At 49.6% G+C, this 115,343-nt stretch carries 104 protein-coding genes (1 of these 104 cut by a window edge); 74 read left to right on the top strand and 30 right to left on the bottom strand.

Annotated elements, in window-relative coordinates; genetic code table 11:
* From thrS to glnA, 17 genes are all read left to right on the top strand, one after another.
* Positions 1–1,187 carry the 3' portion of a threonine--tRNA ligase gene (gene thrS / locus J7E85_RS15600; RefSeq protein WP_215159239.1) on the top strand. The gene continues 751 nt to the left of window position 1, outside the view, so the window shows 1,187 of its 1,938 coding nt (coding positions 752–1,938); its start codon lies beyond the left edge, outside the window; it ends in the stop codon at positions 1,185–1,187.
* Between the two features lie 629 nt (positions 1,188–1,816).
* On the top strand, positions 1,817–2,338 hold the full coding sequence (locus J7E85_RS15595) for a 3D domain-containing protein (RefSeq protein ID WP_483311322.1): 522 nt from the start codon (positions 1,817–1,819) through the stop codon (positions 2,336–2,338).
* Between the two features lie 131 nt (positions 2,339–2,469).
* Complete coding sequence (locus tag J7E85_RS34060) at positions 2,470–2,856, top strand: hypothetical protein (protein WP_251035737.1); 387 nt, start codon at positions 2,470–2,472, stop codon at positions 2,854–2,856.
* Between the two features lie 197 nt (positions 2,857–3,053).
* A complete protein-coding gene (gene liaF, locus J7E85_RS15585; protein WP_215159374.1) occupies positions 3,054–4,166 on the top strand; it encodes a cell wall-active antibiotics response protein LiaF in 1,113 nt (370 codons plus the stop codon).
* Positions 4,167–4,171: 5 nt separating this feature from the next.
* On the top strand, positions 4,172–5,254 hold the full coding sequence (locus J7E85_RS15580) for a sensor histidine kinase (RefSeq protein ID WP_215159235.1): 1,083 nt from the start codon (positions 4,172–4,174) through the stop codon (positions 5,252–5,254).
* Between the two features lie 18 nt (positions 5,255–5,272).
* The gene (locus tag J7E85_RS15575; protein ID WP_076324472.1) at positions 5,273–5,926 is read left to right on the top strand and encodes a response regulator; all 654 of its coding nucleotides are present in this window, start codon (positions 5,273–5,275) and stop codon (positions 5,924–5,926) included.
* A gap of 160 nt (positions 5,927–6,086) precedes the next feature.
* On the top strand, positions 6,087–7,721 hold the full coding sequence (locus tag J7E85_RS15570; protein WP_215159227.1) for a S1C family serine protease: 1,635 nt from the start codon (positions 6,087–6,089) through the stop codon (positions 7,719–7,721).
* A gap of 129 nt (positions 7,722–7,850) precedes the next feature.
* Entirely contained in the window at positions 7,851–8,537 is a 687-nt protein-coding gene (locus J7E85_RS15565) for a response regulator transcription factor (RefSeq protein ID WP_213643504.1), read from the top strand.
* 1 nt (position 8,538) lies between these two features.
* Positions 8,539–9,993, top strand: a complete 1,455-nt coding sequence (locus J7E85_RS15560; RefSeq protein ID WP_215159225.1) for a sensor histidine kinase — start codon at positions 8,539–8,541, stop codon at positions 9,991–9,993.
* Positions 9,994–10,045: 52 nt separating this feature from the next.
* Positions 10,046–10,996, top strand: coding sequence for a 4-hydroxy-3-methylbut-2-enyl diphosphate reductase (locus J7E85_RS15555; protein WP_215159372.1), 951 nt, complete (start codon positions 10,046–10,048; stop codon positions 10,994–10,996).
* Positions 10,997–11,663: 667 nt separating this feature from the next.
* Positions 11,664–12,620, top strand: coding sequence for an ABC transporter permease (locus J7E85_RS15550; RefSeq protein WP_215159224.1), 957 nt, complete (start codon positions 11,664–11,666; stop codon positions 12,618–12,620).
* Between the two features lie 31 nt (positions 12,621–12,651).
* On the top strand, positions 12,652–13,548 hold the full coding sequence (locus J7E85_RS15545) for a carbohydrate ABC transporter permease (RefSeq protein ID WP_215159223.1): 897 nt from the start codon (positions 12,652–12,654) through the stop codon (positions 13,546–13,548).
* A gap of 79 nt (positions 13,549–13,627) precedes the next feature.
* Entirely contained in the window at positions 13,628–15,298 is a 1,671-nt protein-coding gene (locus J7E85_RS15540; protein ID WP_083659761.1) for an extracellular solute-binding protein, read from the top strand.
* 79 nt (positions 15,299–15,377) lie between these two features.
* A complete protein-coding gene (locus tag J7E85_RS15535; protein ID WP_215159222.1) occupies positions 15,378–16,952 on the top strand; it encodes a response regulator in 1,575 nt (524 codons plus the stop codon).
* 92 nt (positions 16,953–17,044) lie between these two features.
* Positions 17,045–18,781: a sensor histidine kinase gene (locus J7E85_RS15530; RefSeq protein WP_215159370.1), complete on the top strand. Its 1,737-nt coding sequence runs from the start codon at positions 17,045–17,047 to the stop codon at positions 18,779–18,781.
* Between the two features lie 179 nt (positions 18,782–18,960).
* Positions 18,961–20,016 carry a 3-deoxy-7-phosphoheptulonate synthase gene (aroF, locus tag J7E85_RS15525; RefSeq protein ID WP_119846702.1) on the top strand — a complete coding sequence of 352 codons (1,056 nt, stop codon included), beginning with the start codon at positions 18,961–18,963 and terminating at the stop codon, positions 20,014–20,016.
* Between the two features lie 294 nt (positions 20,017–20,310).
* Positions 20,311–21,735, top strand: coding sequence for a type I glutamate--ammonia ligase (glnA, locus tag J7E85_RS15520; protein ID WP_215159219.1), 1,425 nt, complete (start codon positions 20,311–20,313; stop codon positions 21,733–21,735).
* A gap of 184 nt (positions 21,736–21,919) precedes the next feature.
* Here glnA and J7E85_RS15515 read toward each other — a convergent pair whose 3' ends face one another.
* Positions 21,920–22,963, bottom strand: coding sequence for a LacI family DNA-binding transcriptional regulator (locus J7E85_RS15515; protein WP_215159217.1), 1,044 nt, complete (start codon positions 22,961–22,963; stop codon positions 21,920–21,922).
* Between the two features lie 415 nt (positions 22,964–23,378).
* Here J7E85_RS15515 and J7E85_RS15510 point away from each other — a divergent pair, with 415 nt between their 5' ends.
* From J7E85_RS15510 to J7E85_RS15475, 8 genes are all read left to right on the top strand, one after another.
* Entirely contained in the window at positions 23,379–24,719 is a 1,341-nt protein-coding gene (locus tag J7E85_RS15510; protein ID WP_215159216.1) for an ABC transporter substrate-binding protein, read from the top strand.
* A 107-nt stretch (positions 24,720–24,826) separates the two neighbouring features.
* On the top strand, positions 24,827–25,720 hold the full coding sequence (locus J7E85_RS15505) for a carbohydrate ABC transporter permease (protein ID WP_076324460.1): 894 nt from the start codon (positions 24,827–24,829) through the stop codon (positions 25,718–25,720).
* The gene (locus J7E85_RS15500; RefSeq protein ID WP_098748537.1) at positions 25,720–26,556 is read left to right on the top strand and encodes a carbohydrate ABC transporter permease; all 837 of its coding nucleotides are present in this window, start codon (positions 25,720–25,722) and stop codon (positions 26,554–26,556) included. The genes J7E85_RS15505 and J7E85_RS15500 overlap by 1 nt, the downstream gene beginning before the upstream one ends.
* A 25-nt stretch (positions 26,557–26,581) precedes the next feature.
* Positions 26,582–29,308: a GH36-type glycosyl hydrolase domain-containing protein gene (locus J7E85_RS15495; RefSeq protein ID WP_215159214.1), complete on the top strand. Its 2,727-nt coding sequence runs from the start codon at positions 26,582–26,584 to the stop codon at positions 29,306–29,308.
* Positions 29,309–29,386: 78 nt separating this feature from the next.
* Complete coding sequence (locus tag J7E85_RS15490) at positions 29,387–30,271, top strand: hypothetical protein (RefSeq protein WP_215159212.1); 885 nt, start codon at positions 29,387–29,389, stop codon at positions 30,269–30,271.
* A 100-nt stretch (positions 30,272–30,371) separates the two neighbouring features.
* Positions 30,372–31,460, top strand: coding sequence for a 3-phosphoserine/phosphohydroxythreonine transaminase (serC, locus tag J7E85_RS15485; RefSeq protein ID WP_215159210.1), 1,089 nt, complete (start codon positions 30,372–30,374; stop codon positions 31,458–31,460).
* 129 nt (positions 31,461–31,589) lie between these two features.
* Entirely contained in the window at positions 31,590–32,054 is a 465-nt protein-coding gene (trmL, locus tag J7E85_RS15480) for a tRNA (uridine(34)/cytosine(34)/5-carboxymethylaminomethyluridine(34)-2'-O)-methyltransferase TrmL (protein WP_215159208.1), read from the top strand.
* A gap of 196 nt (positions 32,055–32,250) precedes the next feature.
* Positions 32,251–32,505: an AbrB/MazE/SpoVT family DNA-binding domain-containing protein gene (locus tag J7E85_RS15475; RefSeq protein WP_215159206.1), complete on the top strand. Its 255-nt coding sequence runs from the start codon at positions 32,251–32,253 to the stop codon at positions 32,503–32,505.
* A gap of 281 nt (positions 32,506–32,786) precedes the next feature.
* Here J7E85_RS15475 and J7E85_RS15470 read toward each other — a convergent pair whose 3' ends face one another.
* On the bottom strand, positions 32,787–33,872 hold the full coding sequence (locus J7E85_RS15470) for a phosphodiester glycosidase family protein (RefSeq protein WP_215159204.1): 1,086 nt from the start codon (positions 33,870–33,872) through the stop codon (positions 32,787–32,789).
* Positions 33,869–34,276 carry a hypothetical protein gene (locus J7E85_RS15465; RefSeq protein ID WP_215159367.1) on the bottom strand — a complete coding sequence of 136 codons (408 nt, stop codon included), beginning with the start codon at positions 34,274–34,276 and terminating at the stop codon, positions 33,869–33,871. The genes J7E85_RS15470 and J7E85_RS15465 overlap by 4 nt, the downstream gene beginning before the upstream one ends.
* Positions 34,277–34,657: 381 nt before the next feature.
* On the opposite strand from J7E85_RS15465, the gene J7E85_RS15460 reads away from it, so the two are divergent.
* Together J7E85_RS15460 and J7E85_RS15455 are read left to right on the top strand one after the other, a co-directional pair.
* The gene (locus J7E85_RS15460; protein WP_215159202.1) at positions 34,658–35,314 is read left to right on the top strand and encodes a DNA-binding response regulator; all 657 of its coding nucleotides are present in this window, start codon (positions 34,658–34,660) and stop codon (positions 35,312–35,314) included.
* A gap of 108 nt (positions 35,315–35,422) precedes the next feature.
* Complete coding sequence (locus J7E85_RS15455; protein ID WP_215159200.1) at positions 35,423–36,637, top strand: aminotransferase-like domain-containing protein; 1,215 nt, start codon at positions 35,423–35,425, stop codon at positions 36,635–36,637.
* 137 nt (positions 36,638–36,774) lie between these two features.
* Here J7E85_RS15455 and J7E85_RS15450 read toward each other — a convergent pair whose 3' ends face one another.
* Positions 36,775–37,548: a DUF2161 family putative PD-(D/E)XK-type phosphodiesterase gene (locus J7E85_RS15450; RefSeq protein ID WP_215159198.1), complete on the bottom strand. Its 774-nt coding sequence runs from the start codon at positions 37,546–37,548 to the stop codon at positions 36,775–36,777.
* Between the two features lie 266 nt (positions 37,549–37,814).
* Here J7E85_RS15450 and J7E85_RS15445 point away from each other — a divergent pair, with 266 nt between their 5' ends.
* Entirely contained in the window at positions 37,815–39,710 is a 1,896-nt protein-coding gene (locus tag J7E85_RS15445) for a PrkA family serine protein kinase (RefSeq protein ID WP_215159196.1), read from the top strand.
* Between the two features lie 213 nt (positions 39,711–39,923).
* The gene (locus J7E85_RS15440) at positions 39,924–40,985 is read left to right on the top strand and encodes a protoglobin domain-containing protein (protein WP_215159194.1); all 1,062 of its coding nucleotides are present in this window, start codon (positions 39,924–39,926) and stop codon (positions 40,983–40,985) included.
* Positions 40,986–41,115: 130 nt separating this feature from the next.
* On the opposite strand, the gene J7E85_RS15435 is transcribed toward J7E85_RS15440, so the two are convergent.
* Complete coding sequence (locus J7E85_RS15435; RefSeq protein WP_215159192.1) at positions 41,116–42,507, bottom strand: SpoVR family protein; 1,392 nt, start codon at positions 42,505–42,507, stop codon at positions 41,116–41,118.
* A 286-nt stretch (positions 42,508–42,793) separates the two neighbouring features.
* Between J7E85_RS15435 and J7E85_RS15430 the strand changes: the two genes are divergently transcribed.
* Positions 42,794–44,590 carry a S9 family peptidase gene (locus J7E85_RS15430; protein ID WP_215159190.1) on the top strand — a complete coding sequence of 599 codons (1,797 nt, stop codon included), beginning with the start codon at positions 42,794–42,796 and terminating at the stop codon, positions 44,588–44,590.
* A gap of 65 nt (positions 44,591–44,655) precedes the next feature.
* Here J7E85_RS15430 and J7E85_RS15425 read toward each other — a convergent pair whose 3' ends face one another.
* Positions 44,656–45,630, bottom strand: a complete 975-nt coding sequence (locus tag J7E85_RS15425; protein WP_215159188.1) for a cation diffusion facilitator family transporter — start codon at positions 45,628–45,630, stop codon at positions 44,656–44,658.
* 328 nt (positions 45,631–45,958) lie between these two features.
* Between J7E85_RS15425 and J7E85_RS15420 the strand changes: the two genes are divergently transcribed.
* The 4 genes from J7E85_RS15420 to glpX all read left to right on the top strand — a co-directional run bounded on the left by J7E85_RS15420 (position 45,959) and on the right by glpX (position 48,844).
* Complete coding sequence (locus J7E85_RS15420; RefSeq protein ID WP_076324443.1) at positions 45,959–46,132, top strand: GapA-binding peptide SR1P; 174 nt, start codon at positions 45,959–45,961, stop codon at positions 46,130–46,132.
* A 209-nt stretch (positions 46,133–46,341) separates the two neighbouring features.
* Positions 46,342–47,004: a helix-turn-helix transcriptional regulator gene (locus J7E85_RS15415; protein WP_009595798.1), complete on the top strand. Its 663-nt coding sequence runs from the start codon at positions 46,342–46,344 to the stop codon at positions 47,002–47,004.
* 13 nt (positions 47,005–47,017) lie between these two features.
* Positions 47,018–47,824, top strand: coding sequence for a pyruvate, water dikinase regulatory protein (locus tag J7E85_RS15410; protein WP_215159186.1), 807 nt, complete (start codon positions 47,018–47,020; stop codon positions 47,822–47,824).
* Positions 47,825–47,866: 42 nt separating this feature from the next.
* Positions 47,867–48,844, top strand: coding sequence for a class II fructose-bisphosphatase (glpX, locus tag J7E85_RS15405; RefSeq protein WP_215159184.1), 978 nt, complete (start codon positions 47,867–47,869; stop codon positions 48,842–48,844).
* 97 nt (positions 48,845–48,941) lie between these two features.
* Here the strand turns inward: glpX and J7E85_RS15400 are convergent, their stop codons facing one another.
* A complete protein-coding gene (locus tag J7E85_RS15400) occupies positions 48,942–49,445 on the bottom strand; it encodes a hypothetical protein (RefSeq protein WP_076324440.1) in 504 nt (167 codons plus the stop codon).
* A gap of 241 nt (positions 49,446–49,686) precedes the next feature.
* A complete protein-coding gene (locus J7E85_RS15395; RefSeq protein WP_215159182.1) occupies positions 49,687–50,544 on the bottom strand; it encodes a DegV family protein in 858 nt (285 codons plus the stop codon).
* A gap of 96 nt (positions 50,545–50,640) precedes the next feature.
* Here J7E85_RS15395 and J7E85_RS15390 point away from each other — a divergent pair, with 96 nt between their 5' ends.
* On the top strand, positions 50,641–51,171 hold the full coding sequence (locus J7E85_RS15390) for a hypothetical protein (RefSeq protein WP_251035736.1): 531 nt from the start codon (positions 50,641–50,643) through the stop codon (positions 51,169–51,171).
* An 82-nt stretch (positions 51,172–51,253) separates the two neighbouring features.
* Here J7E85_RS15390 and J7E85_RS15385 read toward each other — a convergent pair whose 3' ends face one another.
* Positions 51,254–52,171 (bottom strand): J domain-containing protein, encoded by a 918-nt coding sequence (locus tag J7E85_RS15385; protein WP_215159180.1) that lies wholly within the window; start codon positions 52,169–52,171, stop codon positions 51,254–51,256.
* Between the two features lie 267 nt (positions 52,172–52,438).
* Here J7E85_RS15385 and J7E85_RS15380 point away from each other — a divergent pair, with 267 nt between their 5' ends.
* From J7E85_RS15380 to J7E85_RS15360, 5 genes are all read left to right on the top strand, one after another.
* Positions 52,439–53,188, top strand: coding sequence for a DeoR/GlpR family DNA-binding transcription regulator (locus tag J7E85_RS15380; protein ID WP_215159178.1), 750 nt, complete (start codon positions 52,439–52,441; stop codon positions 53,186–53,188).
* Positions 53,188–54,099, top strand: coding sequence for a 1-phosphofructokinase (pfkB, locus tag J7E85_RS15375; RefSeq protein ID WP_215159365.1), 912 nt, complete (start codon positions 53,188–53,190; stop codon positions 54,097–54,099). The genes J7E85_RS15380 and pfkB overlap by 1 nt, the downstream gene beginning before the upstream one ends.
* A 72-nt stretch (positions 54,100–54,171) precedes the next feature.
* Positions 54,172–56,139: a PTS fructose transporter subunit IIABC gene (locus J7E85_RS15370; protein WP_215159176.1), complete on the top strand. Its 1,968-nt coding sequence runs from the start codon at positions 54,172–54,174 to the stop codon at positions 56,137–56,139.
* 148 nt (positions 56,140–56,287) lie between these two features.
* Positions 56,288–57,139, top strand: a complete 852-nt coding sequence (locus J7E85_RS15365; protein WP_215159174.1) for an MBL fold metallo-hydrolase — start codon at positions 56,288–56,290, stop codon at positions 57,137–57,139.
* A 122-nt stretch (positions 57,140–57,261) separates the two neighbouring features.
* Entirely contained in the window at positions 57,262–57,867 is a 606-nt protein-coding gene (locus J7E85_RS15360; RefSeq protein WP_215159172.1) for a YitT family protein, read from the top strand.
* A 97-nt stretch (positions 57,868–57,964) separates the two neighbouring features.
* Here the strand turns inward: J7E85_RS15360 and J7E85_RS15355 are convergent, their stop codons facing one another.
* The 3 genes from J7E85_RS15355 to J7E85_RS15345 form a co-directional block, all read right to left on the bottom strand.
* The gene (locus J7E85_RS15355; protein WP_215159170.1) at positions 57,965–58,633 is read right to left on the bottom strand and encodes a bifunctional 2-keto-4-hydroxyglutarate aldolase/2-keto-3-deoxy-6-phosphogluconate aldolase; all 669 of its coding nucleotides are present in this window, start codon (positions 58,631–58,633) and stop codon (positions 57,965–57,967) included.
* A 64-nt stretch (positions 58,634–58,697) separates the two neighbouring features.
* Entirely contained in the window at positions 58,698–59,660 is a 963-nt protein-coding gene (locus J7E85_RS15350; protein WP_215159168.1) for a sugar kinase, read from the bottom strand.
* Between the two features lie 160 nt (positions 59,661–59,820).
* Positions 59,821–60,027 carry a DUF1657 domain-containing protein gene (locus J7E85_RS15345; RefSeq protein WP_098748513.1) on the bottom strand — a complete coding sequence of 69 codons (207 nt, stop codon included), beginning with the start codon at positions 60,025–60,027 and terminating at the stop codon, positions 59,821–59,823.
* Positions 60,028–60,188: 161 nt separating this feature from the next.
* Here J7E85_RS15345 and J7E85_RS15340 point away from each other — a divergent pair, with 161 nt between their 5' ends.
* Complete coding sequence (locus J7E85_RS15340; RefSeq protein WP_215159166.1) at positions 60,189–61,049, top strand: DUF421 domain-containing protein; 861 nt, start codon at positions 60,189–60,191, stop codon at positions 61,047–61,049.
* A 168-nt stretch (positions 61,050–61,217) separates the two neighbouring features.
* On the opposite strand, the gene J7E85_RS34845 is transcribed toward J7E85_RS15340, so the two are convergent.
* The 6 genes from J7E85_RS34845 to J7E85_RS15315 form a co-directional block, all read right to left on the bottom strand.
* Positions 61,218–61,301 (bottom strand): putative holin-like toxin, encoded by an 84-nt coding sequence (locus tag J7E85_RS34845; RefSeq protein ID WP_223260591.1) that lies wholly within the window; start codon positions 61,299–61,301, stop codon positions 61,218–61,220.
* A gap of 264 nt (positions 61,302–61,565) precedes the next feature.
* Complete coding sequence (locus J7E85_RS15335) at positions 61,566–62,669, bottom strand: GerAB/ArcD/ProY family transporter (RefSeq protein ID WP_215159164.1); 1,104 nt, start codon at positions 62,667–62,669, stop codon at positions 61,566–61,568.
* A gap of 69 nt (positions 62,670–62,738) precedes the next feature.
* Positions 62,739–62,942 (bottom strand): hypothetical protein, encoded by a 204-nt coding sequence (locus J7E85_RS15330; RefSeq protein ID WP_127594894.1) that lies wholly within the window; start codon positions 62,940–62,942, stop codon positions 62,739–62,741.
* A 13-nt stretch (positions 62,943–62,955) separates the two neighbouring features.
* On the bottom strand, positions 62,956–64,131 hold the full coding sequence (locus tag J7E85_RS15325; RefSeq protein WP_215159162.1) for a Ger(x)C family spore germination protein: 1,176 nt from the start codon (positions 64,129–64,131) through the stop codon (positions 62,956–62,958).
* The gene (locus tag J7E85_RS15320) at positions 64,131–65,591 is read right to left on the bottom strand and encodes a spore germination protein (RefSeq protein WP_215159160.1); all 1,461 of its coding nucleotides are present in this window, start codon (positions 65,589–65,591) and stop codon (positions 64,131–64,133) included. The genes J7E85_RS15325 and J7E85_RS15320 overlap by 1 nt, the downstream gene beginning before the upstream one ends.
* Before the next feature lie 208 nt (positions 65,592–65,799).
* Entirely contained in the window at positions 65,800–66,327 is a 528-nt protein-coding gene (locus J7E85_RS15315; protein ID WP_215159158.1) for a DUF2062 domain-containing protein, read from the bottom strand.
* Positions 66,328–66,528: 201 nt separating this feature from the next.
* Here J7E85_RS15315 and J7E85_RS15310 point away from each other — a divergent pair, with 201 nt between their 5' ends.
* The 13 genes from J7E85_RS15310 to J7E85_RS15250 all read left to right on the top strand — a co-directional run bounded on the left by J7E85_RS15310 (position 66,529) and on the right by J7E85_RS15250 (position 77,660).
* Complete coding sequence (locus tag J7E85_RS15310; protein WP_215159156.1) at positions 66,529–66,885, top strand: PadR family transcriptional regulator; 357 nt, start codon at positions 66,529–66,531, stop codon at positions 66,883–66,885.
* Positions 66,882–67,562 (top strand): permease prefix domain 1-containing protein, encoded by a 681-nt coding sequence (locus J7E85_RS15305; protein ID WP_215159154.1) that lies wholly within the window; start codon positions 66,882–66,884, stop codon positions 67,560–67,562. The genes J7E85_RS15310 and J7E85_RS15305 overlap by 4 nt, the downstream gene beginning before the upstream one ends.
* On the top strand, positions 67,559–68,131 hold the full coding sequence (locus tag J7E85_RS15300) for a DUF4825 domain-containing protein (RefSeq protein WP_215159152.1): 573 nt from the start codon (positions 67,559–67,561) through the stop codon (positions 68,129–68,131). Before J7E85_RS15305 ends, J7E85_RS15300 begins: the two co-directional genes overlap by 4 nt.
* Complete coding sequence (locus tag J7E85_RS15295) at positions 68,112–68,474, top strand: LLM class oxidoreductase (RefSeq protein ID WP_251035735.1); 363 nt, start codon at positions 68,112–68,114, stop codon at positions 68,472–68,474. Before J7E85_RS15300 ends, J7E85_RS15295 begins: the two co-directional genes overlap by 20 nt.
* A gap of 172 nt (positions 68,475–68,646) precedes the next feature.
* Positions 68,647–69,627, top strand: a complete 981-nt coding sequence (locus J7E85_RS15290; protein WP_215159150.1) for an aldo/keto reductase — start codon at positions 68,647–68,649, stop codon at positions 69,625–69,627.
* Between the two features lie 79 nt (positions 69,628–69,706).
* A complete protein-coding gene (locus J7E85_RS15285; RefSeq protein ID WP_215159149.1) occupies positions 69,707–71,047 on the top strand; it encodes an LLM class flavin-dependent oxidoreductase in 1,341 nt (446 codons plus the stop codon).
* A 5-nt stretch (positions 71,048–71,052) separates the two neighbouring features.
* The gene (locus J7E85_RS15280) at positions 71,053–71,829 is read left to right on the top strand and encodes an ABC transporter permease (protein WP_215159147.1); all 777 of its coding nucleotides are present in this window, start codon (positions 71,053–71,055) and stop codon (positions 71,827–71,829) included.
* Positions 71,830–71,868: 39 nt separating this feature from the next.
* Entirely contained in the window at positions 71,869–72,885 is a 1,017-nt protein-coding gene (locus J7E85_RS15275; protein ID WP_215159145.1) for an ABC transporter substrate-binding protein, read from the top strand.
* Positions 72,886–72,906: 21 nt separating this feature from the next.
* Complete coding sequence (locus tag J7E85_RS15270) at positions 72,907–73,680, top strand: ABC transporter ATP-binding protein (protein ID WP_215159143.1); 774 nt, start codon at positions 72,907–72,909, stop codon at positions 73,678–73,680.
* Between the two features lie 36 nt (positions 73,681–73,716).
* Positions 73,717–74,559 (top strand): sulfurtransferase, encoded by an 843-nt coding sequence (locus tag J7E85_RS15265; RefSeq protein ID WP_215159363.1) that lies wholly within the window; start codon positions 73,717–73,719, stop codon positions 74,557–74,559.
* Between the two features lie 212 nt (positions 74,560–74,771).
* Complete coding sequence (locus tag J7E85_RS15260; RefSeq protein ID WP_215159141.1) at positions 74,772–75,365, top strand: TetR/AcrR family transcriptional regulator; 594 nt, start codon at positions 74,772–74,774, stop codon at positions 75,363–75,365.
* Positions 75,366–75,459: 94 nt separating this feature from the next.
* Positions 75,460–76,557 (top strand): alpha/beta fold hydrolase, encoded by a 1,098-nt coding sequence (locus tag J7E85_RS15255; RefSeq protein ID WP_215159139.1) that lies wholly within the window; start codon positions 75,460–75,462, stop codon positions 76,555–76,557.
* A gap of 254 nt (positions 76,558–76,811) precedes the next feature.
* Positions 76,812–77,660 carry a helix-turn-helix transcriptional regulator gene (locus J7E85_RS15250; RefSeq protein ID WP_251035750.1) on the top strand — a complete coding sequence of 283 codons (849 nt, stop codon included), beginning with the start codon at positions 76,812–76,814 and terminating at the stop codon, positions 77,658–77,660.
* A gap of 123 nt (positions 77,661–77,783) precedes the next feature.
* Here J7E85_RS15250 and J7E85_RS15245 read toward each other — a convergent pair whose 3' ends face one another.
* Positions 77,784–78,812, bottom strand: coding sequence for a LacI family DNA-binding transcriptional regulator (locus tag J7E85_RS15245; RefSeq protein ID WP_215159136.1), 1,029 nt, complete (start codon positions 78,810–78,812; stop codon positions 77,784–77,786).
* A gap of 326 nt (positions 78,813–79,138) precedes the next feature.
* Between J7E85_RS15245 and J7E85_RS15240 the strand changes: the two genes are divergently transcribed.
* On the top strand, positions 79,139–80,188 hold the full coding sequence (locus tag J7E85_RS15240; protein ID WP_215159134.1) for a 2,3-butanediol dehydrogenase: 1,050 nt from the start codon (positions 79,139–79,141) through the stop codon (positions 80,186–80,188).
* 110 nt (positions 80,189–80,298) lie between these two features.
* Here J7E85_RS15240 and J7E85_RS15235 read toward each other — a convergent pair whose 3' ends face one another.
* Together J7E85_RS15235 and J7E85_RS15230 are read right to left on the bottom strand one after the other, a co-directional pair.
* Positions 80,299–81,303, bottom strand: a complete 1,005-nt coding sequence (locus J7E85_RS15235) for a FecCD family ABC transporter permease (RefSeq protein WP_215159132.1) — start codon at positions 81,301–81,303, stop codon at positions 80,299–80,301.
* Positions 81,304–81,305: 2 nt separating this feature from the next.
* Positions 81,306–82,346, bottom strand: coding sequence for an iron ABC transporter permease (locus tag J7E85_RS15230; protein WP_215159130.1), 1,041 nt, complete (start codon positions 82,344–82,346; stop codon positions 81,306–81,308).
* A 151-nt stretch (positions 82,347–82,497) separates the two neighbouring features.
* On the opposite strand from J7E85_RS15230, the gene J7E85_RS15225 reads away from it, so the two are divergent.
* Entirely contained in the window at positions 82,498–83,514 is a 1,017-nt protein-coding gene (locus J7E85_RS15225) for an iron-hydroxamate ABC transporter substrate-binding protein (RefSeq protein ID WP_215159128.1), read from the top strand.
* 203 nt (positions 83,515–83,717) lie between these two features.
* Here the strand turns inward: J7E85_RS15225 and J7E85_RS15220 are convergent, their stop codons facing one another.
* Complete coding sequence (locus tag J7E85_RS15220; RefSeq protein ID WP_009595787.1) at positions 83,718–83,861, bottom strand: hypothetical protein; 144 nt, start codon at positions 83,859–83,861, stop codon at positions 83,718–83,720.
* Positions 83,862–84,157: 296 nt separating this feature from the next.
* Between J7E85_RS15220 and J7E85_RS15215 the strand changes: the two genes are divergently transcribed.
* Positions 84,158–84,922 (top strand): exodeoxyribonuclease III, encoded by a 765-nt coding sequence (locus tag J7E85_RS15215; RefSeq protein WP_215159126.1) that lies wholly within the window; start codon positions 84,158–84,160, stop codon positions 84,920–84,922.
* 101 nt (positions 84,923–85,023) lie between these two features.
* On the opposite strand, the gene J7E85_RS15210 is transcribed toward J7E85_RS15215, so the two are convergent.
* Positions 85,024–85,923, bottom strand: a complete 900-nt coding sequence (locus J7E85_RS15210) for a LysR family transcriptional regulator (protein ID WP_215159125.1) — start codon at positions 85,921–85,923, stop codon at positions 85,024–85,026.
* Between the two features lie 144 nt (positions 85,924–86,067).
* On the opposite strand from J7E85_RS15210, the gene J7E85_RS15205 reads away from it, so the two are divergent.
* The 5 genes from J7E85_RS15205 to J7E85_RS15185 all read left to right on the top strand — a co-directional run bounded on the left by J7E85_RS15205 (position 86,068) and on the right by J7E85_RS15185 (position 94,890).
* A complete protein-coding gene (locus tag J7E85_RS15205) occupies positions 86,068–86,817 on the top strand; it encodes an SDR family NAD(P)-dependent oxidoreductase (RefSeq protein ID WP_215159123.1) in 750 nt (249 codons plus the stop codon).
* 225 nt (positions 86,818–87,042) lie between these two features.
* Positions 87,043–88,233, top strand: a complete 1,191-nt coding sequence (gene fabV / locus J7E85_RS15200) for an enoyl-ACP reductase FabV (RefSeq protein ID WP_215159115.1) — start codon at positions 87,043–87,045, stop codon at positions 88,231–88,233.
* A 100-nt stretch (positions 88,234–88,333) separates the two neighbouring features.
* Positions 88,334–88,744: a GyrI-like domain-containing protein gene (locus J7E85_RS15195; protein WP_251035733.1), complete on the top strand. Its 411-nt coding sequence runs from the start codon at positions 88,334–88,336 to the stop codon at positions 88,742–88,744.
* A 371-nt stretch (positions 88,745–89,115) separates the two neighbouring features.
* Positions 89,116–91,746, top strand: a complete 2,631-nt coding sequence (locus J7E85_RS15190) for a winged helix-turn-helix domain-containing protein (protein ID WP_215159113.1) — start codon at positions 89,116–89,118, stop codon at positions 91,744–91,746.
* 156 nt (positions 91,747–91,902) lie between these two features.
* Positions 91,903–94,890, top strand: coding sequence for an S-layer homology domain-containing protein (locus J7E85_RS15185; RefSeq protein WP_215159111.1), 2,988 nt, complete (start codon positions 91,903–91,905; stop codon positions 94,888–94,890).
* A 197-nt stretch (positions 94,891–95,087) separates the two neighbouring features.
* Here the strand turns inward: J7E85_RS15185 and J7E85_RS15180 are convergent, their stop codons facing one another.
* Complete coding sequence (locus J7E85_RS15180; RefSeq protein WP_215159109.1) at positions 95,088–95,945, bottom strand: AraC family transcriptional regulator; 858 nt, start codon at positions 95,943–95,945, stop codon at positions 95,088–95,090.
* Positions 95,946–96,083: 138 nt separating this feature from the next.
* Positions 96,084–97,196, bottom strand: coding sequence for a DUF3626 domain-containing protein (locus J7E85_RS15175; protein ID WP_215159107.1), 1,113 nt, complete (start codon positions 97,194–97,196; stop codon positions 96,084–96,086).
* Positions 97,197–97,418: 222 nt separating this feature from the next.
* Between J7E85_RS15175 and J7E85_RS15170 the strand changes: the two genes are divergently transcribed.
* Complete coding sequence (locus J7E85_RS15170) at positions 97,419–98,180, top strand: SDR family NAD(P)-dependent oxidoreductase (protein ID WP_215159106.1); 762 nt, start codon at positions 97,419–97,421, stop codon at positions 98,178–98,180.
* A gap of 98 nt (positions 98,181–98,278) precedes the next feature.
* On the opposite strand, the gene J7E85_RS15165 is transcribed toward J7E85_RS15170, so the two are convergent.
* Complete coding sequence (locus J7E85_RS15165; protein ID WP_215159104.1) at positions 98,279–99,769, bottom strand: amidohydrolase family protein; 1,491 nt, start codon at positions 99,767–99,769, stop codon at positions 98,279–98,281.
* A gap of 192 nt (positions 99,770–99,961) precedes the next feature.
* Here J7E85_RS15165 and J7E85_RS15160 point away from each other — a divergent pair, with 192 nt between their 5' ends.
* From J7E85_RS15160 to J7E85_RS15135, 6 genes are all read left to right on the top strand, one after another.
* Entirely contained in the window at positions 99,962–100,681 is a 720-nt protein-coding gene (locus tag J7E85_RS15160) for a response regulator transcription factor (RefSeq protein WP_285228819.1), read from the top strand.
* Positions 100,678–101,610: a sensor histidine kinase gene (locus J7E85_RS15155; protein ID WP_215159103.1), complete on the top strand. Its 933-nt coding sequence runs from the start codon at positions 100,678–100,680 to the stop codon at positions 101,608–101,610. The genes J7E85_RS15160 and J7E85_RS15155 overlap by 4 nt, the downstream gene beginning before the upstream one ends.
* A gap of 19 nt (positions 101,611–101,629) precedes the next feature.
* Complete coding sequence (locus J7E85_RS15150) at positions 101,630–102,553, top strand: ABC transporter ATP-binding protein (RefSeq protein WP_215159100.1); 924 nt, start codon at positions 101,630–101,632, stop codon at positions 102,551–102,553.
* Positions 102,546–103,244 (top strand): ABC transporter permease, encoded by a 699-nt coding sequence (locus J7E85_RS15145; RefSeq protein WP_215159098.1) that lies wholly within the window; start codon positions 102,546–102,548, stop codon positions 103,242–103,244. Before J7E85_RS15150 ends, J7E85_RS15145 begins: the two co-directional genes overlap by 8 nt.
* A 143-nt stretch (positions 103,245–103,387) precedes the next feature.
* Positions 103,388–104,794, top strand: a complete 1,407-nt coding sequence (locus J7E85_RS15140) for an MBOAT family O-acyltransferase (protein WP_215159096.1) — start codon at positions 103,388–103,390, stop codon at positions 104,792–104,794.
* Positions 104,795–104,811: 17 nt separating this feature from the next.
* The gene (locus tag J7E85_RS15135) at positions 104,812–106,350 is read left to right on the top strand and encodes a stalk domain-containing protein (protein ID WP_215159094.1); all 1,539 of its coding nucleotides are present in this window, start codon (positions 104,812–104,814) and stop codon (positions 106,348–106,350) included.
* 94 nt (positions 106,351–106,444) lie between these two features.
* Here J7E85_RS15135 and J7E85_RS15130 read toward each other — a convergent pair whose 3' ends face one another.
* The gene (locus J7E85_RS15130; RefSeq protein WP_215159092.1) at positions 106,445–107,176 is read right to left on the bottom strand and encodes an MORN repeat-containing protein; all 732 of its coding nucleotides are present in this window, start codon (positions 107,174–107,176) and stop codon (positions 106,445–106,447) included.
* A gap of 256 nt (positions 107,177–107,432) precedes the next feature.
* Between J7E85_RS15130 and J7E85_RS15125 the strand changes: the two genes are divergently transcribed.
* Together J7E85_RS15125 and J7E85_RS15120 are read left to right on the top strand one after the other, a co-directional pair.
* On the top strand, positions 107,433–108,494 hold the full coding sequence (locus J7E85_RS15125) for a suppressor of fused domain protein (protein ID WP_215159090.1): 1,062 nt from the start codon (positions 107,433–107,435) through the stop codon (positions 108,492–108,494).
* A gap of 151 nt (positions 108,495–108,645) precedes the next feature.
* A complete protein-coding gene (locus J7E85_RS15120; protein ID WP_215159089.1) occupies positions 108,646–109,629 on the top strand; it encodes a diaminopimelate dehydrogenase in 984 nt (327 codons plus the stop codon).
* Positions 109,630–109,680: 51 nt separating this feature from the next.
* Here the strand turns inward: J7E85_RS15120 and gdhA are convergent, their stop codons facing one another.
* Positions 109,681–111,060, bottom strand: coding sequence for an NADP-specific glutamate dehydrogenase (gene gdhA / locus J7E85_RS15115; RefSeq protein WP_215159087.1), 1,380 nt, complete (start codon positions 111,058–111,060; stop codon positions 109,681–109,683).
* Between the two features lie 387 nt (positions 111,061–111,447).
* Between gdhA and J7E85_RS15110 the strand changes: the two genes are divergently transcribed.
* Complete coding sequence (locus J7E85_RS15110) at positions 111,448–112,335, top strand: hypothetical protein (RefSeq protein WP_215159085.1); 888 nt, start codon at positions 111,448–111,450, stop codon at positions 112,333–112,335.
* Between the two features lie 94 nt (positions 112,336–112,429).
* On the opposite strand, the gene J7E85_RS15105 is transcribed toward J7E85_RS15110, so the two are convergent.
* On the bottom strand, positions 112,430–113,266 hold the full coding sequence (locus J7E85_RS15105) for a YitT family protein (RefSeq protein ID WP_215159083.1): 837 nt from the start codon (positions 113,264–113,266) through the stop codon (positions 112,430–112,432).
* 320 nt (positions 113,267–113,586) lie between these two features.
* On the opposite strand from J7E85_RS15105, the gene J7E85_RS15100 reads away from it, so the two are divergent.
* Positions 113,587–114,351 carry an SDR family oxidoreductase gene (locus tag J7E85_RS15100; RefSeq protein ID WP_215159081.1) on the top strand — a complete coding sequence of 255 codons (765 nt, stop codon included), beginning with the start codon at positions 113,587–113,589 and terminating at the stop codon, positions 114,349–114,351.
* An 84-nt stretch (positions 114,352–114,435) separates the two neighbouring features.
* A complete protein-coding gene (locus J7E85_RS15095) occupies positions 114,436–114,735 on the top strand; it encodes a hypothetical protein (protein ID WP_251035731.1) in 300 nt (99 codons plus the stop codon).
* A 234-nt stretch (positions 114,736–114,969) separates the two neighbouring features.
* Here J7E85_RS15095 and J7E85_RS15090 read toward each other — a convergent pair whose 3' ends face one another.
* Complete coding sequence (locus tag J7E85_RS15090) at positions 114,970–115,308, bottom strand: VOC family protein (protein ID WP_215159079.1); 339 nt, start codon at positions 115,306–115,308, stop codon at positions 114,970–114,972.
* Positions 115,309–115,343 lie beyond the last annotated feature (35 nt).

Below are 115,343 nucleotides of genomic sequence, written 5' to 3'. Positions count from 1 at the left end.
AGGAATTGCAAATGTTTACGTTCTCTCAGCTCGTTGGACAAGGCCTGCCGATCTGGCTGCCAAACGGCGCGAAATTGCGCCGTACCCTGGAGCGTTATATCGTGGACATGGAGGAGCGCCTTGGTTACCAGCACGTGTACACGCCTGTGCTCGGAAACGTGGAGCTGTACAAAACTTCCGGTCACTGGGAGCACTATCAGGAAGATATGTTCCCGAAAATGGAGATGGACAACGAGGAACTTGTTCTTCGTCCGATGAACTGCCCTCACCATATGATGGTATATAAGAGCGATATGCACAGCTACCGGGATCTGCCGATCCGTATTGCTGAGCTTGGCATGCAGCACCGCTATGAAATGTCCGGTGCACTGACCGGCTTGCATCGCGTGCGCGCAATGACGTTGAACGACTCGCATATTTTCTGCCGTCCGGATCAGATTAAGGAAGAGTTTGCACGAGTTATTCAGCTGATCATGACCGTCTACAAGGACTTTGGCATCCATGATTATCGCTTCCGTCTTTCTTACCGGGATCCTCAGGATACCGAGAAGTACTTCCAGAACGATGAAATGTGGGAAATGTCCCAGCGTATGCTGCGCGAAGTCGTCGAGAGCCTGGACATGCCGTTCTATGAGGCCGAAGGCGAAGCTGCCTTCTACGGTCCGAAGCTCGACGTTCAGATCCGTACGGCTCTAGGCAAGGAAGAGACGCTGTCAACCGTTCAGCTCGACTTCCTGCTGCCTGAGCGTTTCGAGCTGGAATACGTCGGCGACGATGGCCAGAAGCATCGTCCGGTCGTTATCCACCGCGGTATCCTGGGCACGATGGAGCGTTTTACTGCTTTCTTGCTTGAGAATTTTGCAGGTGCGCTGCCGCTGTGGCTGTCACCGGTACAGGTTAAAGTCATTCCGGTTTCCAATGCCTTTGAAGACTATGCCAAGGAAGTGGCCGAGAAGCTTCAATTCGCCGGTATTTCCGTCGAGTCGGATCTTCGCAACGAGAAGATGGGCTACAAGATTCGGGAAGCTCAGCTCGAGAAGATTCCTTACATGTTCATCGTTGGCGAGAACGAGAAAAACGCGGGTGCGGTTTCCGTTCGCAAACGCGGCGAAGGGGACATCGGTGTCCAGCCGCTGGACGAAATCATCCTCAAGCTTCGTGAAGAAATTAACACCCACGTCGTTTAAGTTTAGCTATAAGTGCATGTTCAAAAAGGTCGATTTTCAGCACCGAGAAGGTTGGATGAAGCTAGGGAGTGAGGAGCGGAGCGTACGTTTTGGGTACGTGAGCACCGGAAGGCCCGGCTGAATTCAAGATTCGATGCCGAGCTGCTTCCTGATTCGCTTCGTGTTAGATATAGAATTTATGAGTTATCAGTGGAACTGATGAAATTCTATATCGCAAGAAAACCTACCTATGCATCGCGGTCGCTCATCCTTGAAGTGGCCTCGATAGAGGTTTTCTTATCAAAAGCGGACTTTTTGAACAACCTCTATAAAGCTTAAGTAACGAGGGAACATGCAAACCTCTGCCATCACGTATATTCTATTTGGGAAGTGGGAACCCTCGCTAGTAAGGGGGAGGTACTCACATGATCCAATGGAAAAAGTGGCAGAGGTTTTTTGCTGGTTTTATTTTATCAGCCGTCTTGTTTAGTGCAGGTTCTTCAATGGTAGAAGCGCAAAATCTGATTCTAAGCGAATCCTATGATTCAACAGACTTCAGAAATGTGTATGATCCGGCCGGGGAAATTCAAGGCTCCGATTACGTGGAGATGTCTCGCTTCTATGCGCTTCGTGTAGCAGGTTTTAGCGATATGAATAGATACTTGGAAGTTCCGAATACGGGGCCTAAGGCCAGCGAGCCTGGGAAGAAACGCGAATCCATGCCTGTGCTTGCGCCGAGGGAGGACCAGGTGCTGCATACGGTGAAGGTAACCGCTACAGGGTATACGGCAGGTTATGAATCGACCGGGAAGAAGCCGGGACATCCTCAATATGGAATCACCTACTCCGGGGTGAAGGTTAAGCGGGATCGAAATATGGTATCTACGATTGCCGCGGATCCGAATGTATTCCCGCTTGGAAGTATTCTCTATATACCGGGCTATGGCTATGGAATCGTAGCGGATATCGGCTCTGCGATCAAAGGGCAAAAAATCGATCTTTACTTCTCCACAACCAAACAAGTGTTTAAGGAGTGGGGGAAGAAGGACGTCGAGGTACAGGTTATTAAAACCGGAAGTGGCAAATGCACGGAAGAAATGCTGAGAACCCTGGATAACGCGATCGAAACCTATCGTTTCCTGCCTTCATCTGTTTTGAAGGAAGCCATTTAGGGTGATTTTGGCGCATAGATAGGCAGTAAACATTTAAGAATAATGCCTCCCTGTTCATCACATACTACTTTTCGGGGGCCAAACCCCTGAAGAGGATGATGGTATTGCATAAGAACAGGGAGGTGAATACTGTGGCTAAAAAGAACAAGGTACAAGAAAACTTTAAAACACCGAATGAAAAGTTTAACGCTGAGTTTGCTGAAGATACCAGCATAGCCAGCAACCCAAAAGGGAACTCCAAAGTTCAGGAGAACTTCAAAACACCGAATGAAAAGTTTAATGCTGAGTTTGCTGAAGATACCAGCATAGCCAGCAACCCAAAAGGGAATTCCAAAGTTCAAGAGAACTTCAAAACACCGAATGAAAAGTTTAATGCTGAGTTTGCTGAAGATACAAGCATCGCCAGCAATCCAAAAGGGAATTCTAAGGTTCAGGAGAACTACAAAAAGCCGAACGAGAAGTTTGATGCTGAGTTTGGCGAACTGAATACACCTGGGGACCATTCCGCTAACCGTTAAGGTTAGATGTTAGCGTCCGTTCGTGCAAAATAAGACCTCCGCTTTAGCGGGGGTCTTTTATTATGGTTTAATTCCCATTTTTATCCATGGACTCAGTCTCAAGACCGAGATCAACTTCATTCCACCGCCGCTAACCTGTTCATTGCAATATGTTGTACACTGTAGTTAAGAAAAAAATAGAACTGGAAGGCAAGGGGATGACCATGAGTAGAAAAGGATGGAGCCAGCTTAGCAACGGTTTGCTGCTCATCGGTATTGGTGTGGTGTTTCTTCTAAATCAGCTCGATATGATACATGTGGATCTTGGTTATATATTCTCGACCTTTTGGCCGGTGTTCATCATCTGGTTCGGCCTGCAAAGCTTAATTTATGCACGTGGAGGAGCACTATGGGGCTCCGTTGTGCCAATCATAATCGGATCGTACTTTCTTGGAAGAAACCTGGATTTGATTGACTTCTCATTCGGCGATCTGATCAAGTATGCGATCCCGATTATCTTGATTGGGTTTGGATTGCAGGTTATTTTTAAACCGAAACCTCATACGCCGCCGCCATCACCGCCAAGCCCGGATGACTTCAGCTCGCATCGGCGCGAGGATTACAGCATCCCCGATCCGCCTGAAGCGCGTCCGCTTGATTCTTCCCTGGATGAAGAATTCGAACGGAGATTTGGCAAGCAAGACAAGGCTGACAAGACTGAGAATATTCTGCCTGATCCAGAATCAGAATCACCGGATTTCCATGAGCAGGGTAAGGGTTACCGCTGGCAGGGACAGCATCATGAACGTCAGCGCCAGGACCGTCAGGATCGCAGCCGGTTCAGAGTTCATGTTGATTTTGATGATAACGGCAAAAGCTACAGCCGCGGATCGGATTATAAGGATGAACAGCACCACCAACACGACCATCATCAATCTTGGCACAGCCATGATGCGGTGAACAAGTCCTCTTTTATCGGGGACGTGCATATGGGGAAAGATTATTTTCAGCTGAAGCCGACAAATATCTCGCAGTTTATCGGTGATACGGTGCTGGATCTGACTAAAGCCCAAATCCCTTACGGTGAAACGAAAATTAACATCTCGGCGTTTATCGGGGATGTCAAAGTATTCGTTCCGAATGATTCGGATGTCGGCATTCATGTAACGACCAACTCCTTCATCGGCGATATGAAGGTGCTGGAGGAAAGCCGCAGCGGCTTTATGAGCAATGCCGGTCTGGAAAGCCCGCATTATAGGGAAGCAGGTAAGAAAATTCGAATCACCGTCAGCGTATTTATCGGTGATGTCAAAGTGAATAGGGTAGGATAACCGTTATGATGGGAATATTGAAAAATACAAAATGGGTGATACTGTTTTACTTTTTGTCGATTGGAGCCGGGGTTGCTGTTTTCCTGTATACAGCAAACCAATCCGGCTACATACATATTGAAGATAACCGGCTGTGGGTGTATTACACGGTCGGTGTACTTCTGTTTACGGGGATTGCGGGATACATTGCGGGACAGCGCATCCAGCGACCGCTGGACCTCCTTCATCTGAACATGCTGCAGGTTGCCAAAGGAAATCTGAACGTGCGACTGCCAGCCATGGAGGACGGCTCTTTTGCCAGAGTATACGATGAGTTTAACGGAATGACAGAAGCGCTGGAGAAGAAGATGAAGCTGTTGCAGCGCCTGGGTGAGCAGGATGTCATTGAGAAAGAGATTGCTGCGGAAGCCGCGGTGCTTGAGGAACGACGCCGGATGGCAAGGGACCTGCATGATACGGTCAGTCAGCAGCTGTTCGCGATCCATATGTCGGCTTCATCGCTTCCGGCGGTTCTGAAGAGAAACCCGGAGCAGGGCGATAAAGTGCTTGGCCAGTTGATTGAGATGTCTCACGTGGCACAGAAGCAGATGCGTGCGCTAATTGCACAGCTTCGGCCTGTTGAACTGGAAGGAAGAACCCTAGAGGAGGCACTCGAACGGTGGTTCCCGGATTACTGTCGCCAAAATGGCCTAAAGGGCATGAAGGATGTTGAACTTTACGGCGGAGTGTCGGATGCGATTGAGCATCAGCTGTTCCTGATTATACAGGAAGCAGTGGCTAATATTGTGAAACATGCCGGTGCAAGCCTTGTCAGCATGTCGCTTCGTGAGGATCAGAAACGCGTTATTTTAAGCATTAGCGACGACGGAATCGGGTTTGACGAGGTGGCAGGCAAGCAGGGTTCATACGGGCTGTCCACGATGCGTGAGCGAGCCGAAAAGCTTGGTGGACAGGTCGATATTATAAGTAAAAAGGGTGCAGGGACAACAGTTCGCGTGAATATTCCGCTGTTTGAGGCCGAGGGTAATCAGGGACCGACTGCGGAAAAGAGTAAGGATCAGGAAGTGCTGGCTGAGCCAGTGGAATAGAGAGGGGACAACATCATTATGGGAACGATTCGGATATTGCTGGCAGATGATCATGATATGGTTCGGATGGGATTAAAAACGTATTTGTCACTGGACCCGGGATTTGAAGTGATCGGAGAGGCCGCAAACGGCCAAGAGGTCGTTGATATGTTAAGAAATGGGGATGAGGCAGACCGGCCTGATCTCATTCTTATGGATCTGATGATGCCGGTGATGAACGGGGCAGAGACCACACGTGCGGTCATGTCCGAGTTCCCGGACCAGAAGATCGTGATTCTGACCAGCTTTCTCGAAGACGAGCTTGTGGTTGAGTGCATTGAAGCGGGGGCTGTTAGTTATGTACTGAAGACCGTTTCGGCCGACGAGCTCATCTACGCTCTTCAGGGAGCGTTCAGGGGTATGCCGGTCATGACCAAAGACGTGTCGGAAGCACTCACCCGCGGGATCCGCCGACATATGGTGAACGGCGATGATTCCGGGCTTACCGAGCGCGAGAAGGAAGTTTTGCTGCTCATTGCCGAAGGCAAGAGCAACAAAGATATCGGCGAAGAGCTGCACATCAGTATTAAAACGGTCAAAACCCATGTCAGCAATCTGCTGATGAAGTGTGAGCTGGAAGACCGCACACAGTTGGCGATCTACGCCCACCGTAAGGGATGGGTCAAAATGTAGCGACTCCACTCGAATCAGATTCCCTTGACGCGGCCTTAGCTTTCTTTTTATCTGCCTTTTAATTGTTTTTAAGGTACTATTAAGGTTTATAGTACACAATAAGAACAGTTAATCAATTAAACCACTTGGAAGCAAGTGATTTTAAATAGGAGGTAGACCTATGGACGACCAAAGAAAGCGCTACGGGTATCCGGATGATGAGGGAATGAACAACGAGTCGAATAACAATGAAGCACCGAGACGTGAGGAAGCATCCACGAAGAATTCGTCCTATTACTATTCTTACGGACCGTTTCAGTCCATACCCAGCGAACGTGATGATCAGCAGCCAGAGCGGCCATACCAGAGCCGGGAATCGAAGGAAGTGGAAGTTACCGCTCCGCAGCCTGTCAAACCGATTCCCTCCTCCGGTTTCTCGCAGTCACATTCCTCCGGAAGCCAGGGGGGCGGCGGGTCTATGGATTCGATGCAAAGAAATAAAGAATGGAACTACAGCCAGAAGCCTAAAAATTCCGTGAAGACGGTGCTGTTGTCCTTCATGGCGGGTGTCCTTGTCATTTCCAGCCTGATGTTTGCCGCTGACCGCACGAATCTGTTTACACCTGATGCGGCGTACTCATCAGAGCCAGCCCAAGAAACTTCAGCCAAAGTCGATGATAACGGCGGAGCTACTACGGCCTCGACCATGATTCCTTCGGGTCAAGGAGATGTATCAGCGGTTGTAGATCAGGCGAGTCCTGCCGTTGTACTGATCGAGACGCTTGTAAACAGCAGCAATCGCCAAAGCACGAATCCGAATATGAATGATCCGTTCTGGTACTTCTTCGGCGGCGGCCAATCGAGCCAGGAAGGAAATGGCGGAAACAGTGGAAACGGTGGAAGCAGCAACAACGGAGGTCAGGAATCCCAGCTTCAGCCTTCCGGCATCGGCTCGGGTTTCATCTTTGAGAAGTCCGGATACATTTTGACGAATGAGCATGTGATCCATGGCTCAGATGTGATCCAAGTAACGGTACAGGGTACCAAAAAGCCTTATGAAGCGAAGCTGCTCGGTTCCAGCTATGAGCTCGACTTGGCCGTACTAAAAATCGAAGGGGCCGATTTCCCGACGGTGCAACTGGGTGACTCCAATTCGCTGAAGGTCGGTGAATGGCTTGTTGCCATCGGTAACCCGCATGGTTTTGAGCATACGGTAACCGCAGGCGTACTTAGCTCGAAGGAACGCGAGATTGATATTCAAGGAACGAACGGCGAAGCTGAGCGGAATTATGAGCATCTTCTGCAAACCGATGCCTCGATTAATCCGGGTAACTCCGGCGGACCGCTTCTCAATCTGAAGGGCGAGGTTATCGGGATGAACGTAGCCGTCAGCGCCGAAGCGCAAGGGATCGGATTTGCAATTCCGTCCAGTACGATCAAGGAAGTTGTGGAATACCTGAAGAATAATCAGGAAGTTCCGAAAGAGCCGATTCCGTTTATCGGGGCAAGCCTGGGAACGGTCACTCCGCAAATTGCCCAGTCTTTGGGTACCGACGTGAAGGAAGGTTCTTATGTTGACAGCGTTGTATTCCGTTCGCCGGCTTATGAAGCGGACCTGCGTCAATATGACATCATTGTGGGCGTGGACGGAACAAAATATCCGACCTCGAAGGATCTGACTGAGTTCATACAATCGAAGAAGGTTGGAGACAAAATCACACTGAATGTGGTTCGTAACGGTAAGAATATTGATTTGCCGCTGACGATTGGGGACCGTAATAAGTTTGATCTATCTCAACAACAGCAGCAACCATAACCATTGATAGGCGTGACAACAAGCGGAAGGGACCATTCCCTTCCGCTTGTCTTGTCCTTAAGGCGACCGATATAATGGGATTGTAACGTCGTACTAAATTTAACGCTAGAAGATAGAGGAGATGCCGCTATGCGATCCCGGATATTAATTGTAGATGATGATGAGAAGATTATTTCCATGCTGCGCAGGGGACTTGCGTTTGAGGGCTATGACGTCCTAACCGCATCCAACGGAGCAGAAGGCTTGAAGGTGATATTGAGTGAGGACCCGGACGTTGTTGTTCTGGATGTGATGATGCCTCAAGTCGATGGATTTGAAGCGTTGCGCAGACTCCGGGAAGGCGGAAGCACGACACCGGTGCTGATGCTGACCGCGAAGGATGAAGTGGAGAATCGGGTGAAGGGACTGGATACCGGAGCGGATGATTATCTGGTCAAACCTTTCGCGCTGGAGGAACTGCTTGCCCGCGTACGGGCTTTGCTACGCCGTAAAACCGGGGACGATAGCTCTAACCACCGACTGACCTACGAGGATCTTGTGATGGATACCGATGCAAGGGAAGTCATTCGCAGCGGGCAGCGACTGGAACTAACCGCCAAGGAATTTGAGCTGCTGCACCTGTTTATGCAAAATCCGAAGCGGGTGCTGTCCCGCGATTTAATAATGGATAAAATATGGGGCTATGACTACAGTGGGGAGTCCAACGTGCTGGAGGTTTATATCGCCATGCTCCGGCAAAAGACCGAGGAACATGGAGGTAAACGGCTGATCCAGACGATCCGCGGAGCCGGCTATATTTTAAGAGGAGATAACTAGCATGTCCATTCGGTTGAGACTGACAGCATGGTATACCGGCATTTTATTCGTGACACTGCTGATTTTCAGCTCGGCGGTGTATGGCTTTGTCCATTTGTATACGTATGAGGAGTTAAAGCAGCGGATTGTACAGGAAGTCAACAAAATTGGTGTGACATCTGGAGCAGTATCGCTACTGCCTGATCGTTCTTCCACTATTAATATGGAAGCAGCTGACTTATACGTGCAGCTATATACATTCTATAATGGAGCTGTTTGGAGATCTGGTAATATGGAGTTTAGCGGTTTGAGGTTTGAGAACCCAACCGTAGAAAGAGCCTTAAATACTACGAAAAACGAATTTAAGCGATTTACGGTAAAGGGTAATTCATTCCTGATATTTGAGGCACCCGTATTCGAAGAAAGGACAGGGAAACTATATGGATGGCTACAAGTCGGTGCAAACACCCGAACCATCGAGCAAACCTTAGATCGACTCCAATCCATTCTCATCATGGGATCTGCAGCAACACTTGTCATTGCTTCAACATTAGGGTTATTCCTCGCCCGGAAATCCATGAAACCAATTGGCAAGGTAACGGAGGCAGCGGAGCAGATTCAGAAGGGGACCGACCTCAGCGTACGAATCGAATACGATGGTCCGGAAGACGAGATTGGTCAGTTGATCGGCACGTTTAACGGGATGCTTGAGAGGACGGAGGGGTTTTACAAAGAGCTTGAAGATGCCTATGCTGCGCAGCGCCGATTTGTATCGGATGCTTCCCATGAACTCCGAACGCCGCTGACTACCATCCGGGGGAATGTGGATCTTCTCCAGAAGATGTGGACGGAAGCCCCTGGCGAGAGAGCGAATATGGACGAAGAAACGATTAAGCAAATCTCGGTCGAAGCGGTGGGAGATATATCTGATGAAGCGAAGCGGATGAGCAGACTGGTGAACGATATGCTGTCTCTGGCACGGGCTGATACCGGCCAGACCTTTGAACTGGATCCGGTGCCCCTGCAGCCTTTGGTTGAAGAGGTCGCAAGGCGCGCTCATTTCCTCGAGAAAACCGCTGAGTGGCATGTCGGAGAGCTGTCTGTCCTGAACGGGGTTTATGTAGAAGGAAATAAGGACTACTTACAGCAGATGCTGTTCATCTTTATCGAGAATGCGTTCAAGTATACGCCGGAGGGTGAGGTCAGCCTGGATGTCGTCCTGTACAAGGGCCAGGTTGGTCTGCGCATTTCGGATACGGGGATCGGTATGGATAAGGATGAGGTTCCGTTTATATTCGAGCGTTTCTATCGAGCGGACCAGTCCAGAGGCGTGACGAGCGGGACCGGTCTTGGACTGTCTATCGCCAAATGGATTATTGATGAGCACAAGGGCTCTGTCGAGGTTGTTACCCGAAGAGGGGAAGGCAGCACCTTTATCGTCTGGCTGCCCGTCGTCTTTGCTCCTCCTCTGGAATAGGTTATAATAGACTGGATACTTTACGTATTACAACGGAAAGCAGGTGAGGATCATCGAAGTCTTGAAAATATCACCGAGAGGTTATTGTTACGGTGTCGTTGACGCTATGGTCTTGGCACGTCAGGCGGCCCAGAATCTGGATCTTCCTCGGCCTATTTATATATTGGGCATGATCGTGCATAACAGTCATGTCACGCAATCCTTTGAGGATGAAGGTATCATCACGCTGGATGGTCCGAATCGGATGGAAATCCTGAGTCAGGTGGAGAGCGGCACCGTTATTTTTACCGCACACGGTGTCTCTCCCGAAGTGCGCAAGCTTGCGAGAGATAAAGGGTTAACCACGCTCGACGCAACTTGTCCTGATGTGACGAAAACCCATGATTTGATCCGGGAAAAGGTAGCGGACGGGTATGAGATCATTTATATCGGGAAGAAGGGACATCCCGAGCCGGAAGGCGCGATCGGGATCGCACCGGAACACGTGCATCTGATCGAGAAGGAAGAAGAGATTGAACAGCTTCAGGTAATTTCGTCCCGAATCATCATTACGAACCAGACAACGATGAGTCAATGGGATATCAAGCATATCATGAAGAGTCTGCTCGATAAATTCCCTGGAGCGGAGATTCATAATGAAATTTGCCTTGCAACGCAAGTGCGGCAGGAAGCGGTAGCTGAGCAAGCGGGCCAGGCAGATTTGGTCATCGTGGTCGGGGATCCGCGCAGTAATAACTCGAACCGTCTTGCACAGGTATCCGAAGAGATAGCTGGCGTTCCGGCTCACCGCATTGGCGATGTGACGGAGCTTAAACGCGAATGGCTTGAAGGCGTAGGCAAAGTGGCTGTTACATCAGGGGCATCAACACCAACTCCAATTACCAAGGAAGTCATCGCCTATTTGGAACAATATGAACATGATCAGCCGGAAACTTGGGAGATCAAACGTACGGTGAATATGAATAAACTGCTTCCGCCCGTTCGGGTGAAGAGTAGGTCATAAGAATGGAATACTAATTTTCTTAATGCAATCGTCGCGATTTTATCGTGACGGTTGTATTTTTTGGTGATATCCGTACGTCCTTAATATTATTTTGTCATCGTCCTATTTGGCTCCTTTTCTCGAACAGGGGGATAAGCGTTTATTTTCATGATAACCTATGATATATTAGGAGTTCGAGTCCATTGACATTACAGAAAATGGTTTATAGCATACCAGCAGAGGACAGCGTTCAGCTAAACATTGATGGTGTTACCGGAAATTATATCCGTTCATGAATCATTGCCTAAACATAATAAGAGATCCATTTTAGCTTAGTTTTTAAAAACTATGAATGGTTTAGCCAAATAGTGCTAATTGATACTCTCCCCTTGTGGTGAATGGTGGACAACAGTTCATGTGAAATGAACTTGACACTATAGACCTAAGGGGATTTTCTATGTCTCGCACTAAGAACGGAAGGATGAATATTGGACAACCTCGCCGGATACAGGATCATTTTTTTGGACTAGCAGTAACCCCGTAAATATCCCAAATCTGTAAGCGTTTTAATTTTCGATTGAATAATATCATTTTTCGTTGAATAGGCAAATGTTTATATTGGATAGTTTATTCTACAATGTTAGACATCAGGTAAACTTCATGGCATAGAACACACGGGGGGTTGGACATGGCGCAAATATCCGTAGAACAGGAACCTGTTCCAAAACGGAAAAAGGACAGCTTATGGATTCGCTTTGCTAAACAATGGGATATTCAATTAATGGTGCTTCCTGCACTCGCACTCATTTTTGTGTTTAGCTATATACCGATGTACGGTATTCTAATGGCTTTCCAGGACTTTAACATTTTCAAAGGGATGGGCGAGAGTCCATGGGCTGGATTCAAGCATTTCGAAATGTTTTTTGAATCACCTGAATTTATGACGGTTATGCGAAACACGATCGTCATCAGTTTACTTAAATTTATCATTGGTTTCCCTGCACCGATTATGCTGGCGCTGATGCTGAACGAGGTTCGGCATATGTTCTTTAAGAGATTGGTGCAAACCGTCAGTTATCTACCGCACTTCCTGTCTTGGGTTATCGTTTCAGGATTTGCGATTTCTCTCTTGTCAACGGATAACGGCAGTGTGAACATTCTGCTGCAGAAGCTGAATTTGATCGAAGAACCGCTCAACTTCCTGTCCATTCCTGAGTATTTCTGGACGATACTCATAACGACAGGGGTTTGGAAAGAGATCGGGTTCTCCTCGATTGTTTACTTGGCAGCTGTTGCCGGGGTTGACCCGCACATGTACGAAGCAGCGGACATGGATGGCGCAAGTAAATTCAGGCAGATCTTTACGATTACGCTTCCATCGATTATGCCGGTCGTTGTTATCTTTATGATTCTTGCCATTGGTAACTTGCTAAATGCGGGTTTCGAAGACATCTTGCTCTTGGCTAAGAACCCGGTATTGCGAGAGGTATCCGATGTTATCGACACGTATGTCTATCGAATAGGTATTGAAAATTCCCGATTCTCATATGCAACGGCTGTAGGCTTGTTTAAAGCGGTAATCAGCGTCATGCTTCTGACGATTGCCAACTTGATTGCACGTAAATCAGGGAACAGCTTATGGTAAAAGACCACTATGATGAAGGGAGCGGGTAATTGTGGTACGTCTAGCATTTGGTGACAAAGTGATGATGGTCATCATTTATATCTTCTTGGCATTACTGGCCTTTGTAACTTTTTATCCGTTTTGGAACGGACTTGTCATTTCATTTAACTCAGGTTCAGATACAGCAATGGGGGGCGTTACCTTCTGGCCCCGGGACTTTACATTAGAGAATTATGGGATCGTCTTTCAGGATAACAGGCTGCTGAATGGTTTCAAGATTTCGGTGCTTCGTACCGTGATCGGAACCATCTTCTCCATACTTGTAACCTCTATCTTCGCTTATGGGATGACGAAGAGCGAACTGATCGGCCGTAAGTACTACATGGTTATGTGTATTATTACGATGTATTTTACCGGTGGCTTGATCCCATCCTTTATGCTCGTTCGCGGTTTGGGTCTGATGGATTCTTTCTGGGTGTTCATTATTCCGGGCTTGGTAAGTGTGTGGAACATGATCATCTTCCGGACGTTCTTTAACGGCCTCCCGAATGGTCTTGAAGAGTCCGCCAAAATTGACGGCTGTGGCAACTGGGGTATTTTCTTTAAGATCATTCTCCCACTGTCCGGTCCAGTAATCGCAACATTGTCATTGTTCACCGCGGTTTCGCATTGGAATGAATGGTTCTTGCCGAGTATCTACATCAATAACGAGAACTTGCTGCCAATTCAGACCATGCTTCGCCAAATATTGAACTCTAATATTATGTCTGAACAGATGAGCAATCTAGATTCGGCTTCTCAGGCCGTTCTCTCCCGGATGCAGAGTGTGACCTCCAAGTCGTTGTCCATGGCAACCATGATGGTGGCAACACTTCCGATTATTATGGTGTATCCATTCGTACAGAAGCACTTCGTTAAAGGTGTTCTGGTAGGCTCCCTGAAAGAGTAAGGGAAACAATATGTGTTGTTTGAAGCATTATGCTTTAGACATAAATATCAAGTGTAAAGACGAAAGGGGAAATTAGAGAATGAGGTTGAGAAAGAAATCGCTGACCACATCGATGACGGCTTTGCTTGCGGCAGCGCTAATGCTTTCTGCATGCGGCGGCGGCGGTGGAACCAAGACTGCTAACCCTGAGCCAGCAGGCGAAAGCGGAACTAGCACGCCTCCAACGGAGGCATCTGACAAGTTTGTGCTTGGCGAAACTCCGCTTGAGTTCAGCTTCTATGGTCATTATAACGAGTACACCATGCCTCCATGGGGGCAAGACGAATCCTCGAAATGGATTAAAGAGAATAAGAAAGTAACCGTAAATGCCATTCATTCGCAAGGTAACGCACAACAAAAATTCAATACCATGATTGCTTCCACGGAGCTTCCAGATGTTATGTGGATGGATCGCGGACCGGATGTAGAGAAATTGCGTCAAGCAGACATGCTTGTGCCTTATGACGAATATCTCGATAAATACCCTAACTTGAAGGAATGGATGGGTGAGGAAGGCCTGAACATGCTTCGTTCCCCTGACGGTAAACTGTATCAGTTCCCGAACTGGTATACGAACCAACCGAACGGTAACGCAGGGTATGTTGTTAATAAACAAATCTACCATGAGTTAGGTTCACCTAAACTGGAAACAACAGATGATTTGTACGAATACCTGAAAGCAGTTAAAGCCAAATATGGCGATAAAGTTGTTCCATTTGAACCGCACGTTCAAGGTCAAGGTATTGAAGTACTGTATTCCGCTTTTGCTGAAAATGCTCTAACGCGCTGGATCAGCATCCGCGGCGTGCCTAACGGCGACAAGTTGTCTTCCATCTTTACTGATCCTATCTTCCGTGAGTCGATGCAGTATTCCGCGAAGCTGTTCCGTGAGAAGTTGATTTCTCAGGATGCTATGACTCAAACTGTAGATCAGGTTAAAGAGAAAGTGAACACGGGACGAGTTGCAGTATATGCTGCTTCAAGCCCGACTGAAAATGCAATGAACGCACATGCCGATTTGGCAGCAAAAGATCCAAACGGAGGATATTTCATGATCTGGCCGATTCACAAAGAAGGCCTGGACAAGAACAAAATCTTCCCTGGTACTTACACGCAATTGGGTTGGAACGTAAGTGTAATTACGAAGTCTGCTAAAAATCCAGAAGCGATCTTCGCATTCCTGGATTGGTACACAGGTCCTGAAGGACAAAGTGTTCTGATGTGGGGTCCTCCAGGAGGATATTGGGATGGATTTGAAGACGATGGTGTGACACCTAAATTTACTGAGAAGTATGTATCTGATGCAGCCGGTCTTAACAAGCTGCAAGCGATAACAACGAACTTGCATTGGAACGGTAACACGGTATTTATTGATACAGCAAAAGCAAAATATGAAAGCACATTGCCAGAGGAGCAGCGTAACTGGTCCACTCGTTGGCAGTATGAAGTCACTTGGAAGACTCAAGCAAATGCTACGGAATACATCAACCTCGATCCGGCCCCGGACAGCGAGGAAGGAATTATCCGTCAGCGTGTAGAGGATATCTTTACAGAATCCAGAGCGAAAGCCCTGTATGCGAAGGATGATGCCGAAGTATTGGCAATCCTCGACAAGGCGGAAGCCGATGCGCAATCTGCCGGATATGATAAACTTCTTGCATTCAAAACAACGAAATGGCAAGAAAACGTTGCAAAAATGAAAGGCCAATAATAATCTTTACTTAAAACCAAGAAGGGTATGCTGCTTATGCAGTATACCCTTATCGGAATTTATGGGGGAGATGATACCCGTGTATAAAGTGCTGCTGGCAGACGATGAAATACTGGATCTAGAGGGCATGAAGAGCTTTATTCCATGGGAAAATCTCGGAATGAAAGTGATAGACTCGGTCAATAATGGCTTCGCTGCCTGTGAGGTTCTCGAAAAGGAGAAGATCGACATCCTTGTTACCGATGTACGCATGCCGAATATGACCGGGCTTGAGCTTGCTCAGCGGGCACTGAAATTGCAGGAGGAACTCCGGATTATCTTCGTAAGTGGTTACCAGGACTTTGGTTATGTGAAGCAGGCGATTGCCTTGAATGCATGCAGTTATGTGCTAAAGCCGATGGAGGACCAAGAGCTGATTGATGCGTTAACGAAGGTGAGGCTGGAGTTGGATCGTCTCCATGAACGCAAAGAGACGGAAGAAGCTTACCAGCAGATGATCCCCATCCTCAAAAATCAGTACCTCCTGCAAATTCTCCAGAGGCCCTACGATGGAGCCATACTGGATATTATCAAGCGGGAGTACCGATTGACGGAGCTTCACTGGCCGGTTTGTGTCATTTTGCTAGAGCTTGATAATGTGAGCACTTGGCGAAGCAGCTTGCTCGATTCCGAGGAAAAGCTTAGTGTCATAGAGGAGTATTTCTCGAGACTGCATAAACTGCTCGAACAGAACGGCTTCGAATACATATGCAAGGTAACAGATCAGCGGACGGCCGTAATGCTTAACGGGGGCAGGGGCAAAGAAGAGATTCAATCCCTGCTTGAGGAATTGAAGCAGGAATATAACTATACAATGACGGTAGGAGAAGGAAGAGCTGCCTACCAACTGGAGCAGCTTCACACGTCGTATCAGGAGGCATTGGCCGCGCTGGACTACAAAATGTTCCGGGGCAAAGGTAAATGGATTCTGTACAGCGAGGTGCCTACCGAGGACCGTGAGGATGTAAAAAGTCTCGATATCCGTCTGGATGCCTTATTTACAGCCATGACAGAGTATGATATTGTTCGTATTTATGATGAACTGGAAGCGATTCAATTGCTTGCCTCTAATATCAGATCCAAGTTCACCATACGTAATTTAGCCGTGTATATTATGGTGAAGCTCGAAGGCCATCTGCAGACGATTAATGAAGAGTTATACCGTATGGCAGGATTGGATCTCAAAAATCTTGATATTCTACTTCATTTTGAAACGATGGATGATATTTTCTCATGGCTTCGCATGAAGGCAATGGAAATTTCGGAAATGCTCAAGAACCGCAAATCAACAAAGAATGGCAGGCTGGTCGAAGAGATCATAGAAAATATCCAAGCGCGTATGCATGAGAATATCACGCTGCGAGATATGGCAAACCGGTTTTCTTTTTCACCGAATTATCTTGGGGTGCTCTTCAAGGAAGAAACCGGACATAACTTCAGCGATTATGTAATCAAGCTCCGCATGGAGCGCGCTAGAGATCTGCTCAAGACGACCAAGCTCAAAATATACGAAATTGCATCGCAAACAGGGTATCAGTATCTGCCTTATTTCAGTAGACAGTTTAAGGAAATGTATGGAATGACGCCTCTGGAATATCGGCGCAAGCACTCTTAACTTGTAAAATTCAGATTAGATATGGGGTCAAACAGGTGATTGCAGGGAAATTCGAACGAATACGGGTCAAGATACCTTTCGGGTACAAGTTAATGATTTCGTACTGCGTGTTCATCATTATACCGGTGCTGCTTGTCGGTCAGATTGCGAATCAGGTCTTCGTAAAGTCCACTCGCGAGCAGACGTATAACAATATTCAGGGAACGCTGCATCAGATGAGCGAGAATATATCGTATAAGATGGAGGACATGATCCGCATATCGGACATGCTTTATTTTGATACAACCTTTAACAGTCGTCTGCGTTTTACTGAAAGTGCTTGGATTAGCTATGACACAACGATTAATGTGTTGATTCCGAAGCTGGAGACCGCGGTGAGTACGGCTAACCGAAGGATTTGGTTGTCGATTTACCTGCATAACGACGACCTTAGGGAGATCTATGACAATTATTCGAATTCAGATCCGCTGGATTCCAACAAACGTCTATTTGATATTTATCAATATGACAGGCTAGAGGACCGGTCATGGTATAAATTGTATCCAAAGGAAGAGAATTATGGTGTAACCTTGCAATGGAAACAGATTGAAGACGATGTGAGGAACGGACGCATTTCCTTGCTGCGGCGGTTGGTGGATATCAGCTCGACCATTAAACCGCAGGAGATCGGATTCATGCGGATCAACGTCAGTATGACCGACCTGTTCGAAAGCATGGATTACAACAAGATCGGTGACGGAACGGCTTTATATTTATCGGATTCCCAAGGGCGGGTGGTTCTTTCCTCGGGAGGTATACAGACCACCGTCTTCAAGGAAAAAGAACTTCGCAAGAACGGCGACCTCCTCATTCGGAAGCCCATTCCCCAGCTCGGATGGGATTTGATTGCCGTTGTCCCTGCTCAAATCGTGGAGAAAGATACGGTCAAGATTCGTAATTTAACTTATCTGATCTGTTTGATTTGTATCGCTATCTTTTTTGTGGTTAGCATTTTGGTCTCCAGATACTTCAGCCGCCGGGTTTCCAAAATCGTATCGGTTCTTGACTCGTTCCAGGAAGGCGAATTCCACAAGCGGGTATCCTTTAAGGGCAATGATGAATTTACGCATATTTCCTCTGCTTTGAATGATATGGGCAGCAATATCGGCAAGCTGATCAATGAGGTGTATCTGGCCGACCTTCAGAAAAAAGAAGCGGAACTGGAATCGCTGCATGCGCAGATAAACCCGCATTTTCTATACAACACCCTATCCTCCATTAGCCGCCTGGCGCGGTTTGGGATGCTGGATAAACTGCAGCGCATGGTAATGGACTTAGCGAAGTTTTATCGCCTGTCGCTTAACGATGGCCGGAATATCATCTCCGTGAAGAATGAATTGGAACAGGCTCAGGCGTATGTAGATATTCAAAAGATTAAATACGACGAACGGATGCAGGTTACTTATGATTTCGAACCGGAAGTGGTCCGGTATGAAACTGTGAAATTGATTTTGCAGCCGTTTATCGAGAATGTGCTGGAGCATGCCTGGACTGGGGATTATATTCATGTTCGAATTACCGCCAGAGTGCTGGAAGACGTCCTGGAATTTAAAATTATCGATAATGGAGTCGGGTTCCCGCCCGGCAGAGTTTTGGACAATACAGGCGGACAGGATCTAACTAATGCCGGATACGGTATTCGGAATGTGGATCAACGAATCAAACTTCACTATGGCAGCGAATATGGGGTCACGTTATTCAGCCGAGCCGGAATTGGGACAACGGTAAGAATTGTGATACCACTCGTGAAGCGAACTGTAGCGGAAGGACGCAGCAAAACATTGATGTAACAGGTAATCGACATCTCCCGATCATGCAGGCTTGAAGAATGGGCTTGACGAGGGGAGATTTTTTCTGTATATTTACTTTATCGGATAAAAGCATAAAAGCTTAAAAGCGAACAAGCGCGAAAGTGATTATCCATCGATTGAAATTGAAAATGGAATAAATTCAGAAAGAAGGTTTTATTATGATCGTTATTACATCCAATCAAATATCAGAGGAACAAGTTCAGCATATCGTAAGCGAGATTGAGAAGGAAGGACTGCAGGCTCACGTATCGAAAGGGGCGGATCGCACGGTGATCGGGCTGATCGGCAGCGTGAACCCGAAGCTTGCGGAGCATCTTCGCCAAATGAAGGGCGTAGAGAATGTAGTTAAAATCTCCAAGTCCTACAAGCTTGCTAGTCGTGACTTTCATCCGGATGATACCGTTATTGATATTAAAGGCACCAAGATTGGCGGCGGCAATCTGGTCGTCATGGGTGGTCCATGCGCCGTGGAATCCGCACAGCAGATTGACGAGATCGCGCAGCTGGTTAAGGCAGCAGGCGGACAGGTGCTTAGAGGTGGCGCTTTTAAGCCTCGTACGGGCCCATACAGCTTCCAGGGCGTTGGCGTTGAAGGTTTGATTATGATGGCGGAAGCCGGGCAAAAACATGGCCTGTTGACGATTACGGAGGTTATGACGCCCGAATACGTGGATATTTGCGCGGAGTACGCCGATATTCTGCAAGTGGGTACCCGTAATATGCAAAATTTCGATTTGCTTCGGAAACTGGGTACCTGCGGTAAGCCGGTTTTGTTGAAAAGAGGTTTCAGTTCAACCTATGATGAATTCCTGAATGCAGCGGAGTACATTCTTGCCGGCGGCAATCCGAATGTCATGCTCTGTGAACGTGGAATCCGAACATTCGAAACGTACACCCGGAATACGCTGGATTTATCTGCCATCCCTGTTTTACAAGGGTTGAGTCACCTTCCGGTCATTTCTGATCCGAGCCATGGAACAGGACGACGCGAGCTTGTCGAACCGATGTCCAAGGCATCCGTGGCGGCTGGGGCAGACGGCCTTATTATTGAAATGCACACAGATCCAGATAATTCCATGACAGGTGACGGGGTTCAATCCCTGTTTCCGGATCAATTCGCTGCATTGCTTAAAGACTTGGAGCAGCTGGCTCCACTGGTAGGCAAAAGCTTTGCGACTGCCAAAGCACCTGCTTCTGAATTTGCGCGCGTATAGTAATTGATAAGCGACGTTGTACACTTGGGGATAGCGTTAAGAACATAGTTAAGGTTCGCCAGTTCCTTAAATCTAATATAAAAGACATCTGCAAAAAGCTTGCAGGTGTCTTTTTTCTGAGTTTACATTAATTGGTTTCCTGTGTTATATAACCTAACATTGTTTTCAAAAATACCTTACATAGGTATTGACGTCAGGTTATCTCCCGGCATATAATGACGAAAAGAAATCGAAAGATTATGAACATTGTTAAGCTGTTTAAGTCTTAATGTTCGGAAATTGGGAGGAAGAGACATGTCGGTAGAGAAAGTATTGCAAACCATTAAAGAGAACAATATTGAGTGGGTCGATTTTCGTTTTGTAGACTTGTCGGGACGGGTTCATCATATTAGCTTGCCGGCTTCAGAAGTAGATGAGGAAACATTCGTGAACGGGGTAGCGTTCGATGGATCTTCTATTCCAGGATTCCGCGGCATTGAAGAATCGGATATGGTTATGATTCCTGATCCGGATTCTTGCTATATCGATCCATTTGCAGCACATCCTACGCTTAACATTATGAGCAACATTTATACACCGGAAGGTGATTCATATGAGCGTGACCCGCGCGGTATCGCAGCTCGTGCCGAGCAATACCTTCAAGAAGCCGGTATCGGAACAGCAGCATTCTTCGCACCGGAATCTGAGTTCTTCCTGTTTGATGAAGTTCGCTATGAAAGCTCCATGAACAGCTCCAGCTATTTCGTAGACTCCGAGGAAGCGCATTGGAATACGAACCGCAAGGAAGAAGGCGGCAACCTTGGTTTCAAAGTAGGCGTTAAGGGCGGATATGTTCCAGTAGCACCTGTGGATACTCAGCAGGATATCCGTAGCGAAATGTGCCGTTTGCTTGATGAAGCGGGACTTCGCGTCGAGCGTCACCACCATGAAGTAGCAACTGCCGGCCAAGCGGAAATCAACTTCCGTTTCGATACATTGAAGAAAACAGCTGACAATTTGTTGATCTATAAATATATCGTGCATAACACAGCGCGCCAATATGGCAAAACTGCTACGTTCATGCCGAAGCCATTGTTCGGGGATAACGGAAGCGGCATGCACGTTCACCAGTCCATTTTCGATGGTGACACCCCATTGTTCTATGAAAAAGGCGCTTATGCTAACCTCAGCCAAACAGCGATCCACTACATCGGCGGTATTCTGTACCATGCGCCTGCATTGATTGCTTTGACGAATCCGAGCACCAACTCCTTCAAACGTCTGGTACCAGGCTATGAAGCACCGGTTAACCTCGTATTCTCCAAGGGCAATCGTTCTGCCGCAGTGCGGATTCCGGTTGCAGCCGTAACGCCTAAAGGCTGCCGCATCGAGTTCCGTACACCGGATTCCACGGCGAACCCTTACCTTGCATTCTCCGCCATGCTGATGGCTGGCTTGGACGGTATCAAGCGTAAAATCGACCCTACCGCACTCGGTTATGGACCATTCGATAAAAATATCTATGAATTGTCCGACGCCGAGAAGAAGGAAATCCGCAGCGTACCGGGTTCCCTGGACGAAGCCTTGGATGCACTTCAAGCAGACTATGAGTTCTTGACAGAAGGCGGCGTATTTACGCAAGAATTCCTCGAGAACTTCATCGAGTTCAAGCGTGCCGAAGCCAAAGCGGTTAACATCCGCGTTCATCCGCACGAGTACTCCCTGTACTACGACCTATAATAAACAACGTCAAAAAGCCTAGGGCATCATGCATCATGCCCTGGGCTTTTTTTTGCACACATATAAAGCCTAGCTAGGTTTAGCGAGGATTATCATACCGAGGGAGAACAAAGGCTATTTTCAAAGGCAGGCATGAATAACCTTGCTCTTGGCTGAAGCAGCCCCTCACTCCCTTACCCCAGCTTTACTCTTTAAAGTATCCGTAGTGATGCGTATTGCTTCCGCAAGATTCCCGAACGATGAGTTCAGGCTCTACGACAAAGGAGCTGATGGGCGATTGTTTATGGATAAGGTCGTAGAGCATGAGCGCTGCCAGGCGACCGATTTTCTCTTTGTTTTGCCGAATCGTCGTTAGTTTGGGTGTTGTATATTTGCACGCCTCAATATCGTCGCAACCGATGATCGATACATCGTCAGGGACCTTCAGGCTATGTTCCTGAAGCGCTTGGATGGCTCCAATTGCAATCTGATCAGAGGCCGCAAAGATCGCGCGGGGAAGGGAACCCGCTTGGATCAGCCGTGTCATGGCTTTGTATCCGCTTGCCTCATGAAAATCTTCACCGCTTAGGAACCATTCCGCATGGGCCGGAAGTCCGAAGCTATCCATGGCGTTACGATAACCGGCCTCACGCTTGTTGGAGATTTCAGACTCCTTGCTGCCTCCGATGAACCCCAAGTCTCTGAAGCCTTGAAGATAGAAATGCTCCACGACCTTCGAGGACATTTTATAATTATCGGACATGATATGCCCTGACATTTCGCCGAACAGTTCAATATCGACCCCGATACATGGAATATCGCTCTCATCCAGCTCTTTAATCGAGGGCTCAATTTCCTCGCCGGATATAATGACACAGCCATCCACCTGATAATGACGACATCGGCCGAGGTAGTCGGCGTCATCCCCTTGGAATTTCTCATTCGAAAAAAATAGTAGATCGTAACCGAGAACCCCCATTTGCTTCTTAAAGGAATTGAGAACTTCAACAAAAAAAGGATGAGTAAAATCGACATTCAGCTTTCCCGCAAATATGATGCCGATTAAATTCGATTTCTTGGTTGCTAATGTTTTCGCAGAATTGGAAGGGGTGTATCCCGTCTCTTTCATAATCTCCAACACGCGTGCTTTGGTCTCTTCGGATACATCACTGTAGTTGTTGATAATCTTGGAGACGGTGGATACGGATACCCCGGCCATTTTAGCGATTGTTTTGATGTTTAACGCCATGCGAAACGCCCCTTATTCTGTTTATATTATCATTTCATAATTTTCGTGGGTTTTCGTTAATTATGATTGCTGCTTGTCCGTTATTTAGTACAGAAGCGAAACTGTTTCGTAAATTAGTGTATCTGCTTTAACCAGGTAAGTCAATGAAGAGAGTAGTTATGATGCTTGTAATAGAGAGGAATAAAGCTGAATCGCGTTCAATAACAAAATATTGTGGGAAAGAGAAAAAAAGCTTTGACAAACAAAATATTATGAGTAATAATAGGCCTTGCGAAACCGCTTTCGGTATATTTCGCTGAATTGCGAAAATTTATAATAATTGTTTCGTAACATCAAGATTGTACTGGGCGAGAAAAAGCGGAATGATGAATCCGGTTTCATAATGAATTGCACTTTAATTTCAGGGGGTTAGGAAATGATTAAGAAATTATCAGCAATACTTTTGGCGGGTGCTCTGACTTTCTCGCTAGCGGCTTGCGGAAGCAGTGATTCAGCCGATAAAGGTACACCTGCGAAAGGTGATAAAAAGGTCATCAAAATTCTACACTGGAAACAAGATAACATCAATAAAGCGGTTGAAGAGATCAACAAGAAATTTGAAGAGAAGTATCCTGAGTATACGATAGAGTATACCACTACGGGTCCGGATGACGAATACAAGCAGGCGCAGAGAGCAAGAATTACCGCTAATGACGTCGACGTTTTGGCTGATTTATCGGGAATGAGACTTTCCCCGCAGGAATGGACACCGGGTGCGAAGGTACCTGATTGGCAGCAATGGATTGATACGGGATTGATCGCGGATTTATCCGACCAAGCCTTCATTAAGAATTATAACGCTAACGATATCGAAAAAGCCGGAACTTATAACGATAAAGTGTATGCGATTCCAACGGGCAAGGTTGCGATGTCCGGTCTGTTCTACAATAAAGAAATCTTTGAACAGAATGGATTGAGTGTTCCGAAAACGTGGTCGGAGTTCATCAAGCTCAATGATGATCTGAAAGCCAAAGGCATTACCCCGATTGTTGTTGCAGGTAAAGACGTATGGCCTTTGAAACTCCCTGTATTCGCCCTGCAAGCCAAAATTCTTGGCGGCGGAGACCAGCAGAAGTGGATTGAAGGTGTTTGGAAAGGCGAAACGGCTTATAACGATGAAGAAGCAATCGAAGTATTGGAAAAAATGAAGACGCTTCAAGACAATTACATGATCGACGGATTCATGGGGATTGATTATGCAACAGCGCCTTCCTATTTTGCAACAGGAAAAGCCGCCATGCTGGCTGATGGCTCTTGGGATGCTCCAACCGTCGCAGCAGCAAACCCGGAGCTGAAATTCGGTTACTTCCCGCTTCCGGCTACGGAAGATGCAGCCAAGAATGCCTCTTTTGTCGGCAAGTATGACGTAACCTGGTATGCAACCGAGAAGGGACCGAACAAAGAAGGAGCCCTAAAATGGCTTGAATTCTTCTCCGAGCCGGAAAATTACACAACATTCGTGAAAGCTGCCGGTTTCATCCCGACGCAGGATAATATTCAGACGGAAAGCGACTTTATTGACAATGAACTGACTCCATATCTCGGAGAGTTCGAATTGGCGTACGAAATCATGATGATTAACCGTCAAAATATTGGCGAGCATTTGGCTGCAGAAGGTGTTCATACAGAATTCCTGGCACCGGGCGGCCCATACAAAACAGCAAAAGAGCTGGCTGATATTCAACAAAAAGAATGGGAAGCTGCTGCTCCGAAATAAGATTCTTCTATTATAAAGAGACCTATATAGAATGAACCATACTGTAGTCGGGGTCTGTGCAGCAGGCCCCGACATTTATTGAAATGGGATTTTGCGAGGTGAGAGAGATGTATCCATTTGGAAAAGGATTTAACCGATTCATACCCTTATTGCTGCTGCTGATACCGATGGCGCTTTACATCGTGTTTTATTTTGGACCATCGATCCTGACGGTCATCTATTCCTTTACCGATGTCAAGAACCTCCCGGGCAGCACGTACCAATTTGTCGGGCTTGATAATTATAAGGAATTATTCTTCTCGGGGAACTCAGGGGAGCGGTGGCGTTCCATCGTAAACACCCTGATCTTTATGTTCGTTGTTACGATCGTGCAGAACGGGGTCGCTCTTTTTATCGCCGTCATCATTAACCAGCGCCTGAAAGGCGATTATTTCTATCGCGCGGTATTCTTCTTGCCAGTTGTACTGGGTGTAGCTGTTGTCGCTCTGATCTGGGGGATGATGTTCGATCCGTTAAACGGACCTGTCAATCGCCTTTACGACGCTCTCTTCGGCTATCAGGACATGTTCTTTGGGAGCTTCACTCACGCGTTCGGCTATATTATTTTCGTCCAGATTTGGATGTACATGGGCTATTCCATGCTGATCTTTCTGGCTGGACTCCAATCGGTCCCTAAAGATTTATACGAAGCGGGTCATATTGACGGCACCAGCAAGTGGCAATCCTTCCGTCATATTACTTTCCCCTTGATCGCACCATCCTTCACGGTGAATATGCTGTTATCCATCATTGGTGCAATGTCTACCTTCGATATCATTTTGGCGACAACAGACGGTCGCTTCAATACAAGGACGATGGCGTACGACGTGTACAAAGAGACGTTCCGGGGAAGTTTGGAAATGGGCCTTCCTTCGGCGCTGTCCGTTGTACAGTTCCTGATTATTCTCCTCTTTGTTGTGGTGGCTGTCAGACAGACGCGTAAGAGAGAGGTGGAGTATTGATGCGAAATTCCAAAACCACGCAAATTCTTTCTTACGCCGTCATATGTTTGCTGCTGATTCTGTATGTCGTTCCGCTTCTGCTCGTATTCAACGTATCACTCAAATCCTTCAATGAGTATCTGCTCAATCCGATCGGGATCGTCCAGAACATGGAATGGGGCAATTATACGCAGGCATGGTCTGAGGGCAATTTCGCCGGTTATTTCGCGAATAGCTTAATTTATACGGTAGCTGCGACGGTACTGACCATCATCGTGTCGTTGTTTGCGGCGTTTCCGGTCGCGCGCGGATATGTGATGTGGAGCGGCTTCATTTATATGTTCTTTTTGTTGTCCCAGTTTCTTCCGAATCCGATGGTTGCCCAGTATAAACTCATGCTGTCCTTCAAGGAGAGTGTTTCGTTCTTCGGGTATGATACCAAGCTTGGTTATATTTTGCTGAAAACGACGGGAACGGGCGTTGTGTTCATGATGTTTGTCGGCTACATCAAGTCGATTAGCCGCGATCTGGATGAGGCCGCGGGGATGGATGGTTCCGGTTATATCCGTTACCTGTTCCAGATCATTCTGCCGCTGATGAAGCCGGTTATCGCAACCGGCGTCATTCTGACCGCAATTGGAATCTGGAATGATTTTGTCGGTCCGATCATGTATCTCCCGAGTCCGTCCAACTATCCGATTACGTTCGGTCTAAAGGAATTCAGGGGGCAATACGGGAATAACTGGCCGCTGCTTGCATGCGGAATTACGATCGTAGCGGCGCCATTGATCATTCTGTACACGTTCATACAGAAATATCTGGTGGACGGGGCGCTGGCGGGAGCCGTCAAATCCTAAGGCATAGAGGGGAAGAGGACGCGATATGAAATCAACAGGATGGAAGTTTGAGGGGAACCATGGGGTCTTTACGTTGCGTAATCCTGAACATCATAACTATTTATATTTTCCTTTAGTGAATGAGGCCGGCATGATGTCGGCCGTCACGCCAAATCTTCACGGTGAAATGACCAGCAGTCACAATACGTTTTTCATGTCGCCCGTATCGGTGGAGGATCTGCATAATTCCAAGTCCGCACGTAACTTTTGGGTGCACATTGACGGGCATGGCGCATGGTCCGTAACCGGCAATTCAGCCAAGCAGAATGCAAACCGGTTCATGAACGAGGAAGAAGAAAGCCAATTGGCAGCCGGGTTTTTATGGCATAAGCTGACGCGAATGAACGGGGAGGCCGGACTGCAAGCGGAAGTAACCAGCTTCGTTCCGGTAACGGATGACAAAATCGAGTTAATGAAAGTAACGCTGACCAACGTAGGCGAGCAGACGCTAAAATTGACCCCTACTGCGGCGATCCCGCTGTATGGCCGTTCGGCAGACGACCTGCGTGACCACCGTCACGTGACATCCCTGCTTCACCGGATCTTTGTCCATCGCAAAGGGATCGAAGTTCAGCCTGCTCTCTCATTTGACGAGCGGGGGCACCGTATTAACCACGTATCCTACAGTGTCCTGGGTGCGGAAGCGGACGGTGCGAAACCGATCGGTTATTTTCCGGTGCTTGAAGAGTATATTGGGGAAGGCGGCGCTCTGGATTGGCCTGAGGCTGTCATTGCCAATAAGCAAGCGGACGCGCAGGCAGGCGACTCCTTGGAGGGATACGAGGCCATTGGAGGTCTGCGGTTTGCGGGGGTTCAACTGCAGCCTGGCGAATCCAGGTCTTATGTTATGGCGATGGTCATTTCGGAAGATCGCACCGAGACCGGAAGACTTGCCGAAACGTATTTATCGGAGAAGCGCTTTGATGAGCTGCTTGCTCAGAATGAAGCCTATTGGAATGACAAGCTGAATACCGTATCCTTCCATACCGGAGATCAGCAGCAGGACTTGTGGATGAAATGGGTAACCTTGCAGCCGATATTGAGGCGCCTCTATGGCAACTCATTTCTTCCTTATCATGACTATGGCCGTGGAGGACGTGGATGGCGTGACCTCTGGCAGGACTGCCTGGCATTGATGATCATGGAACCGTCCGAGGTCCGGTATCTGCTGCTCAATAACTATGCGGGTGTACGGATTGACGGAAGCAATGCAACGATTATCGGAACGAAGCCCGGTGAGTTTATTGCTGACCGGAACAACATACCGCGCGTATGGATGGATCACGGTGCATGGCCATTCATGACCACGCTGCTTTATATGGATCAGAGTGGGGATTTGGATTTCCTGAAGCAGCCGCAGACCTATTTCCGCGACGTATTTGTAAGTCGGTGCAAGGAGAAGGACAGTGGATGGCTGCCTGAGCATGGAAATCTACTCTTAACCGTGAACGGTGAGGTATACGAAGGTACGATACTGGAGCACATGCTGCTGCAGAATCTGGTTCCGTTCTTTAATGTAGGTGAGCACAACAACATTAAGCTTGAGGGAGCAGACTGGAATGATGGTCTTGATCTTGCCCCGGATAGAGGCGAGAGCGTAGCCTTTACGGCGTTCTATGCAAGCAATTTGATGCAGTTTGGCGATCTGCTGCTGTCTTGGCGGGACAGAGAAGGCGTGGAGTTCATTGAAATAGCAGAGGAAATGGCATTGCTTCTCGACTCTCTAACGGCTCCCGTCTCTTACGACGATGTGCAGGGGAAGCTGGAGCTGCTTGATCAGTATTATGAGGCTGTTAAAGTCTCCGTGACCGGAAATAAACGAAAGTTTAGCGTTGCGGAAGTTGTGAAGGATTTGAAACTGAAAGCGGACTGGATCATCCGGCATTTGCGCAGCAAAGAATGGATTACGAGTCAAGAAGGATACTCGTGGTTTAACGGTTATTACAATAATGACGGAGCGCGCGTGGAAGGCGATCATCCCCTTGGCGTGCGCATGACGCTCACAGGCCAGGTCTTTGCCGTTATGGGCGGAATTGCGGATGATGCACAGGTAGGACAAATTACGAAATCGGTTGATCGGTATTTAAAAGATCCGAGTATCGGCTATCGTCTGAATTCGAACTTTGGCGAGATTCAGCAAAATCTCGGGCGGGCATTCGGTTTCGCGTTCGGACATAAAGAGAATGGAGCCATGTTCAGCCATATGAGCGTCATGTACGCTAACGCTCTCTATAAGAGAGGTTTTGTCCAAGAGGGATACGAGGTATTGCAATCGATTTACGATTTAAGCAATGAATTTGAACGCAGCCGAATGTATCCGGGTATTCCCGAGTACATCAACGAGAAGGGAAGAGGGATGTATCCCTATCTTACCGGGTCGGCAAGCTGGCTTTTGCTTACCATGCTGACCGAGGTTTTTGGAGTGAAAGGAAATCTGGGACATCTGCTCTTGGAGCCGAAGCTCAGGCCTTCGCAATTCGGAGCCGACGGTACTGCTGCTGTGCATACGCGGTTTGCGGGTAAACAGCTTCAGATTGTATACAGCAATCCGAAGCGATTGGATTATGGAAGTTATACGATTCAATCGGTTACGCTGAACGGTGAGAAGATTCAGCTGCGCAGTGAGAAACCGGGGGCTGCCGAATTGGATCGCAGCTTGCTGTCCGCGTTATCCGAAGACGAGGGTCAACTAATTCGTGTCGAGCTTGCCTGACACACGAGCATACAACATTTCGGAAGCCCTGGCAGGCAAGTTGGCCGGGGCTTCTTCATCATGAATGGAGCGATTGTTTTGGAACATCAATTAGCAAACGGACAACTGGAAGTCGACATAGCGGAAGTCGGTCGTTATCAAGGGACGCGTTTTGACCGGACCGGTTTCATTACCCAGGTCAAATTGACCGAGAGCGGTCACACATTCTGTGTTCATGAGTTTGCGGATGGGTTTAACCCTCAGGCCGGGTCCGGATTGTGCAACGAGTTTGGACTGCATGAGGGGATGGGCTATGCAGAGGCCGAAGTAGGTGGATGGTTTCCTAAATTAGGAGTGGGCCTTCTCAAACGGGTCAGCGAGGACCCGTATCATTTTCAGTATACGTATCCGGTGGAACCTTTCAATGTGGATATCACTTCGGATGACGTGAGCATTTCATATACGATGCATCCTAGGAACGTCAAAGGGTATGCGGCAAAACTCGTTAAGAAAATCTCGATTCAAGACACGACATTGACGATAGGTTATGAGCTCTGCAATGAAGGGAGCCAAAGGATGGATACGGAGGAGTACATTCATAATTTCATAGGGATTAACGAAGAGCTGGTAGGACCAGAGTATAAACTGAAGTTACCGGTCCCTGTCCGCTTTACGGAGGTCGAATCGGATTATACCTCGGCTCTGCTGTCTGTTCAGGATAACGAGGTGGGCTGGAATGCCAGACCGGATAAGCCCTTTTATGGGAGAATGGAAGGCTTTAACGGCAGCGATTATCCTTATTCCTGGGAGCTTACGCACAGCTCCAGCAGGGCGGGAGTCAGGGAGATCAGCGATTTTCCGGTTGCGCATATGGCCCTGTGGGGGACCGGCCACGTTATATCGCCAGAAGTGTTTATTCGATTAAGCCTGGCACCCGGAGAAAAGAGATCCTGGAGTAGAAAGTACCAATTCTTCTGTTGGTAGCGGAGAATTCAATGTGAATAATTACACTTGAAGGTCTATGGGATTGTTGCTATGATTAGCGTTAATTAGCATTCATAGTAGAGAAAGGGTGGAGAGTCTTTTGAGCAAGAGAGCATACAATTTTAACGCAGGACCTGCTGCATTGCCGCTTGAAGTGTTGGAGCGCGCCCAGGCCGAATTCGTCAATTACGGGGATACCGGCATGTCGATCATGGAAATGTCTCATCGCGGCGCTGTGTATGAAGCGGTTCATAACGAAGCGCAGGAGCGCCTGCTGTCGCTGCTGGGGAATCCATCCGGCTACAAGGTGTTGTTCATCCAAGGCGGTGCAAGCACGCAATTTGCAATGATTCCGATGAACTTCTTGGGACAAGGCCAGGTTGCGAACTATGTAATGACGGGAAGCTGGTCTGACAAGGCGATTAAAGAAGCCAAGCTGATCGGCGAAACTCATGTGGCAGCCTCCTCTGAGGAGAGCAAGTACATGGCTCTGCCCAGCCTTAAGGACATCAAGCTGTCGGATCATGCAGCTTACCTCCATCTGACTTCCAATGAAACGATTGAAGGCACACAGTTTAAGGAATTCCCGGATACCAGTTCGGTGCCGCTTATCTGTGATATGTCGAGCGATATCCTCAGCCGTCCGTTCGATTTGAACCAATTCGCGATGGTCTATGCGGGCGCTCAGAAGAACTTGGGGCCGTCCGGCGTTGCGGTAGTGATCGTCAGAGAGGATATGATTACAGATTCTCCTAAACATCTGCCGACTATGCTCCGTTACAATACGTATTTGAAAAATAACTCGCTGTACAATACACCACCTTCTTTCGGCATCTATATGATCAACGAAGTGCTGAAGTGGATTGAAGAGAAGGGTGGCCTGCAAGGCGTTCAAGAGATGAACCGCAAGAAAGCCGCACTCATCTATGATGCCATCGATAACAGCCAAGGCTTCTACCGCGGCTGCGTGAATGCAGAGGTGCGTTCCAATATGAACATTACGTTCCGTCTTGCCTCTGAGGAGCTGGAGAAGGAATTCGTGAAGGCGTCGGAGCAAGCAGGCTTTGTCGGTCTGAAGGGTCATCGCAGCGTCGGCGGTTTGCGGGCTTCGGTCTATAACGCCGTTCCGTATGAGAGCGCTCAGGCGCTGGTAGAATTCATGCAGCAGTTTAAGAACAGTCACAGCTAAAATCATACAAGATTACACAATGATAACCTTCCGCCGGTTCGGCGGAAGGTTATTTCTGGATATCCCGGGAAATCGGGAAGGAATCGGTTATAATAAAAATAAAACAGAAGAAAAGGTGGACTTATCAACATGGCATTACACATCGTACTAGTCGAACCGGAAATTCCAGCCAATACGGGCAATATCGCCAGAACTTGCGCCGCAACGGGCACACATCTGCACTTGGTCCGTCCGCTCGGTTTTAATACAGACGACAAGACATTAAAGCGCGCCGGGCTGGATTACTGGTATGCCGTACATATTGAATATCATGATTCCTTTGAGGAGTTAAAGGCACTTTATCCGGAAGGACGTTATTACTACGCCACGACGAAGGCTACCAAGCGTTACATGGACATTGAATATCAAGACGGGGATTTTTTGGTGTTTGGCAAAGAAACCAAGGGATTGCCTCCGGAGCTGCTAGCCGCAAATAGCGAGCATTGTATTCGCATGCCGATGACCGATAAGGTTCGTTCACTGAATTTATCCAACTCTGCAGCGATTATGGTATATGAAGCACTGCGTCAATTGGATTTCCCGGGTATGGTATAAGTTTTTGCAAAACTTTGAGTTTTTTGGGGAATATCATCCAGTATACCTAGTTGATATTGAAAAAAACTAAGAAATTCTTAATTTCCAGCAGGATTCGACAACTTTTTATCGAACTATTATACTAGGCCCTTGTTATCAGTTCTGAACTGTGGTGTCAGAAATCACTTGTTGAAAATGAAAGAGGTGTACAATCGTTATGAAACCTGCTGGTGTTGTTCGTAAAGTTGATCAGCTGGGAAGAATCGTTCTGCCTAAGTCTCTACGCAAGAGATATCAAATGAACGAGGGGGATCCCGTAGAAATTCTTGTACAGGGGGACCATATTATATTGGAGCGCTATCGTCCGAAATGCGTCTTCTGTGGTTCTATGGACGGAGTTAGCGAGTTTAAAGAGCGCTATATCTGTTCACAATGCATGTCCGAAATGCTGCAGCTTCCGAAACATGCCTAGTACCTCAAATGAATTACCTTTTGCGCATCGCTAATGAGCGGTGCCTTTTTTGTTCCTCAAAAAAATAAAACTCCCCCGATATACGAGGGAGACGCCTTACAGGCCTTTGGTTTTATCATCATTGTATGCCGCGGTCCAAATGCCAACCATGTAAAGGGCGAATACGAGCATGACGATCCAAAATGTTAATGAGAACGACATTCTTGCCACCTCCTGCTAAGCTAACCTTATTATAACCACCTTGAGCCAAAAAATAAACGAGAATATGAGTGCCGATTCTATCATTTGAAAAATAAGAAGTGCGTGGGTACCGGGCGCAGACTTCCGTCCGACGGTTTGTTTACGACCCGGCCGTTTAGGATTAGGGATGCGGACCCGCCGCCATCCAGATTATAAGCGTCAATCACGCCCAAATTTTTAAGCTTGTTTTGCAGCTCTTGCAGCGTGGCCCCCGATTTGCCCTTCTCATCATATCCTTCGGTAACCAGGATGAGCAGCTGATCGTCCTTGTAATTGCCGATGACGGTACGCGGTGCCCGGCCGGGGGCCGTTCTCCATTTTTCGGGAATTGTTGTTTTGCTGCCGTTTTGGAGCAGCACGGGTACAAAGGTAGCACCGAACATGGGATCGAGCCGGTCAAGCTCGCTCTGGCTGTAGAACTTGCCACCGATCAGCTTGCCGGACTTGCTCATGCCGACAAAGGCAAGATCCTTAAAGCTCGGTTGAAACCCCGAGACGTATTTGCCATCATAATAGGTTGTGCTCAGCGGATGTCTGCCCCCGTTCCCGTCAGCGTATCCACCGGCATTAATCCCTGCAACCGCACCATGCCGGCTTACGGCACGCATGGTGGTTTCTACAGACCCGGGTCTGCCGTTTTCGCTCCCTAGCGACATCTTCATCGCGGAAGGATCCTTCAATTTGACCTTCATCGCATATCCGTGATAGGTACCCGGGTTGATCTTGTATAACTCAATTCGAATCCGGTCACTGTTAACCGTTTCGATAGGGACACCCAGTTTGGTTGTGATCCGGCGATTATAGATTTGATCCGGGCGCGCGGCTTGTGCTTCCGCTGTTTGCAGAATGGTTCCTACCGTGGCGGTCGTTTGTCGATAGAGTTTGGCCGTTTTTTCAATGGAGGATATCGTCTGTTCCGCATAGACAGCGGCTTGATCCAAATCCTGTTTGATCACGGCGGACTGTTCCGATATGCTGCCGGATGGTATGTACTCCTCGGTTTCGTGCGACAGGCGCGGCGGTGCCGTAATTAACCACATACATAGCAGCATTCCGATAAAAGGTGCAATGGCCAGCATAAATGTACGGTTTAACTGCTTGGGACGGATATACTTCAGTGTTCTCACTTCAGCAGCTCCATCTTGCGTTCCAGCTCTTTCAGCTGTTTCTCAACTTGGTTTAGTTGACTGTACAGCTTGTTGCTGTTGTCTGTTTTGCCGCTAGCTTGATCCTTGGTAAAGGTCAGCAGCTCATTAAACGACTGAACCTTGCTCTGCATTTCGTCCATTTCCTGGACCAGCTCGTTAAACCTTTGGTCGTACTCCGCTTTGAATGCCGCCATCTCCTGGCGCGTATCCTGCTGCAGCTGCACCACGACTTGCTCTTTCAAGTGATTGCTATATAGGTAGGCTGCGGTGGTACCCAGCCCGATGAGAACAATCCAAAATACCCAGAACCATTTGGTGGATGGCCCCTTTTGCTGTGTTTCCTCACGGGATTTATAGGGGGTATTGTGTTCCTGCTCCAACATTGGCATTTCATCACCCCTCAAAAACTATCATTTTTTCCAAATTTCATTCTAACATGTCAGGATTACTTTCGCAAAGACGAACTAATAGCACTTGTTTTTATGAAAAATAGATTGCCTAGAAAGATAGAGTGGGATACAATCTGTATAGATTTGATTATCAAACAGGATACATATAAGACATTCGCCATGCATACCGTCAAAGGCCCTGCGCCTATAGGATTAATTAACCTTATTTCTACACGAATAACGGCTCCGAATTGCGTCTATCCATATCTGCAAACAACGGAGATTCGCAATGCCGGATATGTAAGAAATTGACGGCGCTTACTAAATAGAGATACTAGAGATTCAAGTTTGCTGATACAGGAGGTCTATTAGAAAATGAATCAGGTTTGGCGGGTAGTTATCGTCGGCAGTCAACCTACAAGCATGCTGGGAACAAAATTGATTTTGGAAGAGCAGCAGGATCTGCTCGTTGCGGGAATGACATCCTCGGATTCAGAAGGGCTTCGAATGGTCGGGGATTTGCTTCCTGACTTGGTACTATTGGATTATCATTTGTCGGAACATACCTCGGAAGCCGTATTGGAGCAGATGAAGCAGCTGTCCCCTAAGACCCATGTCGTCATTATGACCGACAATGATGGCCTTCCGTTGCTGCAATCCTTGATCAGCCGCGGTGCAAGCGGCCTATTGTCCAAACAGGCATCCACCTTTCAGCTCATACATATGATTACCGGACTCCGGGAAGGCGTTGCCTCGCTGCCGCTCGACTGGGTAAGGCAAGGCATCTGGCCGTTAACGGCCTCTGCAATGAACGAAGGCGGACTCCAGCTCTCCGAGACGGAGGCTTTTATAATGGAACGGATCGTCCAGGGCATTACATACGACAAAATCGCCATGGAAATTCAGGTAAGCCGCCGCTCAATTGACAATTACCTCCGCAAAATCTATGTGAAGCTGGGGGTATCCACTCGTGCGCAGGCGATCGAGAAGTATGCCCTGTATACCCGCCAAGGCCGGCAAATATATGCCTAATGCAGGATTAAGGTATAATATATAAATATCAGGAATACCTATTAGAGGTTGTAAGAGGCTCCTGAATACAAAACCGAGGTTTTGATAACGGTTAGAGGAGGGACTTCCATGCAGTTTTCCTTTGCTTCCCGTGCACAGACCCTTTTGTCATCCCCGCTGCGCGATATCAGGGAACTTGCGAAGCGGGATTCTTTTATTTCCTTGGCAGAAGAGCTGCCGGCCGAAGAGTTATTTCCTTTGCATTCTCTGGCAGAAGCGGCGACATCGGTGCTCTCCGAGGACCCGCTCGCCTTGCAGTACGGTGAGGCAGAAGGGTATGGGCCGCTGCGCGAGTGGCTGAGCGAGGACTTTTCCCGGCGTAAAGGCCTGAGTGTCCAGCCTCAGCATATTTTGCTGACAACGGGCACCCAGCAGGCCATCGATTTGCTGGTCAGGGTGTATGTGGACCCGGGCGACCCGGTTCTGGTGGAGAATCCAACCTCACCGGGACTGCTCCAGGTGCTGCGCCTCCAAGGTGCCGTCATCGTGCCTGTGGAGGGAGATCAAGACGGGATGCTGCCGGAGCACCTGGAGACCATGATTCGGCAGCACAAGCCGAAGCTGCTTATGGCTGCGCCCAATTTTACCAATCCGACAGGCGTGATGTGGAGTTTGGAACGGCGTAAGCAGGTGCTGGAGCTGTGTATCTCACACGGACTTCTTATTGTGGAGGATGATTCTTACGGTGATCTTTATTTTGCGGATCCCAAGAATCCGAAGCCCCGAATTCCTTCCATCTTCTCACTTGAGGAGCCGCAGGGAGGACATGTTCTGTATGTGGGCTCGTTCAGTAAAACCGTTGCGCCAGCGCTGCGTACGGGATGGGCTGCCGGGAACCGGCGCTTGATTGAGATGATGACGGCCGTGAAGCAGATGGCCGACTGGCAATCCAGCATGCTGAACCAGCGGATGCTGCACCATCTGCTGGAATCGAAGCATTTTAAGCTGGAAGATCATATCGGCATGCTTAATCGGGAATACGCAACGAGGCTCAAGCTGATGGTGGAGCTGCTGAAACGCAGCGCGTGGAAGGATTCGAAGTATGCAGTGCCTCCTGGGGGGATGTTTCTCTGGGTACAGCTGCCTCCGGGCTTGAATGGGGATGCGCTCCTAAGAGCTACTCTATTAAAAGGAGCCGCTTTCCTGCCAGGCTCGATGTGCTCGGCAGCTGATCATACCCGTGAGTGTATCCGGCTGAATTTTACGCATCCGGGGCGGGATGAACTGCTGCTGGGCATGAATCTCATCAGCGAGGCCGTAATGGAGTTTACAGCCCGGAATTAGACATGGAAGGTTTCTTTTTACGAATCGTGTATAACATAGCAAAGCTGCTGATGGAGCCTGATTTCAGGTTCGGAAGAGAATCAGCAGCTTTTTTTCATGGGCGAATATTTACTTGTTCGAAGGTCTGCATCCAGAATTTATGATTTCAATACGGTAGCATAGTCTGCCAGGGCTTGTACGCCGGCCGGTGTCAGCACGTAGCGTCCGCGGCTCACCCGACGGAACCAGCCGTAGTAATTGCGCTGCAGAATGTCAGCCGCTGATCCAACGCCGCTTCGATCCCGCACAGCCGCGGGAGAAATACCGGGCAGCATCGCAGGGGCAGTTTCTTTTTGAAGCTCATGCCCCTCCTGTAATTCAGAGCTCCGCTGCTCCACTTCAGCTGCATTCATGGCAGCAGCCACGCGCAGCGTCTTCTCGCGATAAGCGGTAACCAGCTTGGCTCTCGTTACCCCACCTGTGTTGTAATCACCGCTGCGCTCACGAAATTCATACAACAGGCGTTCCTTGCGTCTGATGGCGGTCCTTCCCTTCTGTACCGCCATTTCCGGCTCACAGAGCACCTCGATGAAGGGTGCTTTGGTTTTGTAGAAGGTGACCGTAATGAGTCCCAATCCCAATCGTCCGCAAAGCCCCGTCAGTTCCGCCCAGCGCTGATTGACCGCTCCTTTCTTCGCCCGGCTCTTCTCAACGGCTAGGTAAACGTACGGGGTCAGCTTCAACCGCTCGATGCCCTGGAGCAGAAGGGCCAGATTGAATGTTTTTTTCAGCTCCACGATCAGCGGTTCATCGGCGCCTTCTTTCATACCGACCAGATCGCAATTGCGTACCTCGCCTTTGACTTCATATCCGTTCAATTCAAAAAAGGCCTTCAGGGGAGCGTACAGCTCGGCTTCATGCTTTATCGCCATGATGACTCTCCTTTAATTCGAAAGATGCTTTAATGTCAAGTTAATGTAATTTCAGTATAGCATGGGGACGGCTCGCGTGGCGTACCCGAGTGTAGAATGGACCGGTGGTTAGATAAAATTGCATGCGCATGACTTCGAAAATAAGGTCAACTATTCCAAGTAAGTCGCATAGGTATGTAATACACTTTTTCGAAAATGGAATGTTTTCTAATGACGCTGTGGAATGGAAGCCAATCCCCATAAACAGACTCATAGGAGGTAGCGAAATGGATATTTTCGAACGCATAGCATCATATCGGGCAGAAGGCGACCGTTTGGCGTGGAGCGGCACATTCAGGGAATACATTGAAATACTTAAGAAGGATCCCTCTCCAGCCATGACGGCACATGCCCGTGTATATGACATGATCGAATCCTACGGTTTCGAAGAGAGCGGGGGTCAGAAAAAATATAAGTTTTTTGAACAGGAAATCTTCGGTCTCGACCGAGCTGTTGAGAAACTCGTTGAGGAATATTTCCATTCCGCGGCTCGCAGACTGGATGTACGCAAACGCATACTGCTGCTTATGGGGCCCGTCAGCGGCGGGAAATCGACGCTGGTCACGCTGCTGAAGCGCGGTCTGGAGAAGCATTCCCGTTCCGATCGGGGGGCTATATATGCGATATCCGGCTGCCCGATGCAGGAGGAGCCGCTGCATCTGATTCCACTGGAGCTAAGACCCGAAATCGAGAAGGAGCTTGGCGTCCGAATCGAGGGCAATTTGTGCCCGGCCTGCCAGCTCCGCCTCAAGACCGAATACGGCGGAGATATCGAACAGGTTGAAGTCGAGCGGGTATTAATCTCCGAGGACAACCGCGTCGGCATCGGTACATTCAGTCCGTCCGATCCCAAGTCGCAGGATATTGCCGATTTAACCGGCAGCATCGATTTCTCCACCATCACGGAATACGGCTCGGAGTCGGATCCGCGTGCCTACCGCTTTGACGGTGAGTTAAACAAAGCGAACCGCGGTTTGATGGAGTTCCAGGAAATGCTGAAATGCGACGAGAAATTTCTGTGGAATTTGCTCTCCCTGACCCAAGAAGGGAACTTTAAAGCGGGTCGGTTCGCGCTAATAAGCGCGGATGAGCTGATTGTGGCCCACACCAACGAATCCGAGTATAAAGCTTTTATCGCCAATAAGAAAAATGAGGCGTTGCAATCGCGGATGATTGTCATGCCGATTCCGTATAACCTGAGAGTTAGCGACGAGGAGAAGATCTACTCAAAGCTGATCGGCCAAAGCGATATGAAGCATATCCACATCGCGCCGCACGCGCTTCGTTCTGCCGCGATATTCTCCGTTTTGACGCGCCTGAAGGAAACGAAGAAGCAAGGGATGGATCTGATCAAGAAGATGCGAATGTACGACGGGGTGGAAGTCGAAGGGTATAAAGAAGCAGACCTGAAAGAGATGCAGAATGAATATTTGGAAGAAGGCATGTCCGGGATTGATCCGCGATATGTCATTAACCGGATATCCAGTGCTTTGATTAAGCAGGATCTTCAGTGCATTAACGCGCTGGATATGCTGCGGGCGATCAAGGATGGACTGGATCAGCATGCTTCGATTGCTAAGGAGGAGCGGGAGCGCTATCTGAATTTTATTGCCGCCGCACGCAAGGAGTATGATGATCTGGCGAAGAAGGAAGTCCAGAAGGCCTTTGTGTATTCCTTCGAGGAGTCTGCCAAGACACTGTTCGAGAATTATTTGGATAACATCGAAGCATTCTGCAACTGGACGAAAATTCGCGATCCGTTAACGGATGAAGAGATGGATCCGGACGAAAGATTGATGCGTTCGATCGAGGAGCAGATCGGCGTCTCGGAAAACGCGAAGAAGGCTTTTCGAGAGGAGATCATGATTCGCATCTCGGCTTATTCCCGGAAGGGCAAAAAGTTCGAGTATCACAATCATGAGCGCTTGCGCGAGGCGATTGAGAAGAAGCTGTTCACCGACCTGAAGGATATCGTCAAGATTACAACCTCGACCAAAACGCCGGATGCCGTGCAGCTGAAACGGATCAACGAGGTTAGCTCCAGACTGATCGAGGAGCATGGGTACTGCCCGGTATGCGCGAATGAGCTGCTGCGTTATGTGGGCAGTCTATTGAATCGGTAATACCGGATAGAATAATGGAATGCCATGAGAAGCCGCCTAAGAAGTTAGGGTGGTTTCTCATGCTTCGGGATGAAATAGCCCGGTTAGAAGGTGCAAATATACACACAATTAGGACTTTAGCATTATGTCCAGGTGGTAAATATAGTCTATAATGGACCCTAAGTACTTGAACCTGTGAGATGGATCACGTTATTTAGGAGTGGATTTTTCGAAATGATTGATGTTTCCCCGAAAAGACGCCAACAGTTGGAGTATATCGGATTGGATGAACAAGGGTTGGAACTGCTGGCTAAACATCGTGATGTGTTTGCGAAGGTGGTTGAAGAGGTCGTTAACCGGTTTTACGCGCAGATTGGGACGCAGCCGCAGCTGATGCAGATTATCGAGCGTACCTCGACCGTGGAACGGCTTAAGGAGACTCAGCGGGTATATTGGATGTCACTTGCGGCAGGGAGAGTGGATGATGCTTATATTGCCGAACGGATTAAGATCGGACAAGTTCACTCCAGAATCGGCCTGAAAACAGACTATTACCTTGGAAGTTACATGGTTTATCTGGACATCGCCACCGATTTACTGAAGCAAATCGTGCCGGATCAGTGGATCCAAGTGGTGCATGCGCTGAGCAAGATGTTTAATTTAGACTCCCAGCTCGTCCTGGAAGCTTACGAAATGAAAGAGAAAGAGAAAATCAGCAATTTGGTCTCGGATCAACAAAGAGTGTTGGAAGCGATTACAAATGCAGTTCAAGAATTGACCGCCATGATCGTGGAGCTGGATCAAAGCGCGGCGTTAATGGCAGACAATGCAATCAAAACAGCAGAGGCACAGGATAAAGCGCATACACTGACTTCCGAGCTGGGTGAAGAAATTCTGCATATTGAGCAGATGGGGAGCTTGATCAGGGAAATCTCGGATCAGAGCCACTTGCTCGGTCTGAATGCGGCGATTGAGGCTGCTCATGCCGGGGAATTAGGCAGAGGCTTCGAGGTGGTTGCCGGGGAAGTCCGTAAGCTGGCCACCAACTCCAAGAAGGCGATGGATGAGATTCAGGACAAGGTTAGCGGCATTATTCGCAAGCTGGGTCTTGTGGAGCAGGAATCGGAAAAGACGTCCATGAACGCACGTAATCAGGCGGCAAGCTCGCAGGAATTGGCTGCTTTTGTGAAAATGATGGAAAAGCTGGCTGATGATTTGGAATCGCTTCAACATGAATATGATGTTCAGAAGCACGATGTCCAGGAGGAAACTGTATCCGAGAAAGTAAACGTATAACAGGGACCTAAGAAGCGAATAGATTAATGATATCTGTAAACAACAGCAGCACCCGCTTTGAGGAGGATTCCCTCATGTGCGGGTGCTGTTTGTTATATGGCGCCTATATTGTCCTTCAAGCATTGCGTTGTTAAATAAATCGCCGATGGAGCTTCTTGCCGTCGTAGGAGAACAGGATCGGTTTGCCCTCGATCATGCTGTGCAGATGCACGGGTTTGCCCCAGAGCCGGTAAACATAGGGGATGGTGCGCTCCATATATTTAAGGTCAAGTTCAATGCCCTCGTACAGATGTTTGATCATCAGCTCACCGGAGCGAAGATGATCGCCATCGGTCACCACGAGAAACGGCGAGCCGCCGTTTACGCGGGAGACGACCAGCTGGTCGCGGATATTTTCCCACGCCTTGTCGGTGATTTTCCACTCCGGGCCTTTTTTCTCAAATACATACAGGTCCAGATCCTCCACCAATTCCTTTGTCAAATAATTGCGCAGGAAGGAGATATCGGAGTCGTATTCGCGGACATCAAACATCTTCTCCCGATCCCAGCGGCGTTCGATATCCTCGAAGATTTTCAGCCCAAGGTAGTAGGGGTTCAGGCTGTGGCGCGACGGCTGCACGACCGAAGCGTTAAGCTTGGCGAATTCCACCGTTTCCTCGCTGGTTAGGTCCATCTCCCGCAGAATACGCTGATGCCAGTACGAAGCCCAGCCTTCATTCATGATTTTGGTTTCCATTTGCGGCCAGAAGTACAGCATCTCCTCTCGCAGCATGCTCATAATGTCCCGCTGCCAATCCTCCAGAATGTCGGAGTGCTCCTGGATGAACCACATGATGTCTTTCTCCGGCTCGGGCGGGAAGCGTTTGGGTGACGCCGGCAATTTGTCGGCTTTGTCTTCACCGTCTTCGTCCATAGCCCATAAATCGTCGTACCGGCCGGGAGGCTTCTGCCGCTTGGCTTCCTCCTTCTGCGCCTGCATCCGCCGTGCGGTGTACCGCTGCTTATCAAGTTTATCCGGTCTTATGATATGCGGATCCACATGCTCTTGAATCGCTAGCACGGCGTCAATAAACTGCTCAACCGCCTCCGTGCCATGTTCGATCTCATAACGGGAGATGCGCTCGGCAGTAGCCGACATGCTCTCGACCATATTACGGTTGGAGACGGAGAAGCGGGCGTTGTTTTTAAAGAAATCGCAGTGTGCAAGGACATGGGCGACTATGAGTTTATTCTGAATCAGGGAGTTGCCGTCCAGGAGAAACGCATAACACGGATTGGAGTTGATCACGAGCTCGTAGATTTTGCTAAGGCCGAAGTCGTATTGCATCTTCATTTTATTAAAGGTTTTTCCGAAGCTCCAGTGGCTGAACCGGGTAGGCATGCCGTAGGCACCGAAGGTGTATATGATGTCTGCCGGGCAGATCTCATATCGCATAGGGTAAAAATCAAGGCCAAAGCCTGTAGCGATCTCGGTAATCTCCGCAATGGAACGTTCCAGTTCCGCGATCTCGTCTTGGTGCACGAGAATCCCCCCTTCGTTATTAAAAACATGGTTCTTATCATTTATATGGAATCTTGGTGCAGATATGCGGGCTGAAGAGGGAATCCGTGAACGGATGATGGCAAACGCACAGGCTGGCCTTAGGTCAAAAAGTGCCTCATCTCGATCCACAGTCGTAGCAATCTGCCAGACTATGTAATGATGCCCCTTAGAAAGCTTTGCGTTATAATGGGATTAATCCAGTGGTTGGCAAACTTCTCCATTTATTAACCGTTGGATAATAAAATGAGGTCAGGGAGGCAAATGAATGATCGAATTTCCTAAACCGGATGTGGAGCAATTTTTTCAAACGTATGGCATTCGTACCTTCGGAATCAGCGCAGACGAGTCAAGGCTCGTGTTCAGCAGCAGTCTGAACGGAAAGTTTAATTTATGGGCCATGGAGTTAGAAGGGGAGACGTCCTACCCTTACCCGCTTACATACAATGACCAGATCGCAAGCTTTATCAAGCTGGACCCGGAAGGGCGACATATCTTAACGGCGTTTGACCGTGACGGGAATGAAAACTATCAGTTTCATGCGCTGCCCTGGAGTGGTGGCGAACCAATGCCTTTGTTTGAAGGGGCTGATGCGGATGACAAACATTATTTCGTTCATCTGTCAGAGGACGGCAAGCGCTTATATTACGCCACGTCGAAAGACAATCCATCCTTCCTGAACTCGCGCGTATACCATCTGGATACCAAAGCGGATCAGCTGCTGCTTGAGGGCCGGGATACGTCAACGAATATGTGTGCCGTCAGTCCCGACGAGAAAACCATCGCGTATACCCAAATGTATGCCAACACCTACTATGTCAGTTACGTGAAGCGTGAAGGCGAAGAGCCGTTGTGCTTGACACCTTCTCCTGAACAGGTGCATATCTCGGGTGGTGTGCTGTTCGCCAGCAATGACCAGGTCATTTTCGCAACGGATTACGAATCGGAATTTTCATATGTAGCCACTTACAACATTCCTCAGCAGAAGTTTGAACCGCTGTGCCGCATCGACCGGGAGAGTATCCAGCTCTTGCGCTACCATAAGGATTCACGGACTCTCTATATCGTCACGGAAAAAGGGGTGGAGGATCGACTGTATGCCTATTCGCTCGACAGCGGTGAGTTAACCGCCATCCCTCTTCCATCAGACATTGTCGAGCAGCTGAACGTGACGAAATCCGGCAATCTGTACCTGCTGGCCCGCGGAGCCGTGAAGCCGCTTAACATTTACCGGTATGCGGATGGCGCATGGAGCATGATCACGAAGAATGTCCTGACCGGATTAACCGACGAGGACATGGTGACGCCTGAGGTCGTAACGTATCCCTCTTTTAACGGCATGGAGATCGAAGCCCTCCTGTTCCGTGCCAAAGACCACGTGACGAACGGTTATACTGTATTTTGGCCGCATGGCGGCCCGCAAGCCTCGGAACGCAAGCAGTTCCGTTCGATGTTCCAGTATATCCTGGCCAAAGGGTATCACATCTTCTGCCCGAACTTCCGGGGAAGCACGGGTTACGGCAGCTCCTTCGTGAAATTGGTGGAGCAGGATTGGGGCGAGGGACCACGTAAGGATTGCTTGGCAGGCATGGATTGGCTGTTCGAGCAAGGCATATCGAGCCGTGAGAAGCTCTTCGTGATGGGCGGAAGCTACGGCGGTTATATGACTCTGCTGCTGGCAGGGCGTAATCCAGAGTATTTCAAAGCGGCCATTGATATTGTCGGAGTCAGCAACCTGTTTACCTTCTACAACTCGGTACCCGAGCACTGGAAGCCGATTATGAAACGCTGGATAGGCGATCCGGAACGGGATAAAGAACGCTTTATCAAGGATTCGCCGATTACGTACCTGGATGAAATGGTGAACCCGATGCTGATCATCCAAGGGGCTAACGATCCGCGTGTCGTCAAAGAGGAGTCTGACCAAATCGTCGAAGCTTTGAGGGCGAAGGGCCGTGACGTGGAATATCTCGTGTTCGAAGACGAGGGGCATGGCATTACGAAAAAGGCGAACGAAAAAATCGCTTATGCCCGGATGGTCGAATTCCTGAAGCGCAATCAGTAAGAGTCGTATGAAAAAAGAGGCGTACCCAAGGTCCATTCGGACTCTGAGGTACGCCTCTTTTCCCTTTATTTATCTATAGTCTCGCTCGGATTCCAGAGCTTGATTCCATCGTCCTCCAGGATGCCCAAGGTCACATCCGAGATGTTTGGATCCTGGGTCAGCAGGGCGTTGATTCTCATTTTGGAATGGCCGGCCTCGGCCAGGGTCATCCCTTTCTTCAGTTCAATGTAGGCCTCCACATGATAGTTGCGGCCTTCCTGCAGGATGCGAAGACGATTGATATCGCGGACATCCGGATCGCCGAGAATGATTTGGGAGATCTTCTCTTCCACTTCATTCGGGGCAGCGACTCCGATTAAGCCGACCATATTGTCATATCCGACCTTAAAGGCGACGCCTACCATCAGGCAGCCGATCAGGATTGTGGCGATTCCATCCAGGATGAGGAAGTTAAAGAAATATGCGAATATAATGGCAACCAGAGCAAAGAGGGCGCCAAGCGTAGCCACGATGTCTTCATAGAACACAAGGCGTGTAGGCGGGGCAGCGCGGCTGGCATTTTTGAAAGCGGCGGGCAGCAAAGCAAGGCCGGATGCTTGAATGCGGGTTTCCTTCATGATCTCTTTCATGGCTTTAACCAGTATGGAACCGTCAATGATAACGGCAATGGCCAGCACAATAAAATTAAGCCAGAAATTCGTGGCTTCTTCCGGATGTTTTAACAGCTTGATACCTTTCAGTATCGTTTCGTAGGCCATGATGGTAACCACGATCACCGCGACCATACAGACCAGATTAATGACCCTGCCGAATCCGGTGGGGAACTTCTTGGTCGGCTTCCGCTCGGCCAGCACACTGCCTACGAATACAAACCCTTGGTTTACGGCATCGGCCACCGAGTGCATGGCGGATGCAAACATCGTACCGCTGCCGCTAACGGATGCTGCAATTCCCTTGATTATGGCCAGTCCCGTGTTGCCCAGTGCCGCTATCGCGGATGAGGTGTTTCCTTTCTTAATGAGCTGCCATGTGTTATTCAATCCAAACCCTCCGTCTATAATGTCAATTTCTATTAAATCTGAAGTATATGTTATCATATCATGCCAAATTAAGGGTATCCCCTATCCTCCACACATGAATCATGATGACATAAATATTACTCAACATGTTTTTTGTTTCATTATCATAATTTACTCATATCTTCATTTCTTACCCAATACATTAAGAATATAGTGGAAAATAAAGGGATGTATGTTAGGCGAAACGGTTGGTCTGGTCTTCAGTAAGATGTGGCGAATCGAGTTACCCCTTGATAACAAAGCGTAAACAGCCTTGCAGCGAAGTGAAAAAACATAAGGAGGAAATGTTATGAAAGCGTTAACAAGTCCAGAGGCAGCGAAAGGCAAGGCAAACGAGGAATGGGGCCTGATTATATGCTCCAGATGTGATGAAATGGTGGACACGATTCCAACCGACGGAGTGAAGATCATTTATGGATTTTGCGGTAAAGGAGAATGCAAAGGTACAGACCCTCAAGATTAAACAATTGATAATGGTTAGATGAAAAGTAAATACAAACACAAAGCATGCTTATGGGGGGAGGAAACTTTCCTGAAGCATGCTTTTTTAGTGGATTTATAACTTATTTTGATGGGCATCAAAAAAATGATTAATACCTAATTATGTATTTTTGGACGAAAATATGTTGCATATATATTATATATGACGTATTATATCGGCAAGTAGAGGAAATGCACGCAGGAGGGATCACTATCGAACTGACGACAAGGCAGCAGGATATCGTCGATATCGTAAAAAAACATGCACCGATTACAGGAGATCAGATTGCGGAGATGCTGAATGTCAGCCGAGCCACCCTTCGTACCGATTTGTCCAAACTGGTGGTTCTGGATTATATTGATGCCAAGCCAAAGGTAGGGTACTTCTTGGGAAAGCGGGGTACGCGCGACCGGGAGGAGAAGTTTCGCCTGCTCAAAATGAAGGTTGGCGATCTGCATGGTGTTCCGGTTATTGTGCGTGAGACCACGACGATTCATGAAGCCGTTGTATCCTTGTTTCTGGAGAACGTGGGGAATCTGATCGTTACCGATGCCGACGGCCATTTGGCCGGGATTGTGTCCCGTAAGGATTTGCTTAAGGTAACGCTTGGTAACCCAACGGCATCCTCCATGCCGGTAAGCCTGATTATGACCCGCCGGGCTAACGTGACAACCGTGCAGCCGGAAGATACGGTGCTGGATGCCGCGCGAAAAATCATCAATCATCAAATCGATAGCCTGCCGGTTGTTGTTCCATCCACCACGGGGAATCCGGGGGAACACTGGAAGGTTGTGGGTCGGATTACAAAAACGAATATTATCAAAATGCTGCTCGACATGGTAGCCGAGGAATAATGGGAGGAATCGGATGAATCAGGCATTAACTCATTTCATAGCAATCTGTTCGGACTCCATTGGGGAGACGGCTGAAGCGGTTGTGCAAGCTGCATTACGCCAGTTCGAGCTTCCGAATACAGAAATTAAACGTTATATGAACGTTCGCGACGAGGATGAATTGACCGAATTGATGGAGGAGGTGGCGCGGCGCGGAGGCTTCGTGGCTTACACGCTCGTGCAGCCGGAGCTTCGCGAGGTGATGCGGGAGGAAGCCGTGCGGCTCAACATTCGTACGGTGGATATTATGGGACCGATGATGCAAGCCTTTGCCGATACGTTCAACGACTATCCCAAACGACTGCCGGGACTGCTGCATCGCTTGGACGACAGCTATTTCCGGAGGGTCGACGCGATGGAATTCGCTGTCCAATATGACGATGGCAAGGACGTCAGCGCCATTTTGAAGGCGGACATCATTTTGCTGGGCGTATCCCGAATCTCCAAGACGCCGCTATCGATGTTCCTCGCTCATAAAGGCTACAAAACGGTCAATTTCCCGATCGTACCGGAGATGTCGCCCCCTTCACAGCTTAGAGAAGTAACGGATGGCACGATTATCGGACTTACGATCGAACCGAAGCATCTGCTCAAAATCCGCAGCGAGCGCTTAAAGGTCATGGGATTGCCGCACCAGGTGCAGTATGCATCCCTTGAGCGGATACAAGAGGAACTGGATTATGCGTTGTCGCTGTATGCGGAGCTCGGATGTCCCGTCATCGATGTTACCGATAAGGCGATTGAGGAATCCGCAGGACTGATTATGAATTATTTGAAATAAGTTGCATCGGTAAGGAAAAAAGCTTAAAGGAGGGATTCATTCATGGAGAGTTCATTAGCATTGGAGCTTGTAAGAGTGACGGAGGAAGCGGCGCTGCAATCCGCCCGGTGGACAGGAAGAGGTGACAAGAACAGTGCTGATGAAGCCGCGACGGTTGCCATGCGCAAACATTTTGATTCCGCAGCGATGGATGGGGTCGTTGTCATAGGGGAAGGCGAGATGGATGAAGCGCCCATGCTGTATATTGGAGAGCGCGTAGGGAACCGGAAAGGTCCGAAGATGGATGTAGCGGTGGATCCGCTCGAAGGGACGGAAACGGTGGCCAGCGGGCTGAATAACGCGTTGTCCGTGATTGCGGCAGCTCCCCGCGGAACCCTTCTGCATGCACCCGATATTTACATGCATAAGCTCGCGGTTGGACCCGAGCTTGCGGGCAAGCTGAGTTTGAATGATCCGATTGAGGTAACCCTTCGAAAAGCATCGGAGATCCTATCAAAGCCGCTGTCGGAGATGACGGTATCCATTCTCGATCGTGAGCGACACAGCGCGATGATCAAGGCTTTGCGTGAGTCCGGGGTAAGGATTAAACTGCTGAGCCACGGAGATGTCATGGGAGCGATCGAGACCTGCACGGACAGTGAGGTCGATCTCTATGTGGGCTCAGGAGGAGCTCCGGAAGGCGTTCTCGCTGCCGCCGCTTTGAAATGCCTGGGTGGAGAAATTCAGGGACGGCTCATACCGGAGACACCGGAGGATTTTATCAGATGCCAGGACATGGGGTTGAAGCATCCCGAGCAGCTGCTGACGATGGAGGATATGGTAGGCAGCGAAGGCGTATTATTCGTTGCTACCGGAGTGACAGCTGGCGATTTCCTGCGAGGTGTGAAGTATATGCCAGGTCAGCGGGCCGAGACGCATTCCGTCATGATGTACTCCGGCACGAGAACCGTCCGTTATATCCGCAGCGTTCATCATCTGTTTCACAGCAGTGAAACCTTAGCTGCCGCTGCATCTTCTTGATGCTTACGCAGGGCATCTATAACATAAAGGCACTCCGAAGGTTAGCCATCCTTCGGAGTGCCTTTATGCGTTGTTAACGGTTTGGCGCAGCGGCTGCTTAACCGTGTCTCTTCCGTCCGAGCATCAGCCAAGCTCCGCCAAGCACAAGCAGTACGGCAATGACAGGCTGCACGACGGACAGGTAATTCAGCACGGGTCCGATTGAGAATACCACGAAGAACAGCAGCGATAATACGGTCAGAATGTTAATCGGGATGAGCAGCCACTTGTTACGCGATCCGAACCAGTAGAACTCGAACAGCCCTGCCGCAACGGCCAGGATAAAGCCGGGCCACATGGAACCCCACGAGTCAAACAAGGAAGCGATTTGGCTGACAATACCGGCTGTGAGCAGAATGCCTCCCGGTATTAACAGTCCGATACCCTGTCGTCCAACCAGCGAGAAGTACATCCAGTGAAAAAACAGGCCTAATGGGATCACAAACAGGGTAGGCCAGAATGTGGCAAAGATGGAACCGGCGCCTACCGATCCGCCTTGGTTTAAGAGCAAGTATGCGCCGAGCAGGATGAGCAGCGGTGCCAAGATTGTACGTTTCGTCATACAAACTTCGTTCCTTTCCTTTTGTAGATTGATTAATCCAAGAATACCATGTTATGGATGGGGATGTCCTCGGTCCTTCGGGGAATGTTTCACCTAGACTTTAGTCTAGGATGACATGTTTAGCCAATAGGCAGCCCGTTTAATAAGGCACTAAGTGCCCGATAGGCAGGCCTGAGTACAGTAAAAACAGTCCTGCAGCAGAGCGTTATAAAGCAGGACTGTCTTTTTCGGATGATAAATATTATGAAGGCTTCTTGGTATACATGAGACCGACGGTTTGAGGACCGCAGTGGCTGCAAATCACACAACCCGCCGTAGAAATGCTAACCTGCCGTGCGCCTGTTTTCTCCTGCAGCTGCTTCTGCAGGAAGCGGGCTTCCTCTTCGGCCATGGTATGTACAACAACAATCAGATCATTGTCCATTTTGTCCACTTGAGCCAGCGCATTTTGGATCATCTGCTCCAGTGCCTTCTCTTTTTTGCCGCGTACCTTGTAAGCGGGGATCATGCCGCCGTCCACGACTTTGATAACGGGGCGGATTTTCAGCAGGCTGCCAATGATGTTTTGCATACCGGAACAGCGTCCGCCTTTATATAAATAATCCAGTGTATCGACAACGAATTCGCACTCCACTTCATTTACGGTATGGCTTAATAGCTCCATAATTTGCGGTATGGATGAACCTTCATTGGCCGCGTGAACAGCCTTCATGATAAGGAGTCCGATGCCGGAGGAAAGATTGCGTGAATCAAACACGGTAACCCGGCCCTCGGGCAGCTCACCTGCGGCGATCAACGCATTTTGGTATGTGGAGGAAAGCTCTGATGAAATGCTAAGGAACAGGATATCCTCGCCTTGTTCAATGGAAGGCGTGAAGGCCGCAATGAAGTCAGACGGAGAAGGTGCCGCTGTTTTGGGCAGGCTGCCGATCTGATCGACTTTGGCGTATAGCTGCTCCGGGGTAATGTCGACTCCGTCGCGCAAAGACTGTTCTCCGAATACGACGTAAAGCGGAACGATGCCGATATTATATTCTTCTATCCATGAAGGTGGTAAGTCGCAAGTGCTGTCAGCAAAAATTCTAATTCTACCAGACATGAACATCTCCCTTTATCAACTAATTGAATCTTGTACTACTAGAATACCTTGTTTGATGGGAAAAGGGAATGCTCTTGTCGTTTTGGCTCGAGTACTGTGAGCATACGCCAAAAAGGTGGTGATTGTGCAACATATTCCATAAGCACGGCGGGTTCAGAGAACGCGCAGCTGCCGGAAACCAAAGATTTTGAGCTTGAGCTGGAGGGCATGAAAGAGGCCAAAACTGCCAAACTGACCAAGGGCGATGGCTACGCGCTGTATATATTTGATATCGGTTCCTTTGATGCAAAGACCAACAAGCTGACCATGAATGTGGATCAAGATTATTATGTCGAGATCACGAAGCTGCCTTCGGATTATAGCGAGGATGAACTCAAGCTGGAAGCGGGGAAAGAGCTTGCCGAGGCAGGTAAAGTTCGGGAGGCTAGCGACAATGAGAAGCATAAGGGCATGGAGGATGCGTCCGTGTATATGATAGGCGAAGGTGAGAGCCTGACCAAGATGTACATTGTGGATGAGATTGACGGACAGGGCTATCTTTTTCGCGGTCATAACCCTCACCGCGAACCTTCCGAAGGCTTTGCCACGCATGCCTTTACATCCTTGAGCTCGATCGTAAATCATTAATGCGAATAAAAACAGCCTCAGCTGTTTGGCCATACGGCTAAGCAGCGAGGCTGTTTTTGTTATTCATATCGGATGGGAGCATCTATTGTTGCTTGGACGTCTCCAAATATTGTTTAATGAAGCGCAATGCATTTGCGTCACGTTCCGAGCCTTCACGAATGCCCGCAAACATTTCTTTCTTAAGAACAGGCAGTTCTTCGCCAAGTTGGCTGCCCATGATATCCACGGCATACACATGCTCCGAACCGTCTTCCTCATTTTTTCCCTTTATCAGCATCTCCGGCGTGAGCAGTTCCTTCAGCTCACCTTCAACCTCCGCTTCGAGCGGACGTACCATCCCTTGATTGCCCACCCAATCAAAAGCAGTCTGATCCATAATGTACAGGTCCGGGCGCTCGGTGGACAGTACAAGCAGTGCCTTTTGCAGCATGGCTGCATCCTGCGGGTTGTTGGAATCCAGAGGCGGTACATAATTAATGTTAACGGTTACGCGTTTCCAATCGGGAAATTGCGCGAGAATCGCGTCTTCGATCGGGTTGAGGTCTTGTCCTCCATCCTGATTCATATAAGATCCGAGGAACATGACTTCCAGATCAACCGGGGGTAGATTGGCCAACCGTTCTTTCTCGGCCTGATGGTTGAACATGCTGATCACGATATAAATGAGTACGCCGACTAGAGCAATACCGCCGAGCACATGAAATTTATAATAACGGAAGAAATGATCGGTTTTCTCCGCTGTCCCGGCAAACCTTTTATATTTGCCGTATCGTTTCTGATTCATCTCTTCCAAAGCTTTACGGTTCTCTTCTTCAAGGATGAATTTATAGGCTTTGGTGATTTCGGCAAACTCGGCTTCGAACTCATCCGCCCGGTCCGGCTCCCTCCTTTGATGTGAGCGGGTTTGGCGCATGAGCAGCGTATACCGGTCGTCGAGCTGTTCCTTGGTTGCATCCTCCGGTAGACCCATTCGCTCATAGGCTTCTTTCAATTGGTCCATTCATGTCACCTCTTCTATACTGTGAGAGTTTCCTATTTACCAGTATATAGTGTAGAGGCTGCAGGTTACAAACGTTTATGCGATGTTTCGACACTTGCCGGCTTGATAATGGGTAAACTGTCATGAACAAGCAAAAAATGCGAATGAAAATGATGCAATATGGTAAAAGATTCATGTCTTTCCTGAATGATTGTGAATGATTTTGAAAGTTTTAGATTGTTTTTTAGAACAGTTATGATACTATATGCAATGAGGGGGGATTCATTAATGCTGACGGAAGAAAGATACCGAATCATTTTAGAGCGCTTGCAAGAACGCGGCGTCGTGAAGTTGCAGGAACTGGTTGAACTCCTTGAAGCTTCGGAATCAACAGTAAGGCGTGACTTGATCGACCTTGAAGAACGTCAATTATTAAAGCGCATTCATGGCGGAGCGGCTCTGCCGAGCCCTAAGATACAGGAACCTGGAATCGAGGAAAAAACGTTCAAAAACATTCAACAAAAAAATGCCGTTGCTCGTTTAGCGGCCGCACAGGTGGAGGATGGAGAAAGCATTTACCTGGATGCGGGAACGACCACGCTGGCGATGATACCGTTCATCGACGCGAAGGACGTCACGGTTGTTACGAACGGTTTATCCCACATCGAAGCGCTGGTAAGCAAGCGAATCAAAAGCTATCTACTGGGCGGTATGATGAAAATTCATACCAAAGCCGTCATCGGAAGCATTGCGCTGCAAAATATGGACAACTTCCGCTTTGACCGCTGCTTTTTGGGCACGAACGGTGTGGATGTAGATATGGGCTACACCACGCCAGATCCGGAAGAAGCCTTGATTAAGCGGCGAGCCCACCAGCTGTCCGCCTCCAGTTATGTCCTTGCAGATTCCAGCAAAATAGGTGAGGTTTCCTTCGCTAAATTGCTGGATCTGAACGAAGCGACGCTAATTACAGAGCCCTTGCCGGAATCATGGAAGAAGGCCATCTCACAGAAAACCAAAATAATTGAGGGATCATGATGATATATACGGTAACACTGAATCCTTCCATCGATTATATCGTGGAAGTTGAGCATATCGAGCTTGGCGGATTGAACAGAATGACCCGGAACATGAAGTTTCCGGGCGGTAAAGGGATTAATGTATCGCGGGTGCTGAACCAGCTTGGAGCTGATAATACAGCCATCGGTTTCCTGGGCGGATTCACCGGCCGTTATATAGACGAGATGCTGGGCAAGGAAGGAATCCGCACCGATTTCGTAAATATCGCGGACGATACCCGCATCAACGTCAAACTTAAGCATGGCGACGAGACCGAGATCAACGGCTTGGGTCCTATCATCCGCGAGGAAGAAACGAAAGAGCTGCTTCATAAGCTGTCACAGCTTCAAGCAGGGGATATCGTTGTGTTGTCCGGCAGCGTTCCGCCTTCACTGGGACCTGACTTCTATGGCCGTCTTATCGAAGCGTGCCGGAAGAGCGGTGCCGAATTCGTGATGGACACCACTGGAGAGGCGCTGATGAAGGCTTTGGCCTGGAAGCCGCTCCTCGTTAAGCCGAATCATCACGAATTGGCCGAATTATTCGGCGTCGTTATCGACTCAAGCGAGAAGCTTGTGGAGTACGGCCGAAAGCTGCTCGAGGAAGGAGCGCAGCATGTCCTTATCTCCATGGCCGGCGAAGGGGCGCTGTTCATCACGACCGATCGGGTATATCATGCCAACGTACCGTCAGGCACAGTCCGTAATTCTGTCGGGGCCGGCGATTCGATGATTGCCGGATTCGTTGGTACGCTTGCGAAGGGCGAGGGTCCGATCGAGGCATTCCGGACAGGGGTCGCCTCGGGAAGCGCGACGGCGTTCTCGGACGATTTGGCTGTGCGGGAAACGATTGATCGACTTCTTCCGCAGGTTAGGATCACGGAATGGTAAACCGCTTTACATCGAATCATGCGGCTATGGCGTGATAGTTGTCACGATGATATCAAGGGAGTGTGAACCAGCATGAAAATTACGGATTTAATGATACAAGAAACGATGATCATGGACCTGAAGGCGGTCACGAAGGAGGCAGCCATTGATGAATTGATCGCAAGCCTGGCTGCAAGCGGACGGATCAACGATCCGGTCTTGTTCAAAGAGATGATTCTGAAGCGTGAAGCCGAATCCAGCACGGGGATCGGGGGCGGCATTGCGATGCCGCACGCAAAGACGAATGCGGTTAATGAACCGACCGTTGTGTTTGCCAAGAGCAGTCAGGGCGTGGATTTCGAAGCGCTGGACGGAGAGGCGGCGTTTGTATTTTTTATGATCGCTGCTCCGGAAGGAGCTGGGAATACCCATCTCCGGACGCTTGCCGCGCTATCGCGGCTGCTGATTGATGCGGAATTTATCGGTCAATTGATGAATACGAAGACGCCCGGGGAAGTGACGGCTTTATTCGATTCCAAGCAGGCGGTAGAAGAAGCTGCCAAAGCGGAGAAGGAAGCGGCCAAGAGAAGGGAAGCGGCAAAAAAGGAATCGGAGAAGCATCAGGAATTCGATATGACTTCCCAATCTGACCCTATGAAGGGTCCTGCCGGAACCTCGGAAGCTTTTGTGATTGCCGTCACGGCGTGCCCGACCGGCATTGCCCATACATTTATGGCTGAAGATGCCCTGAAGAAGAAAGCCCAGGAAATGGGCGTCGAAATCCGGGTGGAGACCAATGGCTCGGAAGGTGCGCAAAACGTGTTAACGGAAGAGGAAATCCGCAGGGCCGCAGGCGTCATCATTGCCGCTGACAAAAACGTGGAGATGGCCCGCTTTAACGGAAAGCCCGTGCTCCAGCGACCTGTCAGCGACGGTATCCGCAAATCGGAGGAGCTGATTCGCAAGGCGATGAGCGGCGATGCGCCGATCTACCGGAGCGAAGGCGGCGGTGAGTCGCAGGCGAAAGGCGCGGAGAAGGGCAGCATAGGCACTAAAGTGTATAAAGACCTGATGAATGGTATTTCACATATGCTGCCATTCGTCGTAGGGGGCGGCATTCTCCTGGCCATCTCCTTCCTGATCGAGCAGCTTGCAGGTGAACATCATCCCCTCTTTCAGCTGCTGCAGACGATTGGCGGGGGAGACGGCGCCTTCCACTTCCTGATTCCGGTTCTGGCGGGATTCATTGCACTGAGTATAGGTGATCGTCCGGCATTGATGCCCGGCATGGTCGGAGGCCTGATGGCTCTCAATTCCAATTCGGGATTCCTAGGCGGACTTGCGGCAGGTTTCTTGGCGGGTTATGTGGTGATCCTGCTGCGCAAAGCATTTGCCGGACTGCCAAAAGCGCTTGACGGCTTAAAGCCGATTCTGCTGTACCCGGTTGTCGGCCTCCTTGTCACCGGAACAATCATGTTCTACCTGTTTGATCCGTTCTTCAGCTGGATTAATCTCGGTCTGATTGATATTCTGAACAATCTGGGTACCGGCAACGCGGTGATTCTCGGTCTTATTCTGGGTGGAATGATGTCAATTGATATGGGCGGTCCCTTTAATAAAGCGGCTTATGCATTTGCGATCGGCGTATTTACATCCAGCGGCAACACGAACGGCGCCATGATGGCTGCGGTTATGGCTGGCGGGATGGTTCCTCCGCTCTCCATCGCGCTGGCAACGACGTTTTTCAAGCATAAGTTTACGGAGCAGGAACGAAAATCTGGCGTGACCAACTACGTGATGGGCCTTTCCTTCATAACGGAAGGCGCGATCCCGTTTGCCGCAGCCGATCCGCTGCGTGTGCTGACATCCTGTATCCTCGGCTCGGCGGTTGCAGGCGGGTTGACGCAGCTGTGGAGCATCAACGTCCCTGCTCCTCATGGGGGAATCTTTGTTGCCGCACTGGCCAACCATGCGCTTCTGTTCTTGCTGGCCGTTCTTATTGGCGCGGTAATATCAGGCATGCTGCTTGGTCTATGGAAGAAGCCACTCGAGCGTAATTAGGATTCATATAGATGAAGAAATACGAGTTTGGAGTGGGCATTTCTGCTTACTCTGGACTCGTTTTTTTCTTTGTCGGTTAGGCCATTTCTACAAATGACTGCATGTTATAATCTAGTCGTGATAGAAAATGAAAGGAGAGATAATAGAGATGATGGAACAGAACAGCAAGTATCGAGATCCTGAGCAGCTTATCGAAGAAATCAACCGGACGTCCACAGCCGAAGGGATGGCAGCGGTATGGTTTCTGGGGCAGGAGAGCGTTGTCCTTAAAGGTGGGGAGGTTGTCATCTATATCGACCCTTATATGTCAGATGATCTGGAACGCAAAGCGGGATTCCAGCGGGCATTTCCTGCACCGCTGAAGCCGGAGCATATCACGAATGCGAGCATGGTACTAATCACCCATGAGCATGACGATCATATGGATCTGGGAACGATTGCGGTCATAGCCAAGCAGAATCCGGAGACAGTCTTTGTTGCACCGGCTTGCTGCCATGATGCGATGAGAGAGGCTGGTGTTACGCCGGAGCGTTTGTTCGCGGCAGTGTGCGATCAATGGCAGCAGTTTGAGGGCTTCCGTCTGATGGCGATTCCGGCTGCCCATGAAACCTTGGATGAGCATGAACAGTTTGGACACCGGTTTGTCGGATATTTGGTGGATATCCAGGGCGTGTTGATCTACCATGCGGGGGATACCGTCGTTTATCCTGGTTTGGTAGAAAGGTTACAGGGGCATTCGATTGATATCGGGATGGTGCCGATCAACGGGGGAGATGCCTTCCGCCGGAAAGACGGGATTGTTGGGAATATGGGCTTCCGGGAGGCTGCAGAGCTTGCCGCAGCATCGCGATTCGATCTGACCATTCCGATGCACTACGATATTTTCCCTTGGAATGGAGAGAAGCCAGGGTATTTTGTGGATTATTGTTATGAGAATTATCCATATATGAAGACCAAGGTGATGGCACGGACCGAGCGTTTGATTTATGTAAAAGATTAAAAGCGAAAGGCATCCGAATCGAATCCGGTGGAATTTTTTTCAAATGCGGGACAGCAAGTTCGCAATTTTTCGAAATGACAAGCATATAAATAAGACATGCCCTTATAAATGGAGATGGGGAAATGGTGTCATTTCGAAAACATGTCATTATCGTGATCGGCAGTTTTCTGATCGCGATAGGGACCAATTTTTTTCTTGTCCCGCATAAAGTTTTGGATGGTGGAGTTATCGGCATTGCTCTGATTGCTAACTATGTGTTTGATCTACATATCGGATTCGTCATCATTTTGTGCAGTATTCCCATGTTTATCGCAGCCTGGATATTAAATCGCGAAATCTTTTACAATAGTCTGTCAGGCATGCTGATATCTTCATTTATTATCGATTTGCTTTCACCGCTGCAACCGGGTTTCTTGCGATCTTTTGCCCCGAATGTCATCCTAAGCGCGCCCCTGGGCGGGGCTTTGATCGGAGCCGGCCTTGGATTTATGCTTAGAAACAATACAAGCACGGGCGGAACGGACCTGTTGGCACATTTCCTGGCAAAATATTTGCCGTTAAATGTAGGCGTCATTATTTTGCTGATGGATGTCGTTATCATTGGTTTCGGAGGCATCCTGCTGTCGGGAAGCACCTTCATGTATTCCGTTTTGACAATAGTAGCAGGCGGGTTTACGACGGGAATGCTCACGCAGAAGCGTTGGTTCAAAAAGAGACGGATTAAATAAACAGACAAGCCTATCAAGTCGACTCTTGATAGGCTTGTCTGTTTATGAAAATAACAATATTCGGCAAAAATTGTGTAACAAATCAGTACATCATTTTTTATCTTTGGGCATGAGCTTCTTTAAATGCGTTGATATAAGCGCGTGCCTTTTCTGTAATCAGACTGAAGTCTCCATTCTTTAGCGCGTCCTTGGTTAGATCCGATCCGATCCCGACCGCAAACGCGCCGGCCTTGATCCATTCATGCAGATTGTCCAAATTTACGCCCCCGGTTGGCATGATGTTGGCTTGCGGGAGCGGACCCTTCAGGGATGGAATGACGGATGGGGAGTACAAATTCCCCGGGAAGAGCTTAACGACATCGACGCCAAGCTCAAGAGCGGCGACGATATCATGAACGGTTACGGCACCCGGCATCACCGGGACGCGGTAACGATTGCTGAGCAGAATGGTATCGCGGTCGAAGCCGGGCGAGACCACAAATTCGGCGCCGGCAAGAATGGTGATTCTGGCTGTTTCGGCATCCAGAACCGTGCCTGCGCCGATAATGGCATAATTATCCGCTTGCGGATCTTTGGAGGAGTACATTTTGGCCAGCGTTGTAATGGCTTCGGTAGCAAACGGTACAGTCATGGTTACTTCGATTACCTTGATACCGCCTTCAATCGCACGTTTGGCAATCTCGACAACCTCTTCAGGGGAATCCCCGCGAAGGACAGCAACGACACCTGCATGATGAATTTGTTCGAGTAGTCTTAGTTTTTTCATGTTAACACACTCCTTCTCGTCTATGAATGGATGTTAGAAAGATGGCTCGTTTAAAGAACAGGAGTTAACGTTCGATATGAGCAGCATTCCCGCGCCGCTGCTCTACTTCTTCCCATGTCGGAAGTGCTTCCCAATCACCGGGCGCTTGGATCACCAGTGAACCGGTTAAGCCGCCCAGTGAAAGAGCTTCTTCGGGTGTCCAGCCTTTGGCAATACCAGCAAGGAAACCGGCACAGAAGCCGTCGCCTGCTCCCACGGTATCCACCACTTGATCCACCTGCTCAAAGGGAAGGGAATAAGTGTGGTTCTTGTGGACAATGACATTGCTCCCATTGAAACTTTTGATAACGGACATTGCGGGAAGCTGTCGCAGACGATCCAGGATCACCTGCTCGTCCTCTGTTTCGAACAGCAGCTTGCATTCATCATAGCCCGGAAGAAAATAATCACAGACTTCCGCAAGCTCCAGCAGTACAGGACGAGCTTCCTCGATATTCCATAGCTTGAGTCTGAGGTTAGGGTCAAAGCTGATCAGGACGCCATGCGCTTTGCATACGGAAATGACATGACGTATCGTCTCCAGGCAACTGCTGCTTAAAGCTGCGGTGATGCCTGTAAAATGAAGGATGCGAGCATCGGCTATGTATTCGGAGTCTACATGGTCCGGCGTCATTTGGCTGGCGGCAGAGCCTTTGCGGTAGTAATAGACGGAGGATTGACCGCGAACGTTCTGTCGCAGCATAAGACCGGTCGGTGCAACATCCGTTTGTCTGGCGGCGGAAATGTCGACACCTTCGCCTCGAAGCGTTTTCAAGATACCGGTTCCGATCGGATCGTTGCCAAGTTGACCGAACCATCCGCTGCTGCAGCCAAGCCTGGCTAATCCGATGGCGAGATTGCTTTCGGCACCACCGAACGATTGTGCCATGTTTCCTCCTTGACCTATGCCCCGTGTGCCTTCCGGATATAATAATCCCATCGACTCACCGAACGTGATGACATCGATAGAACGCGTACCATTCTTCATAGAATCTACCCCTTTGTATTCAGTCTCCGTTATTAACACTTTACCCTGATGGGGAGGATAACTCAATAATAAATAACACAATATAAAGTACCTCCTATCAGGGGAAGATAGGAGGTATGCATGGGCTTACACGCGATGGAGCTAACAAAAAAACAAATGGTTAGAAACCTTTATACTGAGGCTCTTCCTGTTCAAGCTTCTGAACCCGCTGGGCCACTTGGTCCACGACTTGCTGTGTTTGTTGTGCTGCTGCCGTGAACAAATCCTTGGCATTTTGATCTTGCGTGGACAGTGCAAATTGCTCAAGGCTGGCCTGAGCGCTTTTTAAGGATGAGAGACATGTTTTGACATCGGAAGCTACGGTCATTGGTTTTTATCACTCCTTTCATGCGTAATAATGTACGCATTTTGCAGAAGAACATGCATGGAGCATAGCCTGGGAAATAATGGTGTGATTTCTGAAAGGATATTTGACAATAATCTATAGAGTGATTATTAAGTCGAGACATCAAATGAGGAGGCTTTATTGTGGCCCAATGGTTGGAAATCGTACTTAGAACCTTATGCGCTGTGGTTGTGTTGTTTCTGATGACGAAAGTGCTGGGAAAGCGGCAGGTTTCGCAGCTTTCTTTTTTTGAATATTTAACGGGGATTACGATCGGCAGCTTGGCCGCCTATATCTCCTTGGATCTTGAGGCCAACTGGTATTTGGGATTAGTTGGGCTGGGCGTATGGGTAGGCTGTTCATTACTTATTGAATTTTTGCAAATCAAGAGCAAGAAGGCCAGGGACTTTATCGATTTTAAGGCGACCGTACTCATTAAAGATGGGAAGATATTGGAAGGCAATTTAAAGAAAGAAAGACTGTCTACCGATGAGTTAATGGAGCAGCTGCGGAAAAAAGACGTGTTTCAGGTCGCTGACGTGGAATTTGCTATCATGGAGTCAAGCGGGGAGATTAATATTCTGCAGACGCGTGAGAATCTGCCTTTAACCCCTAAAGATCTTGGTATCCAGGTAGCGCCGGAAAAAGTCGCACAGGTTGTGGTCATGGATGGTAAAGTCATGGATGAACCACTGCGCGTCGCAGGTTTCAATCAGGGATGGCTGGTGGAAGAACTGGACAAGCAGGGCGCCAAGATCAAGGACGTATTTCTTGCCCAGGTAGATGCTTATGGACAACTAACCATCGATTTGTATGATGATCAGATTCAGGTTCCCCAAAATGAGGAGCGGAAACTGCTCTATGCAAATTTGAAGAAATGTCAGGCGGATTTGGAGTTATTCAGCCTCAGCACAAAGAGTAAGAAGGCCAAGAAAATGTATGAAGAATGCTCCAAACAGATCGAGAAAATTATAGCGGAGGTAAAGCCAATCCTAAATACTTAATTCGGGCGCCGCCGAGTCATAATTCCGTGAAAATCAGAATAGGATATTTTTGTGTATTAAAAGGAGCCGGTTGCCGCCGACTCCTCACACAGCAGATCATCACCTGCAAGGTGGATATTTGCTTGCAACCAGACGTAAGAAATAGATTCATCTGTACAAGGGACGGGTCTATTTCTTATTATGGAAGGCAAGGATCGAGACGACCAGAGTGGCGAACGATATCATTAAAGCCAAAGCTTCATTCACGCCCATGCCTATCACCTCCTGCTGCCACCCTTGCCAGCTGGTCTACTGTACTATATAATATGCCAATTGCTTACAATAAAAGAACCTTTTTGTAGGAAGCGCTTACATAAAATGTTGATTTTTTGACGAGATCAAAAAGTATAAACTACAGAGGCTTATCATACTTATCTCGGTACTAAAGGTGACATATAATCCGGAAAATTGGGAGAGCAGCAAATGCCGCTCTCCCAGTTTCTGTTTTTCAATAGGATATCGATACAGTTTCAAGTTTCAAGCGGGTTTATGATTAGCTTTAGGTTTGTGTTTGCGTCTGCGGAACAGGGAGGCCATCCAATAGAAGATAGGGATGAACTCCATAAGAATAAAGAACATTACCATCCCGAAAGAATTGAAGTCCTGGAGAAAAAGGATCGGATTTTGCGAATACTGGTATGCAATGACGATTGCAGTTCCCCCAATAATGGCGATCAGCGGCCCATCCATTTGCTTCAGGTGAAGCAATTTGGCAAGACATCTTACACTTACGTGGATGAGAAAGGCGCTGTGGAAGAACATCGAACTGCTCCATAAGCCAATGATAAGTGGATCGGAATTGCCGAGGAACCCACTGGCTGAGCGCATTAATTCAACAAGTGGATATTGCATCTCCCGCCCTAAATAAGGGCCGAAGTTTAGTAAAGCTGAGGCCCATTGGAGCAATATACCTATAGTCACCAGCATCCCTGCGGCGGCGAGGTTTCGAAACGATTTCCGGTTAAATTGGATATAGGGAGCGAGAAAGAGGAAGACGATCCATTCCGCGAAGAATGAAAAACAGAACAGGGCATCCTTAACGGCCGATTCATAATTGTGATGCCTGACCATCGCAATCATCATATCGAAATGGGCTTCCTTGAAGAAAAACATGTTCATGGACACGATCGCAATGACAATGACGAGAAAGAGCCCGTCTGAAATATAAATCATCGTTTCCATGCCCCATCTGGCGGTAATCATAACGACCAAACCCACGATCAGGAGCACGAACCATTGAGGAGATTCACGCATGTAATTGGTGTCGAAGAATAAAGTGAAGCTTTCGATATCCATCCCTATGTAATTGATCGACCAGAAGAAAACCAAAGCGACGATCGGAACGTGAATCCAGTTGCTGACTAGTTTACTGCCGAAATCGATCCAGGGTTTCTGAGGGTCCCACAGCGCGAGCTTTACGGTAAACCACAGGAAGATTAGACTCATCACATAGCCGCCGAGAATCGCGGCCCATCCTAAATAAGCGGAGTTCCACAATAAGGGACTGATCAGAAATCCAGTAGGTATGGCGTTAAGATAGACAAATCCGAAACGGAACAGCTGCCAGGGAGTATTGCGCATGTTGGGTTCGTACATCCTTTCCGTTATAGATTATAGTCCTCTGTGAAGGTACAACGATAGATGTTTTTGTTATAGGTTATCAAGCCACCCGAACAGCAGCATAATCAGATGGTTGGGGGTCAGCCACTCGTGAGAAAACAAGGCGAATAAATTCCAGACGGTAAACGCAAGGATCAGCAGGAGAACCGTCCATTTTTCACGAGGTGCTTTTGCCTTTTTCTTCGCGATATACCATTCCACCAAGGAGTACACGAGGAACAGAAGAGCGAGCATGGGCAAAACCTCCTTATTTCGGATTCATTTTGAGTATGGATCCGAAGTTTCGAATCTTGATGTCGGTAACAACCTGGATCTCAACTTCGTTTTTGTAATAATCGGGCCAGTTGGCACGAAACTTTTGCCAATGATCCGGATAGTTCCAATCCACCAGCATGCCAAGCTGCAGGATGTCTGCTCCTACTCGCTGCGATGTATGAAGAGCTTTTCTTAAATGACCGGCGATTTGATCATTGAGCTCACGCTCGATGAGCTCTTTCACCTGAAGGGTATCAAGCTGCTTCTGCTTTTGTTTGTATATGACATCGCCCGTTCCGCTTAGCTTTACTGTGAACACCGGATGACCCGAAACCATGCGTACGGACTTATTGGATCTTGATGTGATGACAAACACGCTTGCTTTCTCGCCATCACTCCATTGAACAGTATACATAGGACCTTTTACCTCGTTTACTCCCCAACTGACGGCAAGCGACTCCTTCATCGGGAGTGTGGCAACGAGTTTATGATTACGGAAAAGCGCCGTGCCCTGAATCCCTGCCCAGGGTTCCAGTTTCTCTTGGTCGGCCACCATAGGCTTCAAGCCTGCTGACAAATAGTTCAAGGCATAGCCTTGATTGGCCGATTCGGCATAGAGGCAATCCTTCAGGTTCGTCACGATCATGTTGTGTTGGTCCGCAAAGCGGGTGAGCACCTCCGAAGGCATCTGCTCAAAGACCGGCGTCAGCTCCGCGACTTTTTTGGCGTCTCCGGGTGCAACCATTAAATAAATATTCAGGTTGGTTGTCGGTTCTCGCTGAAGCCAGTCCGTAAGCTCTTCTAATCCCGCCTCCGCGTAGCTTTTGCCAACGACAACGACCTTGGTGTGACTGAAGTCAAAACGCCTGGAAAGATCCCGTTGAATCAGGTGCAGGGCATCCTGCACGGTACTGGAGGTCTTGGTTACCATGGCATACGGGTCACCACCACCTTGGCCGCCTGCTTGGCTTCCAGATGTAAGCCGATTTGGAAGGGGGGCACTGATCGTAACTTCTACGGTGTCTTCTTGCTGACCTTTATTCACATACATGGCAAATACAAAGGTTTGCTCATTGATTTCAACCTTGGTCATCGTGAAACCGCAACCCGTCAACAGAGTCAGGGGAAGCACCAATTTCAACAAGTTAAACCATTTGAGTAGAGGCATTATGGCTTTCTTCTCCTTAAATTGTTGGAAGACGCATAGGTCTTAGGCCGGTTCTTCATCAGCATGGATGGTGCCCGCAAAAAGGTATCCTTCCATTCGGATATCACAAGCGGCGCAACGGGCTGCAGATAAGGCGTATTAAACGACTTCAGGGAAGCCATGTGGCCATACACAAGGAAGGCAGCGGCAAATACGCCGATAAGGCCGAGTGTCCCTCCGAGAATGAGTATGGGGAAACGCAGCAAGCGGAACGCAAGCCCAAGCTCGAAGTGCGGAATGATGTAAGAAGCGATTCCGGTTATGGACACCACAATGACCATCGGGTTGGATACAACACCGGCTGCTACTGCTGCCTGCCCAATGACGATGGCGCCGATGATGGATATGGTCTGCCCGACGGGCTTGGGGATCCGGGTTCCGGCTTCCCGCAAGGCTTCGAAGGTAAGCTCCATAATCAGCGCTTCGGTTAAAGCGGTGAATGGGATGTTCTCACGTGATGCCGCAATCGTGATCAGCAGATCGGTGGGTATGATGGATGGCTGAAATGTGGTGATCGCCACATATAGCGAAGGCATCAGTAATGAGATGATGGCGAACACGAACCTGACAATCCGGATCCAGCTGGAGGAGAAGAAGCTGTGATAATAATCCTCGGACGACTGCAGCAGGGAAAATAGAGTGACAGGCACGATCAGTGCCGACGGCGTTCCATCCTGCATAATGCCGACCCTGCCTTCAAGCAGAGAAGCGGCTACGGAATCCGGTCGCTCTGTGTATTGAAACTGCGGAAACGGGGATTTCACACCTTCCTTCATTTGCTCGGACAAGGTGCTGATCCCGAAGGTGCCATCAATGGATATGTTATTCAGCTGCCGGTCTACTTGGGCGACAACTTCGGGTTTGCATAAGCCGTCGACATACACCATATATACGGCGGTCTTGGAATAGTCACCAATCTGATAACGCACGGTTTTGAGGTCCGTATGCTTGATTTTGTGCCGAAGCAGCGATAAATTCGTGCCAATGTCTTCGATAAAAGCTTCTTGCGGCCCGTTCACCACGAGCTCATTCTGAGATTCCGAAACTGCCCGTTTCTGATACAACGCGATGTCAAATAAATAAGCCTCTGCCAACTGCTCCACAACCACTACCGCTGTGCCTTCGACAATCATATTGGCAATATACTCCGCCGAGGAAGAGCGATGAAATGGAACCGATAGGATATCTCCACGATCCATACGATCAATGAAGTTGTTAAAATTATGCTGAATCAACGCGGCTTCCTTAATCAGCGGTTTAACGATATGTTCGTGCAGGGTGCTGATATCCACAATGGATTCAATATAGATGACGGTGCACGTCGATCCATGGATACGTAAGGATTGATAGATGACATCCTCGCAATTCGTAAGCCGTTCTTTAACAGGGTCAAGCAGTACGTACTGCGCCTTCGATTTCATTTTTGTTCTTCCCTCCTTTGCCGGTTCGTAGTAAAGGCTCATCCTCTTTAGAATGCCGTACTTTTAGCAACTTATACCGAATTTTCCAGAGAAACTGGCAGGGACTGAAGAGAGGTTGAAATAAGGCAGGGACAATGGAACTTGATTCTGAATAATAAAATAAGCGCCTGGGAAGAAGGTTCCAGGCGCTTTTCATTATGAGTTTTAATCAAGACTTCGATCTTCCTCTGCGAATGAATTCTTTGATTTTATGAAGCAAGGGTCTGCGGTAAAGGGAGAGAAAGATGCGCAGCAAAATATAGAGTATCAATGTAGACAGGATGCTGTTGATGAGGGCACCGACAAGAAAGTTGACGCCCATATCGCCTAATCTGCCAAAATGATTTGTCTCAATTCGATAATCCGTCTCAGGGACAGGCACCGAGAGAGCATCTTCGATTTCAAAGGTTTTGGGAAATGTGGTGAAAAGATGCACAAATACCCCGATTCTATAGTTTAAATAGAACAGAATCGGCCACAAGACAGATCCAGTCGAAGCTGCAAGGAAGGCGGAGGGGATGTTCGCCCGAACCATGCGAGCGAGCAGCGGAGCCAGCAGCAGATCAATGCCAAAGGTTGGATACCAGCAAGGGAAGAAACCTACGGCAAAACCGAGCGCAATTCGATGATCGCTATTTTGCATGCGGAGAGTCCGGAGAATATAGTATTTGAGTCGTCGAATGTATTTATGAAGCAAAACCGTCTCCTCCTGCACGTACTAAATACAATAATGAAGCGATTCTAATTATTATAGGAAGAACTTTCAAGAATTATATAGTAGTGCTTGTAAACCGTCAATCGACGAAGAAAGAAATATATGTGTGAGGTATTACTTTGACATGCATAGTAATATGCGTTATATTATACCCATTCCATTCCGTTAAGGAGGTCAGGGTATTTGATTGAATCCGTACATAACAGTGATTTGATACGTGGAAATATTGATACCTTTATTCTGCGCGTGTTATCGGATGGAGATAATTACGGCTATCAGATCATTAAAGAAATTTCGATACGAAGCGGGAATCGATTTGAGCTGAAGGAGCCTACATTGTATTCCAGTCTGAGAAGGTTAGAGAAGCAGGGATTAATCCGTTCCTATTGGGGAGAAGAAACCCAGGGCGGAAGGCGCAAATATTACAACCTCAGCCAGGAGGGACAGAGGCGCTTGCTGCAAAATCAGAAGGAATGGAAGGCTGCGCGCGAGATTATCGATGTTCTCATTGGGAATGGGAAGGAGCTGACAGAGCAATGACCAACAGGCATGACCTGAAGATCTTTGTGGATCGTCTATTTGCGAATCAACGCAAAACCAAGGAAGTGGTAGAGCTGAAGAATGAGGTTCTCAGCAATTTGGAGGCGCGGGTTACGGACTATATGGAGAACGGCATGGAATATCAATCCGCCATCAGCCTGGCTATCGATAACATCGAAGATATCGAGGCCCTCATTGACGATAATCAAAAAGTTTATAGCTATCGTTTTCGTTATGATCTTGTTCAGAGCACGCTTATTTATTCCTTGCTGGCCTGGATCGTCACCATCCCGGCCCGATTTTTGCCAAGCGGTATAGGGTTGAACACCCTCCTGCTGTGCGTTGTTGTCTTCACCGGAGCGGTGTATCTTTCCATGTCACGGAATCTGAAACGGTATGAGAAGCAGACAAGAATAATCAACGCAGGTAAATTGGCCAAATGGAGTAAAGGGGCATGGTGGTTGTGGTCGATATTTATCGTAGTTGTATCCATGTACACCTTCGTGATTCAATACGGCAGTGATCTATGGTTTGGGCGAGCACTGCGGATCGATGGGCCCTATTCGTTCTACGAAACCGTCATGCGATATGCCATCCCGATGACGTCGGTCATCATTCCGCTGCTTGTCCAAAAAGCTTGTAAACTAACCCTTCAACTTGAGGTGAATGAACCATGAGCAGAAAAAATTGGCTGATTGTTGCACTGCTGCTTATCGGCGTAGTGGGTATGGCTGCACTGGAGGGATTCATTAAGCCCAGGGCAAATGAACAGGCCATTCAATATGAAGCGGAGCAGAATGATCCGTTGACGCATGATATCCGGAATTCGTTAAGCTACGCCAGCCCGTATATGGGGAATGCCGGGAACCTGATTAATTTGAATGCTTCGCTTCCCATGCATGACATCGAACGCACATTTCAGCTCTACCCGGAGGAATTGACGGCCGAGCTCCGATTCCAGGTTAGGGCAGGTGATCTGCAAGAGGAGAAGCTGAAGCAGCTACTGGTTTATAACTCCACTGCAAATTTTGCCATGATTGATAATTTGGAGAAACTAATCTTCGCCTTTGAAGACCAAACCTTTACCATCCGGCGGGACGAGGTGGAGTCCTGGTATGGCAGCCAGGTTACTCTTGCTTCATTACGGGATGCCGGGACATGGGAGAAGGAGGTTCAATCCCGTCTTGATGATATGAAGTATGTCGGTGATTACGTACAGAAACTGGTTGAGCGTAAGTTCCTGTAGAGATGCGCTGGAAGGGAACAGCAGCCAGGCGATCATGATTATGGATATGGCCGCGAAATCGGACAAAAGCATTCTGGAGCTCGGCCGGCATTACGCGGTATCTAGAGGTCATATGACGATGATCGGAACCCCGCAACAGATTGCCGATCGGATCGAGGATTGGTTTCGAAGCGGGGCTTGCGACGGATTCAACATTATGGCCCCTTTGCTTCCGGGTGGTCTCGAGCAGTTTGTGGAGCGTGTAGTGCCGCTGCTTCAGCAGCGCGGCGTGTTTCGCGAGGACTATACAGGCAGAACGTTACGGGACCATCTCGGTCTCATCCGGCCGGAAACCCAACATTAAAAATAATTGACGACAAAATTAGACGATGCTATAATCCTACTTAACATATCGGAAATAATAGAATTGATGCACATTCTACCGGACAGCCGGAGATGCATCCTTGGATCAGCTTGTGGTCCGAGGTGTGTCTTCGGCTATTTTTTTGTATGAATCTTACGAGGAGGCAGTAATCATGAAGCATAGAGCACTGGGTAGAACCGGAATTCAAGTGTCGGAGGTGAGTCTGGGGACGATGGCTTTCGGGCGCTGGATTGATGAGAGGGCTTCGGCGGCCGTATTGGATCAGGCACTTGGGTCTGGCATCAATCTCATCGATACGGCTGACGTGTACGGCACCGGTATGGATAACGGGAACGTAAACCAGCTTGGGGAATCGGAAGAAATTCTGGGCAGGCTGCTGAAGGAGCGAAGACAAAATATTCTCCTAGCTACCAAGCTGCATAACCGGATCGGACCCGGCATTAATGACCAAGGTCAAAGCCGCTATCATATTTACCGCGCACTGGAGAATAGCCTTGCCCGGCTTCAAACGGATTATATCGATTTGTATCAAGTGCACCGGTTTGATGAGTTTACCCCGCTGGAAGAGACGCTGGAGGCGCTTACCGATCTTGTACGTCAGGGCAAAGTCCGCTATATCGGCTGCTCGAACTATGCGGCTTGGCAGCTTGCCAAAGCTCATGGCATCAGTGCGCTCCACGGTCTGCGCAGGTTCGAGAGCATACAGCCGGAATACAGCCTCATTACAAGAGATATCGAACGTGAATTAATTCCCTTTGCCCAGTCCGAGCAGGTTGGGGTTATCGTGTATAGCCCGCTCGGCCGGGGCATATTGTCCGGGAAGTACCGAGCGGGCGAAGCTCCCCCATCGGACTCGCGCCTGGCTGCAGGCGAACAGAGATTGCAATTGCTGCTGAACCAGCGGCATGCGCTCTCTGTTGTGGAAGCGATCCGGCCGCTGGCCGAGCACCGGGGCTGGACGCTTCCGCAGTTCGCCCTGAACTGGGTGCTCAGTCGCCCAGGCATCACATCAGCCATTGTCGGGGCATCGAAGCCCGAGCATATCGCGGATACATTGAAGCATTCGGATGAGCGGCTGACAGAGGAAGAACTGCAGGAAATCGACCGCTTATCGGAGGAAATTCGCGGATAAAGCAGGTATATAGCGCCATACCTATACGGCACGATGATTATCAACCATAACCATTACAGATCAGGAAGGTGACCCAACTATGAGTTCAAAACGTCGTCAATTGCATCTTGGATTGTTTTTATTCGGGACGGGCTATCATCCCGCGGGCTGGAGGCTGCCCGAAGGCAAAACGGACGGTGCCTATGACCCTCAGTTCCTGAAGGAGGTTGCCCAGAAGCTTGAGAAGGCCAAGTTTGATTTCTTCTTTCTGGGGGACCGATTGGCCACGAGCGCAGATATGCAGCATTTATTCCCTTCCCAAATGACGCGGCTGGAGCCGTTTACGATGCTGTCCTATCTGGCTGCGGCAACGGATAAAATCGGTTTGATTGGCACGGTGAACACCACCTATGCGGAGCCGTACAACATCGCACGCTTCACGGCATCCTTGGATCATCTAAGCCAAGGCCGGGCCTCATGGAATGTCGTGACGGGCTCCGATCCGCGGGCCGCGCTGAATTTCAGTCGGGAGAAGCATTGGGATAACGCCAAGCGGTACGACTATGCTGAGGAATTTATCGAGATCGTCAGCGGGCTGTGGGACACCTGGGAGGACGACTCCCTTCCGCGGGACAAGGCAAGCGGTGTATTTGCCGACGGAAGCAAAGTACACGCCCTGGACCATGTTGGCGAGCACTTCTCCGTCGCCGGGCCGCTGAATATTCTGCGCCCGATACAGGGGCAGCTGCCGCTCATCACAGCAGGAACCTCCCTGCGCAGCCAAATGCTGGCGGCTAAATATTCCGACATGGTCTTCACAGGAACGAATGTGAAGGAAGTTGCCGTCAAATTCTTTAAGGAAGTGAAAGGCCGGCTGCCGGAGTATGGACGGGAAGCTTCGGATTTGAAGGTCCTGCCTGGACTGGTTCCGATCGTGGGCCGGACGGAGGAAGAGGCGCGTGCCAAATATGCGGAGCTGAATGAATTGGTTGTGACCGATTACGATCTGGGTTCGCTGTCGGATAAGATCGGGATTGATCTAAGGGGATATTCCCTGGAGGATCCGCTGCCGGATGTATCCGTTTCGGAAACGGCGTTGCACTGGGCCGACCTGGCCAGAAAGGCCAACGGACTCGAGGATATTACGATCAGGGATCTGTTCTATTTCTTCACCGTCACGGTCCGCGGGCATCTGCTTGTTGTCGGCAGCGCGCAGCAGGTGGCGGATATCATCGAGGAATGGTTCCGGGATGAAGCGGCCGATGGATTCAATGTATGCCCGCCTTATATGCCGGGTGGACTGGATCTGTTCCTGGAGCTGGTTGTACCCGAGCTTCAGCGTCGGGGCTTATTCCGTACCGAATATGAAGGCAGCACCTTCCGGGAGCACTTGGGACTAAGCCGCCCGGGGAACCGCTATGATCTGATTGCGAAGGGGTGAGCCTGATGGGAACGAGGAAAGCCAAGAAATTTCGCGGCATCCGGGCGGGGCAGGCGATTTTGCTGCTGATCATACTGGGCATCTGCGAGCTTCTGGTTCGCACGGAGACCGTCAGCAGCCTGTATCTGCCTGCGCCCTCCAAGGTATTCCAAGAGCTGTTCAAACTGTTCGGTGACGGGGAGATTTGGAAGCATCTGTACGTCACGCTGGCCGAATTCGTTGCGGGCTATGGCATTGCGGCACTTGGAGGCCTGGCCATGGGCATGGCTCTGGTGCTGATTCCTTGGGCGGAGCAGCTCTTCAGGCCCTATCTTTCGGCGCTGATGGCGATTCCAAAGGTGACGATTGTGCCGCTGCTTGCGCTCTGGCTCGGGATCGGGATCACGCATAAAATATCGATTGTGTTCCTGTTCTGTTTCTTTACGATCACGGTCAATACGATGACCGGGATTAAGCAGACGGCGGACAACCATCTGAAGGTCGCCCAAGTATTCGAGGCCACGCAGTACCAGACCATCATGAAGGTGATTTTGCCATCGGCTGCGCCGACCATTTTTGCGGGTCTGCGCCTATCGGCTGCAACCGGACTGGTCGGGGCTCTGTTTGGGGAGATGCTGGCTTCGAAGGATGGTCTTGGAAATATTCTCGTCAAGGCAACATCTCTGTATAATACCGCGCAGGCCTTTGCTATTGTAGCGCTGGTTACCGTCGTATCCGTACTTATTATTTCAATAATCGATTTGTTGGAACGCAATGTGTTTTTGAAATGGAAATCATCATAGACCATTGGAAAAAGCGTCACTTACAGGGGAGAGATCCATATGACCAGAAGAGGAATACGTTCATACATGATTGCATTTGCAGCGATATCGCTGATCGCCATGACGGCCGGCTGCGCAAGCGGTGCGGATAGTGGCAAAGGAACAGCTCCGTCCACAGCGGGCGGAGAAAGCGCTGCGGGAAACCAGCTGGAGAAGATCCGATACGCACCGCTTAGCGGTGCCAGTGGATTGGCGGTGTCCTTCGGGGCGGAGAAGGGATTCTTCGAGGAGGAAGGACTCGACGTCGAGTTTATTACCACCAAGGATCCAATTGCCGGTCTGACCAGCAAAGACATCGATGTGGTCGACGTAGCCACGACGACAGCGATTGTGGCAGCGGGCAAGGGAGCTCCCGTCAAAATCGTTTCCTCCATGTTCCGGACCAAAGGCCCATTCTACCTGATTGCCTCGCCGGGGATCAAGACGGTGGAAGACCTGAAGGGCAAGAAGGTAGGCATCGCTGTGTTTGGCAGCGGGCTGGAGGTATATACACAGGTCATCCTGAAGGAGCATGGATTGAAGCCGGAGGATGTGACCTTCATTGCTAACAGTACGCATCAGGCGGCATACGCGAGTCTGGAAACAGGACAGGTTGATGCCACCATCATCCATGAGCCGTTCGCTTCTCTCGCGGAGAAGCAGGGAAAAGGAAATATCATTGCTACAGGCTGGGATTACCTACCGACCTTCCACACCGGGGTGCTGGCGGCGCGTGAGGGGATTCTGAACGAGAAGCCGGAATTGGTCGAGAAGCTGCTGCGGGCCTATTTTAAATCGCAAGAATATGCGAAGAGCCATCCGGACGAGTATAAGGCTTACTATCTGAAGAACATCGAGATCGATCCCGAGGTGCTGGATCTGGCGCTGGAGCGCGAAGAAGTTCTGTGGGAGAACAACCCGGATGTGGACATCAACGCGCTGAATGACACCCAGCAGATCCAAAAGGAATTGGGCTTCCAGGATGAGATCTACAAGGTGGAGGACATTCTGGACCTACGGTTTATTCCGAAAAAATAAAGTGTGGCAGGAGGAGTTCATATGTCTGGCTTTATGGTGAAAAATGTCTCGATGGTATATGACGGTGATCTTCCTACGATCACGCTTCAAGATATAAATTTGCAGGTCCGGGATGGCGAATTCCTGTGCATCCTTGGGCCGAGCGGCTGCGGCAAAAGCACGCTGCTCGAACTGCTGGCGGGGTTGCAGCTCCCGACGGAAGGCGAGATTTGGCTGGATGACGCGAAGATTAAGGGACCCACCCGGAGATCGGGGGTTGTATTCCAGGATGCATCCTTGTATCCATGGCGTACGATCTCACAGAACGTCGGCCTTGGGCTGGAGCTCGGCGGCATGAAAAAAGCAGAGCGGCAAGCGCTCATAGACAAATATTTGAATATGGTCGGTCTGCAGGGATTCGGTTCCAAATATCCCCATCATCTGTCGGGAGGCATGCGGCAGCGCGCCGGGATCGCACGGGCGCTTGTGAATAGTCCCAACATCCTCCTGATGGACGAGCCTTTCGGCGCGGTGGACCATCTTACCCGGCTCCAGCTTCAGCAGGATCTGCTCCGCATATGGCAGGAGGAAAAGAAAACGGTGGTGTTTGTTACCCATGATGTATCCGAAGCCGTCTTTCTCGCAGACCGAGTCGTCCTGTTATCTCCGCGTCCTGGGCGTATTCACCATATTTTCGACGTTCCCTATGAGCGTCCGCGCAAGCGGGAGGATGCCAGTCTGCTGAAGATTCAGAACGATATCTACTCGGCGATTTATGACGTGAAGACAGAAGAGGATTTGGAATTTACGATTTAAGAACAGCCGCTTGAAAACAGAAGGGACGTGGAGTTATTGTCAAATCTCGTAAGCAAGGAATGGGTGCTGGAACAGCTGGAGTCGAAACCGGGTCAGCTGGTTATCGCAGATGTCCGATTCAGCCCGGGTGATGCGGGTTACGGCTTTGAGGCTTACCAGCGTGAGCATGTGCCTGGTGCGGTATTCGTTGATTTGAAAAAGCATCTGATGGATCTGCCAAGCGAGCATGGCGGCCGGAGTCCGCTCCCGCATCCGGAGGAGCTGGCGCGGCGACTCGGCAAGCTCGGGATCGATGCAAATACGCCTGTCGTTGTCTATGACGGTGACCTCCGCCCGGAAGGAGCGCGGTTATGGTGGATTTTGAAATACCTGGGCCACGGGTCGGCATATATATTGGATGGAGGGTTCGCAAGCTGGAAAGCAGCCGGATATCCGCTTACTTCGGAGGAAAGCGAAGTGACGCCGCGTTCTTTCCAGACAAATGTCCAACAGGACTGGCTGGCTGATGTGAACGAGGTGAGGGTGAAGCTTGGCGCAGCCGGCGTGACCCTGCTCGATTCAAGGGACTGGAAGCAGTTCACGGGAGAAACCGCGCCGCTGGATCCGGTGGCCGGACATATTCCGGGAGCGGCGCATGCTTTTTGGAAGGACGGGATGAATGTAGACGGGACACTGAAGGGAGCAGAGCGGCAGCGGGAACGTTTTGCTGGAATATCTCCCGAGGATGAAGTAATAGTCTACTGCGGCTCGGGGTTGTCGGCATGTCCGAACGTCCTGGCGTTGCAGGAAGCCGGATACCGCAAGGTGAAGCTGTACGCAGGCAGCTGGAGCGACTGGATCAGCTACAAGGACAATCCGGTAGCCACTGGGAACGTGTAAAGCGGAAGAGCCTGCTTCTGATGTGGGTTCCGGTGATAAAGCGGTGTAGCACATATATGCCTTTGAACTCTCCTTATCTATTCTCCTGTTTTTTCTCCACTAGCGAAACACTATTCAGCGAAAATAAAACATCTTGTAAGAAACAGGAAAAAGGATTATTATATTTTTATTGACTGAATAATGTATTTATAGTCATTAAAAGGAGAGGGATTATGCCTAAGATTGTCACCGAACATGAAAAAGATATGGTGAGAGAAGCGATGTTTACACAAGGGATTGAACTGATTCGCAAGAAAGGCGTAAAGCGGATTACAGTAGAGGATATCACCAGTGCGACCCATATCGGCAAAGGTTCCTTTTACTCGTACTACAATTCCAAAGAAGAACTTCTCTATTCGATTATCAAAAAGAGCGAGAGCAGAATGTTTAAGAGAGTGGAGGCCCTATTATCCGAAAACACAAATTTGAATGAAAGGCTTGTAAAGGCATTGAAGGAAATTTATCTGGCAGCGGACAGTATCGTGCTCTACGTTTCTCCATCGGATATAGAGCTGCTGCTTCGTAAGCTTCCAGCTGAGGTGGCGGACCGGGAAGCGTCAAAATCAAACGACTATTTTAGCAGGACGCTGTCGCTTTGCGGCATTGACGAATCGAGATGCGAAATGGATGTGCTTGCCTATTTAATGAATGCACTCCATTTTGTTGGATCGACAGATATGTCTTTTGGTGAGCGGGGAAGAGAGAAGGCCTTGGATTTACTCGTCCATGCCATTGCCGACTACATGACGGGAGGAGCCGAGCAATGAGAGAATCCTTGGAGAAATACAAACCGTTGTATGGGATTGCCCCTAATGGCTCTGCTCTGCGTAACCCAGGTCCTAACGTTTACCGGAGGACACGATGAGCGATATATGGATCGTATTAGCCGGGTTGCTCTTATTCACCGTCAGCTTCGTTATGTTTGCCCAGTACAAGAAAAAGAAGATTGCACATCAAATTCGGATCAATCCCATGAGTAATGGCATTGATTGCAGAGAATTCGTAACCATCGGCGGCATTTCGCAATATTTGCATCATCGGGGCGAGGACATGGATAATCCAGTGATGCTGTTTTTGCACGGCGGTCCAGGAGAGCCTATATTGCCGTTTGCCCAAGAGTTTCAGATCCCGTGGGAGAAGTTTGTTACGATCGTACATTGGGATCAAAGAAACAGCGGCAAAACCTATTTTAACAATGATCCGAAACAAGTTGCCCCAACAGTTACGGTTGACCGTATTGTTCAGGATACATATGAAATTGTGAACTATTTGAAAGAAAAGTATCACAAAGAGAAGATTATCATTTTGGGGCATTCCTGGGGCTCAGTGTTAGGTAGCCTGTTCAGCAAACAATATCCGGAGCTTGTGCAGGCTTATATCGGCGTTGGGCAGGTTGTGAATATGATGGACAATGAACGCGTCGGCTATGAAAAAGTACTGGAAGCGGCGAAAATGGCCGGAAACGACAACGATTATCGGGATCTTCTTCGTTTGAAGCCTTATCCTCCGTCTGCATTCGATGACGGCATGATCAGGAACCTTATGAAGGTTCGAAAATTCCAAAGAAAATATAAGTTATCGGCTGGTCCAACAACAGAGCTTATCCTCAATGCGTTAGGTTCACCATTTTATACGCTTAAGGATATGAGATATTTTTTCATCTCCGGAGCATTTGGCGAAGGACAGCGCCCTATTTGGGAATATTTATGGGAATCGTTCGATCTGTCGTCTATGGGCGCTGCATTTGATATTCCAGTCTTTTATATTCATGGAGAGCGGGACTGGCAAACCCCCTATCCGCTGGCGCAGGAATTTTTTTCGACGATCAAAGCCCCGCTCAAGCTGTTTTACTCCATTCCGGAAGCGGGCCATGTTCCCATGCTGGAGCGGAAGGGGAAATTCAACGAGGCCTTATTTGATATTTTGGAGCGAACGAATGTTACGGCGAATGGCAAGTGAGTCTCTGTACAGGGCTGCCGTTGATACAGGCGGATAGCCAAGCCAGCTTGAGCAACTGGATCAGCTGCAGGGACAATAAGGGAGCAGGGGATAGATAAATACGAAGGTTTGTCGACCAGATCACTGGAGGCACAGCTATGGGGCTGTGTCTTTTTGTTGTTTTTTATCTGATAAAGTCAGGCGAGACAATGCCAGGATTCTACGGTAGCAGGAAACATTCATTTTTTGTGAGGGAGGGATTTCATGTGAAGGAGATGGCCTTCGAATATGCCGAAATGAAGTACTGCATTCCTTCGGAGATGGAAAGAAAGGGCGGAATTTGGATTCTCCGTACAGGCTGCAGCATGGCGAAGCCCCATTATTACGTGGGCCCCAAAGTATCCGAAAACTATGCGCTGCATTTTGTTCTAAGCGGAAAGATCACTCTGGATTATGGGGATGAGGAGGTCACTTTGGCGGAAGGGGATGTCTTTTGTCTGTTCCCTCATACGAGGTTCAGTTACTGGGAACCGAACCACCATTCGGAGCCCACGCTGCGCACGCAGTGGGTCGTCCTGGATGGTGAATTAACCGACAGTGCGTTGACCCGGATCGGGTTATCTCCGCGCAAGCCCTTTATGTTTGCCGGGATGAAGGGGGAACTGCAGGCGGTGCTGAATCAAATATACGGGTGCGTGGATGACGATACCGTTGGCAACGAATTTGGACGACAGAAATGGTTATATCAGCTGTTTGAACTGCTTGCTGCCACCACGGTCAGAAAAGGGAGTAAATCGAACTGGCTCGAGCAAAGCGTGTTTTATATGGATTCCCATTACATGGAGGGGATTACGGTTACGGATGTTGTCGAGTATGCCGGCGTACACCGGACGCATCTGTATTGTGAGTTTATCCGGGCGTATGGCATCAGTCCGAGTCATTATTTAATGAAGCTGCGGATGGAGCGGGCAGCGGTGCTGCTGACCGAAACCGATGTGTCCGTGACGGAGGCTGCTTTTTCGCTGGGATATTCCAACCTCCACACGTTTTCGAGAGCATTCGCGAAATACTACCACACGTCGCCTACCTCGTATCGGCAGCGGCACATGCCGGTGCCACTTTAAAGCGAGTTGCCTGGATTATATCCAGCATCGACCAACATCTCACATAAAGAGCACCATATTAAGAGCAGCAAGAACAAGCCAGGAACTTCACATTCCAGGCTTGTTCCTGTGCATCGACAACCCCTAGTCGGTTGTTGCTTTTCGTATAAAGGACATGCTGGATTCCCTGACGATGAGCCTCGGTTCGAATTGCACGCGTTCGTATTGGCCGGACTTTTGCTCGCGAAGCCGCTTGAGCAGCAATTCCGTAGCCAGCCGGGCTACTTCATCGCCCATGATGGACACTGAACTGATCTGAGGCGTCGTGACGGTGGTCCATACATTGTTATCGATGCCGACGACGGCCACATCATCGGGAACCCGGACCTTCAGCTCTTTAAAACGGTTGACGATGCCGATAGCAACCATATCGTTTACTGCATAGATGGCGTCCGGCATATGCTTCAGACCATAGAAATAGTCCGCTGCACGAACCCCTGTTTCAAACGAGAAATCCTCCCCGAAATAGACAAGCGACGGATCGACTTGCGTCAGCGACTGCTCATATGCCCAATACCGCTCTTCGATTTTATCCTTGGGCGCACCGGCATAGGCAATGCGGGTCCGTCCGATTTTCAGCAGATGCTCCATGACAAGCCTGCCCTCCTGGCGTGCCAGGCCAACGATATCGGCTCTATACTCATCTCCCAGTTGTTTCCCGTAATTAATTATGGAGACGGGGAGGCTTGATTTGTTGATCAGGTCGCCCAGTGTTTTCGGATAGGCCAGCGGCATGATAATCAAGCCATCTACGTGCAGCTTTTTGATATCTCTTACGATTTCAAGCTCGTGTCGCGCATTCCCGGCTGTATTGATCTGAACGACTCGATATCCGTGCTGCTTGGCGGTCTGTTCCACCGACCAGGCGATTTCCGGGATGATTGCATTTCGGATGTCAGGCACGGCCAAGGCGATTTGATTCGTCTGCCGCACCTTCAGGCTTTGAGCCGATGTATCCGGACTAAATCCGATTTCTTCGATCACCTGCAAGATCCGTGCTTTCGTTTTCGGACTGATTCCCTTGCTGTTGTTGATGGCTCGGGACACGGTTGCAATGCCAAAGCCCGCTTGTTTGGCGACATCTTCAATCGTCACTTTTTTGGGGTTCACCATATTCAAAAAATCCTCTCTATATCGGAAACGTTTCCTATTCTTTTTCTGATTTGAGATCTCAATAGAGCAATATCTATATTATAACATTAAGAATATCTTTAAATCATGGAACACCTCGGCGAAGAAAAGAGGCGTAGCGGACATTGCCGTATAAATTGCTGCAGCTCCTTGGAAAAGAGGGGAAACTTTACTCGCGGGTTGTCCATGACTTTTCATACATTCTAGGCAATGCTGTTTGACATATTGTCGAAAATGTGACATATTTGATTTCGGAAACGTTTCCTGTTTTGTTTTTATTTTTTCGAACCCATAAGGAGATGAAGACAATGCAAGCATTGCGCTGGCATGGAGTAAAGGATCTGCGTTTGGAGACAATTGCGGAGCCGCAAGCAACTAGTGGAAAAGTGAAAATCAAGGTCGAATGGTGCGGGATTTGTGGCAGTGATCTCCACGAATACGTGGCTGGGCCTATATTTATACCTGAGAATACGCCTCACACCCTTACCGGAGAACAGGCTCCGGTGGTTATGGGCCATGAATTTTCCGGCCAGGTGGTAGAGGTTGGCGAAGGCGTTACGAAATTCAAGGCTGGTGACCGCGTGGTTGTTGAGCCAGTATTTGCATGCGGAAAATGCGAAGCTTGCAGACAAGGCAAATACAATCTGTGCGACAAAATGGGCTTTCTCGGCCTTGCCGGCGGTGGCGGCGGATTCTCCGAATATGTAGCCGCGGATGAGCATATGGTTCATAAAATTCCGGACAGCGTCTCCTATGAACAAGGGGCTTTGGTAGAGCCTTCGGCAGTCGCCTTGTATGCCGTACGCCAAAGTCAGCTGAAAGCAGGGGATCGGGCAGTTGTATTCGGTGCGGGGCCGATCGGTCTGCTCGTTATCGAAGCATTGAAGGCAGCAGGGGCGTCCGAGATTTACGCAGTGGAGCTGTCTGCTGAGCGTAAACAAAAGGCTGAAGAATTGGGGGCTATCGTCATTGATCCCAAGGCTTACGATGTCGTAGAAGAACTTCATCGTCGCACCAGCACCGGGGTAAATGTGGCATTCGAAGTAACGGGTGTTCCGCCTGTGCTGAATCAAGCGATCAACTCTACGAAGATCGGCGGACAGATTATGATTGTCAGCATATTTGAAACCTCCGCTCCGATCGTGCCGAATGACATCGTGATGAAGGAACGTAATATTACCGGAATCATCGGTTATCGCGACGTATTCCCGGCTGTCATTAGCCTGATGGAAAAAGGATTCTTCCCTGCGGATAAGCTGGTAACTCAGCGAATCAAACTGGATGAGGTTATTGACCGGGGCTTTGAGGCCTTGCTCAAAGAGAAGAACCAGGTGAAAATCCTGGTGAGCGCTCACTAAACTTAGCACCGCAGTTACACAACCGTTAGCGCATGACACAAAAGAACGGCGATTTCCTCCTGCATGGACCGGGAGGCGATCGCCGTCTTTTTTTAAAAAAACTGTTCAACTTAATCCTTGATCAGCAAATATATAAAGTAGGGCGCTCCAAGACAGGAAACGACCAATCCAACCGGGATTTCGGAAGGGGCCATCAGGTTCTTGCCGATCATATCGGCAACAAGCAGCACCAGAGAGCCAAGAAGCGCAGAGACAGGCAGCATTCCCTGATGACGGGGGCCCACCAGCTTGCGCGCCAGATGTGGAGCAACCAATCCTAGGAATGCGATGCCTCCACCAACGGCCACGCAGGCGCCGGCCAGGGCAACGGAGATGAACAGCAGCGTTCTTCGCTCGCGTTCTACCGTGACGCCAAGTCCCGCTGCCGTGTGGTCCCCCAGGTTGAGCACATTCAAATGTTGCGATTTATAAACCGCCCAGGGAATTAGCAGAAGAATCCACGGAAGGATCGCAACGACATATTCCCAGCTTGCTCCCCAGATGCTTCCGGACAGCCAGATGGTGGCCTGCATAAAATTGTTGGGGTCCATCATGAGCTGAAACACGATAATAAGCGCTCCGAAGGCCGCGTTGATGCCAATCCCCACAAGCACCAGCCGAATCGGCGTCACGCCTTGCTTCCAGGCTATTGAATATATGAGAAAGGCAGCGAGAAATGCACCAAATAGCGCGGCAAAAGGCATGATATAGACGGACCATATGCCGGAACTGAACGAGCTGCCTTGAAAATAAAAGATATACAGCACGACAGCCAGTCCTGCTCCGGAATTAATGCCGAGAATGCCCGGGTCTGCCAGCGCGTTTCGCGAAACACTCTGCAGAATAGCGCCGGAGACTGCGATTCCCGCACCGATCAGGATGGCAATGACCATGCGGGGTAAACGAAAGTGCATTAGAACGGTATAATTCTGCTCAGATCCTGTTCCGCTGAATGCTTTGATGACCTCAGCGAGCGGGATTTTCATCGTTCCCATATTCAGGCTGACCAGAAACACGGCTAATATGACCAGCAGCAGGATCATCGACACGGACATGACTTTTCTTGTTGTATTCATCGTTACAGTCCCCTCCCTTCGCGCCTTGCAAGATAGAGGAAGAAGGGAACGCCGATGATCGCCGTAATCGCACCGACAGGCGTCTCGAACGGAGGGTTGATCATCCGCGCTCCCACATCGGCAAACACCAGCAAAAGTGCTCCCATGACAGCGGAGCAAGGGATGATCAGCCGATAGTCGGGACCTACGATGAAGCGGATAATATGTGGGATGACAAGCCCCACGAATCCGATCGTTCCGCCCACAGCTACCGCTGCGCCCGTGAGCAGCAGCACAACGAGTGTGCCCAGGAACTTCACGACTCCCGTTTTTTGGCCAAGCCCAGTAGCGACCTCTTCGCCCAGGCTCATGACGGTAATGGATCTGCTGAGTGCCAGCGCAATCAGCAGCCCGACGATCGCGACGGGGATCAGAAGTTTCACGTTCACCCATTGCACGCCCGATACGCCTCCGGCATACCAGAAGCTGATATACTTGGCAACGTTAAAGCGGATGGCAATGGCCGAGGAAATCGAGCTCAGGAGTGCGGTAACGGCTGATCCGGCCAGCGCCAGCTTGACAGGCGTCAGTCCCCGCTTGGATAACGAGCCGATCAGAAGCACCAGCCCGGCCCCAAGGCCTGCACCTGCAAAAGACAGCAGCATGAGCGCGGTAATGGACGGCGATTCCATAAAGGCAAACCCAATCGACATCATGAAAGAGGCACCGGCGGTGACTCCCATTATAGAAGGGGAGGCTAGCGCGTTCCTTGTCATCCCCTGCATGATGGCTCCCGAAACAGCCAGGGAACCGCCGATCAGCGCAGCTGCCAAGGCCCTTGGCATGCGCAGTCTCTGGATAATCTGGTGCGAGGTGGAATGGGCATCGAATCGAACAAACGCCTCCCATATGGTGGACAATTTAATATTCGAAGCGCCATAGATAATTGAGGATGCCATCGCGGCAGCCAGCAGACCAAGCCCCAGCAGAATGACGGCCGCGGCCGTCTTTGGGCGGTAGATGGATTTTGCAGTTGTTTTGTTCATGGGCTGATTTGCTTGCATAGTCACCTAAACCTTTATGTTGATAAAAAATTTTAAATAACGTATTGTAATTGAGAATGAATTTCATTATCATGGTTATTATTATAGCACTTTATCACAAGATTGCTAGTGATCTAAGCAGAAAAAATATACATAAAGGGGATCTGTAACAATGAGTCGGTTCAAGAAAAAAATATGGATAATCGCAGGACTATTGGCAGCTTTCACGCTGCTTGCAGCTTGTGGAAATAGCAAGGACGCAGCCGGGAACGAGCCAACGGAGGCGCAAGCACCAAGCGAGCAGAACGGCGGCAACGAAGCCAAGCCAGACGAAGGAAGCACAGAAGCCAAGACAGAACGTACATTGACAGACGCTATGGGCCATGAGGTGAAAATTCCGGCTGAGCCGAAACGGGTGATTGCTTCTTACTTGGAGGATAACCTGGTGGCATTGGGTATTACTCCGATCGCGCAGTGGTCGGTCAAAGGCGGAAGCGTCCAGGATTATCTGCAGGACTCATTGAAAGATGTGCCTACGATTGAGCATGATCTTCCCTTTGAAGCGGTAGCGAGCTTCCAGCCGGATCTATTGATCATGGACTCGGCTTCCATGGTAGAAGGCAACAAGTACAGCCAATACGAGAAGATTGCTCCAACCTACGTCATCGGCAATGAGGTCAATAACGATTGGCGCGAAGAGCTGAAGAAAGTGGGAGAAATCTTTGGCATGGAGGAGGAAGCGCAAGCGGCGCTCGATAAATACGAGCAGAAGGCAAAGGATGCCAAGGAGAAAATCCAGCAATCGATCGGCGGTGAATCTGCTGCAGCGATTTGGCTTGTCGGCGGTAAATTGTTCGTCGTTAGCGAGACGTTGTCCAGCGGTGCCGTCATGTACGGTGACTTGGGTCTCACGGTTCCGAATGTGGTGAAGGAAATCTCGGCATCGGCTACGGGCAACTGGTCATCCATTTCCCTGGAGAAATTGGCGGAACTCGACGCGGATCATCTATTTTTTATTAATAGTGACGGCGAAGGGGCCGAAGTGCTTCAGGATCCGCTCTGGGCGAATATTCCGGCTGTTAAGAACGGCAACATCTATGAATATGGAAAAGATACGAGCTGGTTGTATACCGGCACGATTGCCAACAGCCAGATCATAGATGATGTACTGGAGAGTTTAGTGGAATAAACGCTATCAGATTGAATGTGCAGCCGTCTTCCCGGTGTTGATCGGGGAGACGGCTATTTTGTTTGGATACTTTAACCTGCGCTTTGTCACTCTTATAAAAAGAGCAGGATATAGCAATAGAAAAAACACCCGTTACATTGCTAAGCAAGGATGGGTGTTTTTGCTGTTTAATTGTTTATGGAATGCGCATCGGCGATAACCCGCTATTCCTGATCCCGACAGTGCTCCTCGGCCGCCGAAGTAAACTCTTCCTCATTCTCGGAAGCAAGCTTGTCACCGTATTGGTCCAAACGTTCAGGACTGCTGGAAGGACCGTCGTTCTTAGGTTTGCTGTTTCTGCCTGTCATGCTGTACTCCTCCTTATATGGGGTTCTCATCGATTGCGGGCGTACCAATGATCGCACTTTTACGAACGTTTATGTTGTTCCTGATTTGGCGCGGGATTATGCACGTAACCACAACTTCGCTTCATGCTTTACGCAAGGACACTTGTGCCTTCAGTCATGAGTTGTTGATGAAGTTATGGTGAAAGCGCCCCGAAGCTGCTTGTTCGTTCCGGCCGTGACGTGATACCATAATAGAATTTAGAAGATTCATAGATTCAACACGCTAATACGATATGGATACCACGGAGGTTGCGTAAATGAAGCTAGTGTCATGGAACGTCAACGGATTGCGGGCCTGTGTAACGAAGGGCTTTATGGATTATTTTCAACAGGTGGATGCCGATATATTTTGCGTGCAGGAGACGAAGCTGCAGGCCGGGCAAATTGAGCTTGAATTGGGGCTGGAGTATCAACAATATTGGAATTATGCTGAGAAGAAGGGGTATTCGGGAACGGCGGTGTTTACGAGAATCGCACCTCTGTCCGTACACTATGGTCTGGAGGAGGACAGCGAGTCGGAGGGCAGAGTGATCACGCTGGAGTTTGAGGACTTCTATCTCGTGAACGTATATACGCCGAATGCGAAGCGTGACCTGAGCAGGCTGGATTATCGGCTGGAGTGGGAGGAGAGGTTCCGTGCTTACTTGCTTCAGCTTGACGAACGCAAACCCGTGATCGTATGCGGTGACTTGAATGTGGCGCATCAAGAAATCGATCTGAAAAATGCCAAGTCTAATCATGGGAATTCCGGCTTCACGCTGGAAGAGCGGGGCAAAATGACCGATCTGCTGGCAGCTGGCTTTATCGATTCCTTCCGTTATTTCTACCCGGATCGCACGGACGTTTACAGCTGGTGGTCGTATATGGCCAAGGTAAGGGAGCGGAATATCGGCTGGCGCATCGATTATTTTCTGACGTCAACCCGTTTAACCGAGAAACTGAAGGATGCCGAGATTGACTGCCATGTAATGGGCAGTGATCATTGCCCGGTGAGTTTGACGCTTAGCGAGTCACTACGTTAATACCGATTTTTCTAAAAAAGCCAACCGTAGAGCAGGGGACTGGATAACGGTCACGACCCTACTTGTCGGTTGGCTTTTATATTTGGGAGCGAAGGCTGCGTTCATCCAATCTGATGCTTCAGCTTGTCTAGAAAGATCGAGGCTGGCTTCGATAGATGGTGGGTTCCGGGCTGTACCCATCCGAATGAGGAAGCAGCGTGGCCGGGGGGCATCTCCAAGTCCAGCGTTACGATGTTTCCCGAAGGTATGGGAGTGTAGCTGGAGAAGGACAAATCGACCCCCACCGTGACCGCTACATTCTCTTCGACGACCTTCTGTATGACCCTTGTCTGGTTGGTTGAGAAGAGCAGATCCATTTCCCCGTATTGCTCCTCGAATACATCCATTAGCTTGAACAGATTGTCATCCTTGTAGAGAACCAAGGGGTATTTACGCAGATCTTCCGGCGTGATCGATTGCCGCATGGCGAGTGGAGATTGACGGCTGACCCCCACCACGAATTTGCTCTCCAGCAGCTTGCCGAAGTGGAGGCCGCGGTGTTGATGAATGATGGAATCATCCACAAAAATCAAACCGATATCCGCATGATTTTGCTTGATATCCTCAATAATATCAAGAGTCGCTTTTTCCGTGATTTCGAGTTTGATTTGGGGAAAGTCCTTTTTGAACTGGATAATGGCATCGATGGACAGTGTTAAGGGTACCGGGACGGTAGCAATTCGCAAAGATCCGCTCAGTAGGTTGGAATATCCTTCGGCCTCCGATTTCAGCTCCTGAAATTGTTCCAAAATGGCATAGGCTTTCTGGAGGATTCGCTGGCCCTCGGCTGTGGGTACGGCACCAAGGCGCGATCGGGTAAACAGGGAGAAACCGAACTCGGCTTCCAGGCTGGACACCGCTTGGCTGACGGCAGAAAGGGTGACGTTGCAATTCTGGGCTGCTTTGGTTAACGATCCTGCCTTGGCCGTCTCCACGATATATTCCAGTTGTTCAAGATTCATATGACCTCATCCTTAATCTAGATTTAAGTAATATTAATTAGGTTTAAATTTACTTAAATATAACGCAGCGTTACAATGAACACAAGGACATGGACACACAATGTTCAAATAATAACGCTATTTTACCCTAGGAGGTCATTGATAATGTCAGAACAACGTGTAGCGGTAATTACCGGCGGAGCGAGCGGAATCGGTCGTCAGGTCTCCCTTAAATTTGCAAGAAAAGGCGATCGCGTCGTCGTAGCCGATTATAATGAGACTGCCGGTCAAGAGACGGTGGACATGATCAAAAAAGAAGGCGGCGAAGCCACTTTCGTTCAAGTCGATGTTTCCAAACAAGAAAGCGTCGAGGCGCTGGTGGATAAAGCGGTTGAGTTTTACGGTCGCATCGATGTCATGCACAACAATGCGGGGATTGGCGGCGCTGGACCGGTTCTCGAGCAAAATATGGATCTCTACCATCGCACCATTAACGTGAATCAGCACGGGGTAGCCTACGGTATTATTGCGGCAGGCCGAAAGATGAAAGAGCTTGGCATTAAAGGCGTGATCATCAATACGGCATCCGTATTCGGATTCCTGGCTTCACCTGGAACGTTTGCTTATCACGCTACAAAAGGCGCCGTCATCATGATGAGCAAATCCGCTGCGCTCGAACTGGCACCATACGGCATTCGTGTTGTTGCCGTTGCTCCTGGAGTAGTTGATACACCGATTATCCAGGGCTATAAAGATTCCGGAATGCTGGATTCCATGAGAGCCAAAGTCATGGGCGGAGAATTAACACAGCCTGAAGTTGTCGCAGATACCGTGTATCTCGTGTCTCTGGATGAAGCCGCTGCGATTACAGGCAGCGTGGTCATGGCTGACCAGGGGTACGCTTCATTTAAATAATTTAACGGCCATACCATGGATTGCTAATTATCGGATAAAACTCTAAAATAACCTCTCTTTTGAATCGGTGCTGGCTGCAGCTACCATGATTCGAAAAGAGAGGTTTTCTTAGGTTTCTGTCAAAAAATTTCCTCTCTCCACAAAAAACAGTTAAAATAGAAAGGAAATTTAAAAGACCATACATATGGTGTCAGACGATGAGTACTGGAAGAGAGGTATATAAATATGATCATTAAACCTAGAACACGCGGATTTATTTGCACAACGTCCCATCCTGTAGGCTGCGAAGCCCAGGTGCAGGAGCAGATTGATTATGTGTTAAAACAGCCTGGCATCGAGGGGCCGCGCAATGTGCTGGTCATCGGCGCTTCCACCGGGTACGGCTTGTCGGCCAGAATTGCTGCCGCATTCGGCTCCCGGGCGAATACCGTGGGTGTGTATCGTCCCAGCCAGGCAACCGAGAAGCGGACCGCTTCGGCGGGCTGGTATAATTCGGTCGCTTTCGAGAAAGCAGCGGAGGCCGCAGGCTTAAAATCGTTCAGCGTGACGGGAGATGCTTTCACGCAAGAGACCAAAGCCAAGACGGTTGAGCTTATCCGCCAAGAGCTGGGCCAGGTTGATCTTGTGGTGTACAGTGTTGCCTCGGCGCGCCGTACGCTGCCTGAGACGGGCGAGACGGTCAACTCCGTATTGAAGCCGATCGGACCAGCCTATACCAACAAGACGGTAAACTTCCATACAGGTGAAGTGACGGAGGTAACGATTGAGCCGGCCACGGAAGAGGAAGTGAAGAACACCGTTGAGGTGATGGGCGGCGACGATTGGGAATTATGGATGAATGAGCTGGCGGAAGGCGGCGTATTGGCTCCTAATGTGACCACGATTGCATTCTCCTACATCGGCTCCGAGATTACTAAAGCCATTTACCGGGATGGATCCATTGGACAAGCCAAGGATCACCTGGAGGCAACCGCGCTGAAATTGAACGAGAAGCTCGCTGCCGGAGGCGGACGGGCTTATGTGACGGTCAGCAAAGCGTTAGTGACCCAATCCAGCTCGGCGATCCCGGTCGTTCCGCTGTACGTATCGGCGCTGTACAAAGTTATGAAGGAGAAAGGGCTGCACGAGGGCTGCATCGAGCAGATCTATCGTCTATTCTCCGATCGTCTCTATAAAGGGCAAGAAGTGCCAGTGGATGAGAAGGGCCGTATCCATATTGACGATTGGGAGCTTCGCGAGGATGTGCAAGCCGAAGTGGCCGAATTGTGGAGCAAGGTTACGAGCGAAAATATTGAAGAGCTGACTGACCTTGCCGGTTACCGCCGCGAGTTCTTCCAACTGTTCGGCTTTGAAACTGACGGCGTGGATTACGATGCGGATGTGAATCCTGTGGTCGATAATCCGAAAGCCATTTAACGAGTAATAGCGAGTTCCGGACATGATCCGGGGCTCGCTTTTTTATCTGGAACAAGACCTATATAATGAAACCAAATATAGGATAAAGGAGCATTTACTAATGACAATCGATCAACGAAACGAAGCAGCGGTTACGAGTAAGGAAGCTTTTCAGGCGATGGGATTGAAGTGGGAAGGCACATTTGCCGAGGCAGGTGCAGGCGGGATACGTGCGGTGCATCGGACGCTGCAAGAGCGGCTCGCGGAGATACCTCATGCCTTACATACCGACACGTTGCTGGGGCTATCTTACCACGCAGTTCCCGGCGGTGACGGGTTTATCCATTATGCGGTCGTGGAAGTGGAACGGATCGATGAAGTTCCGGAAGGGATGGTTACGATATCCGTTCCCGCTTTAACCTATGCCGCTTGCACTCATCGGAAAAAGAGCAGAGGATCGATCAGTCTTATAACAATATCTATGCCTGGATCAAAGAACAAGGTTACTCGGAATATAACCCGGATCATTTAACGCATTTCGAAAAATACCCGATGAGTCAGGATCCTTATGTAGATGACCCCGAATTTATCATCATGATTCCCGTTCAGATCGACCAGGCAGGTAAATAATAAGGATAGGCAAAGCTATTATATGTCGCCGGGCGTGCTTGCTGATACCATTGAGAATGAACCATGATGTCCCCCGCTCTGATGAAGAGCGGTTTTTTCTTTTATATGAGCATATGAACGAGTCTTCGAATGGGCTGAGATTGCAAATTGGAGCTTACTGCCCTGTTTAAGGAATGGTAGAATAGTACAGAAATGATGGATTAAGCGTCTGGGTGTTATGGTGATAAGTTTTATATCCCGGCGTAAAAAATCGAACGTATACGGAGGCGTATGATGATATATGGGACTGAACTCGAGGCACATGAGCCGCTGCTGCACTCGAAATTGACCGTTCCCAGAACGGTATCAGCTCTAATCCCCCGGCCGCGTCTGGATGACCAGCTGATGGATGCGATGTCGGGAAATATGACCCTGGTCTGCGCGCCGGCGGGATTCGGAAAAACAACGCTTGTCAGTGAATGGCTGCTGCAGCAGGAGAAACAGACTGCTTGGGTGTCGCTGGATGCCGGCGATAATCAAGGCTCCCGGTTTTGGAAGTACATCACGGCGGCCATTGCTGAAGCATTTCCGACGTATGGGGAAGAGGTCAAGACCGTACTGCCGCTTCTGCATACGGAAGGTTATGAGCAAGGGCTTATCGTGTGCCTGAACACGCTGGGCAGGCTGGATCAGGAGCTGATCCTGGTGGTCGATGATTTCCATGTGATTCAGAATGAAATCTTGTTGGCGTCATTTGCTTATTTTGTGGACCATTTACCCAAGGGCATCCATGTTTGCCTCATCAGCCGTACCGAACCCGCTTTCTCTGTAGCTCGCATGGAAGCCAGGCAGTTTGCCAGCAGACTCCATACTGAAGACATGCGGTTTACAGAGAAGGAGGGTGCGCAGTTTTTTGAACGCACCGACTTGCCGCTGAACGCGGAGCTCTCCTCCGTGCTCGTCAGAAAAACCGAGGGATGGATTACCGGGCTTAAGCTGGCATCCATTGCGATGCGGCGGCAGGAGAATAAAGAGCCGTTTATTCGTAATTTTGCAGGAGATAGCCGAGAAGTGAAGCAGTATCTGTTCGAAGAGGTATTCTCCGTGCAGAGCGATCGGATGAAGGCCTTCCTGCTCACCTGCTCGATCTTGAAGCGGTGGAACGCATCGCTAAGCATGGCCGTGTCCGGATTTGAGGATAGCAGGGAGCTTACGGAAGCGATAGAGCGTGCCCATCTATTTGTGGTGGCGCTGGATGATAAGGGAGAATGGTTTCGGTTTCATCATTTGTTCTCGGATTTTCTGCAGCATCGTCTGGAACAGGATGACCGCGCGAACACAGGCTTACTCTATAAGGCAGCCGGGGATTGGTGCAGCGGACAAGGCCTGGAGGAAGAAGCGGTGGAGTATTATTTGCAAGGAAAATACTATGTGCAGGCCGTTGGGCTGCTGAGTGAGATGACTTCCCGCGTTGTGGAATGGGAATGGTCGAATCTGCAAAATAGGCTATCGGCGATTCCCAGCGACATACTGCTGCAGCACCCGGTACTCTATTTCTCCTATGCCAATTCGCTGATCGCCGAGGAGTCAGGAGATATTGCCGAGGGAGAAGCGTTATTGCATCAAGCGGATGCCTGGTATGCCGAAGCGTCTGAAGGATTGAGCGAGGAGAAGCGTCATGAGTATTTGGCGATGTCGTATTATGTACGAGGTACGCTAATGGTATTTGGGCGGAATGATCTGCAGCTGGCTAAGCAGGAATACGAGCAGGTTGTCCGGTATGCCCCGGGCGGGATCAAAATTATATTCGGCCAACCGGAGAAGCCGCTGCAGCCGATCACGGTGAAGACCTATAAGATTGGACGAGGACATGCCTCGAGGTCCATTGCGGAGCCGTACACCATGCAGATGGTGGAGCTGTATCAGGCCGTTAATCCCATTTTTCTAGGCAAATTATTTCTTAACCATGCGGAAGTTCTCTATTATTGGAATGATCTGTCTTCGGCCGCTGACTATGTTTCCAAGGCGATGACGTGGATCGGGCAAAATCCGAACAGACCTGAGCATGATCTTGTGGCGAGCTGGATCCTGCAGGCTAAACTTAAAGCCTCCGAAGGTCATATGTTTGAAGGGTTTGAGCTGCTCGAAGGTGGGCAGCGGCGGATGAAGTGGATGGATATTCCCAGGGGGATGGACATATTGAATATGGAAGGCATCCGTCTTCAATTGCAATATGGTGACTCGGCGCCTGCGCGCGCTTGGGGTGAACAGTGCCATTTATCCAGTCGGGACAGGGTGTCCGTGTTTGAATTATCCGATTACCAGTTGCTTGCCCGCGTCCTGGTTGTACAGGGAAGATGGGAGGAAGCCGAAGAGCTGCTGGATCGGCTGCTTTACCTTGCGGAGAGTGAGATGAGACCCATTGATGCTGCCGAGATTCTATGCATTATGGCGAAGATGCATCATTCACGGGGAGAACAGTGCAAAGCGCTGCTTCAGCTTGAAGAGGCACTGAAGGTATCGGAAGCCAATGACTTTATCCGGATATTCCTCGATGAAGGTGCCGACGTCATGGGGATGCTCCACGATTTGATCCGGGCGAAGCAGCGGGGGCAGTACCGGGGTAAGGACTCGGCATCCCTGTCTTTTGTCCGTTCGATTCTTGTAGGGGCGGACGGAATGGCAGAAACGGTGGATTCGCCGCTGGAGGCACTGTTTACGTCCAGGGAGATGGATGTTTTTCAGGGTCTGCTGGATCGTCTGAGCGGAAGGGAAATAGCAGAGAAGCTGAACATTACCTATGAAACGGTAAAGACGCACCGGAAACGGATATACAGCAAACTGAATGCAGCCAACCTGAATGAGGCGATTGCGCAGGCTGAGAAGTTAAATGATTCCAAGAGAACGAATAAGCAGCAAACGTGATATGATTTATATTTTTCCACCTCCTCCATCCCCCTTCAGGGGGATTTTTTGTGTTACGTGTTGTCTTACAATGAAATCGGAGCGAAACCAATAAAGGATAGGTCTAATATGTGAATTGGAGGTTAGAAGTTGAAGTCGATTATCGGGAGGAAATTTATGAATAGTCGAAAAGGCTATAAATTCATGATGGTATTGCTATGCAGTGTTTTGCTGCTGCCGTTGAACGCCTTTGCAGCCGTGCCGGACTATGAGAATCGATCCGAGATATCTCAGCTTATCGGTAAGGTTACGGACATGAAGTCAGGTGATTTCAATGATGACGGTCATTTGGATATAGCAGCTGTGACGGATGGTATGATGGTGTATTTACTCTATGGACAGGGGGATGGAACATTCAGACCTCCGCAGAGTCAGTCGATCCTGGGAGTGCCATACTCGCTTGAGGTTGGTGATTTTGATCGGGACGGAAATCTGGACTTGCTGATCGGAACGCAAGTTGGCGTGTTTTTATGGTATGGCGAAGGTAACGGAACCTTTCCGGATACTCGGATGATTTCATTGATGCTTTCGCAGGATGTAACCATAGCGGATTTTGACCTGGATGGTATGACAGACATTGCTATTTTGAATTTTAATAACGTTACCGTTGTTCACGTTGCGGCAGATAGAAGTTTTACAATGGTTCCTTTCAATTTATCCCATGGCGGCAATAAAGCGACAACGATCACGAATGGAGCCATCGGCACGGTCGATTTGGTCGTTGCCAGTCCAATGCTGGGTCTGCAGCGGGTTAAAGGGAATGATTATGTTCGGAGCGAGGTCTTTCATCTAAGACCGGGTAATACTGTGGATCTCATATCAACGGATATGAATGGTGACGGACACAACGATATTATTGCACTGAATGATATGTTAGGCGTCTTCTTTTATATGAATCTTGGGGACAATACGTACAATCTTCAGCAGCATCCTCTACCCATGGGCGGTCAAAAAGTATATGCAGAGGATGTGAACGGGGATGGCAAATCCGAGATTATCGTTGCAACAGGAAAAGGAATTGAACTGCATTCTAAGGAAGATGCAGCAGGTAATCTGAGCTTACAATGGCAAGCCGAATTAGAGCCTCAGGGGGGCGGAACACACCGGGCGCTCGTCGGTGACTACAATGAGGACGGAACGCTGGACCTCATTGTATCTTCTAATCAAACCCTGTATATATATAAGGCTGTCACTATGCAGCCTCAACCAGGAACACTGAGGCTGGAAGCAGCTGGTTATGCGATTTCGGAAAATGACTCCCCTTTGCGGGTGAAAGTGTTGCGTGAAGGAGGAAGCCATGGTGCTGTGGCACTCCATTATGCTACTGCGGATGGTACGGCCAAGGCAGGCAAGCATTATACGCCTGCTTCGGGAACACTTACCTTTACCGATGGCGAGATCGAAAAATGGATCGAGCTCCAAATCCTTGATGATGATATCTATGAAGATGACCGTGAACTTTATTTGAATATTACAGCAGTACCAGGTACGGTCGTTGGAACTCCGACCCAAGCCGTCATAACGATAACTGAGGATGATCCGCAACCGGATACGGAAGTCCCTTTATGGCCGACGGATGCGGAGCTGCTCGCTTCCGGCATTACCATCAACTCGGTCAAGCTGACCTGGCCCGAGGCCATGGACAATGACGCTGTTTCAGAATATCGCATTTTCGATGGAAATAAGGCGACACCTGCAGCAACCGTGACGGGAACCACCTATTCATATGAGATGGACGGTTTGATGGCCAACACGTCGTATACGCTTAGCGTTCGTGCTTATGATCAGGCAGGCAATGTGAGCAGCCCGCTGCAGACGACGGTTCAGACGTTGGATGATCCGAATCCAGGTCCTGATCCAGACCCGGAGCGCGATCAGGAAGCTCCGGTATGGTCAAGTCTCGGTGAACTCACGATTTCTGACATTGGCACTACAGCGATGAGTTTATTCTGGCCCGAGGCTTCGGATAATTATGAGGTTTCAGGATATCGAGTATACCGTGGGGAAACCGCGGATACGCCGATAGCAACCGTAACAAGCAGCACGTATTCCTATACAGCGGCAGGTTTATCTCCGAATACCATCTATACGTTTCGGGTAAAAGCATATGACCTTGCCGGGAACGAAAGCATTCCGCTTCAGGCAACAGCGAAGACATTATCGCTACCTACGCCTCCAAATCCAAGTCCAGGAGGCGAACGTGATCCGGGACCGACGAATCCATCGACAACCCGCATTCCTTCGGACAACGCTAAGCTTCAAACCTTCTCTATTGGAATTGGGGAGAGTGGGAAGGTATTGAAGCTGAGTCCTGATTTTTCACCGGACGTATACGTGTATCGGGCAGAGACGGAAGCGTCAGAGATCCGATTCGAGCTGACCACCGCTCATAACAAAGCTAGAATCAACGGACCTTGGGATAAAGATGGCAGGATCTCATTAAAGCCGGGAGAGAATGTCATGGAGATCAAGGTAACCGCAGAAAACGGCAAAGTGTGCACATATACACTGACCGTTGTACGCAGCTTGCCTCATCCAGAGCCACCGATCAAACCCGAACCACCTCAGGCCCAGAAGGTTTTTCGTGATACGGCAGGACATTGGGCACAGGCAGCGATAGACGAAGCCGTCAGCAGAGGGCTGGTCAAAGGCTACGCCAACGGAACGTTCAAGCCGAATTCTATGATCAGGCGCGATGAATTTACGGTCATGCTTGTTAGAGGACTGGGACTTCAAAGTGATGGAAGCAAGCATGCATTTACAGATGAATCCGACATTCCGGCGTGGTCAAGGGAAGCGGTAGGGCTTGCAGCACAGGAGGGGATTATCCAGGGAAATCAGGATGGGCGGTTCCATCCAGGTAGTGAGATCACCAGGGCGGAGTTAACCGTCATGCTGGCCAAAGCGCTCGGTTTAAATCCGCTGCAAGGAGACCGTGCTAAGTTTGCAGACGAGGCAAGCATTCCAGCCTGGGCAAAAGGCTATATCGCGGCCGCTTACGCAGAAGGGCTCGTTAGCGGCCGCGGCGATGGGAAGTTCGAGCCGGATGCGCCTGCCACCCGGGCAGAGGCAGTCGTTATGCTGCGCCGTATGCTGAACAAGTAACGTCAGGGTTACAGCCTTGATGCACAATTTCTATATAAGAGCCGCAAACTCTGTAATACCACAGAATTTGCGGTTTCTTTTATTATGTTTTTTTGGCAGAAAAAATAATTGGGGTGCTCACCGCATCGATAATATGCTCATGTATAGGAACGTCTCGCAGCGGTGAGCGAAAAAATTATGCTTCCAGCGGATGGGATTTATTGCGTCTTTCTAACCACCGGAATCCATAACTCGTTCTTATTCTCATCCGGAGGAAGATAGCATTCGATGGCAGGAAGCGGCGCGAGATCATAAGCATGGGAGGGTATCCACTCCGTATAAAGACGCTTCCACATCTCCGCAATGCCGCTCGGATCTCCTTCCAGCTCGAATACGGCCCAAGTGGCGGCAAGGAAATGTCGCTGTATCATCGGTTCCTGAGGCGTATCCTTGGATACGACGGACATGATGTAGTCAAAATGCTCATTCCTCCCGTAGTCACCGTCTGCACAAACACCCAGTATGCCCCGGATCGGATGGTCTTGCTCACGATAGTTCCATAGCTTCTCGAAAATGCCCTTCTCCTGAGCCTCCATCCAGAGGCGGGGAACGTCTTCATAGGCACGCTGTGTGCTTACTTGCTCCTTGAAACCGACAACGGAAAAAGCCTTCACTTCTTCGATTCTGTAATTCATTTCGGCAGCCCCTCGCATTGAGAATTGAAAGGAGATGCGTGGATAGGCCTTCAGTTTGGTACCGATCTGGCGTGCGGCCGTCGGCGTTGTGCCATGCATGTTCTGGAATGCACGCGCGAACGCCTCCGGGGAATCATAACCATATTTAAGGGCAAGGTCGATTACTTTGATTTCGCTGTTTTGCAGCTCGTAGGCGGCCAATGTCAGCCGGCGTCTCCGTATGTATTCGGACAGCGAAACATCCGTAATGAACGGAAACATGCGTTGAAAATGGTACACGGAGCAGCATGCGATCTGAGCAGCTTCAGCGTAATCGATCTCCTCGGTTATGTGTCCTTCTATATAGCCTATGGCCTCATTCATCCGCTGGACCCAATCCATCCGGTCATCATCCTTTCTAAGATCAATATATAAGAAGCTGTGCCCGAAAGGCCTAGCCGTTGCTGCACGAATATCGCTAGCACGGTTATCTTTAGTCGGACCCTCATGCCAATGCACGTACTTAGGCAAAAATACAGCTTAGCGGTTTGGTGTATACGGATACGAATGTCCATACTTTACGAGCACATGCCACAGCTGTTTGAGATGCTGGAAGGTTTCATCAAATGTTCCCCAATCGCTCCATTCGTTTGGATCATGGTGCAGTTGAGCAGCGGCTTTGCCAATAATGGCTGCATCCAGCATGCCCAGCGAGCCTCCAAAGCGTTGATCGATTCGTTTGGCGAGCGGTGGCATGGCGGGTCCCCGAAAATCATCCGGAACATCCTGTACAGCAAGGCGGAAGCCCGGGTGCCAGAACAAGGAGAGGTCATACCGTTCACATAACGCATGGAGCAAATGCCCGATCGGGGTGTCCTTATAGGATGGATCAGCCACCAGGGCCTCCACATCACTGGACAAGTCGATGACACCATGGATTTGCGCTTCAATATAATCATCCAAGGAACGCCCGACAGGCCCGAAGGAGCCGGTATGCGATAAAGGCAGATGAAGAATCCGCTCCAGCATGGATGGAATGTCCACATTCCGGGAACCCAGGGCCGAGCCTGTGGACTCAACTTGATGCAAGAGTGCAGCGAGAATTGATCTCCATTGACGGATGGTACCTACAAACTCAGGACCTGCATGACTGTCTCCGAATGTAAAAGTACAACGGTTCAATATGTTAGGGGATAGCACCAACAAACAGGAACCGAAGCGGGGAGATGCACCATCGGCATAATTCATGAGATTGAGTGCTCCGTATTTCGGCCGCTCGTCGTTACGCACATCAGGCTGCTGGTAGGCACCGCCAAACAGGAGTCGTTCCCATTGGTCGCGGTCACCGCCCGGGTAGGCGGTTCGGCTTCCATTCGTCACGCTCGTGATGAACTGATTATGATATATGCCTTCTGCCAAGAGGGATTCGATGACAGCGTGTCCGGTGGGCATTATCCGATCCGGGTGGAAATTTAACGTGACGCGCGCAGACTTTTCAATATGGGTTAACAGCGAGCCGATCGTTACGGAGTCTTGCTCATGTTTCCGCAAGATTTGTTTCGTCATTTCCAAAGCGACTTTTCGTTGGCCCGCCGCTGTTGATTCGACATGAAGAATGGCTTGTTGCTGTGCTTCAGATAATCGTTCGCTCATACTTGGATTTCCTCCATACTCTCCATACTAGACAATGATCGCTACAATTCTCATCATTTCTAGCCCACGGGCAGAGAATCCTCTATTGCTGCTGCAAATTAACGTGCTTTAGGCGTAAATTGGATGGATTTACTGGGAGGGGGATCTGGAAACGATTGCCACTGACCAGCCATCATGCTTTAATGAAACTACATAGAATCTAAGGTGATGGAGGTATTACATATGCAGCCTAATTTCAGCATTCAGGATAAAATTGCAATCGTTACGGGGGCCAGCAAAGGCATCGGTTATGGACTAGCCCAAGCGCTGGCAGCAGCAGGAGCCAAGGTTGCGGTCATGGCACGAAGCAAAGACTCGCTGGATCGATTGGTCGAGGAAATCTCTCAGGCAGGAGGTCAGGCCAAGGCCTATGAGCTGGACGTCCGGAATGTGGAGCAGATCCGAGCCGTGTTTGGTCAGGTAGCCAAGGATTTCGGCCGGCTCGATATCGTGGTCAATAACGCGGGTCTGGGAGAGGGGATGCTTGCGGAAGATATCACCGAGGATTATTGGGATGAGATGATGGACGTGAATTTGAAGGGTGTATTTTTCTGCTGTCAGGGCGCTGGCTGCATCATGCTGGAGCAGGGGTACGGAAAAATCATTAACGTCAGCTCCCAGGTGAGTGTCGTTGGGATTACGGAAGGAGCTGCCTATTGCGCCTCCAAAGGCGGCGTGAACCAGCTGACAAAGGTGCTCGCGCTGGAGTGGTCCAGCCGTGGCGTGAACATCAATGCCGTCGGTCCTACGTTCATCCATACGCCGGGAACAGCCGAGCGACTGGACTCCCCCGATTTCCGCGACGGCGTCCTGGCACGGATCCCGGCAGGGCGGATCGGTACCATTGGCGATGTGGCTGGAGCCGTTATTTATCTCGCCTCCCCGGCATCTGATCTCGTTACAGGCACTTTGCTGCTTGTGGATGGCGGCTGGACGGCCCAATAAGGCTGTGTCGTGGAGATGTTCCATGCTTTTTAACGGGTGTTCCGAAATATGAACAAGGCCCATCCGCTTCTTTTACGAGAAGGGAAGGGCTTGGCCCATTAATGATTATGAAGAATGTGTTTATTGGCAGATGGCCCGGATTCTTCAGGTTCATCTTTCAAATCGGCAACCTTTATCACGGGGTATGTTTTAACCGCCCGGTCCAAAGTCTGCTTCTCCATCAGTTTCCCGTCCAAGACAACCGCGGAGATGCTTGTCGTGTTTCGAATGTCCTCCAGCGGGTTCTTGTCAAGCAGCACGAGATCGGCGATCTTTCCTTTTTCCACGGTGCCCAGCTCCTGCTCTCTCTCCAAATATCGCGCTGGATTCAGCGTTGCCGTCTGCAAGGCCTGCAGCGGGGTGAGGCCGCTTTTAACGAGCAGTTCGAGTTCATCGTGCAAGGAAACGCCGTATATAAAGTTACTCATTTCGAAACTGGAATCGGTGCCTGCAAGCATAGGCACACCAGCATCGTTCAACTTTTTGACCATGCCTGGCGTTGTGGAATTGATGGTCGCCATTAATTCCAGTTGTTCGGGAGGAGTGGCGCGAATCACTTCGGCCCATTGCTTCTGCACGGCAGTCGGCACGTATTTGGACCGCGGATCGATTTCGGTTTTGGCCGAATTCAAATAGGTAACAATGGTCGGTACAGGCCAGACTCCCTTTTCTTTGAATTTGCGGAACAGCTTGTTGGCCTTTACGGAATCATAGGATTCGGAGGCCTTGATCTCTGCCAGCGAATAACCTAGCAAATCGCTCATGTCGGCATTTTTGAAAATATCGTCTTCGATGCTCGAAGTGGCAATAAACAAACCGTGCAGATGTTCTATGCTCTTGAATCCCAGTTGAGCGGCTTCGCTGGCCCGTACCTCTACCGGCAAGTGACCGCCCACCGGCAAACCGTACTTTTGGGCTTCATCCATGACCGCCAGAAACAGGGGACGCGGCAACCAAGAGTATACCTTGATATGATCCGCTCCTTTTGCCGCATTGATATGGACGGCTTCGCGTGCTTGTTCCTCTGTTTTCAAGTAGAACATGTGGGGGGCCTCGTCAGCCGGACCTCCATCTAGGGTCGAACCTGCATAGACAAGACGTGGGGCCGGCATACCGGCTTGAATACTCGTTTTCCACAGATCGACGTTTGTAAGCGCTGCCCCCATCTCCCTTACTCCGGTCACTCCGTTAGCAAGAAAGAGCGGGAAAGCATCTTTATAGTTATCTTCCAGATGGATGTGCATGTCCCACAAACCGGGAATGACGTATTGGCCCTTAGCATCCCGTACTTGCACATAATCGGGGATGGCCGTTTCTCTGCTGTTTCCAATGTGACTGATCTTGTTATCCTTAATGATAATCGTCTGATCGTTGGTTAACCTTCCGGACCTTACGTCCACGATCGTCGCATGCTGAAGCACCAGCGTCTGCCTAGTCGCAGGCTCCATGCTTGCATAACTGGTACTTGCACCTCCCGTTAATGCAATCCATAATGCAAAGAACCCTAATAGGGACTTCCTGAAGCCGCGCATTTTCCTCGTTAAACTCATCTTTGTTGTCCTCCTCGCAGAAATGAATCCTATCAACCGATATAACTTAATTGTAGAGTGCAAATCCTGCTTTTTTATTAATTCATTCTTACAAAAAGCTTAAGTTGAAAGGGTGGAAGGAAGCCGGGTTGCCAACAGCCGAAATCTGTGAGGTAATAGATTCAAAATGTTTGCGAAGGGAATTCATGTCTTATGAATCATGTACTGCTTGTCGAGGATGATCGATCCATCAGTGGAATGGTGGGGCCTTACCTGGAAAAAGAGGGCTACCGCGTCTCGTATGCATACGATGGCATGGAGGCAGAGCGCCTGTTCGCGGTGCAGCCTCCCCGGTACGATCTGGTCATTCTGGACCTCATGCTGCCGCGCAGAAGCGGCATCGAGGTGCTCCGGGCGATCCGGAGCGTCAGTTTGGTGCCCGTTCTTATCCTGTCGGCCAAGGATGGTGAGGTGGACAAGGCGCTGGGCCTCGAATTGGGCGCGGACGATTACGTAAGCAAGCCTTTCTCGCTGATCGAACTGACCGCCCGCGTGAGAGCAGCCATTCGCCGCTCCAATTATTCCGTGTCACTCGGCCAGGCTGCGGACACGCCGGAACAAGGCGAGGTCATCCGGGTCGGGGGTATCGTCATGAACTTGGAGACGTACGGCGTCGAGCGGGACGGCCAGCCCGTGAAGCTGACGTCCAAAGAGTTCGGCATCCTGAGGCTGCTCGCGGAGCATCCGGGCCGGGTGTATACGAAGGCCCAGATCTACGCGTCGGTCTGGAACGATGCCTTCTACGGAGACGATAACATCATTAACGTGCATATGCGCCGTTTGCGCGAGAAGCTGGAAGCGGATCCGTCCGACCCTCAATACGTTAAGACGCTGTGGGGCCTCGGGTACAAGCTGGAAGCGGACCCGTCATGATCTGGTTCTTCGTGACTTCCACTGCACTGCTCGGCATTGCCGTGATCATGCTCTGGGCGCGCCAGCGGAAACGAAGCCGCCAGTTCGCGTATATTCACGGCAAGCTGAACTCTATCTTGGATAACGGTACGAACGAGCGGCTGCTGCTATTCGACAGCGATGCTCAGGTAGGGCGGCTCTTGACCGACATGAACCGGCTGCTCGACCGCGCGCATCGGGCCGGAGCGCGCTACGCCAATCAGGAGATCGAGATTCGCCGCATGCTGTCCAACATCTCGCATGACCTGAAGACGCCGCTGACGGTGGTGCTGGGCTATAGCGAGATTCTTCTTCATGACCGAGATCTGGCTGAGCGCGAGCGGGAAGTTATGACGGCCAATATCCACGACAAGGCGCAGGAGGTGCTCCGTCTCGTACATTCCTTCTTCGACCTGGCCAAGCTGGAGGCGGGCGATACCGTGATGGCGCTGACCCGCGTGAATGCCAGCGAGCTGTGCCGCTTGAAGTTGTTGTCCTTTTACGACATGCTTGCGGGCCTGGAAATGAGGCTAGAGCTGTCCATGCCGGGCGATGACCTGTATGTGATGGCCGATGCGGAGGCGCTTACTCGCGTGCTGGATAACTTGATCACGAATGTAATGAAATACGGGGCCGATGGCAAGCTGCTGGGATTGACGCTGGAGCGGTCGGACGAGGGGAAGGTTGCCATCCAGGTGTGGGACAAAGGTAAAGGCATCCCCGAGAAAGAGCATCACCGAGTCTTCGAGCGAATGTATACGCTGGAGGATTCACGCAATCGCCTCTACCAAGGCAGCGGCCTCGGCCTGACCATTACGAAGCGGCTCGTTGAGCGCATGGGAGGCACCATCGGTTTGCACAGCGTGCCCGGCGAGCGGACCGTGTTCACGGTTGTCCTGAAGTCCACCTAGCAAAGGAGAGCATGTAGCGATGACATACATAGCGCGCACGATGGGAGTAACAAAGGCGTACGGGAGCACGGAGGTGGTGTCCGACGTCTGCATGAACATCAGGCAGGGCGAGATCTACGGATTTCTTGGGCACAACGGGGCAGGCAAAACGACGTTGATGAGGATGCTGACCAACCTGGTCAAACCGACCGCGGGCGAGATCGAACTGTTCGGGGAGAAGCTTACACCTCATTCGTACGAAGTGCTGAAACGCATGGGCAGCGTGATCGATTATCCATTTTTCTATGATGCCCTGTCGGCCCGGGAGAATTTGGAGCTGCACTGCGAATATATGGGGTTTCCGGACAGAAAGGTCATTGGCGCCATGATGGAACAGGTGGGCCTGAAGGATACGGGTAGGAAACCCGTCCGGGAATTTTCCCTCGGCATGAGGCAGCGGCTGGGCATCGCCCGCGCATTGATTACGACGCCGGAGCTGCTCATTTTGGATGAGCCAATCAACGGTCTAGATCCGGCAGGCATCAAGGAGCTGCGCAATCTTCTCAAACGGCTCAGCACCGAATACCGGATCACGCTGCTCGTCTCGAGCCACATTCTTGGCGAGATCGAGCAGATTGCCGATACGGTCGGCGTCATTCGCGAAGGGCGGCTGATCGAGGAAGTGTCGATGGAACGCATTCGGGGACAACAGAGCGAATACATCGAGCTCCAGCCGACCGACGTTCGCAAGGCGGCGTACGTCATGGAGCATCTGCTCGGACTAAGCAATTACAAGCTGGTGGACAAGCATACAATGAGGGTTTACGATTCAGGCGCGAGTCCTTCGGAGCTGACTGCGGGCCTCGTTCGCCACGACGTCGGGATCGAATCGATCTTCAAACGGGCGCACACGCTGGAGGAATACTTCATGAACCTGATGAAGGGGGGTGGCGACGTTGATTAAACTGATCTCGCTGGAACTCCGGAAGTACCGGTTCGCCCGTTATATCGGCTATGCCGCCATGGCCGACCTGGCGATCCTTCTGTTCCTGACCTTGCTGGGCCTTACCGATTATGGAGCAGAGGATTACGCTTATGCCACTTACCCGGAGTCGTTCATGTTGATCGATACCTTTGTCAGGGCAACCTTCATGATATTCGCCGGAGCGCTGATCTCAAGAATGATTGCCTTGGAATACAGAAATCAAACGCTCGGCGTGCTCTTTACGTATCCGATCAAACGCCGCAAGCTGATCGCTGCCAAATTGGTCATCATCTTCGTTTTTACGTTCGGAATGATCCTGTTCACCGACGTGCTGATGGGTTCCGTTTTGGTCGCCGTGGATCGCTTCTATCCCTTCATTACGGATTCGTTGACGATGGAACAGGTACGAGTGCTGCTGCTCGAGTACACCGTCAGTTCGCTGTCGGCTGCCGGGATGTCCCTGATTCCTTTGTTATTCGGCATGCGCAAGCATTCGGTAACGGCCACCATGGTCTCCTCTATCCTGCTGGTGCTCATCGTAGACTCCGGCTTTAACGGACCTTTGGTATCCATTAACTCCATCATCTCGATCCACCTGTCGCTTGGAGCTGCCGGATTAGGGATTGCTTGGGCTTCGATGCTTCGTCTGGAGACGAAGGACGTGAACTAGGGTGGCGCCGGGATTAAGACCGATTCCCGACAAGAAAATTATATCTCAAATGTAAAATATATGATATTATTTAGAAATTACCGCCAAGAATCGACATCGTTAACAGATGGTCAATTTAGAAAGTCGGAGGTGCCTTTCCCGGCATGTTGTTTAATTCCTATCCCTTTATTTTTATATTCCTACCGATCACGGTTATCGTATATTTTGGGTTGAATCGGTTTCGATATAGCCTGGCAGCCAAGTGCTGGCTGGCGCTTTCTTCGTTATTTTTTTACAGCTGGTGGAATATCAGCTATCTTCCTCTTCTAATCGGTTCGATTGCCTTCAACTATTTCATCGGACGGCTGCTGCAAGCCCGTCAAGCCAACTCCCAGGACCCTTCTTCCTCCCGGGGAGGTGCCAGAGGCATATTGATTTGTGGCATCACAGGCAATGTGCTGCTGTTAATCTACTATAAATACGCCGATTTCTTTCTCGTTAATATAGGAGCTGCAATGGGGTGGGAAGTATCTCTCCTCAATCTGGTGCTGCCGCTAGGAATCAGCTTTTTTACTTTTACCCAAATCGCATATTTGGTGGATGCTTACAAAGGGAAGGCCAGCGAGTACAATATCGTCAATTATGTGCTGTTTGTGACCTTCTATCCACATTTGATCGCAGGCCCAATTCTGCACCATGGTGAGATGATGCCGCAGTTCGATCGGGTTCGGGGGAAGCTGTGGGATTGGGGAAATGCCGCGAACGGTGTTTTTATATTTTGTATCGGCTTGTTTAAGAAGGTGGTTATTGCCGATACACTGGCGATCTATGCCAATGTGGGCTTTGACACAGCAGCGGGCTTCGTTGACTCCTGGATCGCTGCTTTGTCGTACACATTTCAACTCTACTTTGACTTCAGCGGTTACACCGACATGGCCATCGGTGCGGCGCTTCTGTTCAATATTCGGCTGCCGCAGAACTTCAATTCACCTTATAAGGCGCTGAACATACAGGATTTCTGGCGGCGCTGGCATATGACCCTAAGCCGTTTTTTGCGGGATTATATTTATATCCCGCTCGGAGGCAACCGCCGGGGTGAAGCGATCATGCTGCGGAACCTGGTGCTGACCTTCCTGATTGGTGGTCTATGGCACGGTGCCGGCTGGACCTTTCTGTTCTGGGGCCTGCTTCACGGTGTGGGACAAGTCATTCACCGATTTTGGGGGAAGCTCGGCATTGCGATGCCGCGTCTTCTCGCTTGGACGATCACCTTTGTGTTCATTACGGTTACCTGGGTCTTTTTCCGTGCGGAAAGCTGGGCTCAGGCTATGCGTTTATTGAAGGGAATGAGCGGTTTGTCAGGCATTCATCTCTATTTGAACGATGCCATATTAGAGCCGCTGGCCATCATTGTTGTCATCGCGCCGATTGTGCTGCTCTGCCGGAATTCCTCGGAATTGTCCGTTTCCTTCCGTCCGAATTTCAAGCAAGCCGTCGTATGTGCGGTTCTGTTGGTCATCTCTCTGATGTACATCACCCGCATTAGCGAGTTTCTGTATTTTAATTTCTAGGAAAGGCGGCGTTCAACATGCCAACGACATCAACGGCCACCAAATCGGCGTCTCCCAAGTCGCGCGCAGCCGCTGCTCCTCATTCCGCTCGTATTCATCGGAGAGCAGGGAGAAGGATGCTGATTCAGTTTGCACTCGTGTCCCTCATCGTTGCACTGCTGGTCGGCTGCATGACATTTGTATTGGATCCCTTTCAGTTCTACCGCAAAGCGACCTGGTACGCTCCGATCTTTACCAGCGAGCAGCGATACCAGAACCCAGGATTAGCCCGCAATTACCCATATGATACCATCATCCTCGGTACATCCATGACGGAGAATTTCCTGCCGTCCGAAGTGGGAAAGGCGATGGGAGGCCAAGCGCTAAAGTTATCCATGCGCGGGTCGACAGCCGATGAGCAGTACAAGATAGCGTCTCTGGCGCTTCAGACTGGGAAGGTAAAGACCGTTTTGTGGGGATTGGACTATTTTGCACTGAAGAATCCGGATGAAGGCGCGGACGACTATTTTCCGGAATATCTGTATGACGATATCTGGTGGAATGACTATAAGTACTGGTTCAATTATTCAGCCTATGAAAATTTTGCGAGAGGGATCGTCAGAACACTCATGGGAGGCACTCCCAAAAATATCGAATATCTGTACAACTGGAACAACGAGGTGTCATACGGAAATGATCAAGTGATGAATGCCTATGATCGGGCCAGAAATACAGAACACTATTTTGGCGTGAATGAAGAGCCGATCGAGGAGGTTCAGCATCATTTCAATACATATGTGTTGTCGTTGGTAGAGGCATATCCCGACGTTGAATTTATTGTCTATTACCCACCATACAGCATCCTGCGGCAGAAGCTGTGGCAGGACACGAACCCGGCCCGTTACAGCAATCAACTGGAGATGAAGACGTGGATGTTCCAGCAGCTGAATCATTACGGCAACACGCAAGTATATGATTTTCAGGCCGAAGTGGACTGGACGTATGACTTCTCGCAGTTCAAGGATCTTTCTCATCATTCCCAGGACATAAACTCCCGGATTACTCAAGCGGTGAGCCTGCAGGATGCCCGCTATAAGATGACCCCCGAGAATGCCGCGACCTTCATGGAGCGGTTAACCAAACAGGTTGATACCGTGCTGATAGTCGGGAAGGAAGCCCGAAGCGTGGAGGTGCGGATTACCGAAAACGGAGAACTCGTCCATTTTACAAGTCGGAAGATGCCGGATGAGACGGAATTGATGGTACCCGTGAAGGAAGCGGTTAAAGCGCTCGGGTTATCGGCGGCATATGACGCAGGAAAAATAACTTTATCGGGTAAAGGTTCTGTCGCCGAACTGACGGTAGATTCAACGAAAGCTTGGGGGTGGAGCAGCCAAGAGGATCGCAAGAAAGAAGCGGCCGCAGCCGAAATTACGCTTCGGCATGCTCCTTATATCTCGGAGGGCAAGACGATGATGCCCCTCCTGCAAACGGCAGATTTATTGGGGTATCAAGTAGAGGTGAAGAAGCTGGATCATTATACGTTACAGTTTGTACTCGAGGGTCCTGCATCTTAGAGATATTGTGATGGATAGGCTCCTTCGGTAATAGAAGAACCCGGTCTTGCTATAGGCAAGTTACCGGGTTCTTTGACGATTGTATTGGGTCTGGTTATTTTAATGGAACCTGCTTGGACAATGCTTCAAATTGCTCCAGGTGAGGAGCCACTTTGTTTTGAATGCTCTTGAAATATTGGATCGCGGCGTCATTTTGACGCTGTTCAGCCGCCGAGTTGGCAGGGAAAATCGAAGAATTTTTGTTGATGGAGCCGTTTTTATAATGAACGCTGAACATCGTTCCGGCGGCCCAGGCTTTCTTCATGTTTTGATTGAAGCCCATGATTTCGAGCGATTCCTGGCCTTTCTTGTAGATAAAGTTGTAGTCGGGATCCGCGATGGCATGAGTGACATCGTATCCGCTTTGGAAGACGCCTGCCTGGAATGTCCCTTTCTGGATCTGATTCCATCGGACGGACCCGTCAGGCATTTTCACCTTATGTGTCAGGATGCCTTCGCCATCCATTTTGTCATTGCTCCAGCGGCCGGTGTATACCACCTTATGTGTTTCACCGTCTACTTGGTATTCGTTAATGTATTTACCGGTTCCGGTGCGCTTCCCGTTAATGAATTCGCCGGAATATTGTTTGTCATTTCCCCATTTGATCGTACCGCGTCCATTGGGCTGGCCGTTGGCTGCTTCACCGTAATAGGACGCCCTTTCGGAAATCTGTATCCATTCCTTGGCTGAGGCCGCATCGACGGAAACTGGCAGCGAAGTTAGTGAAGAGGCCATAATCGAAGCTGAAAGTGTTAAGGTTACGGATAATGCCGTTATTTTTTTCATGAACATGTAGGCTCCTTTGTTGATATGGTTCTATTATACACTTCTCTGGAAACTTCTTCATTCCCCTATACGTCCTATATAATGAAGACGTAAGTGGAACAAGCCAGGACACGCATTCTGACAACTGCCTTATCTTATATGATCGACAATGGGACATGCTCGCCCGTGGAATGGAAGGAACTGTTAGGAAGTATGATTGAGCCTATTCGGATACGGTTTAATTTTGATGGTAAACGATAACGGGAGGGAACAGGATATGACACATGAAGAAAACGCCTCAGGTTGGGATGCGATTGATGAGCGGCTGCTAAAGCTGTACGGGGAGCAGGAACCGAAACATTACGGGGCTCTAATTCCCTATGCCCTTGGAGGACCCGATCCGCTGAATGGAATCAGCGCTTATACGTCGAATGCCCCAAGTCCGCATTGGCATATGGTCACTTATGGCTTTAGCGAGCTGTATGACAAGGAATCGGACAATCTGGAGGAGAGCGGTTACGGATTCGAATTGACGTTCAGGCTGGCTAAGGGGGAGGAAGAGGAAGAGCCACCGGCGTGGGCGCTAAATCTGCTTCAGAACATGGGGAGATACGTGTTTAACAGTGGGAATGTTTTTCGCTCGGGAGATTATTTGGACGCCAATGGGCCGATCTGTCTGGGTGCCGATACGCAATTGACCGCCCTCGCCTTCACCCTGGATCCCGAGCTGCCGGGGATGGATACGCCGAATGGTCGGGTAGAATTCCTGCAGATGGTTGGCATCACACGTGAAGAACTCGAGGCGATGCAGACATGGAATACGCTTGGCGTATTACAAGTCTGCGCAGAGTATATGCCGCAATATATAACGGATCTGGATCGGGATTCCCTCCTGAATGTACCTTCGATTTCGGAAGCCGTTGACCGAGGGACAAAACAAGAGGGCTCGAATACCGGATTTCTCTTCGTGAGCCAGCTGGCTTTTGAACCGGGGAAGAAGGGCTGGTTAAGTAAAACTCCGGCTACATTACAAATAGGCGCCAAGCAGGCCGAAATTATCGGGAAGCTGCTGCAGGGCCGAATTCTGAAGGATAAGAAACTGAGCCTTGTAGGTTCGGACGTTCGGGTCGTATTTGAGCCGGGGGAAGAGAGTCGCTGGACTGCGGAGGACGGAGATGTTACCCTGGTTTTGGACGATCGGACCGCGGATGAATTCTCAAGCCGGTTGCTGCCGCAGGTCAGCACCTTCGAGCTTTCTGGCTTGCAAGGAATCCGGATTGAGGTCCTGAAGACGGAAATCAAGGATCAAGAAGGAAACGTTGTTCAAGTTATCGGATAGCACGGTGAAAAATAAGAATAACTCAGATAGAAACAATTTCCTGTCCATATAAAATAGTTTACAATTTGAGTGATGTCTATATACTTATACTTTAAAGCGGTACATAAACATCATGCTACAGGGAAATGGTTCTGACAAAGGGAGGATTACATTGAAAGCATCTATTAAAGTAGGGATCGTAGGTTATGGAAACTTGGGCAAAGGCGTACAGAAAGCCATCGGGCAAAATCCGGATCTGGAGCTGGTAGCCATCTTCACGCGCAGAGACCCGCAGCAAATGCCGGCCAATTCCGGTGCTCGCTTCGAGCATATATCAGCGGCAGAGCAATATATCGGCAAGATTGACGTTATGATTCTGTGCGGCGGTTCGGCTACGGATTTGCCTGAGCAAACGCCACAGCTTGCCAGCATGTTCAATACGGTAGACAGCTTTGACACACACGCGAAAATCCCTGAGTTTTTCGAGGAAGTCAACAAAGCGGCGATGGGCGGAGGCCATATCAGCGTCATCTCGACGGGCTGGGATCCGGGCTTGTTCTCCATGAATCGTCTGCTTGCTGAAGCGATTTTGCCGGAAGGAAAAGATTATACCTTCTGGGGTAAAGGCGTGAGCCAGGGCCACTCGGATGCCATCCGCCGTGTTCCCGGGGTGAAGGCAGGCGTTCAATATACGGTTCCAGTAGAAGAGGTTATCAACCAAATCCGTGCCGGTGAAACACCGGAGCTCGCCACGCGCGAGAAGCACCGGAGAGATTGCTTCGTCGTAGCGGAAGAAGGTGCGGACCAAGAGCAGATCCGTCAAACGATTGTGTCGATGCCTAACTATTTTGCCGATTACGATACAACCGTAACTTTCATTACGCAAGAAGAGCTTGAGGCTGAGCATGCAGGCATGCCTCATGGCGGATTTGTCATTCGCAGCGGCGTAACCGGAAGCGGAAATAAACAAATTGTTGAATTTGGCCTGAAGCTTGACAGCAACCCGGAATTTACGGCCAGTGTGCTGGTATCTTATGCAAGAGCAGCCCATCGTTTGAGCAGAGAGGGACAGCAAGGCGCCAAGACGGTGTTTGATATCCCGCTGGGATACTTATCTCCAAAATCGGCCGAAGAGCTCCGTAGCGAGCTTCTATAAGCTGTAAGAAGCCCTACCGCATATGCGGTAGGGCTTCTTTTTGTTTCTTATTTATACGATACCTTGTGCGATCATGGCATCAGCGACTTTGATAAATCCTGCGATGTTGGCACCAGCCACAAGATTGCCAGCTACGCCATACTCCTCTGCAGCTTCTACGGCACTGCTGTAGATGTTTTTCATGATCTGATGCAGCTTCGCATCCACTTCTTCAAAGGTCCAAGACATTCTCATGCTGTTCTGGCTCATCTCCAGCGCGGATACGGCAACCCCGCCTGCATTGGCGGCTTTAGCCGGTCCGAACAGCACGCCGCTGTTGATGAACTGCTCAATCGCTTCCAGCGTGGAAGGCATATTGGCTCCCTCACCGATGGCTTTTACACCATTCATGATAAGTGTTTTCGCTGCTTCTTCATCCAGCTCATTCTGCGTGGCGCACGGAAGTGCGATATCGCATGGAATGGTCCAGATGCCCGTGCAGCCTTCGGTATATTCGGCATGCGGGTGAATCTTGACGTATTCGCTGATACGCAGGCGATCCCGTTCCTTCAGCAGCTTGACGGTCTCGAGGTTAATTCCGTCCGGATCGTACAGGTATCCGTTGGAATCACTGCAGGCGATGACGTGTGCACCGAGCTGCTGTGCTTTTTCAATCGCGTAGATGGAGACGTTGCCCGAGCCGGACACCACGACGCGGCTGTCTTTGAAGCTAAGGCCTTGCGAAGCCAGCATCTCCTGTACGAAGTAGACGCAGCCGTAGCCGGTTGCTTCCGTACGTGCCAGGCTTCCGCCATAGATGACGCCTTTGCCTGTCAGCACGCCGGCCTCATGTCCGCCGCGGATTCGCTTGTATTGGCCGAACATATAACCGATCTCGCGAGCGCCGACACCGATATCGCCGGCAGGCACATCGGAATCAGGTCCGATATGGCGGTACAGCTCGGTCATGAAGCTCTGGGTAAAACGCATGACTTCCTGATCGGACTTGCCTTTCGGATCGAAATCCGAACCGCCCTTGCCGCCACCGATGGGCTGGCCTGTGAGCGCATTTTTGAAGATTTGTTCAAAACCAAGGAATTTGACGATACCGGCATACACCGAAGGATGGAACCGGATGCCGCCTTTATACGGACCCAGCGCGCTGTTAAATTGGACACGGAACCCGCGGTTTACTTGGGTTTTGCCTTGATCATCCACCCATGGAATACGGAAGGTGATCATACGTTCAGGCTCCACAAGGCGTTCCAGAATACCGTGTTCCAGATATTTTGGATGCTGGGCTAAAACAGGGACGAGGGAATCTACAAATTCACGGACGGCTTGATGAAACTCTTGCTCATGCGGATCTCGAGCCACCACTTGGTTATAGATGGATTCCACATAGTCTTTCGCGGCAGTAAGGGGTGAAGAAACAGAAATATTCGTAGTCACTTTTGCGATGCACTCCTTCAAATCGTTAAAGTAGAATTGCGTGATAAATCGTCTGTTTTACGGGAAAGGTAGCCTGTCTCGGACAATTTGTACTAAAACATTAAAAGTTTGCACTCAGCATTTTTAAGTTAAAAAGAATTGTATAGAATCTTGCCTCGTATTACCAATAAAATGTTTTTTGCGAACTCATTAAATATTTCTATAAAGTTGTCATTTGGTGTAAGTTAATGAGCCATAACCCCGTGTTTCGTGTAGCGAAAATGCAAAAAATAATCCGAATTTGTCATGGAAAAATACAAATAAAAGGAACTCAGGCTTCAACTTTTTCGGCATGTTTAGCGTCTGAGGTTATGGAAGACTTGGAATCTTATTACAGGAGCTGAGGGCATGAGAAGGTTATCGACAGCGATGTTTATTTTGGCAATAAGTACCTTGACGGCATGTGCGGATCAGGAGATGGGGCAGGTCGAAGCCCCACCCGTTTCGAACGTGAAGCCGGCACCAGATATAAAGGATGAGCAGCCCTTGGTGATTCAGGATGTGGCTGCTTTGCAGGAAGGGACCTTCGCTTTTGCCGACGAGACGGGGCATAGGCTGTTGGTAGACCCGGATGCGGCTATTCAGGATGAGCAAGCCTCGCTGATTGCCGTGGGACAGGGAGGCGTGGTGCTTCCGGTTCAATATGCCGGCTCGCAGCCAGCGACGGAGGAAGATAACGGCAGGCAAACCGCACCGAATTTCAGCCATCAGGCTGGACAATTGTATGAGGTGAGCGAAGGGGCCGCAGAACCGAATGCCACCTATTTTATCATCCCTAAGCGCCATCTTCCTACGGATGCCTTAATGACTATTCAACCGGCAAATCCGGAGGAGATCAATGAACAGGAGCTGCAGGACATCAAGAACAGCAAGGGGAGAGAAGTAGACAAGGCATGGCCCATTGTTCAACTTCCTGATGGGGAGTCCCTCTATCTGGTGCAGTTCGTCAGACAGGGTGATGATATGCTGGCAAGCCTGGCGCTGAAACGTGAGAGCGGCTGGTTATATTATGATTATTCGGCGAAGTTTGATCCGAGCTCCACCTGGAGAGTGGATGATCAAGGCGAGGTGCGTCCGGAGATGTTCTCCTTTCTCTTTGCGGCAAAATCGGAGCTTGGCTTTGTGTTGGGCGTCCAATGGATGGGCTCGGAAGGAGAGAATGTTTCGCTTCTGTCCGTGTCGGATGATGCCATTACAGATCTCGGGCTGGCGTATGGAAGATATATGTCTCCATAATAAGCCGAGGATGAAGCTGAGTATAATGAAAAAAGATCGAAACCTGCCCAAACGGCTGTTTCGATCTTTTTTCGTATAAAGGATAAGTCCGCTCTTATTTTGAAATATCAATAAATCCTTCGCCAAACACATCGCGTACGTCATGGATCGTGACAAAAGCGTTTTTGTCTTCGGCCCGGACGATTTTTTTGAGCATGGAGACTTCCTGTTTACTGATAACGATGTAGAGAACATCTTTGGTCTGACCGGTGTAATATCCATAACCCCGAAGCACAGTCACCCCGCGGTCCATAATCTCCGTAACACGAATCGCGATGCGGTCATGATGGGTCGAGATGATGGTAACGGCCTTTTTGGGATTCAAGCCTTCAATAATAAACTCCATCGCCTTGGTGCCGATATAGAGGATAACCACGGTGAACATCACCTTCTCGATCCCGATCACAAAGACGGACAGTCCAGCCACGATCAGGTCAAAGAACAGTAGGGCATAGCTAATATTCCAATCCCAATATTTATTAGCCAGGCGGGCCAATATCACCGTACCCGCCGTTGTGCCACCCACCCGGACGATGAGTCCAATCCCGACGCCGGCAAACAGTCCGGCAAATATGGCATTGATCACCGGCTCATCCGAAGCGATGCTCCAGTTCTCCGTCAAATGAAGGAACAGAGAGTGAAAGGCAACAACGATAATGGTATAGACCGTCGTTTTTTTATCCAGAAGCTTGTAGCCGATAATCAGCAAAATCCCGTTAATCACCATGCCGACCAGCGCCGGGGACCATTTCAGCACATAAAACAGAATGATCGAGATCCCGGTAACTCCGCCTTCGCCAAAATCGTTGGGAATGACGAATAAATTGACGGCCAGCGCAAAAATAAATGCCCCGATGAGCAGCATGATCATATCAAACGCTCTTTTTTTCATACGATATACCTCCATGACTTTCAACAAGCTCACAAAAAAAGCGACTAAAGGAAAAAATCATCCTTTAATCGCTTTATGCAAACACAGGTTGCGCAGCTCTTTTGATATTCTCATTATAATAATCATTACATGGAATGTAAATGATTTTTAATTCACTGAGCGTAGGCGGCGACGTAAATGCCTACATTCTAGCCCCCCCGTGCAGGCGGGGCATCTTTTATGGGGGTTATCAAGAGGAAGGCGAGAATAGGAGCGCAACATTTCGAAATGGGGCCTGTGATAAAACTAAAAGTGAAAGAAAAAGAGGAGATGATGAGAACATGAATACATTGACGGGAAAAGTTGCTTTGGTTACGGGCTCCAGCCGAGGCATTGGACGTGCCATCGCGATACGATTGGCAAAGGAAGGAGCGTTGGTAGCCGTTCACTATGGCAAGAACCATGAGGCCGCGGAAGAGGTCGTGAGCGAGATAACCGAGGCCGGAGGTGAAGCTTTCTTGGTAGGGGCGGATCTTACTTCCATGGATGGAATAAGTGCCCTGTACGGGTCGCTGGATGAGACGTTAAAAGCACGAACCGGTAATACGCAATTCGATATTCTGGTCAACAATGCAGGGATCGGCTTAATGGAAACCATCGAGGAGACCACGGAGGAAAGCTTTGATGAAGTGATGCGAATGAACGTGAAGTCGCCATTCTTCATGATTCAGCAGGCTCTCCCACGACTTCGAGACGATGGCCGCATTATCAATTTATCTTCTGCGGTAACCCGAATCTCCTTGCCCAATATTCCGGCGTATACGATGACGAAGGGGGCCATCAATTCGCTGACCCTCTCCCTGTCGAGCCAGCTGGGTTCCCGCGGAATCACGATCAATGCGATACAGCCTGGATTCGTTGCTACTGACATGAATGCCGCCATGCTTCAGGACCCGGCCTCGTTCCAATTCGGAGCCGGCTATTCGATCTTCGGAAGATGGGGTGAGCCTGGGGATATCGCAGATATTGCAGCATTTCTGGCTTCTCCGGACAGCCGCTGGATCACCGGTCAATGCATCGATGCCAGTGGAGGATCCCATCTGTAATGACTGCTCCCTCTTTCCGATATTTCCATTATAATGATTGGAGAAGATCCAAGACAGGAAGTACCAGGATGGAGGAAGGGCAAGATGTGGAATATCAATTTTGAGCACCCGTATGACAAACGTTCCAGCGCGACCGGTGAACAAATGACTCGTTTTGTTAAGGAGTGGAATACGGAGCTGTCTACGCAAGAAATGGATGAAATCAAGGGAAGACAAGTGAATCCTTTTCACAAAACGTCTCCCTTTTACGATCAATATACGCCGCTCGATCCTGCAGGCTGGAGGCTGCCCCAGAGGAATTTCCCCGCAAGCTATTTGGACTTATTGAAGTATTCCAACGGCGGGGAATTTCAACAGGGAGAACATCTTTTCCAGTTCCGGTAAACGGAGAATATCCGATTTTGTTTGCTCATTCCGGCAGCTTGGGCTATGAGGACTGGAGCGGGTTGCGGATTCTTTACCGGCGTTATGCACGGAGACATGGGAGCTTTATTGAGAAGGATGGGAATGTAAGAAGGGGACTAAAGCTGCCTGACATAAGATAAGAGCCCACGCGTGATGCGTGGGCTTTTGCGTGTAGTGGATGAGGAATGGCGTTGTTCCATGTAACGATGATGATTAGGCCAGAACTTCGACAGTAAACCCGCCCGGGGCTTTAATGTAAAATGTCCATCCGTGGGCTCTTTGTGGCGGCTCGACATCGAAACCATCATCCTTTAGACGCTGATAGAGTTCATTTACCTTCGCTTCGCTTTCCTGAATAAAGCCAATATGAAACGTCTTGGGGTAGTTAATCTCGGTACCTCGCATTAAGGTCAGCACCATCCCTTGATCGTCAAACAGCGCTGCAAATGATTGGCCGCGCTCGCCTCCGATTTTGAGTCCGAAATAGGTTTGCAAAAATTCCTTTGCCGCAGTTACATCAGTGACAGTGAGATTAAGATGGTTCAGTATCATATCGTGCACACTTCCTTTTTGTGGAATGAGTGATT

It is taken from the genome of Paenibacillus sp. ISL-20, assembly GCF_018613005.1.
In the GTDB taxonomy this organism is placed as follows: Bacteria; Bacillota; Bacilli; order Paenibacillales; family Paenibacillaceae; genus Paenibacillus_AQ.
The sequence above is the reverse complement of the archived record's forward strand: the minus strand, read 5'-3'. Positions and strand labels throughout refer to the sequence as shown.

Coding starts and splice junctions, on each gene's coding strand:
- J7E85_RS15515 (WP_215159217.1), bottom strand. CDS start 22,963: ATGGCGTTAAACATCAAAACAATCGCTAAAATGGCCGGGGTATCCGTA.
- J7E85_RS15580 (WP_215159235.1), top strand. CDS start 4,172: ATGATGGGAATATTGAAAAATACAAAATGGGTGATACTGTTTTACTTT.
- J7E85_RS15160 (WP_285228819.1), top strand. CDS start 99,962: ATGAATCATGTACTGCTTGTCGAGGATGATCGATCCATCAGTGGAATG.
- J7E85_RS15445 (WP_215159196.1), top strand. CDS start 37,815: ATGGATATTTTCGAACGCATAGCATCATATCGGGCAGAAGGCGACCGT.
- J7E85_RS15510 (WP_215159216.1), top strand. CDS start 23,379: ATGATTAAGAAATTATCAGCAATACTTTTGGCGGGTGCTCTGACTTTC.
- J7E85_RS15355 (WP_215159170.1), bottom strand. CDS start 58,633: ATGAAAAAACTAAGACTACTCGAACAAATTCATCATGCAGGTGTCGTT.
- J7E85_RS15440 (WP_215159194.1), top strand. CDS start 39,924: ATGATTGATGTTTCCCCGAAAAGACGCCAACAGTTGGAGTATATCGGA.
- J7E85_RS15290 (WP_215159150.1), top strand. CDS start 68,647: ATGAAGCATAGAGCACTGGGTAGAACCGGAATTCAAGTGTCGGAGGTG.
- J7E85_RS15380 (WP_215159178.1), top strand. CDS start 52,439: ATGCTGACGGAAGAAAGATACCGAATCATTTTAGAGCGCTTGCAAGAA.
- J7E85_RS15130 (WP_215159092.1), bottom strand. CDS start 107,176: ATGAAAAAAATAACGGCATTATCCGTAACCTTAACACTTTCAGCTTCG.
- J7E85_RS15505 (WP_076324460.1), top strand. CDS start 24,827: ATGTATCCATTTGGAAAAGGATTTAACCGATTCATACCCTTATTGCTG.
- J7E85_RS15430 (WP_215159190.1), top strand. CDS start 42,794: ATGATCGAATTTCCTAAACCGGATGTGGAGCAATTTTTTCAAACGTAT.
- J7E85_RS15190 (WP_215159113.1), top strand. CDS start 89,116: ATGATATATGGGACTGAACTCGAGGCACATGAGCCGCTGCTGCACTCG.
- J7E85_RS15260 (WP_215159141.1), top strand. CDS start 74,772: ATGCCTAAGATTGTCACCGAACATGAAAAAGATATGGTGAGAGAAGCG.
- J7E85_RS15240 (WP_215159134.1), top strand. CDS start 79,139: ATGCAAGCATTGCGCTGGCATGGAGTAAAGGATCTGCGTTTGGAGACA.
- J7E85_RS15345 (WP_098748513.1), bottom strand. CDS start 60,027: ATGACCGTAGCTTCCGATGTCAAAACATGTCTCTCATCCTTAAAAAGC.
- J7E85_RS15530 (WP_215159370.1), top strand. CDS start 17,045: ATGATTTCGTACTGCGTGTTCATCATTATACCGGTGCTGCTTGTCGGT.
- J7E85_RS15105 (WP_215159083.1), bottom strand. CDS start 113,266: ATGAAAAAAAGAGCGTTTGATATGATCATGCTGCTCATCGGGGCATTT.
- J7E85_RS15110 (WP_215159085.1), top strand. CDS start 111,448: ATGAGAAGGTTATCGACAGCGATGTTTATTTTGGCAATAAGTACCTTG.
- J7E85_RS15460 (WP_215159202.1), top strand. CDS start 34,658: ATGAATCAGGTTTGGCGGGTAGTTATCGTCGGCAGTCAACCTACAAGC.
- J7E85_RS15595 (WP_483311322.1), top strand. CDS start 1,817: ATGAATAGATACTTGGAAGTTCCGAATACGGGGCCTAAGGCCAGCGAG.
- J7E85_RS15270 (WP_215159143.1), top strand. CDS start 72,907: ATGTCTGGCTTTATGGTGAAAAATGTCTCGATGGTATATGACGGTGAT.
- J7E85_RS15245 (WP_215159136.1), bottom strand. CDS start 78,812: ATGGTGAACCCCAAAAAAGTGACGATTGAAGATGTCGCCAAACAAGCG.
- J7E85_RS15565 (WP_213643504.1), top strand. CDS start 7,851: ATGCGATCCCGGATATTAATTGTAGATGATGATGAGAAGATTATTTCC.
- J7E85_RS15550 (WP_215159224.1), top strand. CDS start 11,664: ATGGCGCAAATATCCGTAGAACAGGAACCTGTTCCAAAACGGAAAAAG.
- J7E85_RS15090 (WP_215159079.1), bottom strand. CDS start 115,308: ATGATACTGAACCATCTTAATCTCACTGTCACTGATGTAACTGCGGCA.
- J7E85_RS15385 (WP_215159180.1), bottom strand. CDS start 52,171: ATGGACCAATTGAAAGAAGCCTATGAGCGAATGGGTCTACCGGAGGAT.
- trmL (WP_215159208.1), top strand. CDS start 31,590: ATGGCATTACACATCGTACTAGTCGAACCGGAAATTCCAGCCAATACG.
- liaF (WP_215159374.1), top strand. CDS start 3,054: ATGACCATGAGTAGAAAAGGATGGAGCCAGCTTAGCAACGGTTTGCTG.
- J7E85_RS15135 (WP_215159094.1), top strand. CDS start 104,812: ATGCCAACGACATCAACGGCCACCAAATCGGCGTCTCCCAAGTCGCGC.
- J7E85_RS15165 (WP_215159104.1), bottom strand. CDS start 99,769: ATGAGTTTAACGAGGAAAATGCGCGGCTTCAGGAAGTCCCTATTAGGG.
- J7E85_RS15195 (WP_251035733.1), top strand. CDS start 88,334: ATGACAATCGATCAACGAAACGAAGCAGCGGTTACGAGTAAGGAAGCT.
- J7E85_RS15255 (WP_215159139.1), top strand. CDS start 75,460: ATGAGCGATATATGGATCGTATTAGCCGGGTTGCTCTTATTCACCGTC.
- J7E85_RS34845 (WP_223260591.1), bottom strand. CDS start 61,301: ATGGGCGTGAATGAAGCTTTGGCTTTAATGATATCGTTCGCCACTCTG.
- J7E85_RS15230 (WP_215159130.1), bottom strand. CDS start 82,346: ATGCAAGCAAATCAGCCCATGAACAAAACAACTGCAAAATCCATCTAC.
- J7E85_RS15450 (WP_215159198.1), bottom strand. CDS start 37,548: ATGGCGATAAAGCATGAAGCCGAGCTGTACGCTCCCCTGAAGGCCTTT.
- J7E85_RS15250 (WP_251035750.1), top strand. CDS start 76,812: ATGGCCTTCGAATATGCCGAAATGAAGTACTGCATTCCTTCGGAGATG.
- J7E85_RS15285 (WP_215159149.1), top strand. CDS start 69,707: ATGAGTTCAAAACGTCGTCAATTGCATCTTGGATTGTTTTTATTCGGG.
- J7E85_RS15140 (WP_215159096.1), top strand. CDS start 103,388: ATGTTGTTTAATTCCTATCCCTTTATTTTTATATTCCTACCGATCACG.
- J7E85_RS15300 (WP_215159152.1), top strand. CDS start 67,559: ATGAGCAGAAAAAATTGGCTGATTGTTGCACTGCTGCTTATCGGCGTA.
- J7E85_RS15560 (WP_215159225.1), top strand. CDS start 8,539: ATGTCCATTCGGTTGAGACTGACAGCATGGTATACCGGCATTTTATTC.
- J7E85_RS15400 (WP_076324440.1), bottom strand. CDS start 49,445: ATGACGAAACGTACAATCTTGGCACCGCTGCTCATCCTGCTCGGCGCA.
- J7E85_RS15465 (WP_215159367.1), bottom strand. CDS start 34,276: ATGTTGGAGCAGGAACACAATACCCCCTATAAATCCCGTGAGGAAACA.
- J7E85_RS15360 (WP_215159172.1), top strand. CDS start 57,262: ATGGTGTCATTTCGAAAACATGTCATTATCGTGATCGGCAGTTTTCTG.
- J7E85_RS15325 (WP_215159162.1), bottom strand. CDS start 64,131: ATGCCTCTACTCAAATGGTTTAACTTGTTGAAATTGGTGCTTCCCCTG.
- J7E85_RS15180 (WP_215159109.1), bottom strand. CDS start 95,945: ATGGATTGGGTCCAGCGGATGAATGAGGCCATAGGCTATATAGAAGGA.
- J7E85_RS15170 (WP_215159106.1), top strand. CDS start 97,419: ATGCAGCCTAATTTCAGCATTCAGGATAAAATTGCAATCGTTACGGGG.
- J7E85_RS15220 (WP_009595787.1), bottom strand. CDS start 83,861: ATGACAGGCAGAAACAGCAAACCTAAGAACGACGGTCCTTCCAGCAGT.
- J7E85_RS15540 (WP_083659761.1), top strand. CDS start 13,628: ATGAGGTTGAGAAAGAAATCGCTGACCACATCGATGACGGCTTTGCTT.
- glnA (WP_215159219.1), top strand. CDS start 20,311: ATGTCGGTAGAGAAAGTATTGCAAACCATTAAAGAGAACAATATTGAG.
- J7E85_RS15210 (WP_215159125.1), bottom strand. CDS start 85,923: ATGAATCTTGAACAACTGGAATATATCGTGGAGACGGCCAAGGCAGGA.
- J7E85_RS15330 (WP_127594894.1), bottom strand. CDS start 62,942: ATGCTCGCTCTTCTGTTCCTCGTGTACTCCTTGGTGGAATGGTATATC.
- J7E85_RS15100 (WP_215159081.1), top strand. CDS start 113,587: ATGAATACATTGACGGGAAAAGTTGCTTTGGTTACGGGCTCCAGCCGA.
- J7E85_RS15095 (WP_251035731.1), top strand. CDS start 114,436: ATGTGGAATATCAATTTTGAGCACCCGTATGACAAACGTTCCAGCGCG.
- J7E85_RS15155 (WP_215159103.1), top strand. CDS start 100,678: ATGATCTGGTTCTTCGTGACTTCCACTGCACTGCTCGGCATTGCCGTG.
- J7E85_RS15410 (WP_215159186.1), top strand. CDS start 47,018: ATGAATCAGGCATTAACTCATTTCATAGCAATCTGTTCGGACTCCATT.
- pfkB (WP_215159365.1), top strand. CDS start 53,188: ATGATATATACGGTAACACTGAATCCTTCCATCGATTATATCGTGGAA.
- J7E85_RS15275 (WP_215159145.1), top strand. CDS start 71,869: ATGACCAGAAGAGGAATACGTTCATACATGATTGCATTTGCAGCGATA.
- J7E85_RS15500 (WP_098748537.1), top strand. CDS start 25,720: ATGCGAAATTCCAAAACCACGCAAATTCTTTCTTACGCCGTCATATGT.
- J7E85_RS15280 (WP_215159147.1), top strand. CDS start 71,053: ATGGGAACGAGGAAAGCCAAGAAATTTCGCGGCATCCGGGCGGGGCAG.
- J7E85_RS15335 (WP_215159164.1), bottom strand. CDS start 62,669: ATGCGCAATACTCCCTGGCAGCTGTTCCGTTTCGGATTTGTCTATCTT.
- J7E85_RS15415 (WP_009595798.1), top strand. CDS start 46,342: ATGCACGCAGGAGGGATCACTATCGAACTGACGACAAGGCAGCAGGAT.
- J7E85_RS15420 (WP_076324443.1), top strand. CDS start 45,959: ATGAAAGCGTTAACAAGTCCAGAGGCAGCGAAAGGCAAGGCAAACGAG.
- fabV (WP_215159115.1), top strand. CDS start 87,043: ATGATCATTAAACCTAGAACACGCGGATTTATTTGCACAACGTCCCAT.
- J7E85_RS15235 (WP_215159132.1), bottom strand. CDS start 81,303: ATGAATACAACAAGAAAAGTCATGTCCGTGTCGATGATCCTGCTGCTG.
- J7E85_RS15475 (WP_215159206.1), top strand. CDS start 32,251: ATGAAACCTGCTGGTGTTGTTCGTAAAGTTGATCAGCTGGGAAGAATC.
- J7E85_RS15575 (WP_076324472.1), top strand. CDS start 5,273: ATGGGAACGATTCGGATATTGCTGGCAGATGATCATGATATGGTTCGG.
- J7E85_RS15570 (WP_215159227.1), top strand. CDS start 6,087: ATGGACGACCAAAGAAAGCGCTACGGGTATCCGGATGATGAGGGAATG.
- J7E85_RS15320 (WP_215159160.1), bottom strand. CDS start 65,591: ATGAAATCGAAGGCGCAGTACGTACTGCTTGACCCTGTTAAAGAACGG.
- J7E85_RS15205 (WP_215159123.1), top strand. CDS start 86,068: ATGTCAGAACAACGTGTAGCGGTAATTACCGGCGGAGCGAGCGGAATC.
- J7E85_RS15125 (WP_215159090.1), top strand. CDS start 107,433: ATGACACATGAAGAAAACGCCTCAGGTTGGGATGCGATTGATGAGCGG.
- J7E85_RS15185 (WP_215159111.1), top strand. CDS start 91,903: ATGAATAGTCGAAAAGGCTATAAATTCATGATGGTATTGCTATGCAGT.
- J7E85_RS15305 (WP_215159154.1), top strand. CDS start 66,882: ATGACCAACAGGCATGACCTGAAGATCTTTGTGGATCGTCTATTTGCG.
- J7E85_RS15215 (WP_215159126.1), top strand. CDS start 84,158: ATGAAGCTAGTGTCATGGAACGTCAACGGATTGCGGGCCTGTGTAACG.
- J7E85_RS15495 (WP_215159214.1), top strand. CDS start 26,582: ATGAAATCAACAGGATGGAAGTTTGAGGGGAACCATGGGGTCTTTACG.
- J7E85_RS15455 (WP_215159200.1), top strand. CDS start 35,423: ATGCAGTTTTCCTTTGCTTCCCGTGCACAGACCCTTTTGTCATCCCCG.
- J7E85_RS15370 (WP_215159176.1), top strand. CDS start 54,172: ATGAAAATTACGGATTTAATGATACAAGAAACGATGATCATGGACCTG.
- J7E85_RS15150 (WP_215159100.1), top strand. CDS start 101,630: ATGACATACATAGCGCGCACGATGGGAGTAACAAAGGCGTACGGGAGC.
- J7E85_RS15225 (WP_215159128.1), top strand. CDS start 82,498: ATGAGTCGGTTCAAGAAAAAAATATGGATAATCGCAGGACTATTGGCA.
- J7E85_RS15175 (WP_215159107.1), bottom strand. CDS start 97,196: ATGAGCGAACGATTATCTGAAGCACAGCAACAAGCCATTCTTCATGTC.
- J7E85_RS15365 (WP_215159174.1), top strand. CDS start 56,288: ATGATGGAACAGAACAGCAAGTATCGAGATCCTGAGCAGCTTATCGAA.
- J7E85_RS15395 (WP_215159182.1), bottom strand. CDS start 50,544: ATGTCTGGTAGAATTAGAATTTTTGCTGACAGCACTTGCGACTTACCA.
- aroF (WP_119846702.1), top strand. CDS start 18,961: ATGATCGTTATTACATCCAATCAAATATCAGAGGAACAAGTTCAGCAT.
- J7E85_RS15350 (WP_215159168.1), bottom strand. CDS start 59,660: ATGAAGAATGGTACGCGTTCTATCGATGTCATCACGTTCGGTGAGTCG.
- glpX (WP_215159184.1), top strand. CDS start 47,867: ATGGAGAGTTCATTAGCATTGGAGCTTGTAAGAGTGACGGAGGAAGCG.